Annotated in this window: 90 protein-coding genes, 3 tRNA genes and 14 pseudogenes (1 of these 107 only partly in view); 47 read left to right on the forward strand and 60 right to left on the reverse strand. The window is 35.3% G+C overall.

Annotation, left to right across the window (positions count from 1 at the left end):
* Window positions 1-1,415, forward strand: partial view of a preprotein translocase subunit SecA gene (gene secA / locus J4T77_RS01720; RefSeq protein ID WP_223823083.1) — the 3' portion only. Its footprint begins 1,246 nt before the window's first position; the window shows 1,415 of its 2,661 coding nt (coding positions 1,247-2,661); its start codon lies beyond the left edge, outside the window; the stop codon is at window positions 1,413-1,415.
* A gap of 9 nt (window positions 1,416-1,424) precedes the next feature.
* On the opposite strand, the gene J4T77_RS01725 is transcribed toward secA, so the two are convergent.
* The gene (locus J4T77_RS01725) at window positions 1,425-2,591 is read right to left on the reverse strand and encodes an ankyrin repeat domain-containing protein (protein WP_233641082.1); all 1,167 of its coding nucleotides are present in this window, start codon (window positions 2,589-2,591) and stop codon (window positions 1,425-1,427) included.
* A 90-nt stretch (window positions 2,592-2,681) separates the two neighbouring features.
* Between J4T77_RS01725 and J4T77_RS01730 the strand changes: the two genes are divergently transcribed.
* A protein-coding gene (locus J4T77_RS01730; RefSeq protein ID WP_233641083.1) for an IS5 family transposase occupies window positions 2,682-3,514 on the forward strand; the annotation gives its coding sequence in 2 pieces (ribosomal slippage) (window positions 2,682-3,051 and window positions 3,051-3,514; 834 coding nt in all).
* Between the two features lie 335 nt (window positions 3,515-3,849).
* Here the strand turns inward: J4T77_RS01730 and wmk (J4T77_RS01735) are convergent.
* The 6 genes and pseudogenes from wmk (J4T77_RS01735) to mutL all read right to left on the reverse strand — a co-directional run.
* Window positions 3,850-4,743 carry a WO male-killing family protein Wmk gene (gene wmk / locus J4T77_RS01735; protein WP_190321209.1) on the reverse strand — a complete coding sequence of 298 codons (894 nt, stop codon included), beginning with the start codon at window positions 4,741-4,743 and terminating at the stop codon, window positions 3,850-3,852.
* Window positions 4,744-4,792: 49 nt separating this feature from the next.
* Window positions 4,793-5,719, reverse strand: coding sequence for a WO male-killing family protein Wmk (wmk, locus tag J4T77_RS01740; RefSeq protein WP_190321208.1), 927 nt, complete (start codon window positions 5,717-5,719; stop codon window positions 4,793-4,795).
* A gap of 75 nt (window positions 5,720-5,794) precedes the next feature.
* The gene (locus J4T77_RS01745) at window positions 5,795-7,033 is read right to left on the reverse strand and encodes a hypothetical protein (protein WP_190321207.1); all 1,239 of its coding nucleotides are present in this window, start codon (window positions 7,031-7,033) and stop codon (window positions 5,795-5,797) included.
* 116 nt (window positions 7,034-7,149) lie between these two features.
* Window positions 7,150-7,806, reverse strand: a complete 657-nt coding sequence (locus tag J4T77_RS01750; protein ID WP_010082269.1) for a JAB domain-containing protein — start codon at window positions 7,804-7,806, stop codon at window positions 7,150-7,152.
* Between the two features lie 170 nt (window positions 7,807-7,976).
* Window positions 7,977-8,915, reverse strand: coding sequence for a WO male-killing family protein Wmk (gene wmk, locus J4T77_RS01755; protein WP_190321206.1), 939 nt, complete (start codon window positions 8,913-8,915; stop codon window positions 7,977-7,979).
* A 68-nt stretch (window positions 8,916-8,983) separates the two neighbouring features.
* Window positions 8,984-10,165, reverse strand: a pseudogene (gene mutL / locus J4T77_RS01760) (DNA mismatch repair endonuclease MutL); the annotation flags it as partial.
* Between the two features lie 27 nt (window positions 10,166-10,192).
* Between mutL and J4T77_RS01765 the strand changes: the two are divergent.
* The 4 genes from J4T77_RS01765 (at window position 10,193) to J4T77_RS01780 (ending at window position 13,080) form a co-directional block, all read left to right on the forward strand.
* The gene (locus J4T77_RS01765; RefSeq protein ID WP_223823152.1) at window positions 10,193-10,366 is read left to right on the forward strand and encodes a hypothetical protein; all 174 of its coding nucleotides are present in this window, start codon (window positions 10,193-10,195) and stop codon (window positions 10,364-10,366) included.
* 248 nt (window positions 10,367-10,614) lie between these two features.
* A complete protein-coding gene (locus J4T77_RS01770; protein WP_173862902.1) occupies window positions 10,615-10,758 on the forward strand; it encodes a hypothetical protein in 144 nt (47 codons plus the stop codon).
* Between the two features lie 37 nt (window positions 10,759-10,795).
* On the forward strand, window positions 10,796-12,343 hold the full coding sequence (ltrA, locus tag J4T77_RS01775) for a group II intron reverse transcriptase/maturase (RefSeq protein WP_233641084.1): 1,548 nt from the start codon (window positions 10,796-10,798) through the stop codon (window positions 12,341-12,343).
* Complete coding sequence (locus J4T77_RS01780; protein WP_233641085.1) at window positions 12,340-13,080, forward strand: Rpn family recombination-promoting nuclease/putative transposase; 741 nt, start codon at window positions 12,340-12,342, stop codon at window positions 13,078-13,080. Before ltrA ends, J4T77_RS01780 begins: the two co-directional genes overlap by 4 nt.
* Before the next feature lie 370 nt (window positions 13,081-13,450).
* Here the strand turns inward: J4T77_RS01780 and J4T77_RS01785 are convergent, their stop codons facing one another.
* The 8 genes from J4T77_RS01785 to rpsD form a co-directional block, all read right to left on the reverse strand.
* Entirely contained in the window at window positions 13,451-14,566 is a 1,116-nt protein-coding gene (locus J4T77_RS01785) for an FtsW/RodA/SpoVE family cell cycle protein (protein ID WP_010962558.1), read from the reverse strand.
* Window positions 14,563-15,279: a bifunctional demethylmenaquinone methyltransferase/2-methoxy-6-polyprenyl-1,4-benzoquinol methylase UbiE gene (gene ubiE, locus J4T77_RS01790; protein WP_010962557.1), complete on the reverse strand. Its 717-nt coding sequence runs from the start codon at window positions 15,277-15,279 to the stop codon at window positions 14,563-14,565. The genes J4T77_RS01785 and ubiE overlap by 4 nt, the downstream gene beginning before the upstream one ends.
* 53 nt (window positions 15,280-15,332) lie before the next feature.
* Window positions 15,333-16,196 (reverse strand): lipoyl synthase, encoded by an 864-nt coding sequence (gene lipA, locus J4T77_RS01795; RefSeq protein WP_190321204.1) that lies wholly within the window; start codon window positions 16,194-16,196, stop codon window positions 15,333-15,335.
* Window positions 16,189-16,503: a 50S ribosomal protein L28 gene (gene rpmB, locus J4T77_RS01800; RefSeq protein WP_006279619.1), complete on the reverse strand. Its 315-nt coding sequence runs from the start codon at window positions 16,501-16,503 to the stop codon at window positions 16,189-16,191. The genes lipA and rpmB overlap by 8 nt, the downstream gene beginning before the upstream one ends.
* Window positions 16,504-16,540: 37 nt before the next feature.
* Window positions 16,541-16,882, reverse strand: coding sequence for a DUF721 domain-containing protein (locus J4T77_RS01805; protein ID WP_010082513.1), 342 nt, complete (start codon window positions 16,880-16,882; stop codon window positions 16,541-16,543).
* Between the two features lie 446 nt (window positions 16,883-17,328).
* On the reverse strand, window positions 17,329-17,529 hold the full coding sequence (gene iscX, locus J4T77_RS01810; protein ID WP_190321203.1) for a Fe-S cluster assembly protein IscX: 201 nt from the start codon (window positions 17,527-17,529) through the stop codon (window positions 17,329-17,331).
* A 30-nt stretch (window positions 17,530-17,559) separates the two neighbouring features.
* A tRNA-Leu gene (locus J4T77_RS01815) sits at window positions 17,560-17,646 on the reverse strand.
* 9 nt (window positions 17,647-17,655) lie between these two features.
* Window positions 17,656-18,270 carry a 30S ribosomal protein S4 gene (gene rpsD, locus J4T77_RS01820; RefSeq protein WP_010962555.1) on the reverse strand — a complete coding sequence of 205 codons (615 nt, stop codon included), beginning with the start codon at window positions 18,268-18,270 and terminating at the stop codon, window positions 17,656-17,658.
* A 113-nt stretch (window positions 18,271-18,383) separates the two neighbouring features.
* On the opposite strand from rpsD, the gene tkt reads away from it, so the two are divergent.
* Entirely contained in the window at window positions 18,384-20,456 is a 2,073-nt protein-coding gene (gene tkt / locus J4T77_RS01825) for a transketolase (RefSeq protein WP_190321202.1), read from the forward strand.
* 17 nt (window positions 20,457-20,473) lie between these two features.
* Window positions 20,474-20,680, forward strand: a complete 207-nt coding sequence (locus tag J4T77_RS01830; protein WP_138264940.1) for a hypothetical protein — start codon at window positions 20,474-20,476, stop codon at window positions 20,678-20,680.
* A gap of 25 nt (window positions 20,681-20,705) precedes the next feature.
* On the opposite strand, the gene J4T77_RS01835 is transcribed toward J4T77_RS01830, so the two are convergent.
* The 4 genes and pseudogenes from J4T77_RS01835 to J4T77_RS01850 form a co-directional block, all read right to left on the reverse strand.
* Window positions 20,706-22,058, reverse strand: a complete 1,353-nt coding sequence (locus J4T77_RS01835; RefSeq protein ID WP_233641160.1) for an ankyrin repeat domain-containing protein — start codon at window positions 22,056-22,058, stop codon at window positions 20,706-20,708.
* On the reverse strand, window positions 22,028-22,192 hold the full coding sequence (locus tag J4T77_RS01840; RefSeq protein ID WP_233641086.1) for a hypothetical protein: 165 nt from the start codon (window positions 22,190-22,192) through the stop codon (window positions 22,028-22,030). The genes J4T77_RS01835 and J4T77_RS01840 overlap by 31 nt, the downstream gene beginning before the upstream one ends.
* Before the next feature lie 133 nt (window positions 22,193-22,325).
* Entirely contained in the window at window positions 22,326-23,528 is a 1,203-nt protein-coding gene (locus tag J4T77_RS01845) for a multidrug effflux MFS transporter (protein WP_458695075.1), read from the reverse strand.
* A gap of 355 nt (window positions 23,529-23,883) precedes the next feature.
* A pseudogene (locus J4T77_RS01850) lies at window positions 23,884-24,162 on the reverse strand (hypothetical protein); the annotation flags it as partial.
* Between the two features lie 46 nt (window positions 24,163-24,208).
* Here J4T77_RS01850 and J4T77_RS01855 point away from each other — a divergent pair.
* Window positions 24,209-25,038 (forward strand): annotated as a pseudogene (locus tag J4T77_RS01855) (IS5 family transposase).
* Here the strand turns inward: J4T77_RS01855 and J4T77_RS01860 are convergent.
* Together J4T77_RS01860 and J4T77_RS01865 are read right to left on the reverse strand one after the other, a co-directional pair.
* Window positions 25,013-25,615 carry a hypothetical protein gene (locus J4T77_RS01860; RefSeq protein ID WP_223823080.1) on the reverse strand — a complete coding sequence of 201 codons (603 nt, stop codon included), beginning with the start codon at window positions 25,613-25,615 and terminating at the stop codon, window positions 25,013-25,015. The pseudogene J4T77_RS01855 and the gene J4T77_RS01860 overlap by 26 nt on opposite strands.
* 57 nt (window positions 25,616-25,672) lie before the next feature.
* Window positions 25,673-29,008, reverse strand: a pseudogene (locus tag J4T77_RS01865) (glycoside hydrolase/phage tail family protein).
* A gap of 281 nt (window positions 29,009-29,289) precedes the next feature.
* Between J4T77_RS01865 and J4T77_RS01875 the strand changes: the two are divergent.
* Window positions 29,290-30,300, forward strand: a complete 1,011-nt coding sequence (locus J4T77_RS01875; protein ID WP_223823077.1) for a hypothetical protein — start codon at window positions 29,290-29,292, stop codon at window positions 30,298-30,300.
* Here the strand turns inward: J4T77_RS01875 and dcd are convergent, their stop codons facing one another.
* Complete coding sequence (gene dcd / locus J4T77_RS01880; RefSeq protein ID WP_233641088.1) at window positions 30,301-30,858, reverse strand: dCTP deaminase; 558 nt, start codon at window positions 30,856-30,858, stop codon at window positions 30,301-30,303.
* 141 nt (window positions 30,859-30,999) lie between these two features.
* Here dcd and J4T77_RS01885 point away from each other — a divergent pair, with 141 nt between their 5' ends.
* Window positions 31,000-32,016 carry a substrate-binding domain-containing protein gene (locus J4T77_RS01885; protein ID WP_070356802.1) on the forward strand — a complete coding sequence of 339 codons (1,017 nt, stop codon included), beginning with the start codon at window positions 31,000-31,002 and terminating at the stop codon, window positions 32,014-32,016.
* 72 nt (window positions 32,017-32,088) lie between these two features.
* Here the strand turns inward: J4T77_RS01885 and J4T77_RS01890 are convergent, their stop codons facing one another.
* On the reverse strand, window positions 32,089-32,763 hold the full coding sequence (locus J4T77_RS01890; RefSeq protein ID WP_223823076.1) for a hypothetical protein: 675 nt from the start codon (window positions 32,761-32,763) through the stop codon (window positions 32,089-32,091).
* Window positions 32,763-33,020 (reverse strand): hypothetical protein, encoded by a 258-nt coding sequence (locus J4T77_RS01895; protein ID WP_223823075.1) that lies wholly within the window; start codon window positions 33,018-33,020, stop codon window positions 32,763-32,765. The genes J4T77_RS01890 and J4T77_RS01895 overlap by 1 nt, the downstream gene beginning before the upstream one ends.
* 347 nt (window positions 33,021-33,367) lie before the next feature.
* Here J4T77_RS01895 and J4T77_RS01900 point away from each other — a divergent pair.
* Window positions 33,368-34,030: pseudogene (locus J4T77_RS01900) on the forward strand (potassium transporter TrkG); the annotation flags it as partial.
* Window positions 34,025-34,747, forward strand: a complete 723-nt coding sequence (locus tag J4T77_RS01905; protein ID WP_233641161.1) for a potassium transporter TrkG — start codon at window positions 34,025-34,027, stop codon at window positions 34,745-34,747. The pseudogene J4T77_RS01900 and the gene J4T77_RS01905, both read left to right, overlap by 6 nt.
* Before the next feature lie 255 nt (window positions 34,748-35,002).
* On the opposite strand, the gene mgtE is transcribed toward J4T77_RS01905, so the two are convergent.
* A complete protein-coding gene (mgtE, locus tag J4T77_RS01910) occupies window positions 35,003-36,373 on the reverse strand; it encodes a magnesium transporter (RefSeq protein ID WP_233641089.1) in 1,371 nt (456 codons plus the stop codon).
* Between the two features lie 153 nt (window positions 36,374-36,526).
* Between mgtE and prfB the strand changes: the two genes are divergently transcribed.
* A protein-coding gene (gene prfB / locus J4T77_RS01915) for a peptide chain release factor 2 (protein WP_141456981.1) occupies window positions 36,527-37,631 on the forward strand; the annotation gives its coding sequence in 2 pieces (ribosomal slippage) (window positions 36,527-36,601 and window positions 36,603-37,631; 1,104 coding nt in all).
* A 136-nt stretch (window positions 37,632-37,767) separates the two neighbouring features.
* On the opposite strand, the pseudogene J4T77_RS07480 reads toward prfB, so the two are convergent.
* The 9 genes and pseudogenes from J4T77_RS07480 to J4T77_RS01975 all read right to left on the reverse strand — a co-directional run bounded on the left by J4T77_RS07480 (window position 37,768) and on the right by J4T77_RS01975 (window position 45,639).
* A pseudogene (locus J4T77_RS07480) lies at window positions 37,768-38,843 on the reverse strand (IS3 family transposase).
* Window positions 38,844-38,921: 78 nt separating this feature from the next.
* Entirely contained in the window at window positions 38,922-39,680 is a 759-nt protein-coding gene (pstB, locus tag J4T77_RS01940) for a phosphate ABC transporter ATP-binding protein PstB (protein WP_006280935.1), read from the reverse strand.
* Window positions 39,677-40,462: a 4-hydroxy-tetrahydrodipicolinate reductase gene (gene dapB / locus J4T77_RS01945; protein WP_010962542.1), complete on the reverse strand. Its 786-nt coding sequence runs from the start codon at window positions 40,460-40,462 to the stop codon at window positions 39,677-39,679. Before dapB ends, pstB begins: the two co-directional genes overlap by 4 nt.
* A gap of 624 nt (window positions 40,463-41,086) precedes the next feature.
* Window positions 41,087-42,121, reverse strand: coding sequence for a Fic family protein (locus J4T77_RS01950; RefSeq protein ID WP_190321201.1), 1,035 nt, complete (start codon window positions 42,119-42,121; stop codon window positions 41,087-41,089).
* Window positions 42,122-42,290: 169 nt separating this feature from the next.
* On the reverse strand, window positions 42,291-43,283 hold the full coding sequence (gene holA, locus J4T77_RS01955) for a DNA polymerase III subunit delta (protein WP_010962537.1): 993 nt from the start codon (window positions 43,281-43,283) through the stop codon (window positions 42,291-42,293).
* Window position 43,284: 1 nt separating this feature from the next.
* Window positions 43,285-43,470, reverse strand: coding sequence for a hypothetical protein (locus tag J4T77_RS01960; protein WP_223823074.1), 186 nt, complete (start codon window positions 43,468-43,470; stop codon window positions 43,285-43,287).
* 131 nt (window positions 43,471-43,601) lie between these two features.
* Complete coding sequence (locus J4T77_RS01965; RefSeq protein WP_010962536.1) at window positions 43,602-44,402, reverse strand: metal ABC transporter permease; 801 nt, start codon at window positions 44,400-44,402, stop codon at window positions 43,602-43,604.
* Between the two features lies 1 nt (window position 44,403).
* The gene (locus J4T77_RS01970; RefSeq protein WP_010082536.1) at window positions 44,404-44,769 is read right to left on the reverse strand and encodes an Mth938-like domain-containing protein; all 366 of its coding nucleotides are present in this window, start codon (window positions 44,767-44,769) and stop codon (window positions 44,404-44,406) included.
* Window positions 44,770-44,772: 3 nt separating this feature from the next.
* Window positions 44,773-45,639 carry a 4-(cytidine 5'-diphospho)-2-C-methyl-D-erythritol kinase gene (locus J4T77_RS01975; RefSeq protein ID WP_010082535.1) on the reverse strand — a complete coding sequence of 289 codons (867 nt, stop codon included), beginning with the start codon at window positions 45,637-45,639 and terminating at the stop codon, window positions 44,773-44,775.
* 81 nt (window positions 45,640-45,720) lie between these two features.
* Here J4T77_RS01975 and J4T77_RS01980 point away from each other — a divergent pair, with 81 nt between their 5' ends.
* Entirely contained in the window at window positions 45,721-48,984 is a 3,264-nt protein-coding gene (locus J4T77_RS01980) for a UvrD-helicase domain-containing protein (RefSeq protein WP_190321200.1), read from the forward strand.
* Between the two features lie 324 nt (window positions 48,985-49,308).
* Here the strand turns inward: J4T77_RS01980 and J4T77_RS01985 are convergent, their stop codons facing one another.
* The 4 genes from J4T77_RS01985 to J4T77_RS02000 form a co-directional block, all read right to left on the reverse strand.
* Complete coding sequence (locus J4T77_RS01985) at window positions 49,309-49,599, reverse strand: GIY-YIG nuclease family protein (protein ID WP_010082530.1); 291 nt, start codon at window positions 49,597-49,599, stop codon at window positions 49,309-49,311.
* Between the two features lie 277 nt (window positions 49,600-49,876).
* Window positions 49,877-50,551 (reverse strand): RadC family protein, encoded by a 675-nt coding sequence (radC, locus tag J4T77_RS01990; protein WP_010962534.1) that lies wholly within the window; start codon window positions 50,549-50,551, stop codon window positions 49,877-49,879.
* Between the two features lie 809 nt (window positions 50,552-51,360).
* Window positions 51,361-51,957, reverse strand: coding sequence for an RDD family protein (locus J4T77_RS01995; RefSeq protein ID WP_190321214.1), 597 nt, complete (start codon window positions 51,955-51,957; stop codon window positions 51,361-51,363).
* A 24-nt stretch (window positions 51,958-51,981) separates the two neighbouring features.
* Window positions 51,982-52,064: transfer RNA gene (locus tag J4T77_RS02000), tRNA-Leu, on the reverse strand.
* A gap of 114 nt (window positions 52,065-52,178) precedes the next feature.
* Between J4T77_RS02000 and J4T77_RS02005 the strand changes: the two genes are divergently transcribed.
* On the forward strand, window positions 52,179-53,630 hold the full coding sequence (locus J4T77_RS02005; RefSeq protein WP_010962532.1) for a replicative DNA helicase: 1,452 nt from the start codon (window positions 52,179-52,181) through the stop codon (window positions 53,628-53,630).
* Window positions 53,631-53,717: 87 nt separating this feature from the next.
* Entirely contained in the window at window positions 53,718-54,479 is a 762-nt protein-coding gene (locus tag J4T77_RS02010; RefSeq protein WP_223823073.1) for a hypothetical protein, read from the forward strand.
* A gap of 73 nt (window positions 54,480-54,552) precedes the next feature.
* Here the strand turns inward: J4T77_RS02010 and metG are convergent, their stop codons facing one another.
* On the reverse strand, window positions 54,553-56,190 hold the full coding sequence (gene metG, locus J4T77_RS02015; protein ID WP_190321199.1) for a methionine--tRNA ligase: 1,638 nt from the start codon (window positions 56,188-56,190) through the stop codon (window positions 54,553-54,555).
* Between the two features lie 157 nt (window positions 56,191-56,347).
* On the opposite strand from metG, the gene J4T77_RS02020 reads away from it, so the two are divergent.
* Window positions 56,348-56,770, forward strand: coding sequence for a TrbC/VirB2 family protein (locus J4T77_RS02020; protein WP_233641090.1), 423 nt, complete (start codon window positions 56,348-56,350; stop codon window positions 56,768-56,770).
* Between the two features lie 11 nt (window positions 56,771-56,781).
* Here the strand turns inward: J4T77_RS02020 and ubiG are convergent, their stop codons facing one another.
* Entirely contained in the window at window positions 56,782-57,957 is a 1,176-nt protein-coding gene (ubiG, locus tag J4T77_RS02025) for a bifunctional 2-polyprenyl-6-hydroxyphenol methylase/3-demethylubiquinol 3-O-methyltransferase UbiG (RefSeq protein ID WP_010962529.1), read from the reverse strand.
* A gap of 195 nt (window positions 57,958-58,152) precedes the next feature.
* Between ubiG and J4T77_RS07350 the strand changes: the two are divergent.
* The 4 genes and pseudogenes from J4T77_RS07350 to J4T77_RS02045 all read left to right on the forward strand — a co-directional run.
* Window positions 58,153-58,242, forward strand: a pseudogene (locus tag J4T77_RS07350) (WPE palindromic element domain-containing protein); the annotation flags it as partial.
* Between the two features lie 615 nt (window positions 58,243-58,857).
* A complete protein-coding gene (gene dnaG / locus J4T77_RS02035) occupies window positions 58,858-60,606 on the forward strand; it encodes a DNA primase (RefSeq protein ID WP_190321197.1) in 1,749 nt (582 codons plus the stop codon).
* A 237-nt stretch (window positions 60,607-60,843) separates the two neighbouring features.
* A complete protein-coding gene (locus J4T77_RS02040) occupies window positions 60,844-61,926 on the forward strand; it encodes a Fic family protein (protein ID WP_190321196.1) in 1,083 nt (360 codons plus the stop codon).
* 201 nt (window positions 61,927-62,127) lie between these two features.
* Window positions 62,128-63,210, forward strand: a complete 1,083-nt coding sequence (locus tag J4T77_RS02045; protein WP_190321195.1) for an efflux RND transporter periplasmic adaptor subunit — start codon at window positions 62,128-62,130, stop codon at window positions 63,208-63,210.
* 57 nt (window positions 63,211-63,267) lie between these two features.
* Here the strand turns inward: J4T77_RS02045 and J4T77_RS07485 are convergent.
* From J4T77_RS07485 to J4T77_RS02080, 4 genes and pseudogenes are all read right to left on the reverse strand, one after another.
* Window positions 63,268-64,345, reverse strand: a pseudogene (locus tag J4T77_RS07485) (IS3 family transposase).
* A 79-nt stretch (window positions 64,346-64,424) separates the two neighbouring features.
* The gene (locus J4T77_RS02070) at window positions 64,425-64,739 is read right to left on the reverse strand and encodes an FtsB family cell division protein (protein ID WP_010962526.1); all 315 of its coding nucleotides are present in this window, start codon (window positions 64,737-64,739) and stop codon (window positions 64,425-64,427) included.
* 49 nt (window positions 64,740-64,788) lie between these two features.
* Window positions 64,789-64,917: a type B 50S ribosomal protein L36 gene (gene ykgO, locus J4T77_RS02075; RefSeq protein WP_006279631.1), complete on the reverse strand. Its 129-nt coding sequence runs from the start codon at window positions 64,915-64,917 to the stop codon at window positions 64,789-64,791.
* Between the two features lie 49 nt (window positions 64,918-64,966).
* A complete protein-coding gene (locus tag J4T77_RS02080; RefSeq protein WP_233641092.1) occupies window positions 64,967-65,797 on the reverse strand; it encodes a pyruvate, water dikinase regulatory protein in 831 nt (276 codons plus the stop codon).
* Between the two features lie 135 nt (window positions 65,798-65,932).
* On the opposite strand from J4T77_RS02080, the gene ccmC reads away from it, so the two are divergent.
* Window positions 65,933-66,643: a heme ABC transporter permease CcmC gene (gene ccmC / locus J4T77_RS02085; RefSeq protein WP_010962525.1), complete on the forward strand. Its 711-nt coding sequence runs from the start codon at window positions 65,933-65,935 to the stop codon at window positions 66,641-66,643.
* Window positions 66,644-66,651: 8 nt separating this feature from the next.
* Window positions 66,652-67,068, forward strand: coding sequence for a GNAT family N-acetyltransferase (locus J4T77_RS02090; RefSeq protein WP_083250453.1), 417 nt, complete (start codon window positions 66,652-66,654; stop codon window positions 67,066-67,068).
* 51 nt (window positions 67,069-67,119) lie between these two features.
* Here J4T77_RS02090 and J4T77_RS02095 read toward each other — a convergent pair whose 3' ends face one another.
* Entirely contained in the window at window positions 67,120-68,715 is a 1,596-nt protein-coding gene (locus J4T77_RS02095; protein ID WP_233641093.1) for a hypothetical protein, read from the reverse strand.
* A 180-nt stretch (window positions 68,716-68,895) separates the two neighbouring features.
* On the opposite strand from J4T77_RS02095, the gene J4T77_RS02100 reads away from it, so the two are divergent.
* The 5 genes and pseudogenes from J4T77_RS02100 to J4T77_RS02120 all read left to right on the forward strand — a co-directional run bounded on the left by J4T77_RS02100 (window position 68,896) and on the right by J4T77_RS02120 (window position 74,642).
* Window positions 68,896-70,173: an adenylosuccinate synthase gene (locus tag J4T77_RS02100; protein ID WP_233641162.1), complete on the forward strand. Its 1,278-nt coding sequence runs from the start codon at window positions 68,896-68,898 to the stop codon at window positions 70,171-70,173.
* A gap of 103 nt (window positions 70,174-70,276) precedes the next feature.
* Window positions 70,277-71,005, forward strand: a pseudogene (locus J4T77_RS02105) (IS5 family transposase).
* 251 nt (window positions 71,006-71,256) lie between these two features.
* Window positions 71,257-73,692 (forward strand): coiled-coil domain-containing protein, encoded by a 2,436-nt coding sequence (locus J4T77_RS02110; protein ID WP_233641094.1) that lies wholly within the window; start codon window positions 71,257-71,259, stop codon window positions 73,690-73,692.
* 112 nt (window positions 73,693-73,804) lie between these two features.
* Complete coding sequence (infA, locus tag J4T77_RS02115; RefSeq protein WP_007550159.1) at window positions 73,805-74,068, forward strand: translation initiation factor IF-1; 264 nt, start codon at window positions 73,805-73,807, stop codon at window positions 74,066-74,068.
* A complete protein-coding gene (locus tag J4T77_RS02120) occupies window positions 74,046-74,642 on the forward strand; it encodes a Maf family nucleotide pyrophosphatase (RefSeq protein ID WP_010082554.1) in 597 nt (198 codons plus the stop codon). The genes infA and J4T77_RS02120 overlap by 23 nt, the downstream gene beginning before the upstream one ends.
* On the opposite strand, the gene J4T77_RS02125 is transcribed toward J4T77_RS02120, so the two are convergent.
* The 3 genes from J4T77_RS02125 to J4T77_RS02135 all read right to left on the reverse strand — a co-directional run bounded on the left by J4T77_RS02125 (window position 74,634) and on the right by J4T77_RS02135 (window position 79,002).
* Window positions 74,634-77,312, reverse strand: a complete 2,679-nt coding sequence (locus J4T77_RS02125) for a hypothetical protein (RefSeq protein ID WP_233641095.1) — start codon at window positions 77,310-77,312, stop codon at window positions 74,634-74,636. The two genes, J4T77_RS02120 and J4T77_RS02125, sit on opposite strands and share 9 nt — an antisense overlap.
* 152 nt (window positions 77,313-77,464) lie before the next feature.
* On the reverse strand, window positions 77,465-77,623 hold the full coding sequence (locus J4T77_RS02130) for a hypothetical protein (protein ID WP_153296804.1): 159 nt from the start codon (window positions 77,621-77,623) through the stop codon (window positions 77,465-77,467).
* A gap of 35 nt (window positions 77,624-77,658) precedes the next feature.
* Window positions 77,659-79,002: an alanine:cation symporter family protein gene (locus J4T77_RS02135; RefSeq protein WP_038198671.1), complete on the reverse strand. Its 1,344-nt coding sequence runs from the start codon at window positions 79,000-79,002 to the stop codon at window positions 77,659-77,661.
* Between the two features lie 481 nt (window positions 79,003-79,483).
* Here J4T77_RS02135 and J4T77_RS07490 point away from each other — a divergent pair.
* The 3 genes and pseudogenes from J4T77_RS07490 to J4T77_RS07495 form a co-directional block, all read left to right on the forward strand.
* Window positions 79,484-79,920, forward strand: a pseudogene (locus J4T77_RS07490) (transposase); the annotation flags it as partial.
* Window positions 79,921-79,927: 7 nt separating this feature from the next.
* Window positions 79,928-80,074, forward strand: coding sequence for a hypothetical protein (locus J4T77_RS02145; RefSeq protein WP_190321476.1), 147 nt, complete (start codon window positions 79,928-79,930; stop codon window positions 80,072-80,074).
* A gap of 178 nt (window positions 80,075-80,252) precedes the next feature.
* Window positions 80,253-81,211 (forward strand): annotated as a pseudogene (locus tag J4T77_RS07495) (IS110 family RNA-guided transposase).
* A 156-nt stretch (window positions 81,212-81,367) separates the two neighbouring features.
* Here J4T77_RS07495 and J4T77_RS02160 read toward each other — a convergent pair.
* Together J4T77_RS02160 and J4T77_RS07500 are read right to left on the reverse strand one after the other, a co-directional pair.
* Window positions 81,368-81,802, reverse strand: a complete 435-nt coding sequence (locus J4T77_RS02160; protein ID WP_369409712.1) for a protein-disulfide reductase DsbD domain-containing protein — start codon at window positions 81,800-81,802, stop codon at window positions 81,368-81,370.
* Window positions 81,803-82,176: 374 nt separating this feature from the next.
* Window positions 82,177-83,020 (reverse strand): annotated as a pseudogene (locus J4T77_RS07500) (IS5 family transposase).
* Here J4T77_RS07500 and J4T77_RS02175 point away from each other — a divergent pair.
* Window positions 82,916-83,191, forward strand: coding sequence for a hypothetical protein (locus J4T77_RS02175; protein WP_233641174.1), 276 nt, complete (start codon window positions 82,916-82,918; stop codon window positions 83,189-83,191). The pseudogene J4T77_RS07500 and the gene J4T77_RS02175 overlap by 105 nt on opposite strands.
* A gap of 182 nt (window positions 83,192-83,373) precedes the next feature.
* Here J4T77_RS02175 and J4T77_RS02180 read toward each other — a convergent pair whose 3' ends face one another.
* Window positions 83,374-84,972 (reverse strand): hypothetical protein, encoded by a 1,599-nt coding sequence (locus tag J4T77_RS02180; RefSeq protein WP_233641097.1) that lies wholly within the window; start codon window positions 84,970-84,972, stop codon window positions 83,374-83,376.
* Window positions 84,973-85,338: 366 nt separating this feature from the next.
* On the opposite strand from J4T77_RS02180, the pseudogene J4T77_RS02185 reads away from it, so the two are divergent.
* The 3 genes and pseudogenes from J4T77_RS02185 (at window position 85,339) to lpdA (ending at window position 89,013) form a co-directional block, all read left to right on the forward strand.
* A pseudogene (locus tag J4T77_RS02185) lies at window positions 85,339-86,167 on the forward strand (IS5 family transposase).
* A 483-nt stretch (window positions 86,168-86,650) separates the two neighbouring features.
* Window positions 86,651-87,564, forward strand: a pseudogene (locus J4T77_RS07505) (IS110 family transposase).
* Window positions 87,565-87,639: 75 nt separating this feature from the next.
* Entirely contained in the window at window positions 87,640-89,013 is a 1,374-nt protein-coding gene (lpdA, locus tag J4T77_RS02200; protein ID WP_190321230.1) for a dihydrolipoyl dehydrogenase, read from the forward strand.
* A 5-nt stretch (window positions 89,014-89,018) separates the two neighbouring features.
* Here lpdA and J4T77_RS02205 read toward each other — a convergent pair whose 3' ends face one another.
* Window positions 89,019-89,411: a hypothetical protein gene (locus J4T77_RS02205; protein WP_190321229.1), complete on the reverse strand. Its 393-nt coding sequence runs from the start codon at window positions 89,409-89,411 to the stop codon at window positions 89,019-89,021.
* A 69-nt stretch (window positions 89,412-89,480) separates the two neighbouring features.
* Between J4T77_RS02205 and murG the strand changes: the two genes are divergently transcribed.
* On the forward strand, window positions 89,481-90,512 hold the full coding sequence (gene murG / locus J4T77_RS02210) for an undecaprenyldiphospho-muramoylpentapeptide beta-N-acetylglucosaminyltransferase (RefSeq protein WP_007549072.1): 1,032 nt from the start codon (window positions 89,481-89,483) through the stop codon (window positions 90,510-90,512).
* Here the strand turns inward: murG and gshB are convergent.
* The gene (gshB, locus tag J4T77_RS02215) at window positions 90,497-91,426 is read right to left on the reverse strand and encodes a glutathione synthase (RefSeq protein ID WP_038198626.1); all 930 of its coding nucleotides are present in this window, start codon (window positions 91,424-91,426) and stop codon (window positions 90,497-90,499) included. The genes murG and gshB overlap by 16 nt on opposite strands.
* 60 nt (window positions 91,427-91,486) lie before the next feature.
* Window positions 91,487-92,083, reverse strand: coding sequence for a BON domain-containing protein (locus J4T77_RS02220; RefSeq protein ID WP_190321228.1), 597 nt, complete (start codon window positions 92,081-92,083; stop codon window positions 91,487-91,489).
* A 140-nt stretch (window positions 92,084-92,223) separates the two neighbouring features.
* On the opposite strand from J4T77_RS02220, the gene J4T77_RS02225 reads away from it, so the two are divergent.
* From J4T77_RS02225 to recJ, 8 genes are all read left to right on the forward strand, one after another.
* Window positions 92,224-92,305 (forward strand) — tRNA-Leu (locus J4T77_RS02225).
* A gap of 158 nt (window positions 92,306-92,463) precedes the next feature.
* Window positions 92,464-93,798 (forward strand): trigger factor, encoded by a 1,335-nt coding sequence (tig, locus tag J4T77_RS02230; protein WP_010962514.1) that lies wholly within the window; start codon window positions 92,464-92,466, stop codon window positions 93,796-93,798.
* 11 nt (window positions 93,799-93,809) lie between these two features.
* The gene (clpP, locus tag J4T77_RS02235; RefSeq protein WP_006280254.1) at window positions 93,810-94,436 is read left to right on the forward strand and encodes an ATP-dependent Clp endopeptidase proteolytic subunit ClpP; all 627 of its coding nucleotides are present in this window, start codon (window positions 93,810-93,812) and stop codon (window positions 94,434-94,436) included.
* Entirely contained in the window at window positions 94,436-95,713 is a 1,278-nt protein-coding gene (clpX, locus tag J4T77_RS02240) for an ATP-dependent Clp protease ATP-binding subunit ClpX (protein WP_006279985.1), read from the forward strand. The genes clpP and clpX overlap by 1 nt, the downstream gene beginning before the upstream one ends.
* A 15-nt stretch (window positions 95,714-95,728) precedes the next feature.
* Window positions 95,729-98,182, forward strand: coding sequence for an endopeptidase La (lon, locus tag J4T77_RS02245; protein ID WP_190321227.1), 2,454 nt, complete (start codon window positions 95,729-95,731; stop codon window positions 98,180-98,182).
* 289 nt (window positions 98,183-98,471) lie between these two features.
* Window positions 98,472-99,767, forward strand: coding sequence for a Na+/H+ antiporter NhaC family protein (locus tag J4T77_RS02250; protein ID WP_010962510.1), 1,296 nt, complete (start codon window positions 98,472-98,474; stop codon window positions 99,765-99,767).
* A gap of 34 nt (window positions 99,768-99,801) precedes the next feature.
* Window positions 99,802-101,061 carry a cbb3-type cytochrome c oxidase subunit I gene (locus J4T77_RS02255; protein ID WP_010962509.1) on the forward strand — a complete coding sequence of 420 codons (1,260 nt, stop codon included), beginning with the start codon at window positions 99,802-99,804 and terminating at the stop codon, window positions 101,059-101,061.
* Window positions 101,062-101,810: 749 nt separating this feature from the next.
* The gene (gene recJ / locus J4T77_RS02260) at window positions 101,811-103,550 is read left to right on the forward strand and encodes a single-stranded-DNA-specific exonuclease RecJ (RefSeq protein ID WP_010962506.1); all 1,740 of its coding nucleotides are present in this window, start codon (window positions 101,811-101,813) and stop codon (window positions 103,548-103,550) included.
* 879 nt (window positions 103,551-104,429) lie between these two features.
* Here recJ and ygfZ read toward each other — a convergent pair.
* Window positions 104,430-105,236 (reverse strand): CAF17-like 4Fe-4S cluster assembly/insertion protein YgfZ, encoded by an 807-nt coding sequence (gene ygfZ, locus J4T77_RS02265; RefSeq protein ID WP_010962504.1) that lies wholly within the window; start codon window positions 105,234-105,236, stop codon window positions 104,430-104,432.
* Window positions 105,237-105,403: 167 nt separating this feature from the next.
* Between ygfZ and J4T77_RS02270 the strand changes: the two genes are divergently transcribed.
* Together J4T77_RS02270 and groL are read left to right on the forward strand one after the other, a co-directional pair.
* Window positions 105,404-105,685, forward strand: a complete 282-nt coding sequence (locus J4T77_RS02270) for a co-chaperone GroES (RefSeq protein WP_173862895.1) — start codon at window positions 105,404-105,406, stop codon at window positions 105,683-105,685.
* 100 nt (window positions 105,686-105,785) lie between these two features.
* Window positions 105,786-107,435 carry a chaperonin GroEL gene (gene groL / locus J4T77_RS02275; RefSeq protein WP_190321226.1) on the forward strand — a complete coding sequence of 550 codons (1,650 nt, stop codon included), beginning with the start codon at window positions 105,786-105,788 and terminating at the stop codon, window positions 107,433-107,435.
* A 562-nt stretch (window positions 107,436-107,997) separates the two neighbouring features.
* On the opposite strand, the gene J4T77_RS02280 is transcribed toward groL, so the two are convergent.
* The 5 genes from J4T77_RS02280 to coxB form a co-directional block, all read right to left on the reverse strand.
* Window positions 107,998-111,120 (reverse strand): YhdP family protein, encoded by a 3,123-nt coding sequence (locus J4T77_RS02280; protein WP_190321225.1) that lies wholly within the window; start codon window positions 111,118-111,120, stop codon window positions 107,998-108,000.
* Window positions 111,113-111,550: a ribonuclease HI gene (gene rnhA / locus J4T77_RS02285; protein WP_182282512.1), complete on the reverse strand. Its 438-nt coding sequence runs from the start codon at window positions 111,548-111,550 to the stop codon at window positions 111,113-111,115. The genes J4T77_RS02280 and rnhA overlap by 8 nt, the downstream gene beginning before the upstream one ends.
* Before the next feature lie 175 nt (window positions 111,551-111,725).
* A complete protein-coding gene (locus J4T77_RS02290; RefSeq protein ID WP_010081859.1) occupies window positions 111,726-112,613 on the reverse strand; it encodes a heme o synthase in 888 nt (295 codons plus the stop codon).
* A gap of 1 nt (window position 112,614) precedes the next feature.
* Window positions 112,615-114,165, reverse strand: coding sequence for a cytochrome c oxidase subunit I (gene ctaD, locus J4T77_RS02295; RefSeq protein ID WP_190321224.1), 1,551 nt, complete (start codon window positions 114,163-114,165; stop codon window positions 112,615-112,617).
* Between the two features lie 15 nt (window positions 114,166-114,180).
* Window positions 114,181-114,945: a cytochrome c oxidase subunit II gene (gene coxB, locus J4T77_RS02300; RefSeq protein ID WP_010962498.1), complete on the reverse strand. Its 765-nt coding sequence runs from the start codon at window positions 114,943-114,945 to the stop codon at window positions 114,181-114,183.
* Between the last annotated feature and the right edge of the window lie 398 nt (window positions 114,946-115,343).

Below are 115,343 nucleotides of genomic sequence, written 5' to 3' on the forward strand. Positions count from 1 at the left end.
TAAAAATTCCAACCAATGTACCTGTAAAAAGAGTTGATATTGATGATGAAATTTACGGTACAGAAAAGGAAAAATTTAATGCTGTGTTGAAGTTTATAGAAGAATGCTACAAACGCCTTCAACCGGTCCTTGTTGGCACGGTGAGCATCGAAAACTCTGAGAAGCTTTCTGCGCTTTTGCAAAGCCATTCTCTTAAGCATTCAGTATTGAATGCTCGTTATCATGAACAAGAGGCGTACATAATAGCGCAAGCTGGGGTGCCAGGTAGTATCACTATAGCAACTAACATGGCAGGGCGTGGAACTGATATTCAACTCGGTGGAAATGCTGAAATGATCGCAAAGGTAGAGCTAAAGAAGATAAAAAATGCTGATGAAAGAGAAAAAAAATACCAAGAAATAGTTGAAAGAGTAAAAAAAGATAAGGAAATTGCTATAAAAGCTGGTGGTTTATGTGTGGTTGGAACCGAAAGACATGAAAGCAGGAGAATAGATGATCAATTACGCGGCCGTTCTGGTCGTCAGGGGGATCCTGGACTTTCTAAGTTCTTTTTATCGCTCGAAGATGACCTAATGAGAATATTTGGCTCTGATAGAATGAGAAGCTTTTTACAAAAAGTAGGGTTAAAGAATAACGAAGCTATTCATCATCCATGGATCAATAAGGCACTCGAGAAAGCGCAAAAGAAAGTTGAAGCTAGAAACTATGACGTGCGGAAATCTCTACTTAAGTTTGATGACGTAATCAATAACCAACGTAAAGTTATTTTTAAACAGAGAAACAATATCTTAGGCAACGAAATTAATGATTTACTTGAAGTATATAGCGAAGTAAATGAGAGCGTAGTAGAAGGCATAATCCAAAGTGGCTATTATGAGGATTATATTGAAAATATAGTCAAAGAATTCCATACAAGGTATGGAATAACGCTTGATAAAGAAGACTTGGCAAAGTTTTTGAATAAACAAGAAGCTTTGAATTATATAAATGATAAGATACAAGAATTTTTTACTGAGAAAGAAAAATATTTCAACAGTCAGCACACTACAGATTTGTGGAATACGATCGTGAAGCAAATGATGATAATGACACTTGATCATTTATGGAGGGAACACCTTTCAGTTCTAGAGAGCCTAAGACAAAGCATAAGCTTACGTGCTATGGGGCAGAAAGATCCACTGAATGAATTTAAACGCGAAGCTTTCTTGATGTTTGAGTCAATGCTTGAAAAATGGAAGGAACTCACCATTCACCGCTTAGCACACTTTAAGTTGGCAGACAACCAAGAGATAGGCAATAGGTTACATTCTGCTAGAAATAGCAGACTTCCCAAAGTCTCAAGAAACGACAAATGTCCTTGCAACTCCGGAAAGAAATACAAACACTGCCATGGTGCGGTTACTGTGGTGAGCTAATAATTATGGTTATACAGTTTGTTTATTTCCATCAACATTACTGCATCTAACCTCACTTAGCTTACTGTTTAATGAGTGCTCTGATGACTTATACGCAGCCCCATAGGAAATTCCACCAACTATCAGTGCAGATGCTACAGTAATTCCAATTATTGCTAGTGCAGGTAATGCAGTAGCGTAAACGAGTGCTAATGGAGTAACAATGGCAGCTAATATACCCACAGCAACTCCTGCTGTTATAGCTTTAGATCTATGAATAAATGATGGATCTGCACCATCATTTAGTAGAAGTTTTGCTAGCTTTGGGTATCCACGCTGAACAGCGTAGTGTAAAGGAGTTCTTCCTCCTCGATCTTGTATATTAACATCTGCTCCTTTTTTTAGTAAAACTTCTACTACTTGTGTGTGTCCATGCTTAGCAGCATTATGTAAAGGAGTTCTTCCAACTTTACTTTGCACATTAACATCTGCCTCTTTTTCTATAAGATGTTTTACTACCTCTATATAACCATTATTAGCAGCATTATGTAAAGGAGTTCTTCCAACTTTACTTTGCACATTAACATCTGCCTCTTTTTCTATAAGATGTTTTACTACCTCTATATAACCATTATTAGCAGCATTATGTAAAGGAGTTCTTCCAACTTTACTTTGCACATTAACATCTGCCCCTTTTTTTATAAGATGTTTTACTACCTCTATATGACCATTATTAGCAGCATCATGTAAAGGAGTTTCCCCATACCTATTTTTCAGATCGATATCTGCTTCTTTTTTTGACAAAATTTCTACTATTCGTATGTGTACATGTTTAGCAACAACATGTAAAGGAGCTTCTTTGCAATATCCATTTTTTATACCGGTTTTCGCTCCATTGTCTAATAGATTTTCTACTATTTGTATGTGCCCATGTTCAGCAGCAACATATAAAAGAGTCCTTTCATATTCTATAAAGAACCCTGTTAATTTTGTATCTTTAGCTATCATACGCAACATGATACCTGGTAAAAACAGGTGATCTATATCAAACTTGTTATCTTTCCACCCGTTGTATACGCGTGGGTCCTTTTCCTGCAGCTTATCCTTAATTTTATCAATTATATTATCTTTATTGAAGCCTTGATCATTAATTTCTTGTAATATTTCCTTTAGCATTTCTTCAAATTCTGATCCCACTATTTCCTACCAAGCTATAAAACTTTATTAAGAGGTTGTCCGGAAACAAGTAAAAGGCTATAATATCTGAAATTTTAGTACGGGGTAAAGATGAGAAAAAAGTATCCAACAGATCTAAGCGAAAGGGAATGGGCAAGAATAGAAAAACACTTCAGAGTATCATACAAGAAAGGAGGAAGGCTGCCAAAGTATAGCAAAAAAGAAATATTAGAAGCAATTTTCTATGTATTGCGTACAGGGTGTCAATGGCGGTATTTACCAAATGATTTTCCGCTATGGAAGACTGTGTATGAGCAGTTCAGGCAATGGAAGAAGCAGGGAATTTTTGAGAAAATGAATTATGAAATTACAAAATATAGTAGAAGAAAAATAGGAAAGAATGAGCAGCCGAGTGCCTGTATAGTAGATAGTCAATCTGTAAAGACTACAGAAAAGGGGGGATCAAAGGCTATGATGGAAGTAAAAAAGTAAAGGGTAGAAAAAGGCATATAATTACAGACACTCAGGGTTTTATACTAGGTTGTTACGTAGGCGCTGCTAACGAAAATGATAGAGATGGTATTAAAATAGCATTAAACAATATGAGAACAAAAAATATACTAAAGTTAAAAAAATGGGCTGACATGGGATACCAAGGAAGAAATTTAAAGAATCACATAAAGGAAGAATATGACATAGATATTGAAATTGTTAAAAGGCCTCCATGTAGATTTTGGGTGCACAAAGATACGCCACCTGAGCTACTACCAACAAGAGAACAAGGGTTTAAAGTACAGCCAAGAAGATGGGTTGTAGAAAGGACTTTTGCTTGGGTTAATAGGAATAGAAGGCTATCGAAGGAGTATGATTTACTCACAACATCCACTGAGAATTTCATATACCTAGCTATGAGTAGGGTTATGTTAAAGAGGGAATATGCTTGAATTTACTTGTTTCCGGACAACCTCTAACTGATTTTTTTGTAATATATGATAATACTTGCGAATACTATCACATTATCAGGAAAAGTAATCGGGAGTACTGACGGCTGTGCCAACTAGCTTCTCTGCTAGCATTAGCAATATGTGTTTTCAGTATTAGCTGTGAAGACGTTAAAGAAAGTCATCAAACAGGCAGATTAGCAGCAAAACTTTACCTCAATTATGAAAATGTTTCAGTTGAGTCAGCTAAACAAATTTTCAGAATAGATATATTAAATACATAACCATTTTTACTTATATCTTAATATAATGTTTCTCAGTATCGTCTTTAACACAATTCAATTTTCACACTCATCAGCAGTTAGGCCACTTGCTCGCAAAATAACATCAGTAGAAACACCCGCCTTCACTAGATTTTTCGCAACCTTGATCTTTTCTGTTTTTTTTACTTTCTCTTTGCTATTCTTCATATCCCTAGATAAAAATTTCTTCACTAATTCTTGCTCTTCAGTTTTTCTTAGTAAATTAAGTAGTTCACTATCTTCATTTGTTTTAGGCAGCAGAACTTTAATATTCACTGATAATCCTTCTGCTATTTGATATAATTTGTCAAATGATATGGCAGTGTATCCTATTTCATACTCGTGTATTTCCTTGAGTGTTAAACCAACTTTATCCGCCAAATCTTTTTGAGTATATCTTCTTATTAGCCTCCATTCTCTTATTCTTTGCCCTATTCTGTAGTATATAGAATCAGTGCAGATTTCTCTCTCTTTATTATCATACTCGTAAATAGATAAGCCCGTTGCTTGGGAAATTATGTCAACTGAAACTCCTTCTTTAACTAGATTTTTTGCTACCTCTAATCTTGCCTCTTCTTGATTAATTTTCTCGCTAATATGAACAAACCTGACTAATGAAGGTACTATTTTGCCTAACTTTTGATTCTCGTATATTTTTGTTAAATAGAATATTTCTTCGTCTTCATCTTTATACTCTCTTACTACTACTGATTCAGGTAGTAGATCTGTAACACTAACCGATAGTTCTTTTGCTATTGTATATAATACTTCAATTGGAATAGAAATATACCCATTTTCATAGCTGTTTACTTCTTTGTATGTTAAACCTATTTGGCTTGCTAATCCTATTTGAGTATGCCCTCGCATTAACCTACAATTTTCTATTTTTTGCCCTATTCCATAACTAACATTGCTTGCAGAAACAAACATATATCCTCCATTTAAGAAAAAAACTTTATTGCTATAATTTTTTCACGAGCTACCCATCCAAAACTATATCAACAGGTAAACCTACTGCTTGCAAAATAATATCAATAGAAATTCCCCCTTTTACTAGATCCTTTGCAACTTTAATCCTTTCTATCTCTCTCACTTTCTCCTCACAAATACGTATTCCCTCAAACAGAGATTTTATTAGTGCATTACGTAGTTCTTGGCTCTCAATTTCTTTGTATTCTTTAATTAAATCAGGTAGCTCATTTTCCACTCTACTACCTTCATCTTCCTCTGTTAGTAGATCTGTAATACTAATCGATAATGCTTCTGCTATCTCATATAATTTTCCCAGTGGAGTAGCTACGCGTCCTTGTTCATAGTTGCTTATTTCGTCACGTGTTGTATTCATTTTCTCTGCTAAATCCTTTTGAGTATACTCTCTCACTAGCCTCCATTCTTTTATCTTTTTTCCTATTTGGCAGTATATAGAACCAACTTTTTCTTCAATACATTCATCAGCAGGCAGACCAATTGTTTTTGCAACAATATCAACAGAAACTCCTGCTTTAACCAAACCCTTTGCAATTTTTATTTTTTCTGATTTTTTACTACTTTTTTCACTAACTTTGACAAATTTAGTTAATAAACAAAACATCCTACGTAACTCCTGATCATTAATCTTTTTATATTCTCTTACTAGATTTAATATTTCTCCTTCCTCATTTTTAAAGCCGATTTTCTCCTTTGATGCAGTAATGAGATCGGTAATACTTACTGACAATGCACCTGCTATAGCGTACAACCTTTTGATTGAAATTCTACGATTCCCTTTCTCATATTGCAGTATTACCCAGTATTTTACACCAATTTTCTCAGCTAAATCTTTCTGAGTATACCCCCTCTCTAACCTCCAACTTTTCACTTTTTCCCCTACTTCATAGTCTAGAATTTTTTCCACGCAAAGAACCATACATATAATATTTTCTACTATAGCTCAAAGGCTCCAGATATAATAGCCAGACTCTGGAACCTTTAAATTGATGAATTAAAGTGCCCTACAAGTTTCTTTACTATTTTCACGTACTTTGTCTGCCCATGAAAACAATTTTTCACTTACTTCCTTCTGCTTTTCACTCCATATGCCGCACCTAGTGAAATTACCTCTCTCTACTGCTTCTTTAAGTTTTACTCCTCCAAAGAGACAGTTTTTTCCTATTTCTTCTCCTATTTTTTGTAATTCAGCCCACATTTCCTTGTTTTCTACTCTCAATTGTACTTGATCATATTTTTTTACATCGTGGTACAATATAATATTTAGCTTACCAATGCTTGTAGGAAATTCTAATATAATAGAGCTTTCATCTGACATATCGATATAGTTTCTTATACCTTCCTTCTCACTTTTAACCTCAACTGCATCATTGCCAATTTTTAAAATATTACTTCCTAATTCTCTCAGTATTTTGGCTACCTCTACCTTGCTATCATCAGAAAATTCTATATACGATGTTGTATTATCTATCTCAACATCTATTAATTCTCCTTCTTGCACAGCACTTTCACCAGCCTTCTCTAGTTCTTCTAGTCTCTTATCTATCTGTGGCTGAACTTCTGGCTGTAGCTCATTATAGATTTCACCTATTAGTTTATTCTGCAATAAAGTATCATGAAAATCTGCACCACTTAGCATTAATTTACGCATTATCTTTTTTCGATCAGTCTTATCAAATTTATGAAAATGTGTACCCAATACTACATACTCTGCAATGCTCCATTCCCCATCGTTATATGCATTTATTCTTGCTCCAGAGGCTAGTACTTGGTCTATAGTTTTGTGCAATTCATTTATGTTCTTTGCCTCTACCACAGCACTCTTAAACCAGCTCAACTTTTCACTTTCGCTTGCACTTGGCTTTATTTTTTGCAAAGATGAAGCAAATGGGTTTAACATTTCCGGATAATCTGCTTGATCGCTCACAGGTTTTGTGCCATATATGTAATCAAGTCCTTTTCCGTAGTTGATTTTGTTTTCGCGAACGTTTTTGCTAGGAAAAGGCACCTCTCCAAGCTTTTTAGCCTTATTAATTTTGCTTACAAAGCTATTACAACTAAGACCACTTAATATTCCCGACTTATCGCTTGTAGAAGTGAGTTGCTGGCTAGTACGACCAATTCCTACAATAGCATTTAACATCTCACCTTTTGATAATTTATCAAGATCAACGTTTAACTCATAGATGCCTCCTTCCTTATCACCAAAAGGTACAATTATTTTATTAACCATATTAGCCTCCGCTATTAAATATACTTTCTAAGTGTATAACGAACTTTATTACTCAGTTGTTATACACTATATTACTTATTATAAATTATAGTGAGTAGATTTGCAAATATTTTCTGCTATAACAATCCACTTTCCTTAAAACTAAAATAGCCCCCACTTGTGATGATAATGTGGTCAAACAATTTAACGCTTACAGTACTACACGCTGCTGCTAGGCTCTTTGTTACTGCTTGATCTTCTTCTGACGGCTCTAAACTTCCTCCAGGGTGGTTGTGTGACATTATTATTAATGTTGCATTTTTTATTAATGCTTTTCTTATAATCTCCTTTATGTACACCGGTGCTTTTTCCATTTCACCAATATAGGATTCTTCTCCAACTAATTGGCGCCTTTTATTCAAGTACAGTATTTTTACACATTCCCTTTCTGAGTGGCCTATACTTACGTTCAAGTACTCTACTAGCCCTTGTAAGTCCATTATTGGCTCTCCCTTGAGCTTTTCTCTCAGCACCCTTTCTAGTGTTTCCTTAACACACATAATCATTGCTACTGCAGAATCAGTTACTCCTTCTATAACTTTCAGATCATCCATTTCTCTACCTAAAATCCTTCCTACTCCTGCATAAGTATGCACCAGATTTTTAGCAATTTCTTGAGCTTGTGGCCTTTCATGTACTGCACTTAGAAATGTTTCCATTATTTCACGATCAAGTAGAGCTTTGCCTTTGCTTTCTAATATTCTGAATTCTATTTCTTCTTTACTTTTATTCATATAATTTACCCTTCACTAACAACAAACTTTTTTTAGATATTTACTGCTGTTTTCTTATCAGCATTGGCATAAAGCCATAGCTTTTGCGTGAAGTCAAATCAATTTTTAAATCTTTTTTACTTATTTTTTTATCAAAAAGTAAAGATATTAATATATAATGATTTTTTATTTTAAACTTGTTGAATTTCGTCCAAAGAGAGGCCTGTTATTTGCAAAATAATATCGGTAGAAATTCCTTTTTTAACTAAATCTTTTGCAATTTTCATCTTTTCTGCTCTTTTCACTTTCTCTTCGTAAATTTGTATGCCTTCAAGCAGAGATTTTATTAGCACATACCGTAATTCTTGACTCTCAATTTCTTTGTATTCTTCAATTAAATTCGGTAATTCATTTTCCACTTTATCATCTGCATCCTCTGTTAGTTCAAGTAGGTCCATGATATTAATCGATAATGTTTCCGCTATTGCATACAATTTTTCCAGTGGAATAGCCACACGTCCTTGTTCATAGTTGCTTATTTCGTCACGTGTTGTACTCATTTTCTCTGCTAAATCTTTTTGAGTATACCCTCTCACTATCCTCCACTCTTTTATCTTCTTTCCTATTTTGCAGTATATAGAACCAACCTTTTCTTCAACACACTCATCAGCAGAGAGACCTATTGTTTTCGAGACAATATCGATAGAAATTCCTTCTTTAACTAGACCCTTTGCAATTTTTATTCTCTCTGTTTTTTTACTATTTTCTTCACCAACTCGGGCAAATTTGGTTAATAAGCAAAATACCTTACGTAACTCCTGACCGCTAATCTTTTTATATTCTCTTATTAAATTTAGTATCTCTTCTTCTTTATTTTCAAGATAGATTTTCTCATTTGATACAGGAATGAGATCCACAATACTTACTGACAATGCTTCCGCTATAGCGTACAATTTCTCAATCGAAATTTTTCGTGTTCCTTTTTCATATTGTAGTACTATTTGATATGTTACGCCGATTTTTCCCGCTAAATCTTTTTGAGTATATCTCTTCGCTAATCTACGATTTCTTACTTCCTGTCCTATTGCTTTGTAGTCTAAAAAGCTAGAGCAGTTATTCTCTTTTCTCACATCTTATACTTCATAATCAGAAGAACTATTACGTATACTTAATTGGGAACCTTTTTGACAAACTGAATTCATCTCCTTTCAAACAATTTTTCTATATCACTTAGTTTCATTTCTATGTAAGTTGGTCTTCCATGGTTGCATTGCCCAGCATACGGTGTTTCTTCCATTCGTCTCAGTAGCTCATTCATTTCCTCTAACTTCATTTTTCTCCCTGCTCGAATCGATCCATGACACGCGACCGTGGCCAGCATTTTGTTCACCTTATCCTCTATTGGCAACATATCTTCCATTTCTGTTAATCTATCTACTACTTCAATTAGCATCTCTTTTATATCTATTGTTCCCAAGATTGCAGGTATTTCTTTCACCCTTACTTTATCTTCTGATTCTATTTCAATACCAAAACCCATTTCAAAAAGCTTATCTTTATACATTTCAACCATCTCCATTCCTGCTTGGTTTTTAATCTCAACTATTTCAGGAAGAAGAAGCTTTTGCCTTTTTATGCTTGATTTTTGTTTTAAGCACTCATAGATCAACCTCTCATGGGCTGCGTGCTGGTCTACTATAATTAATTTGCCTTTAGCCTCAGCAATAATGTAAGTATTGTAGACCTGACAGCGTGCATATCCTAGAGGATAATCCTCTATAAAATCAATTTGCTCCCTTTCTAGGGCAATAGTCTCCGCTTGTAGTAGGAATCTCTGTGTATCAGTATAGTCAAATGATTCTGACCGTTCTGATAAGCCTTTTTCTCCTGCATTTGGCAAGTTGAATTCTTTCATTAGCTGATTCTCAAAAGGACTTGGCCTCCTTCCGTAAAATTCTTTTTGACCCTTTACTTCTCTGCTTTTTCCATTATTAACACACTCATTATTCCTTTGACTTTCACTAACATCAAAAGGTGAACCACTCAGTTCTTCTCCAATACCTTGACACCTAGATCCATTAATATCACTCACTGAAGAGGTACCTATTCTCATTAACAACGCTTTTATTATCCCTCTTCTCACTATTTCATATATTAACCTTTTATTCTGAAATCTTACTTCTGATTTATTTGGATGCACATTTACATCTACTTGATCGTATGGTATACCTAAGTGCAGCACTGCAAAAGGATACCTCCCACTTGGAATAAAATCTTGATACGCATATCGAATTGCACCAATAAGTAGATTATCCTTGATTGGCCTTCCATTAACAAACGTATAGATCTGAGTTGACTTACCGCGGTTGATAGTTGGTTTGGTGCGACCTGAAAGCCTTCGGTCATATTGTTTATAAAAGGAGAGGAATTCATTCAGAAAGAAACTGAAAGGATTCTAAAGCTTATTGAGCCAGATGTTTTGCCATCTGAGTCTACGCATCAGTGCGAATTGGGTAACCAGTTGGTGCCGAGCGACGCGGACAATGAACCTCCTCTTGATAAAGAAGATGCTCAATCGTGAGAGAAAGCATAAACTACAAGCATCATGTGGTTGGAGGGCTAGGCTTAGTGGTATGGTGAACGTAAGTGAAGCTTCATAAGTATCGTAACGATTAAAGAGCTAAAGATGCTGATAAGCTCCGACCAAAAGGTAATGTGACATTTTTCATTTCTGGATGTACGCAAATAATAATTCCACCGGTATAGAGAAGCCACCTAACCCACTATTGTATGACAAAAGGAACAGGATAAGCCTGTATTTTCGCCTATATGGCAGGCAACCCGCAAGGAATGCTGATGGATGTGCAGGTAAAGGATAATGGAGAAAGCGAATGCCATTTTGTAACGAAATGGATAGAATTTGTAACATTAATTCGCGTGAAAACGAGCAGACTTCCATTTGGTCCTTCATGACAAGAAACTTTGTTAACCACTTAAGGTAGGAAAGCAGATGATTACAAGTACAACTGTAAGTGCACCTACCAATAACTCCGAAGCATGGAACCAGTTACCCTGGAAGAAATGCCAAAAAGTTGTTATGAGGCTACAGAGGCGTATTGTTAAGGCTGTCCAACAAGGCAGATGGGGTAAGGTGAAAACTTTACAACACCTTCTCACACGCTCTTTTAGCGGCAAAGCTTTGGCGGTTAAGAGAGTAACTGAAAACCAAGGAAAAAACACAGCAGGTGTAGATCGTCAAATATGGTCAACTTGCAACACAAAATTTCAAGGAATAAAGCTATTAAAACAAAGAGGATACAAACCTTCTCCGCTAAAACGGATATACATCAGTAAGTCTAATGGCAAAAGAAGACCTCTTGGAATCCCTACGATAAAAGATAGAGCCATGCAAGCATTATACTTGTTTGCTTTGGAACCGATAGCTGAAACGATCAGTGATCGTCACTCTTATGGTTTTAGACCAAAAAGATCCTGCGCAGACGCTACTGTGGCTTGCCACTTGTTACTGGCAAGCCGTAACCAACTACAATGGATACTCGAAGGTGATATTAAAGGGTGTTTTGATAACATTAACCATGAATGGCTCATGAAGCATATTCCTATGGAGAAGAAAATTCTTCATAGCTGGTTAAAAGCTGGCTTCCTAGAATCAAAAACTCTGTATTCCACAACTGCAGGTACCCCACAAGGTAGTATCATCTCTCCAATACTAGCAAATCTAGCCCTAAATGGACTTGAAAAATCATTGGAAAGTCAATTTGGTAAACTTGGCAGTAAAAGAAGAAGCAAAATCAGAAGTGGAGTAAATGTAATCAGGTACGCAGATGACTTTATCATTTCAGGAATCACACGTGAAGTACTGGAAAATGAAGTAAAACCTCTAGTATCGTCCTTTCTTCAGGAGAGAGGTCTTATCCTTTCCGAAGAGAAAACAAAAATTACATCTATTACAACAGGGTTTGACTTTCTTGGTTGTAATGTACGCAGGTATAATAAGAAGTTAATTATAAAACCTTCAAAAGAAAGTATTAAGAAACTTCTTAATAAAGCACGTACATTGATAAAGGCAAACATAGCGAACACTCAGGCCGTACTAATCAAGTTGCTCAATTCCCTATTAAGGGGATGGGAAAATTACTACAGCCATGTGTGTGCGAAAAGAGCTTTTAACAAAATAGACCATGAAATTATGTGTGCTCTATGGAAATGGGCAAAGAAAAGACATCCTCGTAAAGGATTACGTTGGATAAAGAATCGTTACTTCAAGGTAATGAAACAACGCCAATGGGTCTTTGCTGCACCCATATGCAAGAACAAACCGAAAGAGATAAGGTATTTAAGACTGCTTAGGTTGATTGATATACCTATCAGACGACATGTTAAAATCAGGGCGGATGCAAATCCACTTGACTTAAAATGGAAAAAGTATTTTGATGAAAGAGTGAAACAAACAAAAATGTTAGCAAGCTCTTTCTCAAGAGAAGGTTCTCTGCTGTTGGTGTCACCATTAAGAATGATGTTTTCTGAGGAATCATGAAGGACAAGCCGGTTCGAGAAAAGAAGGACTTAGATAAGGGGCTCAAGCGTAGTGTGGAGAAACCTGCATGCTGCGTTTCTAAGGGAGGGAGTAGTAGCAATACTACTTCCTTACCTAACCAGGTCGCTAAAACTAAGGGCTTTGAAAAACGCGCACAACTTTATGCTGCTAAGGCTTACTCAAGACAAGCTGATAAATCTGGTAAATACGTTGATTTAAAGAAGATTTTCTTTATCGCGATTTCAAATTGTACCTTATTCCCTGATAAGCTTGACTATATATCTAGCCATACCATAAGAGATGAAAAAACCAATGAGCATGACTTAAAAGATTTTCAATTTATCTTCATAGAGCTGCCAAAATTTCCTAAGAGTAGAGAAGAACAACTAGAAAGTGTAGTAGACCGTTGGCTATTTTTTTTCAAATATGCAGATGAAACAACGGACGAAGATCTCAGAAAAATTGCGGAAAAATCACCAATAATAAAGCTAGCATATGATGAATTAGATAAGTTTCACTGGAATGAAAAAGATCTAATAACTTATGAAGAAAGAATAATGGATCTGCGCAAAGAAGAAGCCATTCTTGAATACAGACTTGATCTTGCTAAAGAGGAAGGTAGAAAAGAGAGGGAAATTGAAGTCGCAAAGAATCTACTTAAAGCAGGTGTTTCTATTGATATCATAGCTCAAACTACTGGTCTTTCTATGAGTGAGATCAAAGAATTGCAGAATTAAGTGTGAATGGTTACGAAAAATATAAGTTTTTGCGATAAACGACATAGTGATGTATTTGTTGTTCAGCATGTCAGTGGAATATTTTCTGGTATCTGTTCAGATGCATGGCTAATGCTGAAACAAAAATTCCAGTGCTCCTTTTTTTGTCATCCCAGTCTGGAATCCAGATTGGGCACTAAGTTGGTAAACACGAAAGCGCTTTACAACGTTTTTGATGGAACTGTGCAAAAGGACTGGATACCAGTGTCAGCTACTTGCATGATACCCATTTGTTCCTATAGTTGCTTTTCTCGTCTACCTTATTTTGCCACTCATCTGAACAGATACCCATTTTGGAGGGATACCAATAATAGTTGTGAGCGGTACAAGTTTAGTCCATATACCTTCCAAGCATAACACGCTCACGAAACTTTAATGCGATAGCTTGGTTTCTACTGAAAGACAGCATTATGCCAAGTGCGATGCTCGAAGATAAAAGAGAAGAACCACCATAGCTAAGTAACGGCAGGGTTATGCCGGTGGTAGGAAAAACACTCAATGTTACCCCTATGTTTATTATGAATTGTGTGATGAATTGCATTGAGATACCGAGAATCACCAACAGATTAAATAATTCATTTTCCCTATATGCAATGTAAAGCAAGCGGGCGGAAATGATGCCAAATAACATCAATGTGGCTAAGCACGTAATCAAACCAAATTCTTCTGCTAAAACAGAAAACACAAAATCTGTATGACAATCAGGAAGAGAGGCTTTTACGCTACCTTCACCAGGTCCAACTCCAGTTAATTGACCTCTTTTGAATGCTTCTAATGATTTTGTGACTTGAAAGTTATCGCGCTGCGTAAAAAAGACAAAATTGTAAATCCTTTGCTTTATATGTGGGAGGCATAAGTAAGCTATTGTAGTTCCAGTTGTGGCCATTCCTATTATGCATAGAAAGTATAAAAATGGTATACATGCAATAAACATTTGACCGATAAAAGAATATGTTAAAAGCATAGACATACTGAAATCAGGTTGCAAAAGTAACAACACAAAAACTAACAGAAATATTATGATTGATATGTGTATTTTAAACTTCATTTCGCTGGCCAAGATACTAGCTATAACAACAGAAAAAAATGGCCTTACGAACTCAGATGGTTGAACAGAAATTTTGACAATATGTAACCATCGTTTCGCACCTTTTACCTCTATACCAAGTATTATCGCAGTTGCTACTAGAATAGTAAATAAAGCGAAACCTGCGAATGAGAGGTTAAGTATAGTTCTTGTGTTGAGAAAAGAAAATGTCACCAAGGTAATTAGTGACAGGACTATATAAATTGTATGGCGCCGTATAAAATAATCCTGTGGTAGAGAAAGACGCTGCGCAATTACAGGGCTTGCTGAATAAACAAGAATGAAGCTTATAGTGAGCAAAAAAAACACTGGAAGGATGAGATAATAATCCAGCGTTCTATACCAGAGTTTAATATTCATTTTGTTCCAATGTGTAATGCCACTATTCCATAGCTCATATTATGAAACTCAACATTCTTAAAGCCTACCTCTTCAATTTCCATTTTAAAATCAGCCTGAGTTGGAAACTCTCTAATGCTCCTCACTAAATATTCATAAGAACTCTTGTCTTTAGCAACTATGCTGCCAATTTTAGGAATTACTTTAAATGAATATAAGTCATAAAGTTTGGTAAATATCTCATTTTGATAGTGCATAGGGGCAAATTCTAAGCAGATAAATTTCCCATGTGGTTTTAATACCCTGTGCGCCTCATTTAAAGCCTTCTTGCGGTCAGAAACATTTCGAATGCCAAAAGCTATTGTGCAATAATCAAATTCGGAGTCTTCAAATGGTAAACTTTCTGCACTTGCACATACCCAATCAAAATTAATTTGGTTTGAATTTATAGCTTTATCACGTCCTCTGTTTAGCATGTTTTGATTTATATCGCATACTGTAACCTTAGCACTTGGCTCTTTTCTTACTACTCTTATTGCTATATCTCCAGTTCCTCCAGCAACATCTAAAACCTTAGAGTTTTTTGTAAAATGCACACTATTTACCATCTTATCTTTCCATAATCTGTGCATTCCGAGGCTCATTATATCATTCATGGTGTCGTAGCGACTTGCCACGGAATCGAATACCTCTTTAACTAATTGTGATTTCTTCTCGATTTTTATAGTAGACATTACGTAAAAACTCCTTTATAATTAGTAAAAATTAATTTGAATTAACACAAATGTCAACGACAGGCCTTGAGCCTGTTAAAATCTTCTTCAGCGTGGTATGATGACCGAGTTAGTGGGCTTGATGCAACCACTAAGAAACCTTTGGAGTAAGCAATGTATTTATAATGCTCAAACTCTTCTGGGGTAACATACCTATCAAGTTTTGCATGTTTTGGAGTTGGTTGTAGATATTGACCAATTGTAATAAAATCAACCTCAGCACTGCGCAAATCGTCCATAACCTGAAGTATTTCCTCTTTTGTTTCTCCAAGACCAACCATAAGCCCTGACTTTGTGAAAACTTTAGGATTAATCTGCTTTACCATCTTCAACAAATATAGTGAATGAAAATAGCGAGCTCGTGGTCTTATTTTTGCATACAATCTCGGCACTGTTTCAATATTGTGGTTATAGACATCAGGTGATGCAACAGCGATTGCTTCAAATGCTCCTTTCTTATTTAAAAAATCAGGAGTTAAAATCTCTATTGTTGTTTCTGAAGTTATCTTTCTAATTTCTTCTATGCACTGTATAAACTGATTTGCGCCACCATCTGGCAAATCATCACGATCAACGGAAGTAATGACAACATGTTTTAAGTTTAACTTTTTTATTGCTTTTGCTAAATTTTCTGGTTCATGAGGATCTAGTTTATCAGGAATGCCAGTTGCAACGTTGCAAAATGCACAAGCACGAGTGCAAACAGAACCGAGAATCATCACAGTAGCATGACGTTTATTCCAACATTCACCAATGTTTGGACATACAGCCTCTTCGCACACTGTATGCAAGTTATGCAGTTTAACGATGTTTAAGGTCTCATTGAATACTTCACCGGTCGGAGCTTTTGCTCTGAGCCATTGAGGTTTGCTATGCATCTGAAACTGCTAACTCTACCTCTTGCTTTACTAAAACTTTTTTCAACCTTCTTTTTATCTTCTGCGCTTTCTCACTTAGTTTAATCGTTCTTGTGTTGAGCAAAAAAGCATCTAAATCACCTTTGTAATCTATAGTTCTCAAAGTTCTTGTTGCCACACGAAATCTAAACTTTTTATTCAATATATCACTTGTCAACGTAACCTTATGTAAATTTAAAAGAAAGGTACGCTTTGTTTTACGATTCGAATGTGATACCTTATTACCAAAAGATTTTTTTCTATTTGTTAATTCACAAACTCTACTCACTTCAATATACCAAATTATTCTATGTACTTAGATTACCTTATATAGTCAAATAGTCAATACTCTCTTGCTTAATTTTTATACCATATACTGCTTTATAACCAAAAAATATCGTAATTTTTTCTATTATAAGAGAAATCATATGCTGAATTTCCAATGCTTTGCTGCCATTTGTTACTACCAGATGCAACACACCCGAATTTATATTCTGTGCATATGAGATCTTTTTCGGTTTTGTACACTCTGCTATTTCTTTCCCTACTATATTTCGCCAGTTTAAAATAAGACGTATTTCATTTTTACTAATCTTATTTTTCATGCATTTTAATGCATAGTTTTCAATTATAGACTTTAATTTTTTTGGACCGCTACGTTTGAGCATTTTTCTGTTTTTTTAGTAAGTAGATAATATAAAAGTATACATATAACTTGAGATTTTGTCATTACTGCTACATGTTTGTGAGATACCGTGACGGTATGACCATAATCGTCACTCCGCAACGCATATTGCATAGTCGTCATTCCGCGGCGTGTTCGCGGAATCTAGCTCTGGTCACGCTACTTAGATGACAACCTTCTAACTGCTTTACAAAGGCTCTACTCTCTGGCCTCACACCGTAAAAGCAGTATTTTTATGCAAAATTTATCTCAACGTAGCACTTGTCAAGATCGTTCCATTCAAAAATTTTTGTTTTGCCTCATAATTAACCTTATAGCTGTTTTAATTGTAATTGGTTAAATTATTATTAACTTGCCAGGCTAGATCCAAAAAATAGCATAATCAATATGCAAATTGCAATAGAAATCACGTTTGCGTATGGTTTATTGCTATGCAGTTAATCTTTCCTCAATCCAAGCTGCTTGAATAGCTTCGAGTATTTTTTCGTTACAGCGTTTTTCATCATCATCAAATTCCTCTAAACTCAATACCTTTTTTTTAAGCTCAGTCAATCTAATACTAATTATATTCTCATCTGGAAATTTTTCTTCCAGAGCTTCTACAATATCTTCTATATCAAGCCATTTCATACTTTTTTGTATTTATCTGCTAAGTTAAATTGGTGCCCATGGGGAGACTTGAACTCCCAAGGTCGCAAAACCCACGGATTTTAAGTCCGCTGCGTCTACCGATTCCGCCACACGGGCTTTTTTTATCTATCTAGAGTAAAACTCTACTACTAAATTGACTTCCATGTCTGCTGAATAAGGAACCTCAGAATATTGAGGTGACCTCAAATACTTCACTGAATGCTCTTTACTATCTGCTTCTAAATAATCCGGAGCCTTGCGCTCTTGTTTTTGTTCAGCCTCTACTACTACAGGGATTTTTGCTGCCCTTTCTCTTATTTTTATTATATCACCTGGCTTCACTCGATAACTCGATATGTTAACCACCTTATCATTAACTGTAACGTGCTTGTGAGATATGAGCTGCTTTGCTGAGTAAATTGTTGGAACAAGACCAGAGTGGTATAAAACAGAACTTAATCTCGATTCTAAGATACCGATAAAATTATCAGCCGTATAACCCTTTCTGTTATAAGCATCTAAAAATGTACGTCTGAGCTGCTTACTTGAAATCGCATAGTAAAACTTAAATTTCTTATGCGCAGCAAACTGCTTACCAAAGTCGGATAACTTCTTGAATCCAAGAATACCATGTTGACCTGGAGGGTATTTCCTTTTGTTTACTGGGTCTTTAGCTCTACCCCATAAATTTACACCAAGTCTACGGCTAATCCTATACTTTCTAGTGATAACAGTTGTCATATAAAAACTCTCACGATTTAACTTTAGATTATTAAGGATTTTAGCACTCAGTGTCAACTTGTTTTTGCTGATATAATCTTTTATACTTCATTTTTAAGTTTTTCTATTAACACATGAATCATTCACATTTAAAATCTATGGCAAACGCCATCCGTTTTTTATCAATTGATGCAGTACAAAAAGCAAACTCTGGACACCCAGGTATGCCACTTGGCATGGCAGATGTTGCAACTGTTTTGTTTGCTAAATATCTGAATCATAATCCTGATGATTCTAAATGGTTCAATAGAGATCGCTTTGTTTTATCAAACGGTCATGGGTCAATGTTACTATACTCAATATTATATTTGACAGGTTATATTAGCGTAGATGAGCTAAAAAACTTCAGACAAATGGGATCCAAGACCCCAGGTCATCCAGAGTTCGGCTTGACTTCCGGGGTAGAGGCAACAACAGGCCCGCTCGGTCAGGGGTTTGCCGCTGCTGTTGGCATGGCACTTGCTGAATCGATACTTGAAAAGCAGTTTAGAATCAATCACTACACTTATGTGATGCTAGGGGATGGCTGTCTTATGGAAGGAATAAGCCATGAAGCAGCATCACTTGCTGGGCATCTTAAATTGAATAAGCTTATAGCTCTTTTTGATGATAATGATATTTCTATAGATGGCGCTACTTGCCTTTCCTGTTCTGACGATGTAGAGAAACGCTTCTTAGCGTATGGATGGAATGTTGACAAAATTGATGGCCATGATTTTGATGCCATATCCCTTGCAATAGAGCAAGCAAAAAAGTCTGATAAACCTACAATGATCTGCTGCAAAACTATTATCGGAAAATTTTCAAGCCGTGCTGGCACATCCTCTGCTCACAGTGGTGCTTTTTCGGAGGAAGACATAAAACAGATGAGAGAGAAATTAAACTGGAATTATGAACCATTCCATGTACCAGAAGATGTGAAAAATGCCTGGAAGAAAACTGTTGAGAGAGCAAAACAAAACTACACGATGTCATTCCAGCGCATGACGCTGGAATCCAGGAAAGAAGAAAAAGAATGGATCCCAGTGTCAAGCACTGGGATGACAAGAGAGAGTACTGGGATGACAGAAGAGAATGCTGGGATGACAGGGTATCATGCAGAACTTCAAAGACGGTTAGATAAACATCTACCAGAGAATATCGCTGGTGTTTTAGCTGACCTGAAGAAACAAATATGTGAGCTAATGCCAAACGAAGCTACTCGATCTTCTTTCGGCAGAGTAATGGAACTTTTAACTGAGTCTATGCCGGAATTAATCGGCGGTTCTGCTGATCTTACCGGGTCAAATTGCACTAAATATGAGCACATGCAGGTAATAAATAGCAATAATTATAGTGGCTCTTATGTCCACTATGGAGTGAGAGAGCACGCTATGGCAGCATGTATGAATGGTATGGCACTTCACGGCGCGATTCTTCCTTATGGCGGCACTTTTTTGGTATTTTCCGACTATTGTCGTCCTGCTATACGTCTTTCAGCTCTGATGAAGCAGCAGGTTATATATGTCATGACTCACGACTCAATTGGAGTGGGAGAAGATGGCCCGACTCATCAGCCAATAGAGCATTTAGCCTCTTTGCGTGCTATACCAAATCTATATGTTTTTAGTCCAGCCGATGCAGTTGAAACTCTGGAGTGTGTTAGCATTGCACTCGAAAAGAAAGAATCTCCAGCACTGTTTGCGCTCTCAAGGCAAAACGTAAGTTACATGCGCAAGTTCTACTCTGATATCGATCAATCTGCTAATTTATCGAAGTTTGGTGCATATATTTTGTGTGAATGTTCAAAAGAATTAAAAGTGACGATATTTGCTACGGGGTCCGAGGTTGAAATTGCAGTTGAAGCAAGGGAGAAATTGCAGGAAAAGGGTATAGGTACAAGGATTGTTTCTATGCCATGCTGGAGGCTTTTTGACGAGCAAAGCGATGAATATAAAGCGGCAATATTAAATAATGACAGCATTAAAGTTGCAATTGAAGCCGGAAGTGAAATGGGTTGGCATAAATATATAGGTTCAAACGGTATATTTATTGGCATGAAAAGCTTCGGAGAATCAGCACCTTATAAAACACTCTATGAGCATTTTAATATCAGCGCAGATCATGTGGTAAAATGTGTGTGTGAGAAACTGGTTTACATTCAGTAGACTTCTTGCATAACCATATGAAAGCCCACTCTTCTTTGTCATCCCAGTACGTGACGTTATTTCCATCCAAGATGATGTCATTCCAGCACTTGACACTGGCATCTAGTTTTCTTTACAAATTCACCAAAAGTGCTTCATTCTATAACGCAAAACCCATACTCACCAAACCCAATGCATTACTTGCAATTAAGTTTCCTGGATCCCAGTGTCAAGCACTGGGATGACACCTTTTCCGGTAGAAGATCACTATCAAATCACATTGCTCTGGTCATTATGATCACCATTATTTTGTTCAACTGATTGATCGACCCCAGGTGAAGAAGAATCATCATAAGGTTGTGTGTCAGACTTTTCTTCGTCAGACCCAAACAACCATGAAAAAAAACCACCAAAAAATGATGCAATTAATGAAAAAGGCTTCATAAGTATACTAAACAAACTACCAAAAAAAGAGCTCGGCTGTTCTTCTGTTTGTGCAGGTTCTGTGGAAGCAACAGGACCTACATCGTTGTCTTGTACATCAGTTCCTTGTTCTGCACTGGTGGTGCTGGTTTTTTCCCCTTCTTTGCTATTATCTGATTGTAGTTCAGTATCATCACCTACTCGTTTTTCTTCCTCTTGACCCCCTTCACTATCTGTCGATGATCCACCCGCTGAACCATCATCAGATTTTTCTGCGGGTTGCAATAGAGTTTTTATTCCTTCATCAGTGGCTAATTTGAAAGGAGTGTTTCCATGTTTATCTTCTATATTAACATCGATTCCATCTTTTCCCAATAGGGCTTCTACTGCCTCTTTATGGCCCTTTACAACGGCCCAATGTAAAGGAGTCTGTTCTGCAAGTTTATCTTTTATATTAACATCGATTCCTTCTGCTCCCAGTAGAGCGTTCAATACATTTATATCTATGTTGTCCTTTTTAGCAGCCAAATGCAAAGGAGTCCTGTCATCTTTATCTTGTGCATTAACATTGATTTCTTTTGCTCCCAGTAGAGCGTTCAATACATTTATATCTATATTGCCCTTTTTAAGGACCAAATGTAAAGGAGTTTCGCCATATTCATCTTGTGCATTAACGTTGATTCCTTCTGCTCCCAGTAGAGCGTTCAATACATTTATATCTATGTTGTCCTTTTTAAGAACAGAATGTAAAGGAGTATCTTTCTTGTTATTTGGTAAATTAACATTGATTCCATCTTTTCCCAATAGGGCTTCTACTACCTCTTTATGGTTCTTTACAGCAGCTAAATGTAAAGGAGTTTCTTGCAACCAATCTGTTGCATTAACATTGATCCCATTTACTTTCAGTAGGGCTTCTACTACCTCTTTATGGCCCTTTTCAGCAGCCCAATGTAGAGGAGTCTTGTTATCTTGATCTTTTACATTAACCTTTGCTCCTTCACTTATTAGACTGTTTACTTCCTGAATATTACCGCTTTTAGCAACCTCAAGTAATTTAGCTGTGCTTTGTAATAGAGTTTTTATTTCTTCGTCAGTAGTTAAAACTAAGGGAGTGTTTCCCTCTTCATCTTCTGCATTAACATTTGCCCCTTTGTCCAATAGAGCTTCTACTACCTCTTTATGGCCCCATACAGCAGCAATATGTAAAGGAGTCTCTCCTCTTTATCATTTTCTACCTTAACATCTGCTCCTTCACTTATTAGACGGTTTACTGCATCAATATCACCTCTTTCAACAGCCTTAAAAAAATTATCTCTACTTTGTGAATTACTCATCCTACACCTCTTTGTAAAACTATATTGTTATGATAAAGTCGTTAATAATCTATGAGCTCTCACCCCCTGTAAAATTATATTATCATGATAAAGTCATTAATAACCCATGAGCTCTGGATCACGCAAATAATGGTTATTCCCTGTGTTTTTCAGTACATTTGAGCTGGCTGTACATAAGAATCGCAATTGTAGAGCATGCTATTGTTAATAGTAAATTTGGTAAAATACCATAGCGAAAAAATTTTCCTACTATATATATTCCAATAGCCCCAAACATCATATTGCAGAATGAGAGGACTGCACTACCAAGCCCTATACCTTTGATCGTTTCTAAAGCAGAAGTTACGTTATTGCTTATTATTAATGCAAGTCCGATATTGGCTGGAATCCAAGCAGTTTGAAGAATGAATATATTCAACTTGTCCGCGAAATAAAAATATACCAATAAACTATCGGATATTATCGGTAACACCAAACCTATTATTAGCATTTTGCTAACCCCTACTTTTGGTACATACCTTCTATTAATTAAAGTTCCAATTATGTAGAATATGACTATGATCGATATGAGGTAGCCAAAATACTGTACTTCAATGCCCATCGATTCAAATATGAACGGGTAGTTAGCAATGTATGCCCAAAGCCACATGAAAGTTAATCCATGAATGGCTGAAAACCCAAGGAAACGATAATTTCTAAATATTGATATATATTGCTTGAAGATATTAGTAGTTATGTTAGTTATACTGGTTTCATTTTTATTTACAGTGAGTGTTTCTTGTAACTTAAAGTAGATAAAAATAAGTATAGCAATTGCCGCGAGTGACATAATAAAAAACAAAAATTTCCAATGATACCCATGTGAAATTATATAACTGCCCACCACTGGAGCTATTCCAGGTGAGAGTGCCACAACCATATTTAATTTTGAAATTACTCTCGAGTATTCACTACCCGAGTACATATCCCTTATTGCTGCATACCCAACAACACCTGCAACACCAGCTCCTGCCCCTTGTATGAAGCGAATTAGTATCAAGAGCATAATACTGTCGGCTATATAACACATGACACTTGCCAAAGTAAAAATTGTCATACCAATCAGCATCATTGGACGCCTACCATAATGGTCCGATAATGGACCATAAATTAAGCCAGATACCGCAAATCCAACTAGATTTAAGCTAATTGTAAGCTGCACTACACTGCCTTCTACTTTAAAATAATTGGCAATGCTTGATAGTGCAACTGAGTATAGGTCAGTTGCCATATCGACAATTGCTACAGACAATATCATAATAAGAGAGATGATATTTTGCGAAAGAGCTGTTTTCACTTAATGATTTACTGGATTAAATATACTTAATTATAATGTATTTTTTTCATTAGTATATTAAATTAACTACTGAAATTAAGAGTAGCTATTCAAGAAAAAGCCTGTGAAGGCTCTATCCAGTAGGGCAGTGCCATGACTACTTGGATCTAGTTTCCATTATACAATTTCATCAAAGCAGTTTACTTACTTGCAATTAAGTTTCTGGATCCAAGTAGTCATGGCACTGGGATGACAGGAGAAGGAGGCTACTTAGATGACACCCTCCTAGTGGATTCAAATCACAATGTTCGTACAGTTATGTGCTTTGACACTGAAATCTTAAGCTAAAATCATGAAAAGCACGAATTTCAATATCTTACCTTTGATTATTCACTTTAAGCTTTAAGTCTTCAACAGAAGATGCATTTGCCTCACTTACTACCTTTAGTGGTTCACCAAGGCTATGTTCCACTTTTGTCTCAAATTTAAAGCCCAATTTTTCGCAAAGCTTCTGAAAATATTCAACAATAACATCAAACAAATTCTTACCACTTACTTTGTAGTTTTTTAGCTCTTTAGGAATGGTAAGAAGTACTTTACCATCTTCATATGTTACATTTTTATCTTCACATTTCAGTTTTAGAGGTTGTCCGGAAACAAGTAAAAGGCTATAATATCTGAAATTTTAGTACGGGGTAAAGATGAGAAAAAAGTATCCAACAGATCTAAGCGAAAGGGAATGGGCAAGAATAGAAAAACACTTCAGAGTATCATACAAGAAAGGAGGAAGGCTGCCAAAGTATAGCAAAAAAGAAATATTAGAAGCAATTTTCTATGTATTGCGTACAGGGTGTCAATGGCGGTATTTACCAAATGATTTTCCGCTATGGAAGACTGTGTATGAGCAGTTCAGGCAATGGAAGAAGCAGGGAATTTTTGAGAAAATGAATTATGAAATTACAAAATATAGTAGAAGAAAAATAGGAAAGAATGAGCAGCCGAGTGCCTGTATAGTAGATAGTCAATCTGTAAAGACTACAGAAAAGGGGGGATCAAAGCTATGATGGAAGTAAAAAGTAAAGGGTAGAAAAAGGCATATAATTACAGACACTCAGGGTTTTATACTAGGTTGTTACGTAGGCGCTGCTAACGAAAATGATAGAGATGGTATTAAAATAGCATTAAACAATATGAGAACAAAATATACTAAAGTTAAAAAATGTGGGCTGACATGGGATACCAAGGAAGAAATTTAAAGAATCACATAAAGGAAGAATATGACATAGATATTGAAATTGTTAAAAGGCCTCCATGTAGATTTTGGGTGCACAAAGATACGCCACCTGAGCTACTACCAACAAGAGAACAAGGGTTTAAAGTACAGCCAAGAAGATGGGTTGTAGAAAGGACTTTTGCTTGGGTTAATAGGAATAGAAGGCTATCGAAGGAGTATGATTTACTCACAACATCCACTGAGAATTTCATATACCTAGCTATGAGTAGGGTTATGTTAAAGAGGGAATATGCTTGAATTTACTAGTTTCCGGACAACCTCTAAACTCCGCTGAACTGCAAAAACCTGGTGTTTCGATATATGTACAATCATCATAGTTAAGCATTTTTGTATATTTCATGCTAAAACTAAGCTTTATACAATTGGGTTCACGACAATCCATAATATACTCTCTTGTCATACAGTTGCTTTGCGTTGACAAATGAAAAGATCCAAGAGCTTGACTCATATCATTAGGAAGAAAATGAGTATATCCGCCCTGATAATAGTTATTTATTAACTCCTCAATAACAGAGTTATTGGGAATTGTTGCACCAACGTGTTTAAACATTTCTGTAAAAATTTGTCTGAGAAATGGACGATAATTCCCTTTTCCGTTTTCATCCCGTAGAATTAGATTTTTATGTTTTGAATACAGATTGTTAATAAATTCGTTAGTTATTTTTTGTCCGTTAATAGCAAGGCCGTGTGTTCTATTAAGATCCTTATATGTTCCCTCACCAGAAATTACTTCGTCCCAAGTGTTAGCTTTGAAATCAGCATATTTGAGCTTCTTCACTTCAGCTTTCAACGCATTGACCATTTCCTTTGACATGTTATATCTCTACCATTAATACCTGTATATTAATTCTAGCACTTACTTTATTAAATTTCAATTACTAAATGAATTTATCACTTTCACTTCCGTATTTTCCAGCGAGTCACCGTAAGTCACTGCTTTTAGGTAAAACTTTTTTCCCCTTTGCACTTCGAAAGATATTACTGAATCATCAAGCAGAGTAAATTTTTCACCTGCGGTGTGCTGATACTCTTTGGTGCCCTCTTGCCCTCTAATTAGGTTGCTAAGCTTATATTTATTTTTATCTATAAGTTCGGCACTCTGAAATTTTACTATCTCTTTTCCAACCAGTGCTAAATTGCTTACATTTATAGTACTAACATTAGTGCTTGTAAAACCCTCTTCTGTCATCCCAGTGCCCAGACACTGGGATCCAGGAGAAATATGGTCAAGCGCTGGAATGACACCATCACTTAAATAATGGTTATATGAAGAACTCAATACACCAAAACGTAACACTACTATAAGCCCCTCGTCGGTAGATTCCATTACATATCCGTAAGTAGACTGCTTGTTTGTGTTTGCGATAGGCTTATAATCCTTATCGTTGTACGAAATAAAGAGTGTTGCTCCTTTCCAATTCTTTTCCTCACTAATTAAAGTAAAGCTTGCACTATTACCTTTAATATCCGGTAAATCTATCATTTCTACGATGGTTTTGCTGATATGAGAAGGAGGGTATTCCTTCAGCATAAGTGACCTTGTTGAAGGAAAAGAAAGCTTATATATAGAGTGATCATAACCAACGCCAATTACTTGAATGGACATGCTTTCAAATTTCGTTTTTATAATTCTCACCGTATGTTTTTTCTCACTGTCTAAAATCGTTATTACATCACTTGGCACAAGCCACGCATATTTTATCGGTAGCTTGAAATTGTATATATTTCTCTCTTGCCACGAAGAATAAAGTAAAACCTCAGCGATATTTTGCGCCTCTCCCTCCTCCATAATGAGCGGTATTTCAACTGTTATAGCAGCGCCTTGCTTTGGCAACTCAGCATATTTAACATCAATTGGATAGCCAAAATTGCGATTAAAATAAACGACGTTAACTTTATTGTTTAAATCTAATTGACTGATATTAGCAAGTTTTGAATTGTTACTGAAAACCGTTTCACCAATTGGTATTTCAGTCGTAACTCCCCTGCCCTTTTGGACAAATTTCAGTTTAGAGTCCTGTTCAACCACATCAAAAAAATAGCAATTTTGCAGCATTTTAATAATTGAACGTACCGATTGCTGGTCATTTATTACATATCCAGACAATAATTCTTTAACATCACTCGTATCGAACTGATCGCTTTTTAAACCTGCTTTTTGTAATAGATCCGATAAAACATCGGAAATATTAAGCTGTGAAAGCTTTCCCTGAATCCAATGTCCTGTCTGCCAATTATGGCAGTCAGTCCACATATCACACAAATTGGGGAAATAAGGAAATGGCCTTGCATCCCATGCCCAGAGAAACATTTTTTCTACCATTTCCGAGCTTTGCCACTTCTTTAGCGTTCCTTCAATTGCAATTTTTTGCGAAAGAAAGCTCACCTCTCCGTTTGAATATCGTGGATATTTGCTCTCTATGCTGCCTTTATCAACAAACACATTTGGCTCATTAGTGCAGCCGTTCATACTGGGAAATCCATACTCAGTAAACCATATTTTTTTCATTTTTGGTTGCCATTTCGTTTTACTACCACTGGGGTTTATGTGAGTTTCACTCCACCATTTCTCTATATTTTTCCACGCATACCTGCTGTCGTTATACTTTACTTTTTCAGGTTCACTCTTTGAGTAATCATAGAAATAATCATACCCCACTCCACTGCTCCAACCACCCATTACATCTTCCGCGGAATAACCAAAAGGAGGCTCTGGACCATCAGTCAGTGGAAAATAAGCATCTATGCCAATAACGTCGATGTACTCTGAAGACCAAAGCTCATCCATATTATACCAACCATCATATGAATGGTATTCACTCCAATCAGCAGCGTAAGTTACCGTTACTTCTTTTCCAAGCTGAAGTTTTATTCGCTTTGCAAGCTTAACTAGCTCTATAACGGCAGGGTAATTCCCTTGTTCATCCCTGATTTTGGTAAGTTGCGCAAATTCAGATCCGATGATAAACCCTTCCACTTTAGTTTGTTTGGCAATGCTTGCATAATGCTCTATAAATTTGTTATATTGATTCTCAAAAAAATCACTTATATCCCCAGGGGTCCCGCTCAATTTTCCTCGCTACTCTTTGTTCTTTGTGTCAAGTAAGGGCATTGGATAGAGCATCACCTTGTAGCCTCTGCTGTGTAGCTCTTCTATATATCTTATCAACGCTGCATCACTAACTGTGCCACCATACCTTGGGTTTCCACTCGCATCTTTTGAAATTAGCTGAGCATTATCTCTGGTTACACCCCCTACTTGCCAATCATCAGGTAATATTGCGGAATCATCTTGAAATTCAACTGCAAGATATATTTTACAATCTTTAATGTTCAGATCATTCACAAACCAATTGACTACCACCGACACCAACTCAACATTTGGCAAATCTTCTTTTAATTGATCCAAAGAAAGCATTGCATCGCTCTTTTTAGTGTGGTTGTTGTGATTTACCCTTTGCGCCAGCCCATATGGGATATATTGGTTGCTGCTTATTTTCTCTTGCGCGATTTTCTTCTGTATTTTTGTATCATATACAAACTCACCTGAACCTGGTATGATATTGATATTCCGAATATTTTCCGCTATTGAAAACCCAACGGGCTTTAATGCAGTTCGCACTTCAAATGTAAATATCGGGACGCGATTGTTATAGTCTGCTAAAGGAAAATTCTTGATGACTATGTAAGATATTTCCCTATAAGCCGGCACATTCCCCTCTCCTTCAATTGATGACATAAATGGATCAGGATTTTGGTCTTCTCTGCCGCTGTAAAAAGTATAATCTATTTCATCAAAGCTAAGTGATGTTGTATCTGCCCAGATTCTGTTTAATTTTTCTACTTTCCCCTTGCAGATCGCAATTGCAAGCGTTGCGTAGTAATTATATGTAACGTTCATACCTCTTCCAATTTTGCTTTTGGTGGTTATCGCCTCTTCTTTTATTGGCTGTGACCAAATAATGTTCCCTGCAACACGAGCAGTGCCATAGATAATTGGAATCGTTCTGCCGTAGGTTGAGGTTTGAACTTGCAGATTTTTTAGTCTCGCACCATGCGTTACTTTTTGCTCGGCATCAAGGCCGAACATTGCCCCATCTAGCTGTGCACCAAGAAGAGCACCGAGTTCTGAGCCGATAATCCGGCCAATTGGACCAAAAATGCTGCCTGCTTGACCAAAAATTGATGATAAAATTATTGTAGACATGGTAATCCTCCTTTTGATAGATTTTTTTGAAATTGTTGAGAGAAGATCCAAGTATCACGCTACTTGGATGACAAGAAAGTGGTACTGGGATGACAGATACTATGATAAGAAATTCAGCAGCTTACAATGGATAGTTGAAGTTTTTAATTAAGAAAAGCACACAAGTAAACCGTGTAGCTATAGTTATTGTAAGCAACAATGAAAAAGTGCGGAAGTGAAAAATTTATGTTGATTTTATATTAATTTTTAGTACAATTTAGTATTATAATCTGGGGGTGCTAATGAAATTTGAAAGGTCGGAAGAAAATAGTAAAAGAGTCTTGTCTGGTACAAAATGGATTACTAATGTTGGTCAAAACTATCTTACATCACTGAATAATAGCACTAAACCAACTAGTTCTGGAAAAAAATTAATCAATGCTTTTTTACTTGTTCCAATCATCGTGCCTACTGCTATAACAGCATTATCTCTTAGCTTAACTATGCTTTTTTTGAATGCTGTTAATGTTCAAAAAGATGATTCTAAATTATCTAAAGTAATAAAGTTTATAGTTAGCTCTCTAATCTATATAGCTGCTACCGTGGTTTTAATTCCGTGCATTGTATTAAATCTAATAATTTCACTGATACCTGGTCTTATTTTTTATTACATTAATAAAGACATGTTTAGTCAAAAAGACATAAAAAACAGTCAAGGTCAACCAGTAAATAAAGTTGAGATAAGTAATGATAAAGAATACAATGAGCGTGTTGAAAAAGAAGCTAGCATATTAGGAACTGACCAACATCAAAATAATGAAGAGCACGAGCAAAATGAACTAAGGAGTAATAGTCAAAGTAATTCAGAACAACACCATTCAGCATATAATCAAGCATTAGTAAGTAATGGTCAACTACATAATCAACCGACTGTAGAAGTAATATCTCGAGAAGTGGGTAATACGCGATTTGTAGACCAGACTGTTATAGCAAAGGATATAAATAATGATGGTATACGAGATGGTGGAATGATGATGCGAGCAGTTGGAAATGATCGTAACTTCACTGCTTGTGGTGTTGTTACCGGAAATGCTACTAATAAACAAGAAGGTTTCGCTACTGCTATGAAGCTTTCATGTAACATTGTTGAAAATGGAATAGATTTCCAACTTGGCTGCAGTATGCGCACTGGAACTGACAAAAAGCAAGCAATTAAACATCTTAAGCAAAGTGAATCAGCGCAAACTTTGCTATCTGGTGATAGTGGAATATTGTCTATAGAGCAGTTTGGTAGCTCACAACGAAAGCAGTAATTATTTCACCAGCGGCAAAGTAATACCATGCTGATTCATATATTTTCCTTTCATATCATCATATGATTTCTCGCATTCACTTTCGCCGCTTAAAAATACGAATTGGCATGCGCCTTCATTAGCGTAAATTTTCGCAGGAAGTGGAGTGGTGTTTGAGAATTCGAGTGTGACATGACCTTCCCATCCAGGTTCTAAGGGAGTAACGTTTACTATAATTCCACATCTTGCGTAAGTTGATTTACCAACACAAATGACCAGTACATTCCTTGGTATACGAAAATATTCCACTGTACTTGCAAGCACAAAGCTATTTGGTGGAATTATACATACGTCTGTTTCCTTATCTATGAAGCTATTCTCAGAAAAATTTTTAGGGTCCACGATGGCTGAATTAACGTTAGTAAAAATTTTAAATTTATTATCCACTCTTGCATCGTAACCATAAGATGATAGTCCGAAAGATATAACACCTTTGCTGCTTTTGTGGTTCACAAAAGGTTCTATCATTCCAAAATTTTCAGCTTTTTCTCTTATCCATTTATCTGGCATAACTGGCATAATTGCCCCTTAAAGTTGTGTAATACTTACAATAATATAAAATAAAATTTAAATGTAAACTGTAGCTTTTGTCATGCAATTAAAGCTTTTCAGTTTGATTTTTTATTACAATAATTAGATTTATGTTCTTAACTAAAAATAATGCTTAGAAACTTTCTCCTGATTTTTGTATTCGTATTATTCACGCCGCTATCAAATGCTGATGCCAGGAAATACATCAGAATTGTTGGATCTTCAACTGTTTTTCCTTTTATCTCGTTTATAGCCGAAGAGTTCAACCGTGTATTCTCCTTTAAGACTCCAGTTGTGGAATCGATAGGAAGTGGATCAGGATTCAAAATGTTTTGCTCAGGAATAGGGGAAGACACTCCAGACATCACCACTTCATCTCGCCCTATGAAGGAAGTAGAAAGAGAACTATGTAAAAGGAATAAAATTAATGAAGTGATAGAAATCATCATTGGCTATGATGGAGTTGTCATTGCAAATTCAAATCAAAGCCATAGATTTGATTTCACAAAGAAGGACTTATTTGAAACTTTATCTGCATATTCTCAAGAAAATGATAAATTAGTAAAAAATAATAAGAAGTTTTGGTCTAATGTCAATCAAGCCTTACCAAAAACAGAAATTGAAATTTATGGTCCACATCAAAATACAGGTACATACGAAACTTTGGTTAATTCTATTATGCTTGATCAATATTCATGCATGAACTCGAGAATTTTCAAAGAGAATTATAAAGATCAGGAAGAAAGAAAGAAAGCATGTGGTAATATAAGGGATGACGGAAGGTATATAGAAGTTGGAATTAATGAAAATATAATAATACAAAAATTGAAAAGTAACAAGAACGCCTTAGGGATATTTAGTTTCAGCTTTTTAATGAGGAATCAAGATAAAATACAAGGGAGCACAATTGCAGGAATTGAGCCAACTTACGAAAATATATCATCGGGAAAATATATATTAGCAAGACCTCTATACCTTTACATAAAGAGGGAACACTTGGATACTGTTGATGGATTAAGAGAATTCGTAAAAGAAATTATAGATTCGATCGGCATTGAAGATGGGTACCTATCTAGGCTTGGTCTAATTCCACTTTCAAGTGAAGATATAAAGAAAGCTTCAGCAAAGGTTTATGATATAACGTGACGGCAACGTTTCTTTTATATTCTTTGTTCTAGCGTAGTCAGACCCAGCGCGGCGCGCTGGGATGACAATGGATTACTGATTAGGCAGTTCTGCGTTGTTGCAACACCCAGAAACAACCGGGTTCAAACTTTTCGTATTTGGACTTTCTGATTTCTCACAAACTCCTCCAATATAAGCTAGTACAGCCAATGCTGAAACTGCTGAAACTTCTAAAACTAATGCAACTACAGGATATGCCAGCACATAGGCTGCAATAGCACCAACTACGCATAGTCCAACAACGCCTAGAGCGATCTTCCCTTTGTATTCATTAAGCTTTATTTCTCTGTCCTTTTTATAACCCTTAACTTCTTGAATAAAGTCTTCAAGCCATCCCTCACCAGCTATATTAGCATACTCTTTTTGTTGCTTTTCAAGAGAACCTATTATATAGTTATCTTCTGTATTTTGACCTTCTCTATTAACCATGTGGTCTTCAAGCCAGAAGTTACGAACATCAGGGGAAGCTTTATCCCAAAGAAGTTTAGTGATCTCTTTTATCTTTTCAAATTCTTCTTTGCCAAGATTTCTTTCATAGTCAACCATCAGAGGATAAATTAACAAGCAATCAATATCAGTAGCATCACTCCAATATACATTTCGCGTCAAAACACTTTCTACATCTTCACCGCAATTCTCTAGTGCTGTTTTAACTTGATCAACATTAAGACTTCTTATTGCACGCCTTAGTGCCATATCAAGATCCATTACCTCTTGTGCTCTTCTATTTCTTGAATAACTGTTTTAAGAGCAGGTATGTTATAAAGGCCAAATCCTCGAAAACTCTCTATTGCACGACAACACACAAAATCACGAGTTTTCTGATTAGCAACTTTCCAAATTTGTTTAATGATCTCTACGTTTTCTCCAATTTCTCCTTGAACTTTAACTCCAGCGTCAAGACCAATAATAGCAAAATCTAAAAAATTATCTTTGTAACCAGCCCCAATCCCCTCGTGGTTCAAAACTGCTTGTATATTATCACATTCATTATTGTCGAATATGCCCTGGACCTTTTGAGGGTAGTTATTGCTAATTGCTATAATTAATGAAGCTCGAATTTTTTTTGTATATCAGTTAATTCAACCATATCTTACCTCTAATAAAAATTTAATTATCACACATATTTACAAGTAAATCAAGTATATTGTTAATAACTGTTAATAAAGGCCAACAAAATGCTTGACGTTAGAGTAGCTTTTATGGCTTTGTATAGCGAGGAAGTAATTCTATGAAAAATCATCAACGTTTACAAAATTTGCGTTCAATTGTATTTATTGTGGGAATATTCCTATTGCTGTTTAGCTTAGCAATGCTTATTCCTGCTATTACTAATAAATGTCTCAGTTACAAATGGAAAAATTTCCTCGCTGGATTCATAATTACCTGCACATCTGGCGCAATTTTTATTTTACTCGGTAAATTAAGTAGATTGCATGGAATGCCAGCAATTTTTGCGATTACTAGTTGCACCTGGATTGCCTTGTCTCTGTTTGCAGCTATTCCTTTCTATTTTGATAATCTGAGCTATGTTGATGCATTGTTTGAAACGATATCTGGCATCACAACCACAGGAGCAACTATATTTAATGATATTGAAAAACAATCTCCAGGAATACTGCTATGGAGAGCAATGCTACATGGCATGGGGGGTTTTGGTGTAATCACTTTAGGAATTGCAGTTTTTCCTATGTTTTAGGTTCTCAGCCTAAATAATTTACTTTATTCTGAGTATTCAGATGCTACCAAAAGGAAGTTGCCGAATACGCGAAGCGTAGTGATTCATGTTACGGCAATATATTATGGCTTAATTTTGTTATGTATATTTTCCTATTATCTAGCTGGTATGCCACTGTTTGATGCAATATGCCACGGAATGTCCTCTGTATCAACTGGTGGATTTGCTAACTATAATGATTCTATAGGGCACTATAATAACCCTATGTTAGAAGTCATAACGATCATTTTTATGATTTTGGGTTCTCTGCCTTTTCTTAGCTATTTAAAAATTATAAGACGGTTAGACATTTGCTATGATGAACAGGTCTCTTACTTTGTTAAGATAGCTACTATCTCATCTTTATTTGCTTGTTTTTGGTTGTATAAAAATGTTGATTTAGGAGTGTCATTATCATTTAGATGCAGCACATTTACCATCACTTCCTTGATTACGTCAACTGGTTATGCAATCTGTAATCATATAGATTGGAGTTTCATTTCAGTCTTAGCTTTTTTTCTCACCTTTGTTGGTGGATGTAGTGGTTCTTCAAGTGGTGGTGTCAAAATCTTCCGCTTGATTGTTCTTTTAAGGTCTATAAGAAATTACTTTTACCTTTTATTAAACCCTGATGCAGACAATGGAGTAAAATTCAATGGAAAAACCCTGGAGAATGATGAAATTCACTCTGTCTTTATATTTTTTGCAATTTTCATGTTAACGTTTACCATTTCATCAATAGTGATGTCTTACTTAAGCAATGCAGACTTTATAACTAGCGTCAGTTCAGTCTCTGCAACGCTTACAAACTCTGGTCCAGGGTTCAGCAACTTAATAGGTCCTTCAGGTCACTATTCTTCTTTCAGTAATGAAGTAAAATTATTTCTATCGTTTTTAATGCTGCTTGGCAGACTTGAAATATTGCCAATCTATTTTTGTATAGGTAATTTATTCTTATTTAATAGAGAGAAATAGTTGGTGAAACTTGATATTATAGCTAAACTGACTTACGACAATTTGAAAAACCGTCATTCCGCTACTCGTTAGCGATATCTATACCGCGAATAAATCCACAGATGTACGAACATTGTGATTTGGGCACACCAAGAAGAATGTCATCCAAGTAGCCCCTTTCTCGTCATCCCGCTACTTGTTAGCGGGATCTATGCTAAGAGATACCGCGAATGAATCGCGGCATGACGGTTCGCGGCGGTATAGCTATAGATAGTATTAGCTATTTAATAAAAAGATCGTAGCTAAACCAAGAAATATAAAAGCTGAGAGAATATCAGTTGTTGCCGATGTTAGGATTGAAGAAGAAACGGCAGGGTCAGACTTTAAGCGATGAAGCATTATAGGAATGAAAGTTCCGATGAACGTTGCAATAATTGACATCATAATCATGGAGACCACAAAAATCATCTCCACTTTGAAGTTGTGAAACCTTATTGCTAACACTACTAATGAAATAGTAGATAAGATCACCCCGTTTATAAGACCTATTAAAAATTCTTTCATCAGTATTCTTTTTGCATTTTGCTCAGTTAGATATTTTGTTGCGATTGCCCGGATGGTTAGCGTTACTGTTTGGGATCCTGCATTTCCGCTCATTGATGCAATTATCGGCATGATTATTGGCAGCACTATAAAACTTTTTATTACATCATCGAAAAAGCCAACTACTATGGAACACATTGTTGCAGCTAAGAGGTTAAACAGTAACCAAGGTAGCCTTTTAATTATAGTTTTATGTATAGGGGCATTTATATCGGCTTTAGAAGATACACCGCTTATTTTGAGTACATCCTCTTCTGTTTCTTGTTGAACAACTTTTATCACATCTTCAATTAAGATCACACCAATAATTTTACCATTCTTATTTACTACCGGAGCCGATAATAGAGAGTAATCTTTAAATATTCTTGCTACTTCCTCTTGGTCTATTCCAGTTTTAATGATTTTTATGTCATGATCCATTATCTCTTTTATTATTGTGTCTCCTGAGTGAGATATTACCTTATTTAAATTAATACTGCCTATAGGCTCTAATTTTGAGTTGATAATGAATATCTGGTGAAATTTTTCTGGTATTTTTTTATAGTTGCACACAAATTCTGTCAGTTGATTTATTGTCCAATAATATGGAGCTATAACCATATCTTTATGTATTAACCTTCCTGCACTTTCTTCTGGATATGATAGCAACTCCTCTACCGATTTCTGAGTTTTGCTGGGCAAATAGTAAAGTATATTTTCTACAGACTTTCTATCTAAATCTTTCACTATGGTTACTATATCTTCTACATCAAGGAGCATTAGTAACTTTGCTGTATTTTCTATTCCCAATGTTTCTATGATCTCTATTTGTAAATCTGGCACTACATGCACTAGGGCATCACTTAACAAATGTTGATCGAGGATATTAACTAATTTCTCCCTGTGATCACTGATCGAAGTAGATAAAAAATAAGCTAACTGAACACTGTCTATCGTTTTTACAATATTACGAACATTCTCTAGCTCCTCGTTATCAAGTGACTCTATTAAGTCATCAATAGCCTTTTTGTCTAAACCATAATGGGAACTTATTTCAATATTCATTACTTTACCTTGTTTTTTAATAAATATACGCGCTTGATTTCCTTAAACATTAAAGTATAATGAAATTATTTAAATTAACTATCATATGGTTAAATTTCTATTTTGTTTACTGTTATTGTTATTGATAGTAAATATATTGAAATCTAAAGTATAATGAAAACTTATCCAGAAATTCTTGAACACTTTCAAAGCTTAAATAAAAGTATTTCTCTTATCAGGAGGTGTCTTTGACATAGAAAAATTAAAGTTGCGTCTTGAAGAGCTTGACTCCCAAGCGTCGAATGATGACCTATGGCAAGATAACCAAAAAGCACAAGAAGTTTTAAAAGAACGTTCTAAAATTAAGAATGACGTAGAGTCGTTTTTAAAGCTGGAAAGCGATTACAACGATGCCATCAGCTTAATGAAGTCTGCTATTGATGAAAATGATGAAGAATTTTTCTCTGAAGTTGAAAATGAATTAGCTAAGCTAGAGAAATTAATCAAGTATAAAGAAACAGAGTCCTTATTTACTGGTGAAGCAGATAATAATAACTGCTTTTTAGAAATCCACTCAGGAGCTGGCGGAACCGAGAGCAATGATTGGGCTGAAATGCTGATGCGCATGTATATAAGGTGGGCAGAAATTTATCACAACTTTAAAGTTGAAGTTGTAGAAAAATTAGAAGGAGAGTCAGTTGGTATAAAGTCTGCAATGATAAAAATCGTTGGAGAAAAAGCTTATGGGTGGGCAAAAAGTGAAAGTGGAATTCACAGGCTGGTTAGAATATCGCCATTTGATGCAAATGGTAAACGTCATACCAGTTTTGCAAGTGTAGGAGTAACTCCAGTGATAGAAGATTCAATTGATATTGCTGTGGATGAAAAGGATCTAAAGATCGACACCTATCGTGCTTCCGGAGCAGGCGGTCAGCATGTGAACAAGACTGAAAGTGCGGTACGCATTACGCATATTCCAACTGGTGTTGTAGTTCAATGCCAAAATGGTCGTTCTCAACACAGAAATAAAGATGAGGCGTTAAAATTACTTAAAGGACGTTTATACCAAATTGAACTGGAAAAAAAAGAACAGAAAATGGCTGAAGAATATGGTAAAAAATGCGATATAGGCTGGGGCAATCAGATCAGATCGTACGTTATGCATCCATATCAAATGGTGAAGGATTTAAGAACCGGACATGAAGTGGGCAATATAAATTCTGTTTTTGATGGTAATATAGATTGTTTCATAGTTAGTGTGCTTACTAAGCAAAATTAGGTAGGGTTGACTTTCTTGCCATAATATATGATAATTAAAATATTGTTAAAGTAGGAGTAAAGTTATGGCGATTAAATATGATCAGTGGAAAAGTGACCTTACCCAGAAAAAGTGGAGAGAAAGTGTGGAATGTTTTTTACAAAAAGAATGATGCATCAAATTGTTCTGGAATGCAATAGTTAATAGTGACGTTGTTTGTTATAAAAAATTTCTATGTATTCAAATATTGCAGTTCTAGTTTGTTGAGCAGAGTGTTGTGAAGTATCAATAAGTATTTCTCTTTTCAATGAGCTAAAGAAGCTTTCTGCAACAGAATTGTCGTAACAACAGCCTTTATTACTCATCTATATTCTTTACAGCTAAGAGATATTGATACCCTTGCGCAGTATATTGTGAACCTTGGTCACTGTGCAGCAGTAGATTTTTAACAGGTTTACGCCTATTAATGGCCATTAATAAAGAGTTCATAACCAATTGTTTATTTATTGCACTACTCATTAACTACCATACGTGAGAATTATTGCTGCCAAATATAGCCATCCCTCCTTGGTTTTGATGTAAGTAATCCCATACTTTATTTGGTTGATCAACAATAAAGTTTTGATCTAGTATATTGGGAGCTACAGCTCTATTATCTGTTTGTTGTTTTTTAATTTTAAACTTTCTTCTCAGTATAGCCCTGATGTCATTTTTCTGCATAATACTTTGCACCGTTTTCAAATTGCAACTTTTACCCAAAGCCTTCAATTCAGCATGAATTTTAGAGCTCCATATCTACATTTAGAAACTTGATATATTTTTTTGAATAGCTGCGAGTAGCTCTTTATTTGCTGATTCTCTACTGCTTATTTTTCTTGTGGTCCACTTATAGTAGCCACTAGCAGAAAATCCTACATAATTCCTGTACTTTATAGCAGTTACTATATAAAAAAAATATTTTACTCTTTTGACTGGCCAGGGCTTTTTTTAATGTCTCTTTCCCTTGTTACTCTTGCTTTGTAAATCAAACCTCTCTTTGTCATAAGGTGCTACATCTGGAAATGCATTTGCCGCCGACTTTTTTTCGTTGTGTTTCTTTATCCATTTTCCTAATACACTATCCCTTATTCCTAGATCTCTTGCTACTTTTGCAACTGGTTGACCTACCTTTCTTTGTTCATTTGCCAGTTTAACAGCTTCCAATTTGAATTCTGCTGTATATTCTCTTACCATTTCTAATCCTCCAAAATTTTATTTTACCCAAAAAAACTCTTTTCTTTCTCTCCACTTTTTCTGGGTAAGGTCAGAAATTTAATGATCCAGGATATACTCCTTTGTTAAGGGAGATTGAGCATTTTCGAATATTTCTTGAGTGCTTCCAGACTCAACAATTCTGCCATTATGAAAGAAAATTACACTATCAGATAACTTTTTAGCTTGCTTCATTGAATGAGTCACCATAATTATAGTAAATCTTAATTTTAGCTCTTGTATAAGATTTTCGATTGCATTGGTTGCCATTGGATCAAGAGCAGAGCACGGTTCATCCATTAATAAAATAGTTGGCTTCACTGCAATTGCGCGAGCGATGCATAGCCTCTGTTGTTGGCCACCGGATAAATTGAGTGCGCTATCTTGCAATCTGTCCTTCAATTCTTCCCATAAACCAACCTTGGTTAAACTATTTTCCACCATCTCATTCAATTTTTGCTTATCCTTCGCCATACCATGCAATTTTGGCCCACAAGCAACATTATCATATATTGATTTTGGAAAAGGATTTGGCTTTTGAAATACCATACCAACTTTTGCTCTAAGTAGTACAACATCCATATCGCGTGAATATATATCACCCAGCCCATCGATATCTAATTCACCAACAGTTTTGCAACCTGGTACATAGTCATTCATACGATTAAAACAACGCAAAAATGTTGATTTACCGCACCCGGATGGTCCGATAAAAGTAGTAACTTTTCTTTTATAAATATTTAAATTTATATCGAATAAAACTTGCTTAGAGCCGTACCAGAGATTTAAATCTTTAACAGAGGCACGTGTATTGCTCATATCACATCCTGCATTGAATAGAGCCCCGGAATTTCTCTTTTATTTTCGTATAGCCATACTGCTGCTTGAACAGCTCCTCTAGCAAATGTTGTGCGATCAATTGCTTTGTGGTTTAGTTCTATCCGTTCATCAGAATTAACAAACATCACGCTGTGATCTCCTATTACTCCACCTCCACGAGATACTGCAAAACCTATTCCCCCCTTTTTCCTTATGTTTGAACCACTATGTAAATATTGATTGGACTGAAAATCCACTTTTGAAGCGTTAGCAATTGTTTTGCCAAGTTCTATAGCTGTTCCAGATGGTGAATCCTTTTTTAAGTTATGATGCATTTCCCAAATCTCAACGTCATATTCATTACCTAAAAGCTCAGCAGCTTTTTTTACCAATTTCAGCAACACATTAACCCCAACACTCATATTTGCTGACCATAATATTGGAACTTCAGCAGCATATTCTTTCAAATCGACACCTTCTATTCCAGTTGTGCCACTAACCAGCGGTGTTTTAAATTTTACAGCTGCTTTAAGGCAGTCTAACATACATTCTTTAGTTGTAAAATCTATTACAACGTCAGATGACTCAAATATGCCACTAATAGAACTTGTAACTTTAATTCCTAGATTGGCTATAATTGGTCCAATATCTGAATCTATGTACTTACTACCTGAACGGGCAACAGCACCTGCTATTTCCACTTTGGTATTTGTAATTAATTCATTGAGTATTTTTTTGCCCATTCTGCCTAAGCAGCCTATTACTCCAACTCTGATTTTCATAAAGCTTTTTACGTTTATTAAGAATGTTAGGCCTTTTTTTAAGCTCTGTCACTTCTGATCTATATTCTATAGCTGTACGAACACTGCAATTTCAGATCCCAGTGCCTTGACCACAACTATTGCAATATGGTACATAGTGAACGATGTCATTCCAGTCTGGAATCTAGCCTTTCTGCAATCTCATCGAAAACGTTTTTCTATGCTAGTTTGCTTGCTTACAAGCAAACTTTTCTGGATCCCAGTGTCTGGGCACTGGGATGACACCCTGACAACCGTCATCCCGCTACTTGTTAGCGGGATCTATGCTAAAAGATACCGCGAATGAATCGCGGTATGACGTAGGACTACTGTCATTCCAGTGCTCCTTTTTTTGTCATCCCAGTGCGTGACACTGGGATCTAGCCTTTATTATTTGGTTGAAATTAAGTTTTCTGGATCCCAGTGTCAGCTACTTTCATGACATCATTATAAAGTAAAATGAGATCCCAGTGTCTGGGCACTGGGATGACAAGAATAGGGCACTGGGATCTAGTGGGCTCAAACTACAATGTTTGTACAGCTGTGATCTATATTCTATAGCTGAATAATTTAACAATTCAAAATGAATACATATCCTATTGAGCTCTATATTACATACCAGGTTGCTTTGCCTTTTCCATGCTGAGTGATGTGATTACTCTTTACGAGATTAGATACGTGCTTCTTTAAGGTATTGCAGTTTGCTTTAGTAATATTTTCCAAATCCTTAATTGTAAGACGTCCATGTTTGCTGAGTAGTGCTAATACTTTAGCAGAAAGTGGTGGTAAGTAGAGATTTAACACTTTTTCATGTGACACCTTTTGTTCAAGATGAAATTTTTGCTTTTGTAGTGACCTTAAAAAGAATATAAGCCATGGATTAAAATCATAGCTGCTCGTCTTCAAGGATTGTTGAGTACGACGCAAAGCTAAGTAGTAACTCTCCTTATTACTTTCAAGGGAACTGTAAGGTACATAGATATACCCTAACTTTAGTAACAAGAAAGTTGTGAGAATGCGTGATAATCTGCCATTTCCATCCTGGAAGGGATGAATAGCTAAAAAAGTAACTATAAAAATGCCAATAATTAATAGAGGGTGTAACGATTTCACCTCTAATTGCTGGCTAGTCCAATAAATAAGTTCTTGCATTTGTGTTGCTGTATCAAATGGAGAGGCTGTTTCAAAAACTATGCCCAAGCTTTTTCCAGATTCATCAAACGCTTCAACATGATTGGGGAATTTTTTATATTCTCCCATGTGCCTTTGATCTTTATATGAAAATTGTAAAAGCCAGATGTGAAACTGTTTTATAGTGTTTTCTGTAAATGGCATCTTGTTAAAGTTTTGAAATACTTCTTCACACACATACGCATATCCGGCTATTTCTCGTTCATCTAGAGAACGAAATGAGCGTGTATCAAGTTTGGATAGTAATTGCTCAACTTCACGGTCTGATAATCTTGCCCCTTCAATACGAGTAGAAGAACCAATACTTTCAATTGTTGCAATTTTCTTGAGCATTTGTAAACGTTCTGGAGCTAAATTACCAAACAATTGCCATGCTCCTTTAAATTCATCAATTTCAGCAACTAATTTTAACATTTCAGGTGTTATTACAATTTTTGAAATGTCAAACATATCTGTATTTTTATCTAGTTATATTCAATTATATTCGAAAATATCCTATTAGCAAAGAATACTTATGAGACACACACTAAAGAATGAATTTTGGTAGGCATAAAAGCAGCTATTTTATGTTAAAATACAACATTTTGATGAAATTATAAGAAAGGCTGGATCCGAGTAGTCAGCTACCTGTCAGTGCATGTTGAAAAATCATTTTATGATCTAAATCAGTTTTTTTACAGGTAACTTCTAAGCTTATCAATTTTTCCAAGATCTTCTTAAGTTCTGAAAGTTGCAAACTTTTCAAATGAGATTTAAAACTCTGCAATTGTTTAAAAAACAATGGAGGGCTTAGCTGATCAATCGCAGCCTGCTCACTCATTCCACCTTGCACTGACAGCAAAACGTTTTCAAGGCGTAGGAAATAATTTGATATAATGCGAATTAGTGCTATCGGTGAAAAATTTTCTTGCGATATCAATGCATCAGAAATTCTAATGAAACGCGACATATCTTTACTTGCTATGGCAGAGCATAGATCATCAAGTGTAGCATAGTCGTTGCCGGAAGTTGAAAAGCATAATTCTATATCAGTAAGTTTTAGGTCTTTTCTCTCTCCTAAGTATAAAACTAACTTCTCAAGTTCTGAACATATAGGCAGCTTGCTATGATTAAAGTAAGATTGCAAATGGTAGATTATCTCATTTGTGCATTTTATATCATTTTGTTTTAAGTAACTTGATATAATGTCATAAAGATTGCTGTTGCTGTCCTTATAGCAAGCAATCACACCAAAAATTTTTGAACTCTCCATATAACTTTTAGTCGCAGAATTATATGGAAGATCATTTGCTACCATCATTACATAATGACCACTTGCGTTATAATCCAATACATTTTTTAACTCCTTGGATATACCTCCACTCACATTTATCAGCTTAATTAATTTTTTGCTGGTAAACATCGAAACGTTTGCCAATTCAGAAAACAGTAAACTGGGTGACTTATTCACTATTGCAAAATCCATCACCTGAACTGAATACTCACCCAAATTAGCAATTATTTCTTGTACATAAAAATCAACCCTACTGTTATCACTTCCATGAATTAACACACCACGTAAAGCATCAGGTTTCTCTAGGAATTTTTTAACTTTGGATGGTGTGACCCTCATGCTATCTATATGATATCATTCTCATTTGACTGTACATGAGTATCCAAAGACTCTGAGTCTCCTTGTGCAATATTTTATGCACATCACCTGCTACATCATCTGACTCTTCTGTTTTTCCTGTAATATAATTATAAAATTTTTTCACAGGTTGAGATATATATTTGGAAAAAAATCCTTCTTCGCTCATATTGCTTACTCCATAAAATTAACAACTTATCATTAGCATATAAATAATAGTATAGCAAAAACTATTTTGTGCTAAGATAGTGATGTTTTATAATGAGTATATTACAAAATTATTAACATTCGAGATCAAAATTAAGCCAACCTGCTTAATACTAGCCTTATAAAATAAGCGATAATTAAATATACCGCTGCAACAAGTATAATTGCAGGTCCAGTTAACAAATCAAAACTTGCAGATAACATGAGACCTGATATCCCAGAGATCACAGAAAAAACTGTTGCAACAATAATCATCTGCATTGGAGTTTTCGAAATGAGCCTTGCAGATGCTGCTGGTATTAGCAAAAATGCAGCAATGAGTAATATTCCTATTAATTGGGCAGCAATTGCTATAAATATAGCAAGAGTGATTAAAAATTCTAGTCTAACAAAGGTAACATTAATTTTTTCAACTACTGCTAAATCTTGATTAATTGAAATCATTAACCAATAACGCCATCTAAATATTAATATCAAAGTAACTACTGCAGAGGTTAAAAAAATCAATACTATATCACTTTGATCGAGCGTTAATATATCACCAAACAGTGAGCTAATAATACTATTATTGCCAGATGGAAGAAAAGACATAAGTATTAAACTCGATGATAAAACTACATTGGTAACAATGTTCAATATCGTATCAGCAGAATATAATCTGTTAAAATTAAGAGAAAGTAGTATAGCAAATGTAATTGCAATGAGCATTATGCTAAGCGATGGGCTAATCTTAAAGATTAAAGCAAGTGCAACACCAAGCAACGAAGAATGGGACAAACTATCACCAAGATAAGATAACCTTTGCCATATCATAAACGATCCTAAAGCGCCTGTTACTAGGCTAATTACAACTACTGCAACTAGACTGTTGATGAAAAAGTCCTGGGTAAGCATGCTATATGGCTATTAGATAACTGACAACAAATCTATCTTCGGATATCAGAATATTATGGGTTCTGCATGCAGAACCTGTTGTCATAAATTCAAAATTTAAACCTTTTTGTTCCATAAGATAGGACTTCACTGAAGAACTTAGTATATTGCGTGTTTTACCAGTACCTATTAACAAAATTTCTATTTCCTCTGTTAAAAAAGATTCAAAATACTCCTTGCTGTTTATATCACTTTCTTTCAATTTTATCACCTTTTCAGGAAAAATTATAATTGAGCCGCAATATTCTTGATTGTTTACCAAAAATTTTCCTTCCCTGTAACCATTTATAAGATTTTTATTCTCGGAAATTAAGGGAGTTATATCCATAAGTCAAACTATTAATTGAGTGTTGCATACCCACCATTCTGGTTGCTTTTTTCCGATATTAACTGCAGCAGCTTTTGCATTTTCCTCACTATCGAATATTCCAAAGCATGATACACCACTGCCTGACATGCGAGAAAGTATAGAGCCTTCTTGTGACTTAAGTGTTGATATCACATCCTTAATTTCAGGTACAAAGCTTATTGCTATTTCTTGAAGATCGTTTCTCGTCTCTTTAAGAAACTTCAACAAATCCTTTTCAGCGTCATCGCTCCATTTAATTGGCTCAGAAAATTTTCCTTCATGTTTGGAAAATACCTCTGGTGTACTCAAAAACCTTTTTTTCGGTTTCACAAGCACCACATTTGTAGGTAAAGAGAATTTTTTAATGTGGCATAATTCTTCGCCAATACCTCTAACAAAAACTGGCTTGCTATCTACGCTTGCGGGAACATCAGCACCAACGTTTAAGGCTATTTCATTTAAAATCGTCCTATCAATCTCCCACAGCTTCCCTAGCGTACGTACCACAGCTCCAGCATCTGAGGATCCGCTACCAAGTCCTGCAGCAATTGGTATGTTTTTTACAACCTTTACAGTGACTTTAGTGCGTACAGGAGCATGCCTAAGCAGCAGATTAACCGCTTTCATTACAGTGTTATATTGGTTATTTATTTTAGACTCGGAGTTTATAAATTCAACTGTAGAGTTATCGTATCTAGAATCCTTCTCACCTACTTTTATTTCCAAAAAATTAGAGAGATTAGCAAAGACAAATAAACCTTCAATCAAGTGATACCCTGTTTCTTTTTTGTCTACAACATGCAAAAAAAGATTGATTTTTGCAGGCGCCTTTACACAAAAACTTTTCATTATATATCTTCACTAACACTATTTTTACATTATATGTATAATGCTATTCTAGTCAACTTTTATAAGGTTCTCGCACTTCTGATGAGATCAAATGCCATAAATCCTAATTTCTCTGTGTGGGTAAATGCGTCCGCTGGTACAGGCAAAACAAAAATCTTAATAGACAGAGTATTGAGACTTTTATTAGAAAACAAAAGAAATATTCTTTGCTTAACATTCACCAATGCTGCAGCAAACGAAATGGAGAATCGCATTCACAGCATACTCAGTAAGTGGGCAATATGTTCAGATAGTGTGTTGGCAGCAGATCTAGAACAACTAGATTTCTTTCCAATGTCATCCCAGTGCGTGACACTGGGATCTCAGCACCCCTACTTGTCATCCCAGTGCGTGACACTGGGATCCAGAAAAAATAAAGATTATTTAACAAGAGCAAGAAGGCTTTTCTCTGAACTGGAAAATCTTGGTCTAACTATACAAACCATACACGCTTTCTGTTACAAATTAATCTCCAGCTTTCCTATAGAAGCTGGCATTGCTCCAAATTGTACGCTGAGCGAATGCAAAGAATTACATTCCATCATATTCAATAAAGTGCTTCATAACGAAACTGTGCAGGATGATATCAACCTTATTGCAACTGAAATTGATGAAAATAAACTACGCGATTTGCTTTATACTTTATGTGTAAAAAGATCAGCGTCAGCAAATGATTCGAAATATATCAAAGATAAATTGAGCGCCCCAGATGGAATTCATGACTTACAGAGTGAAACAATTGAGCACGTGGAAAGACTAGCCGAGATATTAAGTGAAGGCAGTAAAAGAGATCAGAGTTATAGTGAAATACTTTATTCTACTGTCATCCCAGCTGGGATCCAGAAGAAAAGAACCAGCGTCACGCGCTGGAATGACACTAAAGTAGAAAACCTAGCCAAGGTCTTTTTAAAATCAGAATCGCACGAAAAAAAGAGCATATCATCCATTGCAACAAAAAGTATTTTGGAGAAATTCAAAGATGCAGAGCAAATAATAGAGAGCGTTCAGAATGTAGTATTTACCCATATAAGAGACATGAACTCTTATCAAATATTCAAGAGAACCAGTAGCTTACTTGGTGTATTTAAAGTATATGTTGATTTGTATAATAGTGAAAAATCAAAAAATGCACTGCTTGACTACAATGATATAATCAACTTAGCAACAAATCTTCTTAGCAATCCAAACTATAAAGATGGGATATTGTTTAACTTGGATCAAAAAATAGATCACATCCTTGTTGACGAGGCACAAGACAATAGCATCAGCCAGTGGAAAATTATAACAAATCTCTGCGATGAATTTTTTGCCGGTAATGATGAAAAGCGAACCTTATTTGTTGTTGGTGACGTAAAACAATCCATATACAGATTTCAAGGAGCAAATCCCCATCTATTCAACTATATGCAACAATACTTTCATACGAAAACTGGTGGTAGAGATTGGATATCATGCCAACTTGAAAAGTCATTTCGCTCAACTCCAGAAGTTTTGATGCTTGTAGATAGAATATTTAATAACTTCCGCGCAGAAATATCTTTTAATGATAATGAAATAAAACATGTTCCACATAGAGAAAATGACCAAGGATATATTGAAATTTGGCCAGCGTTACCAAGGCGCAAAGAGAAAGAACAGCAAGCTTTACAAATTCCTCTGACATGCAGGGAAAATTATATAATAGCAGACCGATTACTTGCTCAAACAATAGCCAACAGAATTCACAATTGGTTAAATGAAGGGCGAATTTTAGTCGCTAAAGATCGCCATATAGAGCCAAGAGACATTATGATTTTGGTACGGCAACGAAACGTATTAGTTGATTACATAATAAGCGAACTTAAAAAAGCAAACGTGCCAGTTGTAGGCCGGGATTATTTTAGAATTATGGACTATATAGCCGTGCAGGACTTAATAGCTTTGGCCGAATTTTTACTCCTCCAGGCAAATGATTTAGCTCTTGCAAATGCTTTAAAATCACCGCTATTTAATTTCACCGAGGATGATTTATTTAACATTGCATACGACCGTAAAGAGCATTCACTATGGGAAAGAATTCAGGATTATTCTGTGGTTATCTATAGTGAATTAAACTATCTCATTAACTTATCTCGCATAGAGTCTCCTCTTGCACTATTTACACATATATTGCGTACAGGTAAGAAGAAATTTGCTGCAAGGCTAGGTCTTGAGTGCTTTGAGGTTCTAGACGAATTTATGAACCTCGTGTTGCAATTTGAAAACCCATCTCTTCAAGCGTTTGTTCAATGGATCAAGGAGAATAATCCGGAGATTAAGAATGATATGCAATCAGAACGCAATGCTGTGCGAATAATGACAATTCACAAATCAAAAGGTCTGCAAGCTCCCATAGTATTTTTGGTTGATACAAACACAGTGCCAAGAAACAGTGAAAGCATTATCTTTGATGGAACAGAAGTGCCATTTTGGTGTGGAAAAAACAACAACGCTTATTGCGATCAAGTAAAAAGAGAGAAAAAACTAGAGGATTATAATGAATATTTGCGTTTATTATACGTAGCACTCACGCGTGCTGAAGATGAGTTATACATCTTAAGTAAAGAGCCAGTGCAAAAGGGCTCTTGGTATGATCTAATCACTAAGTACGGAGAGCCATATGAAAAGAAACAAAGGGATTTACAGCCAATATTTAAAGAAAAAGTTGAAGTATTATGCGTGAATGCAAACTACCCTTACATTTATAAAAAACGTGATTATTTTGACGTTCCGGTCATTTCCCTTCCACCAGCTTTAGCCCACTCTTCGGTGTCATCCCAGCGCGTGACGCTGGAATCCAGTGAAAAAGAAGGAGCAGAATGGATCCCAGTGTCAGCTACTTGGATGACAGATGGTTATGCAAGAGGCCTGATTATTCACAGCATATTGCAGTATATGCCCAAGATAGAAAAAGAAAGGAGAAAAAATTGGGTCAGAAAATACCTTGATAACATCAGCGAAGATAAGGATGAAATTTACAGTAAAATATTAGCCTTTAATGAAAAATATGGCTATTTGTTTGACTTGGAAGGCAAATCAGAGATTACACTGAGTGGAACAATTGATGGCAAGTCAGTATTAGTACGACTAGATAGGCTATGCATAACGCAAGATAAAGCAATCATAATTGACTACAAATCACACCGTAACGTTTCTGTTTCCTTATTAAATGAAATAAAAAAACAGATGTTAATCTATAAAACCTTAGTACAAGAAATATATCCAAACAAGCAAGTAGAGTGCGTGGTTATTTGGGTGGAAGATTTAACCATTCAATCTGACTTTTAACGAAACTTGATTGCAAGAAATAGCTACTACGTCATACCACCGCGAACCGTCATACCGCCGCAGACCGTCATACCGCGATTCATTCGCGGTATCTCAGCCGCTAACACGTAGCAGAATGACAGCAGTCCTACGTCATACCGCTGCGGATAGATCCCGCTAACAAGTAGCGGGATGACGAATTACTTAACTGTCATACCACCGCAAACCGTCATACCGCCGCGGTATCTCAGCCACTAACAAGTAGCGGGATGACAAATTACTCAACCGTTATCCTGCTGCTCCTTTCTCGTCATCCCGCTACGTGTTAGCGGGATCTCAGCATAGCTATCTTAAAGCTAAGTAATATAAGTCAATCCAGCTAGGATTCTTTTGATTGATCAAATTAATTTTCCACTGCCTTGGCCATTCTTTCAGGCGCCTTTCTCTTGCAATAGCTAAACTTATATCTTCAAACTCTTCAAAATATACAAGTTTATTTACATTATATCTTGATGTAAAACCTGAAACAATTTTGTTTTTGTGTTCCCAAATCCTCTTGATCAAATTTGCAGTTACACCAATATATAATGTGCTATTAGCTTTATTTGTAAGTATATAGATATATGATAACTTCATCTTAATCGTTTATAGCTAAAGTAACTGAGGTTTACCAACATTATACTACACCATCATACCACAATAAAACTTACCGTCATGCCGCCGCAGATAGATCCCGCTAACACGTAGCGGGATGACGAGTTACTATACCGCGGCGGTATCTCAGCCGCTAACAAGCAGCGGGATGACAGCAATCTACGTCATACCGCGATTCATTCGCGGTATCTCTTAGCCGTTAACACGTAGCGGAATGACGATTGTCGGTAAATCTAAGTTACTGTAGCTATAAAGGCTTTCACAACAACCTATTTTCCTTGAAACTAAAATAGCTACTGAATGTAATAATAATGTGATCTATTAATTCTATTCCTATACTTTGGCAAGCTTCTGCTAGTTGTCTAGTGAGAGATATATCGCTATTTGAAGGTTGTGTATCTCCGCTTGGATGATTGTGAGATATTACAATGGATGTTGAACCAATCAAAAGTGCGCGCTTGATGATCTCTCTGACATAAAGAGGAGTTTGATCTACTGTACCAATATTTTGCAAGTCTTCCGCTATTAGACGATACTTTTTATTCATATAGATGACACGAAAATTTTCCTTATTGAGGCTTCCTATACTTATTCTTAAATAATCAAGCAATTTTTCCCAGTTATCGATTACAGGCAGGTTTTTTATTTCTTCTCTTGCAGAACGAACAAAGGCTTGTTTTACACAAAAGATGGCAGATATCGCTGCATTGCTGACATCATCAACGTTTTGCAGCGCTTCCAGGTCAGCATTAAAAACTTTATTTAAGCTGCCAAAACTTTCTATCAAACTCTTTGCCACCGGTTTTACATCAATTCTACTATATGCTGAATATAAAATGTGCTCTAAAACTTCATAATCAAGTAATGATTGTCCATTATCTAAAATAATTTTCTCTCTTAGGCGCTTTCTATGCCCCTTTTTGTAATTTTTCATCATCAATGAATTGCTTATCTCTTGTATAATAAGAAATTAGATTTTTAAGTAAAATATTTAATAAGGCGCATGACGCACAATTGTAAGAACATTCATTTTTAAAGACAGCAAATGGTGTCATGAAAGTAGCTGACGCGAGCTCTACGTCATACCGCCGCAGACCATCATACCGCCGCAGACCGTCATACCGCGATTCATTCGCGGTATCTCATCCGCTAACAAGAGATCCCGCTAACAAGTAGCGGGATGACGAATTACTTAACCGTCATGCCACCGTGAACCGTCATACCGCGATTCATTCGCGGTATCTCTAGGTCCCGCTAACAAGTAGCGGGATACTTGATCTTTACAGGGATGACGGTTGTCGTTTAGCTACAAACATTAAAAAATTTACCAAATGAAAAAAAAGGCAAAAGAAACCCTAGTCATTGTCTATTTTCAGTATTGGCGTTTTTAAGTCTTAAACACTGCAATTTAGCTGCTTTTGAATGCAACTAACCTACGCTGCAAATGTTTAAGAAATTTACTAAGCAGAAAAAAAGGCAAAAGAAACCCCGTGTTAGCTAGTTGTCACTCTCTAATCCTGCAAATTGGCGTACTATACTGTCTTAAACGACTTATAAGCGCGTTTCAGCTTATATAGGTAAAAACCCAGAAATGTTGTGAAGACATAAGGTGCACATAGTGCAAAAAATTAAAAATAAGACGCCAACTACGTTGTTTTCTTGCTGTTTAATCTGCACAGATGAAGATAACTGAATACCTTCAATACCATGATAAGGGGGCTGGCGAAGGGTGTCAAGTAGTTTTTAGCTCTGCCTTCTAAGGCTTTTACTCGTGACAACCACTGTGCCTGCGATCTTATCGTGCCAAGTTTGACAGCGTTTGTTGAAATTTGACCATAAAAAGCCCAAGAACAATGGTGCAACTGACAATATAAAGGAAAAAAATCTCTTTGTTGCTTGTTTTAGGGTCATCTTTTCGAAAGTTTGTGCATCCACAACTCTAAGCCCAAATAATAGTTTTCCAGGTGTAGTAGCAAACTTTACCCACATATATATTACATAGCAAAAGAGCATAATAAACTGGACTATTTGATTTAGAATCATTAATTTTACAAGTCTACTCTGCATTGCCTTTTCTTCTATAGAAAGTGGCACTTGCATTGGGGATTTTGCAGCAACTTGGCTGAATATTTTGCTATCCTCTGAGTTTGTAAAGAGCTGATTAAAGGCTTGGCTGCAAAACTGCAAGAACAAAACGATAATAATTAAATCAAGCAATACTGATATATAGCGCCTGAGGCCCGTTACATAACATATCCCATTTTCATCTTTCTTTACCTTTTGAATAACATTTATAGAAGAAAAAATAGAAAATAAACGATTAAAAAATTTATGTAACATATATATACTTTCCAATATTTAACGTGCCCCTGGCCGGACTTGAACCAGCATGCTTTTGCAAGCAACAGATTTTGAGTCTGCCGTGTCTACCATTCCACCACAGGGGCATTAAGTTTTAATGCTATAGGCAACACGGAATTAGTCAAATTTTTTTGCCTTTACATCTTTCAAATGAGGACTAAATATTCTACAATAATCAACAGTTACTCTCAAAACTTAAAATGAATGAATTAGCCAATCTCCTCAGTTCAAGAAGTGTAGATAAGGAAATATGTAAATTACCGCATAATTTAGAAGCTGAACAGATGCTTATTGGTGCAATGATTCGTGATAATAGAATCTGTGATGCAGTTGAAGACACAATTACAGCAGAAAATTTCTATGATCCACTGCATCAAAGTATTTTTACGCAAATATCTAAAACCAGGAAACACGGTATAGTTGCCAATGAACTGAGCCTCAAAATGTTTTTTGAGAACGACCAAGCGTTTACCGAGTGTGGCGGGGTAGAGTACTTAGCAAAGCTTGCAGCGAAGGCAAGTATTGCACTTGATATTTATAGTTTGACTAGAATAATCCGTGATACTTACTTAAGGAGATGTTTAATCAAGCTCGGGCAAGAAATAGTTGGTGATAGCTACAACTACGATATTGAAAATCCTGCACAGGCGCAAATTGAACAAGCAATGACAAAATTGTTCAATTTGGCAGTAAAAAAACAAGGTGAGAAAACATATATAAAACTTGCAAGTTCAATTAAAGATGTAGTTGAGAAGATCAGCACACTGAAAAATAATCCAGAAGCGCTAGGCGTTACAACCGGACTTCAAGATCTAAATCAGCTTCTTGGTGGTCTACAAAAATCTGATTTATTAATTTTAGCTGCAAGGCCTTCTATGGGTAAAACAGCATTGGCGCTAAACATCGCACTTAATGCTTGTAAGATGTTGCAAAAAAGAGCAGATAAGCAACACTATGTAGCGTTTTTCTCGCTTGAAATGTCAGCAGAGCAATTAACTGCAAGGCTGATCACTATAGATTCAGGGATTAGTTATTATAAGGCATTAACCGGAAGAATTAGTGATTTTGAATTGCATGAATTTATCAATACTAGTACAGAATTATCTGAACTGCCTTTCATCATAGATGACACCCCTGCGCTATCAATTAGTGCCCTTCGCACCAGAATACGCTTGCTGTATCAATTATATAATGTAGAAGTGGTATTCATTGATTATTTGCAGCTAATCAGAGGAACAACAAAAAGGAGTAATGAAAATAGAGTGCAAGAAATCTCGGAAGTGACGCAGGGTTTGAAAGCAATTGCAAAGGAGCTAAATATTCCCATTGTTGCACTATCTCAGCTCTCTCGTTCTGTTGAGCAGAGGGATGATAAAAAACCACAACTTTCTGATTTACGTGATTCAGGGAGCATAGAGCAAGACGCAGATATAGTAATGTTTCTCTATAGAGAAGAATACTACGAATTGAGAAAGCAACCAAGTGAAGGAAACAATAAACATCGGGAATGGCAAGAGAAAATGGAGAAAATTAGAAATATTGCAGAGCTTGTTATTGCAAAGCAGAGGAACGGGCCAATTGGCAGTGTGAAGCTATATTTTGACTCTAACAGAGGTGCATTTAAAGATTACACGGAAAGGCATAGTTCATAGCTTGACAGCAATCTTCTTGTTCCCAAGTTTATCAATTATTTTTTTTATGTAAAGATAGCTTGACAACTTCTTAAAAATCCTTTTATAATGGTATTATATTTTATCATACGTGAGATGATGAATAAAAACAATGTACCCTATTATATAGCTGGAACTCTGGCTGCTTTAACTTTATTAGCATCTGGAGTGTTTGCTGCAGCTCCTTATATTGGTTTCTTAGCTCCAGTTGCAGCATTAAGTGTTGGCCTTCCATTTATTATTGGTGGTGCTGTATTTTCTGCTGTAGCTATTGCACTTTCGTATCAAGCAATTAGTGAGAACAAAACAAATTCTGAGTTAAAAAATAAAATGAAAGCTCAAGAGCAAACAATTTCTGGGCAAAAAACTCAACTAGCTAAAAAAGAAGCGGAAGTAAAAGCTAAAGAGGAAGAAAATTCTAAGTTAAAAAATAAAGTAGAAGCTCAAGAGGAAGAAAATTCTAAGTTAAAAGATCAAGTACGCACTCAAAAGCAGAAAAGTTCTGAGCAAAAGCAACGAGCTAATAGTTTGGATTATTTAAATATTGATAACGTTCCTAAGCAACCTGATCATTTAAATGTTGATGCTGCTAAAAGTTATTTAATGAGTCTTTCTGAGGATCAGGATGTATTTTATGATGCAGAATCTGGTGATGAAAAAGGTACTGAGATTTCTAGCCCAGAAAGTCAGCCAACTAAAGAAGAAAATGGTCAAGGCTGGTTTGCATGGAGCCCAGGAAAGGTTAAGTCGGCAATTACTGAAGTAGTAGTGATAGGTGCTGATGTTACTAAACCATATTGTGCTAAAGTAACTAAGGCACTTGCCACCTAACTTGAATATGTAGACAGCGGTGTGCACCGTCGTTAACTAAAGATAATCCCATCCAGGAGAAATAGTTTTTACACTATTTCTCCTCTTTAGCATCAACCCTCAAAAAAACCGGCGTAGGTTTAGGCAATGTTATGCCTGAACTTACGCACGCGTCGCACAAAGATTTTAAATCTCGTTGTTCTTTCGGAATTTGCAGTTGATTTAGTATCATCTCTGCTGACTTGGGAACGATTGGCTGCAATAAAATGCCTATTATCCTGATATATTCCAGTAACTTGTAAATTACTAAATTCATGCGCTCTCTGTCAGTTTTGCTTAGTGTCCAGGGTGCACTTTTGTCTATGTAGGCATTTGCTTCAGAAGAGATGTTGATGATTAGAAGTATGATATGGTTAAATTCATACTTTGATAGGTGATTCATCACTTGATCGAGTATAGCTTTGCAACCTGGAAGACTTTCTTCACCTTTAAGTAGGCTTTGATCGATTGTTGGTACAATTCCAGAACATTGCTTGTGTAAAAATGAAATTGTTCTTTGTACTAAATTGCCTATGTTGTTTGCCAGTTCTGAATTTATCCGGCTGATCATATTTTTCTTACTAAAGTTGCCATCTTGGCCGAAGCTTGCTTCCCTGAGGAGAAAATAGCGTAGCTGATCAACACCAAACTCTTGAGCGAGGCCAATTGGATCTATGACATTACCAAGGGACTTGGATATTTTCTCTCCCTCGTTCAACCACCAACCATGAACTGCAATTTGTTTTGGCAGTGGCAGGTCTGCTACAAGGAGAATCGCTGGCCAATATACAGCATGAAAGCGCAATATGTCTTTACCGATTACATGAACGTTGAAAGAGTTGTCAGCTAGGTTTGCAGCGCTTGACACTGGAATCTGCGTTTTCCCTTGGTTTGGTGTCATTCCAGTGCTTGACACTGGAATCTGTGTTTCTGGTTCTGCCCAAAACCTCTTATATTCCTCACCTTCAGTACTAGGGAAACCTATTGATGTAAGATAATTGGTTAATGCATCTATCCAGACATAGATTACGTGTTTGTCATTACCTGGTACTTTTATTCCCCAGTTAAAACTAGTGCGAGAGATTGAGAGGTCAATGAGCCCTGATCTTACAAACGATATCACTTCATTTCTTCTGCTCTCAGGAAAGATAAAACTTGGCTGATTTTTATAGAGTTCCAGTAATTTTTCTTGCCAGTTTGATAAGCGAAAAAAGTAACTCTCTTCTTTTATCCACTGGACCTCAGCACCTGTTGGTGCTTTGCCATCTATCAGCTCTGACTCCTGATAAAATGCTTCATCACGAACTGAATACCAACCCGAATAGGAATCCAAATATATTTGCCCTCTCTCTTCAAGTCTATTCCATAAAGCTATAACTGCTTTTTTGTGACGTTCCTCCGTAGTGCGAATAAAATCGTCATACTCAAAATTCATGAACTTAGCCAATTCTTTAAATGAAACGCTCACTTCATCTGTAAATTCTTTTGGCTGCATTTCCTTTGCTTTAGCTGCTTTTTCTATTTTTTGTCCATGTTCATCTGTACCAGTGGTAAATTTGACATTTTTCCCAGCTAGTTTCATGAACCTTGCCACCACGTCACACAAGAGAGAAGTGTATGCATGACCAATATGCGGCTTATCGTTTACGTAATATACTGGCGTGGTGATGTAAAAGTTCTCGAATTGTTCCATGGTTTAGCATTTTGATAAAAATCAACTGAGTTAATTATAGTATTAAAAAGGCAGTAATAAATAAATATTGATTGGGTTAAGCATAATTTTTGAAAAAAGCTATTTACTGAAATTTTATTAAAATAAGAAACAATCAGGCATGATTATTGAAAGAACAATGAGAAATTTTCTTGTAATTCTATTTATAGTTTTCTATGCATTTGATGCACACGCTGATGGAGCAACAGATGTAATGTGTAATGTAATAGGTTACGTTCATGGAATAGGTGGACCAATGATTACAGTGGTAATAATTGGTTCAAGCTTACTTGCAATATTTGGCAGAATGCCTTGGCTTGCACTTTTCGCACTGGGTATGTTTGTTGCTGTGTTTTTTGGTGCTCCTCAAATTGTAACAAAGGTAACAGAAAAAGAAGTTTGTTGTCTTTTTAAAGGTCAAACCTTGGAGAATGGAAAGTGTGTTGCTGCTCCTGGATATGAACGTGTAGGTACAGGTTATGCTTGTCGTTCCGGTTGGGCGCTAACTAATAAAGGCTACTGTATAAAAGCTGGCCAAGATCCTTCAAAGTATTGGAAGTGAAAATGGTGCTTTTATAGAGTTAAATCTAACAAACCGCAGAGTATATAATTAACATCCACGCCTTTAGTTAGATTCCACTCACGCTTTATTACGTTGTACTCCATGCCAGCCATGTTTTGCAGCGTTACATTATTTTCTCTTAAGTGATTTGCAATTTCTGACGGCTTGAGAAATTTATTCCAGTTATGTGTACCTTTTGGCAGCCAATTTAATATGTACTCTGCACCAATTATTGCAAGACAAAAGGATTTAATAGTTCTATTTATTGTGGATATAAAGATTAACCCCTCCGGTTTTAGCAGTTCTATCGCTTTTTTCATGAAAAGCTCTAAATTATCCACATGTTCAACTACTTCCATCAGCAGAACCACGTCGTACTTCTTGTCATTGCTTAGCTCTTCAATGCTGGTGTGTATATATTCTATATTTAACCCTACTTTTTTTGCATGTGAATGCGCTACTTTTATGTTTTCTTCACATACATCTATTCCCACAACGTTAATGCCAACGCGTGCCATTGACTCTGACAAAATGCCACCACCGCATCCAACATCAAGCAATGATAATTCTTTCAAATTGCATTTTTTTAACTCTTTTATTTTCTCAATAATGTAAGATACTCTAACAGGATTCATTATGTGCAATGGTTTGAATTTGCCGTTCTCATCCCACCACTGGCCTGCCATTTTAGCGAATTTTGATATTTCATCTTCGTTATAAGTTTTTGTTTTTTTTTTCTTAGAGGTTATATTGCTGAGTTTATCAAGGCGTTTTTTATGTCTGCTTTCTTTTGAAAATTCTGTTTCGAGGAATTGTTTGACTATGTCTTTTGCTAATCCACTCGCAGTAAATCCTGCACCAAGACACAGTACATTTGCGTTGCCATGCTCGCGAGCTAATTTTGCGATCTCAACACTGTTACATAAAGCAGCGTAGATTCCTTCAAAACGATTTGCCACAGTACTCATGCCCAAACCTGTACCACAAATTAATATCCCATAATTTGCTTTTTTGCTTGTTATATCTTCTACAACTTTAACAGCATAGTTTGGGTAATCTACACACTTTTGCTTAGCAGTGCAGCCTTGATCTACTACTCTGTAACCTAGGGCTTCCAGGTAAGGTTTTATTTCTGATTTTAATTCATAACCAGCATGATCTGAGGCAATTGATACTATACCTAACATATAAGAAATAAGGACATTTTATATGGGTTTGAACTTTCTGTCAAGTCATTCAATGCTTCTGACCTTTTGGGAGTTCTAAAGCTATAGCTAAGGTTTTCCTACGTCATACCGCAATTCATTCCACAACTGTACGAACATTGTGATTTGAGAATAATCTCCGCCAGGAAGGGTGTCATCCCAGTGCTTTGGCACTGAGATCCAGAAAACTTAATTTTAAATAAGTACACCAGATAGCTGTATAATAAGAACTGGATTCCAGTGTCAAGCACTGGAATGACACCTTCTGTATAAATATTAAGAAATTTACCAAACGAAAAAAAAGGCAAAAGAAGCCCCGTGGTTGGCTAATTACTTACATTATACTTTCAAGTATGGCGTTTTTTTATTCTAAACACTTAATAACCGCGATTTAGCTGCTTTTAAGCCGCAACTAATCTAAATTATAAACGTTAAGAAATTTACTAAACAGAAAAAAGGGCAAAAGAAACCCTAGGGTAGCTAGTTATTCACTATCCATTTTTTAAGTTGGCGTTTTTTAATGTTTTAAATGCTTTATAAGCGTATTTCAGCTTGTGTAGGTCAAAATCCGGAAATTTGATAAAGACATAAGGTGCACATGGTGCAAAAAATTAAACATGAGACGCCAGATACGTTGAGTTTTTTTGTCATTTAATCTGTACAGAGAAGATAAATAAATAGCTTCAGTTTCATGATAAGGGCGCTGGCGAGGTTTGTCAAGGAAGTTTTTTGTTTCTGTGGGCTACCTGGATGACAGGATTGCTCTTGAATTTGTATAGCTACATTGTCGGTAAATCCAAATTGCTTTAGTTATAGAAATAAATTTCGAGTCAGATGTGTATAAATTCTATATAATTTTTATCCTACTACTAATTTAACAAGATGGATCATATAGATATTATAAAATCAAAATTATTATTATCCGACCTAGTAGGTAAAAAAGTCAGATTAATAAAAAGAGGAGATAGTTTTGTTGGGCTCTGTCCATTTCATAACGAAAAAACCCCATCTTTTTCGGTGAGCAATACTAAGGGGTTATATTACTGTTTTGGTTGCTTGGCTAGTGGTGATGCATTTGAATTTATTTCACAAACTGAAGGATTAAGCTTTAAAGAAGCATTGGAAAAATTAGCATTGGTTACAGGTGTTGAACTGCCCAAAAATCTTAGTATTACAAAAGAGGACAATAAACTATTTTTAGCGCTTGATTTAGCTGCAAATTGGTTTGCACAAAAAAATCAAGGTGTTGTAGATTATTTAAAGCAGCGTAAGATTTTACCTAAAATCATAGATAAATTTAAGATAGGTTATGCACCAAGCTCTGGTTTGAAAGAGTATTTAAACTCTTCAGGTATTGAAGACAAAATTTTAATTGATATTGGATTAGTAAACAAAAATTTTCATGATTATTTTTATGACCGGCTGATATTTCCTATACAGAGCATTGCAGGGAGAGTTATTGGTTTTGGCGGACGTGCGCTAAGTTCTGAGCAACAGCCGAAATATTTAAACAGTCCAGAGAGTCAGCTCTTCAAGAAGAGGGAGAATTTATACGGATTAAACTTTGCTTTAAGCGAAATACGTAAAAAACAGCACATACTCGTTGTTGAAGGATATATGGACGCTATAGCGCTACATCAAGCGGGAATTAGTAATGCAGTTGCTCCGCTTGGTACCGCAATTTCTGCAGAACAGATAAAAAATCTATGGAGATTTGCTAAAGAAATCTCCATCTGTATGGATGGCGATAGTGCTGGACGTCATGCTGCTACTCGAGTTGCAGAACTTGCTCTGCTAATATTAGAGCCTGGATACACGTTAAAGTTTGTGACTTTGCCGAGTAATAAAGATCCATACGATATATGTAACGAACTGGAATACAAGAAAGAAGACGTGTTGACTGCTCTTGACCATTCAACAAAACTGCATTCTGAATATTTATGGCATCACATAATCGATAGCAATTTGCAAAATTATGAAAAACTTGCTCCGGAAAAATATTCAATTCTTGAGCACAAGTTCATGGAATATGTAAATACTATTAGCAACAGCAGTATTAGAAGGTATTACAGAGATTATTTTTACAATAAGGCTAGTGAACTAAGAAGTAGCTTCAAAAAACAGATTTTTAATAGTAAAACTAGAGCAACAAAAGGTGAGTATCTTCATAACAAGTCTCCAGAGCTAATTGAAGCAGAGCAAAATCAGGCCGTAATTTTGCGTATAGCCGTAGAATTTCCTGAAATCTTGAACCGTCCTATATTTTTTGAGCAATTTTCTCATTTTGAATTTACTAATGAGATGAAAAGATTACAACAGCGTATAATTGATGTAATAAGTAACAAAAGCAACCTCGATAAAGAGGCTTTGTTACAAGAATTGAAACAGTTTAACGTTATAAAGTATGTATTTGAAAAAACTAGTGTACTAAATAGCCAACTGAACGAGAGAAAATCTGCAGAAATTGTGTGGAATAATATAGTGTTACTAAAAGAGTTAAATGCATTACGAAAAGAAAGAACCGAAGCGAGGCTGAGCGGTAATCTTGACTTAGAGGAAAGGTTGATAGAACAAATAAAGCAAATAGAAAGCAGTATACAAGAAATGCAAATGGAGTTTATTGAAAAGTAGATATCGTCTCGTTAGTCAACAAGAAAATTACAAAATAAGACAATATTTTACATAAGATTGAAATTTTTAACTAATTAAGCCTTCCTCTAACAGCTTTGCCCTGTAGTTTTTGATATGGTTAGGATCACTTGAAAATGTATAATTTTTGTAGTTAGCTCTGCTGTGCATATAAAGTTTACTATTGACTTTTATCACATTATCTCACATTATCTCACATAATATGCATGTGAGAAGAATATGAACTGGAAGAATTTTCGTCTTAGTACGTGTCTCAACCTAGAAGGGCCTGTAATTGAGCAAGTGTACGAGTTAATTACTGCAGTTGATAGTGTTAAAAATAGCTGGCAGATAACGAAAAAACTACTACCACAAACAATTGAAAGATTAACTCATTCAGTTATTGTTACATCTTCTGGCGCTTCTAACCGTATTGAAGGAAATCGTCTAACCGATAAAGAAGTTGAGGATCTATATAAAAACCTACGTGTCAAAAAATTTAAAAATAGAGATGAGCAAGAAATTGCTGGCTACTTAGAAATGCTTACACTAATATTTCATGATTATACGGATATTCCAATTAGTGAGTCATCAATATTGCACATTAACAACCAGATGCTACTTTATAGTGAAAAAGATTTGTATCATAGAGGAAAATACAAAGCAAGTTCTAATAGAGTTGAGGCAAAAGATCAGAATGGAAAAGTTGTTGGTATAATTTTTGATCCCACACCACCTTACCTTGTTAGAAAGGAAGTACAAGAGCTTATTGATTGGTATCACTGGTCCTTAAATAATAAATTTAAGCATCCTCTTATTATTATTGCTAACTTTGTTTTTGAGTATCTGGCAATACACCCTTTTCAAGATGGGAATGGCAGAACTAGTAGATTGATGACTAATTTAATGCTGTTGCAGCAGGGTTATGATTTTGTATCTATTGTATCACATGAAAAGATAATTGAAACTAACAAACTTGATTACTATTTAGCGCTTAATAAAACACAAAGTAGCTGGAAAAGTGGCAAAGAAGATATTTCCCCGTGGTTAATATTTTTTCTTAATGTACTCAAAACGCAAGCAAATGAGGCGCATTATATTCTTGAGAGGGAGAATACTGAATATTTATTATCAAGAAAACAATTGTTCTTCTGGGAATGGGCACTTAGCCTTGCAGATAAAGAATTTAGTAGAAAAGATGCTATAGAAGCTCTAGGATTTCCTCCAAGAACAGTAGAGGCAATTACAAAGAAACTGCTAGGGATGAAATACTTACAGCGTCTTGGAGAAGGCAAAGCCACTAGATATAAAGTTATTATTTAAAAGTTTTAGTATGTTTTTCGAGATTTTTTTAAATCCAGTCTTATGCACAACTTTGTTTGCAATTTTATTCGATTAAAAATTGCATTTTAGCAATAAAAAACTTACTTATTGTAGGAAAATCTTGTGTTTGTTCTCATATAAAACTATTTATGGAGTGACAATGGTACATGTATTATACTTACATTTCTGATTCGAAAATTTATGCAGTTGTTTCTAACAAGATTGATCAACAAATTCTATTGTTTAAAGATGAGAAATAAAGTAATCATCATTTCCAGTATTGCTTTTATTCTACTGTTTTTTATCAGCAGTGCATTTTTAAAAAAAGATCAGGCGGTTCATAGCGATAATGCAACTAGTAGCTTTTCAGTAAAAACTCAAGAATGTGCGCCGCAAAACCGCACTATATATTTAAATTTTTCTGGTACAGTAAATCCCTTACATAGAGCTAGCCTTGTCTCAAAAATAAGTGGTAAGATTATTGCTATTTATTTACCTGATGGTGAAAAGGTAAAAAGAGATGATGTAGTGTTAAAGATAGAAGATTATAACAGGATTGAGCAAGCTCAGAAAGCCAAAGCTTTATTAAAGCAGCGTGAAATTGAGTATGATTCCTCTCACAAACTGAATAAAAAAGGCTATGGGGCACAAATACAAGTAGAAGCAGCTTTTACTGCGTTACAAAGTGCAAAAGCTGACCTAAAAAGGCTAGAATTGGATTTAGAAAATACTGCAGTCACATCTCCTATAGATGGTTATATTGATAAAATCAATGCAAACGAAGGGGATTTTGTTAATGCTGGGCAAAAAATAGCTGACGTGGTTAATTTCGATCAAATTCTTGTAGTGTTATACGTTTCGGAAAATGAAGTAAATAAAATAGAGCTAGGCAGCACAGCTCAAATTAATTTGCTGGACGGAAAAGAATTGGCAGGTGAAGTAAGTTTTATTAGTAAAATTGCTGAGCCTAAAACTGGGTCTTATAGGGTAGAAGTAAAGGTAACTAATAATAAAATGATATCCTTGCAGGGACTAACTGCCAACGTAAGGCTACCTTCAGGCGAAAGATTTGCATATAAAGTTCCTTCTTCAGCCCTGAGCTTAAGTGACGAGGGTGCTCTTGGAATAAAGATTGTTGATGACAATAATTATGTAGTATTTGCACCAATAGAAATTGTTGATCATGAGAGCGATGGGGTTTGGATAGTAGCAAATAACGAAGATAAACCCATAAAGTTAATAGTATTGGGCCACCTATTTGTTAAGCCTGGTGATAAGGTTTAAGACATAAGATCCTTTGACCTTACCCAGAAAAAGTGGAGAGAAAGTGTGGAATGTTTTTTACAAAAAGAATGATGCATCAAATTGTTCTGGAATGCAATAGTTAATAGTGACGTTGTTTGTTATAAAAAATTTCTATGTATTCAAATATTGCAGTTCTAGTTTGTTGAGCAGAGTGTTGTGAAGTATCAATAAGTATTTCTCTTTTCAATGAGCTAAAGAAGCTTTCTGCAACAGAATTGTCGTAACAACAGCCTTTATTACTCATCTATATTCTTTACAGCTAAGAGATATTGATACCCTTGCGCAGTATATTGTGAACCTTGGTCACTGTGCAGCAGTAGATTTTTAACAGGTTTACGCCTATTAATGGCCATTAATAAAGAGTTCATAACCAATTGTTTATTTATTGCACTACTCATTAACTACCATACGTGAGAATTATTGCTGCCAAATATAGCCATCCCTCCTTGGTTTTGATGTAAGTAATCCCATACTTTATTTGGTTGATCAACAATAAAGTTTTGATCTAGTATATTGGGAGCTACAGCTCTATTATCTGTTTGTTGTTTTTTAATTTTAAACTTTCTTCTCAGTATAGCCCTGATGTCATTTTTCTGCATAATACTTTGCACCGTTTTCAAATTGCAACTTTTACCCAAAGCCTTCAATTCAGCATGAATTTTAGGAGCTCCATATCTACATTTAGAAACTTGATATATTTTTTGAATAGCTGCGAGTAGCTCTTTATTTGCTGATTCTCTACTGCTTATTTTTCTTGTGGTCCACTTATAGTAGCCACTAGCAGAAAATCCTACATAATTCCTGTACTTTATAGCAGTTACTATATAAAAAAATTTTTACTCTTTTTGACTGGCCAGGGCTTTTTAATGTCTCTTTCCCTTGTTACTCTTGCTTTGTAAATCAAACCTCTCTTTGTCATAAGGTGCTACATCTGGAAATGCATTTGCCGCCGACTTTTTTTTTTTTCGTTGTGTTTCTTTATCCATTTTCCTAATACACTATCCCTTATTCCTAGATCTCTTGCTACTTTTGCAACTGGTTGACCTACCTTTCTTTGTTCATTTGCCAGTTTAACAGCTTCCAATTTGAATTCTGCTGTATATTCTCTTACCATTTCTAATCCTCCAAAATTTTATTTTACCCAAAAAAACTCTTTTCTTTCTCTCCACTTTTTCTGGATAAGGTCACTACTGCTATTCCACGTCAAGAACAACCATAAGTTCATTAGGGTTCACATAACCTAAAGCATTTTTTGCTTGCTCATCAAGCAGATCTAAATCTAAGCTTTTTTCATATAAGCCAAATACTTTGTTGTCCAACTTTTCCTTTTCAGAAGAGACATCCTTTAGCAAAAGTTTATTGTACTCGATTTCTTTTTTTAAATCGATTAACGTCAATAAGCCACGTTTACCTGTAATTGTGCTAATGCTGAAATATAATGTAAGGGAAGAAATGAGTAAGGCTGCGCTTAAACACAGTAATTTTTGCTTCTTTTTAGATATAAGCACCGTACTTTCACATATAAAAAATATATAACATGAAAAGGTGAACAAAAAGCTAAGAACCTTGACGCGCTTTACACCTTGGCTTTACCTTATTTATAATGTAAATCTTACCACCCCTTTTCACAACTTTACAATTTTTATCTCTGTTACGATGAGATTTTAGCGACCCTTTGACTTTCATATCTATAGTAAGAATTAAATTACTTTACATTATAATCACTTATCAAGAGTTAGTCAATTGATAACATTTTATTAAAATATTGTATAATTGTTGCTGATACTTCTTCGATCGACTTTTGCGTGACATCGATAATTGGCCAGTTATTCTGTTTAAAGAGCTCCTCTGCTTCTTTAATTTCCTTTTCTACTTTCTCAGGGTTAGCATATATATTATTATCTTCGTTGTTAATTGAAGTAAGTCTATTTTTGCGTATTTCTATTAGCCTACTTACGTCTATTGTTACCCCTATCGCTAGTTTATTTTTTAATTTTGCCAAGTCAACATAAAAGGGTACTCCACTAACAAAAGGAATATTTGCAACTTTATAGCCTCGGTAAGCTAAATACGTACTGGTGGGAGATTTTGATGTACGTGAAACTCCAACCAAAATTATATCTGCTTTATCAATATCTTGAATATTTTGTCCATCATCATGATTAATAGTGTAGTTTATTGCCTCAATGCGCTGAAAATATTCGTTATTTATCTCAGTATGCAAGTCAAGCTTTTCGTCTTTTTCAATTTCAAGATAAGACGAAATTTCTCTAATAATATGTGATAATATTGCTCTATAGGGAATTTTCAACTTTATACAGTTATCTTTTAGATATTTTCTTAGCTCATCATCAGTAATAGTGCATATAACAAAATTATGCTCATCACTTTTCCTATTAATTTCCTCCAGAATTTTGTCAATCTGCTCTTCTCCTTTTACAAAAGACCAAACATATTCGATCGTTTCTACAGAACGAAAGTGTTTCAGAGCTGATTTTGCAACTGATATAACAGTTTCACCACTTGAATCTGATACTAAGTGTAGATTAAGCTTTTTAAGGGTCATATACTAAAAATAATAGCTAGCAATCTGCTACTGAAATTATGCTAATTTGTTGACCTACGTAAATATAGAAAAACTATCCTGTTGATAAAACTCAAACTAATTGGTAAATTCTTAACACAATTATTCTCAAAACGAATGTTTTTATTAAAGCCTACAAATTTCTCTTATTTTTCTAAGAAAGCTCTACCTTGGCTTGGGGTTATTTGTTTCGCATGTTTTTTAATTGGAATGTCTTTGGCGTTATTCTTCTCTCCAGAAGATTATAAACAAGGAGAAATTGTACGAATCATGTACATTCATGTGCCTTCTGCATGGCTTGCTCTTGGAATATATGGATTAATTGCATCACTTGGTTTCATTTCATTGGTATGGAACAATAGCATTGCTAGTGTCTTGGCACATGCTGCTGCTCCTGCAGGGACAGTCTTTTCGGCAATATGCTTAATCACAGGCAGCATCTGGGGAAAAGGAACCTGGGGCACTTGGTGGGTATGGGATGCAAGGCTTACTTCAATGCTGATTTTATTTTTCCTATATGTTGGCTACCTTTCATTGTGGAGCGCTTTTGATAATGAAGCGAGGGCAGAAAAATCAGCAGCAGTATTTGCCATCTTTAGTGCTATAAATATTCCTATAGTAAAATTTTCCGTGAATTTATGGTCCACTCTCCATCAGCCAGCAAGCATTTTGAGAAAAGGTGGAATAGCAATAGAAAGTTCCCTGCTGTTGCCACTGGTTGCAATGTTTATGTTTTGTGCCACATTTTTTTTAGTAGTGTGGATACTGTATTCACTTTACTTAATTAATTTATATAAGATAAAGAGAGAAATCAGTATGCGGTATTAGGCCGAGAGATGAAAATAGAACACACCACATCACCAAGTAGCAAAGACATTGAATTCCTACTCAAAAAGATTAATGAAGAAACCGTTGATAAAGGTACGTGTAACCCATTTGCTTTTTTTATTCGCGATGATACTGAACAAATTATTGTAGGTTGTAGCGGTTTTGTTATCTATGGTTCAATTTACACTGACTTGCTTTGGGTGCACTCTGATTATAGAAGAAAAGGTATGGGAAAGCAGCTAATGGAAGAAGTTCATGATTATGGTCGTGAGATGCACTGTAAAATAGCAACCGTTGCAACCATGAATTTTCAAAAAGCGAAAGTATTTTATGAAAAGCTTGGGTATAAGTGTGATCTTGTACGTCCAGGGTATGTTAACATGTATATTTTTGAAGAAAGTGTTGTGAGATGCACTGTAAAATAGCAACCGTTGTAACCATGAACTCTAAAATATTTAAAGAGCCTACTAATATCTTTAAGGTAAATGTTCATGTGATTCCGCAGAATAATTCTGTTTTTTGATTCTATCTGTCCATTTATCATTTTCTATATCTTGTTTGTTGGTTGCTTTTTTTTCTTGCTCAACAATTGCCTTATCTATCTCCTTATGAATTGCATCAATCGCACCTCCTTTTTTGTATACTTCGCTTTTCCCTTCAATAATTAACTTAATAAAAGTATTTACAACAGACTGCACTTGATTATGATTAACCTGACCTTTTGTCAAAGAAGGTAAAGAGCCTAATTCCATCAATACTTCTGGTGCTGTTTTATCTTGAGTGGAAAGTCCTAAATTATCTGCTACTTTACTTATTAATAACTCTCTGTGTTCTTTATTATCTTCCAATTTAGCATAATCACTCAATAGATCTATAACGGTAGATACTCTGACTTCAACAACATCATCAACATCTTCATCTTCTAGAGCAACTCCTGACCCCAATAACCTCTCTCTGAGATTTTCGCTTAAAAGATTGATAAATTCTTCATTTGCATCTGATCCTGTGGTTGATATTGTACCATCTAAATAGTTACTTTGAGCACCGAAGCCATGCTCTATTTGTATTTTTGTCTCAGGTTTAAATCCTAATTTTGCACAGAATTTCTGAAAATATTCTTTAATAATGTCAAACAAGCTCTTGCCATTATCTTTATAATTTTTTAACTCTTTAGGAATAGTAAGTGACAATTTACCATCTCTGTATGTTACAAAGTCTTCACCATTGTGAGATTCAATTGTAAATTCCAATGAACTAGACAGATTACATATCTTATCGCCATGCATAACTTGATTTTTAACAGAGAGTATTGGTAGCCTCATATCAGATCTAATTCTCACATTATTTTGGTTAGCACAATCAATATTTATTACTTTTTTAGGATTTTCTACTATGAACGACTGTCCAAGTGCAAGTTGGGTTTGTATAAATGGAGCAGCCTCATACCCTGCTTGATTACAATTGGTAACTAGCTCTTCTAAAATAGCATCACTTGGAACTTCTGCCCCAGCGTATCTGAACATTTTTTTGAAAACTTCTTTTGCAAAGGAACGGTAATCCTTGTTTTCATCTTTCTCTGTTGGTAATAGATGGATATACCTTTGGCCAGCATTGTAAAATTCTTCAAATTCTTTCTTATATGAATCGGTTTTTTGATGATTGGCAGTTTTGGAATTTTCACAGTGATTTTTCCATAGCTCACCCAATGCATTACTTACAAGCTCTTTCTCAATATCTTCGAGTACTGAAGCAACAAAAGCTTTGCCATGATCCGTATCTATTTCTCTTGTTCCTTTTTTGTTAAATATTTCGTCATTATATATATCATCACTATTAAAAAGTTCGCTTTTGCGGTGCTTAGCTCCTTCCTTAAATGCAATAATAAGATTTTTATCTATTTCTTTTCCGTTAATAATAAAATTCATCCTTTGAAAATCTAAGAACATTGTTTCACCGGAATTCGCTAATTTATTATCTTGATCTGCTCTTAATTTACTAAAATTGAACTCTTTAGCTGTGGCCTTTAATCTAACTACTGGACTCTTATTATTTTTTCCTTTTGTCTCTTTCATAAATAACACCTTACTGTAAATATGCTGTAAGTTATATCATATAATGATGAATAATTTGGTAATATATTAAGAAAATCGACAGTATATTTCTTTATTTAAGGGGTGTAGGAAAGGCGTAGATTTCTCTTTCCATTTGTAGCGTACTGCATTAATATTTATGTATTAATCTAGAAAATAATGATGAATAACATTGTAATTGTTGGTCTGCAATGGGGTGACGAAGGCAAGGGTAAAATAGTAGATTATCTTTCTGAGAATGCAGATGTAGTTGTGAGATTTCAGGGAGGAAATAATGCAGGGCACACTATAGTAGTAGATGATGAGGTTTATAAATTAAATTTACTGCCCTCTGCTGTTTTGAGGCCAGGCAAAATATCTATCATAGGAAATGGCGTTGCTCTTGATCCACACGCTCTAATCTCAGAAATAGAGTCATTGAAAGTTAAAGGAGTAGACGTAAACTATAACAACTTGATGGTATCCGAGAGCTGTCCATTAATACTTAGCATACATAAGGACAAGGAAAAGCTATTTGAAGATTTAAATGGAAATCACAAAATTGGTACAACAAACAAAGGGATAGGGCCATGTTATGAAGATAAAGTTGGAAGGAGAGCTATACGCCTTTGTGACTTAGAAAACGCAGATGAGCTCAATAAAAGAGTGGATACTCTTTTGAATTACCACAATGCTATCAGGAAAGGCCTTAACTACCAGGTGGTTAAAAAAGAAGAAATATTAAAGGAAATTCAAGAGATTTCAGAAAAAATTCTTTCATATAAAAAACCTGTGTGGAAGATATTAAATGACTTGATGAAAGAAGGTAAGAAAATAATATTTGAAGGTGCCCAAGGCGCATTTTTAGATATCGACCACGGAACTTACCCTTTTGTTACTTCAAGTAATACTGTAGCATCGCAAGCAATAACAGGCTCAGGGTTATCCTCCAATGCTTACATTATTGGTGTGGTAAAAGCTTATACAACAAGAGTGGGCAATGGCCCATTTCCTACTGAGCAGAAAAATCAAGTAGGAAATAGCTTGTTTACTATAGGTAAGGAACTTGGAACAGTGAGCAATAGAAGAAGGCGTTGCGGATGGTTCGATGCAGTTTTAGTGCGCCAGGCCGTACAACTCTCTGGAGTTTCAAGCATTGTATTAACCAAATTAGATGTGCTTAATTCTTTTGATACAATTAAAATATGCACTGGTTACAAGTATAGCGGAAAAATGTATGATTATTTACCCGCATCGCATTCAATACAAGGGGAATTAGAGCCAATATATGAAGAGTTTCCTGGCTGGAAAGAAAACACTCAAGGTAAAAGGTCGATTGAAACATTGCCTATCAATTTAATAAAATATATAGAAGGGTTAGAAAAATTAATAGGTGTACCAATTCATCTAATCTCAACTAGTCCAAAGAGAGAGGATGTTATTAAGCTTAAAGATTTCTGAAAACGTCTTTGTATCTTAGAGCCTGTACGTAATCTCAAAAAAGAGATAAAGTGAGAGGATAAAGTATATAAAGTAGGATATGCGAAGTTTATAACCAAGTGACATAAGTCGAGAAAAGTTTGAGATTATTGTAGCAGATCTGGAATCTTGCAGAAAGAAGACAAAACCAAGAACACTTGATTTACATGATATATTTTGTGGAGTGTTATACGTGTTAAAAAGTGGTTGCCAGTGGAGAATGGTATCAAAAGAGTTCCCAAAATGGCGCAATTGTTACGACTATTTTAAGAAGTGGAGTGAAAAACCAGATGTAAATAAAGAAAGTGTTCTGGAGCTGGTATTAAAAAAAAATAATTGCGACAAAACAATGGTCGGAAAAGCTTCTGCATAATTGATGCACAGAGTATAAAAAATGCAGATACTGCTGAAGCTATGATGCAGGCAAGAAGATTTCAGGGCCGTATTGCAGTAGATACGCAAGCATGCAATTTATACAACAACAGCAGAGATAACTGACCGTAGCAGTGCTGTGAGAATGGTCGAAAATGCAAAAGAAAACCTCTCGGGAGTTAAAAATGTACTGGTTGATGCAGGCTATACTGGAGAGAATTTTGTAACTCAAATAAAAACAATTATTGGTGCAGCCGTTGAAGTGATCAAAAGAAATGAATTACGTTCCTTTGTTGTATTGCCCAAAAGATGGGTTGTGGAGCGATCTTTTGCTTGGTTAGAAAAATGTAGAAGATTGTGGAAAAATTGTGAGCGAAAACTCAATACTAGCCTACAAATGGTAGTTCTGGCTTTCACTGCCTTATTTCTGAAAAAATTATGAACAGGCTCTTACTAACTCTTATCTAATAAAAAAAATACTTGTGTAACTTCGAATAGTCTATTATGCAAGACAACAGTATAAACATGTAGTAAGAAATGTATAATGAAAAATAAAAGCTCAAGTTTAACACTTGCAGTTATTTTTACACAATTAAGTAATCATAAAAGTTAGTGTAGGGCGAGGTTATACAGTTTGATTTCTTTTAATATATATTAATTGGTATAATATAAATATAGTTAAGGAGGTGTATTATGATTGGAAGTTTGGCTAAAGAAGAAAAAACAGCAGAGGCAGGAAAAACAGGTGATCAACTTGAAAAGTGTATTGGACCAACTTCACTGAATAGGGAGGTTTATTACTCTACGCTTATCTACTATACATTAAAAGAGTTATATTCACAATTAGGTGATATCTCTTATGCTAATAAAACAAGATCAGAAAAAGAAATAATCAATTTTTATGTTCTACCTCAATTTGCACGTTTTAAAGAAATTATTGATGAAGATATAAAAAAAGATCCTTCGTTTGCAAATTCTGCTATTGTAAAGTTTTGCTCCTCAATTATAAAAAATAACAAATTACTTAAAGAATTAGAAGAAGTTAGTATTCCTGCCAAAAACTCTAGTGTAAAGGCAAGGGTAAGCTTTCAACTAAAAAATCTGAAAGAAAAGGTGTGGTTCTTAGGAAAACTAAAGGAAAAAAAGAATTTCACTTACGTGCAGAGGGCTTTTGGGGATAAGTGGAGTTTTTATGACCTAATAAATGATGGAGATTTTAAAAAAACGTACATAGATAAAGCAGTAACAGAGTCTGCTAATAAGAGCTTTAAGGAAGATATAGATAAATGCATAAAGTTGGCAGAGCAGGGAAAAGAAGCTGCAAGTAAATATCTTGGAGAGAAAGGCGTAGAGTTTCGAGCTTATTACACAGAAACTGATAACACTCATAGAGTTTTGAATATCAATCTTATTAATTACAATAGAAGTGAGCAAACCAGGATTAGTGACATTTTACAGCAAGAGAAAGATATTAAAGAGCTGAATATCTATTGCAATAAAAAACATGAAATACACTCTCATCGGAAAGGTAAGGAAAGATATTATGAATTTAAAGAGGGCGCATATTATGAAATGAAAAGCACTTGGCCTGTAAAGGATGGATCCGAAATGTGTACCATGATTATGAATGTGAGTAGCGATGGCATAACTGAAGTACTAAAATTTAATGATGAAGATTTTGTGCTATCGGATGAGATCTTAGAATTAATAAAGCAAAACGATGAATTATATATTCAAGGTCTCTCCTTATATGATGCTGTACTAGAAAAAGGTAAGGCTGCTGATGTTGTACCTACTGCTAATAATAATTTTCAAAATGAGTCTATAGCGGCCTATCGCGAGGAACCAGAGGGGGAATTAGACCCTAAAGTTGATGCTGACAATAGCCTTCCTCCTTCTATTAATAACAATGCATCAACTCAAACGGAAGTCAATTTACAACACACTGAAACTCAAACAGAAGTTGCTTCACAACAAATCGAAACTAAAACGGAAGTCAATTTACAGCACACTGGAACTCAGACAGAATTTGCTTCACAACAAATGGATGAATTGATTTTAAATAATCAGATGCTGTCCGAAAAAAACGTTGAATTGAAGCAAGAAATAGAAGCAGGGTTGCAAGTGATAAATAAAAAGCACCATGAATTAATACAAGAAAATCAGCGACTACAGGAGAAACTAGAAACAACCCAAGCAGAAGCTAATCAAACAATTGTAAAGTTAGAGAAGCAGAATAGCAATTTACAAGACAGGTTTGAAAAAGAGGAGCAAAAAAACACGGAATTGCAAACTGAACTGGCACAAAAAAATGAAGAATTAGCAGGTGTGTTAAAAGAGCTACAAGGGAAAGCACAAGAACTTAAAGGTGTATATGAAGAAAAAAGAAAGCTAAAGGAAGAGCTGAAAATTGTTAATGCAGGAAAGAAGAATTTGGAAAAAGAGCTAAATCAAGCACGAGAAGATGCGGAACAGATAATGGTTGAACGACGCCAGCAGAAAGAGCGCTTGAAAGATCAGCTAAGAGAATTAGATCAGGAATATAAGGTACAAGTAGAAATTGAGCAAAAGATTAAAGAATCAGATAGGCAGGATAGCGATTTACAAGATACACTTGGAGAAGAGAGACTAAAACTCAACATTGAAGAACTAGAAAACGAGTACGAGGAATTTCCAGGAGATAAGGTGCTTACACTTGAATTCACTAAAGATGAAGATAAAGTCGAAGAGTTAAGAAACGAGCTAGAGCGTGAGAAAGAAAAGTGTAAACAATTATTAGAAGAAGAAAATGAATGGGGTGATGAATTGGTAGGAATGCTTGATGGACTGGAAGAAAAAATTCGTGCTGATGAACAAAGGAGCTTCAACAATCAATTAACGGGAGAAATTTCTAATGAGTCTGGTAATGCTCCACGACAGAAGAAAAGGTTATCCAAATCTTCAAGCGTTGATAATGAGTCTTATATTCCACTGAGAGAGAAGACAACATTACTCAGATCTTTAAGCGTTGATAGTGGACTTGATAGCGATGAAGAAAATTGTGATAATGATTTATCTTTCAACATAAGTCCTATAAGTTCTATTGAGAAGGTGGCAGAGAGTAGAAACGTAGGTAGGGTATCATTGTGAAGATGGTTGGGGTTAAGTTGCAACTTAAGTGGGGCGCAAAAGGTCTTTTGTGTTGATAATAATTTAAAATCTATAGTAGACTAAAAAAGATTATTAAATTATAATATAACATATGATAAAAGACGAGAAATCGAAAACAATTTTTGAAGTGGAAGGGGCAGTAACTGCTTTACTACCTGCAGCAGAATTTAGAGTGAAACTGGACAATGAACATGAGATTATCTGTCATGTATCAGGGAAAGTGAGAAGAAGTAAAATACGCATCATTATAGGGGATAGGGTGTTAGTTGAGATGAGCATTTACGATAGGAATGCGAGAAAGGGTAGGATCATTAGAAGGCTTAAAGGTACAAGTGACAGAACGATCTCTAAATAATCTTATTCTTGCTTCATCATCGAAAAGGCGTATAGCTTTACTAAAACAAATAAACATTGAGCCAGGTTTAATTTTGCCAGCAGATATAGATGAAGCCCCTTTAAAAAAGGAACTTCCGAAGGATTACTCAATCCGTATGGCAAAAAGTAAAGCTGAGAAAATACAAAGTTTAAATCCAAATTATTTTGTGCTTGGTGTTGATACAGTTGTTGCTTGTGGTAGAAGGATATTGCTCAAAGCTGAAAACGTTGAGCAAGCAGAAAAATGTATCCGCTTGTTATCAGGAAGAAGGCATAGAGTATACACCAGTGTATGTCTATTAACTCCCGATCAATCTAAACAACATATCAGGACTGTGGTTACAATAGTGAAATTTAAACGTCTCAGTGAACAAGAAATTAAGTATTATTTAGCATCAGAAGAGTGGAAAAATAGGGCGGGGGGATGCAATATACAAGGCCTAGCTGGAGTGTTCGTATTGTTCTTACGCGGCTCCTACTCTTCCGTTATAGGATTACCATTACATGAAACCTATTGTTTGCTAAGCAATTATTTTAACTTCAATTTATATTGAAATACCTTTATTAGTATCTTTTTTTTGTTGTGACTCAGCAACCTGTTTAGCCCAATCTAGTGGTCTTTTATTTCTGTTAGCTAATGCAATTCTATTGCGATCATAACCATCAGTGTGTTCTGTTAAAGTATCTCCTCTTTCTTCTTCTATTACTCCAGCTTTCAGTTGTGCTTCATCTTTCTCTAGTAATTTATATAGTTCGCTATTTTTATCTACAGTTGGATTAGTGTCATTATTTTCTCGTTCTGCCACTGTTTTTTCTAACCATTTACGTATAGGGTCATATTGTTTACCTTTTCCTATCTTTTCTAAAATGTTTTCTGAGAATGAATCTTTAGGAATATTTTCTTTAGTAGCCTGTTGTGCCGGTTCTCTTAACCCTTTATCCGGGTTTCCCAATGCTCCTTTTAACTCACTCGTATCTCCGATTTCTTTTGGTTCAATGTTTTCTAAGCTCTTCTTTAACTGTTCAGGATTTACTTGAGATTGTTCATTATTGTCATGAGTTGGAGATGAATAGCCCGAATCGTTTGCTTTTATGTCTGTTGAGCTGTCTTTTAGCAACCCAACTTCTCTCAAGCGTTTTTTAGTTTCTTCGCTAATCTGACTCTGATCAGCTGATTTTAACCCGAGATTTTCTTGACCTAATGTATTTTTAAGTTCTTCAAATAGAGTTAGATTACTTTGTCTAATATGTTCTTCTAATTTCCTTCCTACCTGTTTTAAATCTGTTTGAGATTTACTATCACTATTAGTTGGAGATATATAGCCTGAATCACTTATACTATTTGGTGTTGAAGCAGAGACACTAATAGTTGGACCTTCCACTATTTTTACATCTGCTAAATCGTCTTTTTGCAATCCATCTTCTTTATCTTGTGACAGTTTATCAGTAGGATCAACTTGCCTTAATCCTCTATTATCCTGCTGTGATCTATCTCTGATTTCTTTAAGAAGATTTTCAGGTGGAGTTTGATCACTTTGTTCAATGTTCTCTAAGCTCTTCTTTAACTGTTCAGGATTTACTTGAGATTGTTCATTATTGTCATGAGTTGGAGATGAATAGCCCGAGTCACTTTTATTATTGAGTGCTGTAGCAGAGAGCGGCTGTTCACTTTCTTTCCACTTAGCATCACTAGCATCTTGGTTATCACTGTTATCTGGAGAAGATGAATAAGGAATTATGTCCTTTAATGTCTCTAACGGTGATGGGTTATTTTTTCTACTTCCTGCAATTGATGCTTTTCTATCATCAACATCAATGTGCCGTAAGTTGTTTTTCTTGAAATTTCTGATGTCTTGTAACAGATCGCCTTTGCTATTTCCTTCTTGTTGCTGGGTTTTAGGTTGTTGCTGATCATTAGGTGTTTGCTCACTTCTATCTGGTTTTTGGCTTCCAGGTACAGCATGTCCAAATGTAGGATTGTCATACCGTTCATCTTCTTGCCTATTATCTTGATTGTGGCTTACAGACTTGGTGAAAGTAGAACTATCTGAAGAATCAGAAGTTGCACCTTTTTGCTGATTATTAGGTGTTTGCTCATTTTCGCGCAAGTCATCTGGTTTTTGGCTTCTAGATTTGGCTCCCCCTTGCTCATCGAAAACACCTTTTTTAGGTGGTAGTGAACTAGTTCTAGGTGGAAGTGGCGGAGGAGTTTTTTTGTTCTGAGGATTCTCCTCAAAAAGCGATTGTAGGTTATAAACTTGACCTCCCGAATTTGCTTCTCGTGCTGCTTGTCTAAGCTCACGCTTTTCTTTAGCCTCCTGAGAATTAATTTTATCGTCAAAATCTTTTCCAATTCCGCTATCGTAAGACTGCCTTCTGCTGTTAGATTGTAGTCCAAAATGTGAATGGTGGTCTTCTTTTTTTTGAGTTATATCAGTAGCTTGAACGCTAACACCTCTATTAACATCAATTCTTGTTGTAGTTTCAGATGATAGCTCGTTACTGTCTTTATTATGTTGCATCTCATTCGCTTTTCCTTGTCCTTTCTCCCTGAATTGTATTTCATGCAAGAATAAACCACCTATTTTTACATCTCTGTTTACTTCTAACCGTTCTAGAGAAAAATCATCACCTTTAACAAGGTCTACACCGTTAGCATCAATCTTAATTTTGATCTTACATTCCTTCCCCTCCGCATACCACTTTAAAGTCATTTCATATGAACCATCAGTTACGACATAATGTCTTATTTTTTTCCCTTCTTCCTCGGCAACAAAACCATGCATTCCGCTCTTTCCATCACTATGCAATGTTGAAAATCCCGAGATTTCATTCTTCTCACAAAAATCACTGTTTAAAAATTCGCTGATTTTAAACTCTTTTTTGTTATTTCCCAGCGTAATACTTGCGTGATTACCGTATATTGAAACTCCTGCAACATCATCAACATACTCTTTCAACCTTTCTTTAACTTCACTTTCAAGGTCTTGTCCAGCTTTCTTTGTCTTGTCGCATTTCTGAAGAATAACTCCATATGCTTTATCTTTGTTTTCTTCTTCGTCCCAATTCCAGTTGGCGTGTTTTGTTAAAAACTTTACTGTGTTAAAATCAACTCTAGCATTATAAATTGGGTCGTCTTCCTTTTTTATTTTATCAAATAAAGGAAAATTTTCTTGAATGCGCTCATTATAAATGTGTTCTTGTTGTGTATCGTTAGTGCCCATATATCCCTCATTAATAACCCTCTGCCTTTAGTTCTAGCTAATACTAGCTAATATAATTATCACAAGCATTGGTTGAATTTTTATTAAGGAAGGTTGTGTTACTAATGTGATGACACAAGCTATTTTATGGTAACATCAAACGATTTAAGTTGTCATTCCAGTCTGGAATCCAGCCTTTCACGAACCCCATCAAAAATGTTGTGTTTTAACATAAGATTAGCTACTTTTATGCTCACTAACTTAGTGCCAATCAAGATTCCTGGATCCCAGTGTCTGGGCACTGGGATGACATCCTTCTTGGCGGAAATCACTCTTATATCACAACAGCTGCATAGCCTAAATTGCTTTAGCTATAGCTCTGTTTTTGCAACTTCAAATATCTGCTACTCATAGTAAACACTTCTGGATCTTGAGAGGTTAGCTTGAGTATAGCGAGTATGTTGATAAACAACAAAGCAGCAATCGAGATATCAGCAACATCCCATAGCAACCGGACTTTACCTATCGCACCAAGCGGAATGATCATGGTAAAAATTACAATCCAGATTTTAGTGTATTTATTATCCATAGACACATAGCGTATTGTCTGTTTTGAGCAAAAAAACCAAGTAAAAATAGTAGTAAAGGCAAAACAAAACATTATGGCCATAATTAAATAGTCAATATAGGGCCAATTCATAGCTTTTCTAAAAGCAAATATGCACATGTTAGTACTCTCTAAATCAGTGACCCAAGAATCTGTGACAAGCAGTACCATTGTTGTAATAAACACTATGAATGCAACTATAAAAGGCGATATTATTGTGATTAGGCTCTGTTCAATAATAAATTTATTATTATTTTTCTTAGGAACAATTGAAGAATGTACGATTCCTTCGAGGCCAAGCCCTATATCTGTTGCAAAAATACCTCGCAAAGTTCCAACTTGAATAATAGTCAACATTTCTAAAATCAAACCTAGAGATAAACCAGAGTTAAAGCTACTAGTTGTAAAAAAACTGCTTGTTATTAGTTTTAGAGAAGGAAGAATATTTTCACTAAATTTAAATAATATGATACCGCAAAGTGTGAGGTAACTTACCGTCATTATCGGTATCATAGCCGATATAAAAATTTTAATTTTTTTTAAGCTGAGAGCTGCAACAACAAAAAATATTATGGCCATTACAATGCCACCAACAACTACAGGCACATCTATCATATTAAGTGGTATTGATAGAGAATTTACCTGAACAAGGTTACCAACTGTTATTGAAACCATCATCATGATAACTAGAAAGACAATTGTGGCCTTCCTAGAGTTAAACGCATCAGTCATGTAGGCTACAGGGCCACCTATAAACCGTTCGTTCTTTTCCTTTCTGGTTTTTATACTTAGATAACAAGTGACATATTTTATCACAGAAGTGATAACAATAATTATTGCCATCCATAAAATAGAGCCCGGTCCTCCGGTTTTTAGAGCAACAGCAGTTCCTGAAATATTTCCTACTCCTAAATTTCCCCCTAAAATTGTAAACAGAGCGGCTATAGAAGAAAATTTATTTTCTCCTTTTTTAGCTCCAAGGAGTGAAAGGGCGTATGGTAATCTAAATACCTGTAGCCATTTTAGTTTAATCGATAGGTAAACACCAGCAACTAGCATGAGTAATATTGTTGGCAGTAATAAAACAAACTTTACTGTATCCATCTGTAAAAGTGAGATTTTTATTTGAGTATACAACAAAAATTGAAAATACCTAACCTATTTTCTATGTATGACTTCGTTTCCGTCATTCTAGAAACCTTTTCTTGTCATCCAAGTAGCGTGACACATAACTGTACGAACATTGTAATATGGTACAATGTTAAGACGATGTCATTCCAGTGCTTGACACTGGAATCCAGCTTTTAATGCAACCCCTCACCAAAAATATTGTGTTTTAACATAAGGTTAGCTACTTTTATACTCACCAACTTAGTGTCCAATCTGGATCCCAGTGAGCTTTGTTGCATAGCAGCAGAAAAATTAGTGATTACTGACAAAATTCATTATAAATAGCGATTTAACTGTTGAAGAAAAAATATGCCACAAAAAATGAGGGTCAGTAACCATAGCGAATATAACAAATTTCTAGAAAAAAGAGGAAATATTTTTCATTATATCAACGAAGCCATAGCTGTAAAATACAGTAACGGCTGATCACTATGGAGCTTGTGATTTGCTAAAAGAAGTCGATTTTCAGCATGCCATAAAAGCACTATATGCAGATAGGGCATATGACAGAGAAAAGCTCTATAAGCTGTGTAATCAATATGGTATAAAACGAAAATTCCTCCGAAAAACAACGCAGCAGAGCATCCAAAGTTAGACTATATGGCTGAGAGAAATTCTGCAGTCAAGCTCATAAAGTCATATGATGAAGATGGTATAAAGAAGTGGAAAAAAGAGATGAGTTATGGAAAAAGATCTTATATAGAAAGTTTTTTCTCGCGACTGAAACAAACATTCGGGTTTAGTTTTAGGAATAAATCTGAGACAAATAGAGAGAAGGAACTACTTGTTAAATGCTATTTGCTCAATAAGTTCACTGATATTGGTATGGCTAAATTTGAGATAGCTTCATAAATTTATTGTGCGTTACCTACTATCCGAAGAGCGATGCAACAAAGCCATCCCAGTGTCTGGGCACTGGGATGACATCTTTTTTCTTGGTACAAATTACTCTTATATCTCAATGTTCGTACAGTTAGTGCGTGACACTTGTATCTTTATGATGTGAGGCATTAGAGCTAAAAACCTCACAGGGAGGGTGAAGCTGATGCGACACTAATGCCATTAAGCCAGATTTTGCTTCCCTCCCATAGAGTTAAAGACTGAACAGTATCTTTTGGAATTATATCCCGTATTACAAGGTTAGTCTAAACTCTCAGTTTATTTATAGTCTTGGAGGCAATTTTATGCAAGTAAATGCTATTTTGGGTGTGGATATTTCAAAAAAGAAATTTGATGTTTGTTTGTTAGTGGACAGTAAAAAACGACACAAAGTCTTTCAAAATAATCAAGATGGTTTTGCAAAACTTGTAGTTTGGTGCAATGGCCATGGAGCAAATCTTACTCATTTATGTCTTGAAGCAACTAGTTGGTATGGAGAAGATTTGGCTACTTTTATGCACGATTTAGGACATAATGTCAGTATAGTAAACCCAGAAAGCTTTTGGCAAAAGTGAGCTGCTCAGAAATAAGACAGATAAATCAGATGCAGCTATGATAGCTAGATTTTGTATCGCCAACAAACCTGCTCTTTGGAAGCCCATTGCACCTGAAATGAGGCATTTGAGGGAGCTTTACCGTTGCATGCAATCGCTAAAAGATGATAAGGTGCAACAGACAAATCGCTTGGAAAACAAAAATATGCATTCCAGTTGCAAAGAAGCTATATCTAAAGTAATTTTGGCAATAGAGGAGCAAATTATTGTTCTCGAAAAAGAAATTAATGAGCATATAAATAACTATCCACATCTAAAAATATGGTGGAAAACCTTAAGACTATAAAAGGTATAGGATATCTTACTGCTGTTGCTGTTGTCGCAGAAATGCCATCAGTTGATAACTTTGACAATGCTAAACAATTTACAGCTTTTGCTGGTCTAAATCCAGGACATTATCAATCGGGATCGTCAGTAAGTAAGAGAAGTTGCATATGCAAATAGGATCTGAGCGTATTCGAAAAGCTCTTTACATGCCAGCTATAGTAGTCAAAAACCATAATAATCATTTTCAAAAATTTTGTCAGCGTCTAGCAAGTAAAGGCAAATGTCCAAAAGTCATAGTTCTTGCGTTAATGCGAAAATTAATGCATGTCTTTTTTGGTATTCTTAAAAATAATCAACCATTTAATTGTAATTTTGTTGAATAATTTGTTTGACAGCAGAAACAGTATCTGGGATCTAAATTTTTTATGCGAAACCATTATGTTTATATACTTGTAGGCCCAAGTTCCTCACATAGTGAACAAAAAAGTAAATGAGATTCCAGTGTCACGCGCTGGAATGACACCTACCCCATGAGAACTCTATTTTTCATACCACTCATTTATAAGTTTATTGATATCAGAATCTATAAAATCCTTTAATGGTTGCCTGATTTTTATCTCAACATTTTTAGGGATGCACCTATCTTTACATATCGCATAATTTATATGGAAGTTAAGGTCAATATACCCTTGATTTAAAAATATATTCATCTTAAAGGGAAATAATACCATATCCTCATATACGTTACTTACAAACGTCTCTCTCCCTACTTTATCTTTATGTTCCTTTGGAATAGGCCAGTGAATATTTATATCTGATGCATTACCTTTGTAACTAATAGACGTGGGAAGGCCAAAATCTCCAGGATCTTTATAATATATGTGCCAGCCTGGTTCTACTGTAACCTTTATTGCACCTTTAAGAGTGAAGCTTGCTTCATTTATCTCGCCAATAAGTAAATCAAATTTTGCAATTTCCTCGTCAGCATATAGTTGAGCGCAAGAAAAAAAATAAAAATAATATTAAATATATATATATTTTCATTAAGGTAAATTTCTCCTTTTATAGAGAAAGTAATTTAGATTTTAATTATTATATTTAATAGTATTATATAGATTGTTTATTAATATAGCATTATGCTATAGCTAAACTGACTTACGACAATCTGAAAAACGACAAATTCGTCATTCCGCTACTTGTTAGCGGAATCTATGCCGAGATACCGCGAATGAATCCACAACTGTACGAACATTGTGATTTTGGCCCATAAGGAGGGTGTCATCCCAGTGCTTGACACTGGGATGGCTTTGTTGCATCACGCTTTATGAGATGGTGATTTATGGTAAATTCATGTAACTATCTCAAATTTAGCCATACCAATATCAGTGAATTTATTAAGCAAATAGCATTTAGTTCTTTTTCTCGATTTATCTCAGATTTATTCCTAAAACTAAATCCGAATATTTGCTTTAATCTTGAGAAAAACCCTTCAATATAAGATCTTTTCCCATAATTTACTTCTTTTTTCCATTCTTTCATGCCACCTTCACCGTATAATTTTATTAACCTAATAGCAGCATTCCTGTCAGACATATAATCTATTTCTGGATGTTCTGCCGCATTGTTTATTGGTGGAATTTTTGTCTTTATATCATATTCGTTACACAACTTATAAAACTTGTGCCTATCACATGCTCTATCTGCATATAGTGCTTTTATGGCATGCTGAAAATCAACTTCTTTTAGCAAATCACAAGCTCCATAGTGATCAGCCGTTACTGTATTTTACAGCTATGGCTTTTTTGTTGTTTATATTCAACATTACGTGCAATTTTCTCGTTTGCTCATAGCCACGATATTTTCTGTCAGTGCTATTTTCCTTGCTGTGTGTTGTTGTATATACTAATTCCTGTACTGTCTATAGCAATTTCGATATCTTCCATATTATTTTCTGCAATCATTTATCTTAATATTAAGTTTCTTTTGATGCTTGTGAATAGCTGCAAATCTCTTCCTATTTGTTGCAAATACCCTTTTATAAACCCGACTGTTTGTCTTAAACCAATTCTAAAGAAACTGACGATTATATGCACCAAAATCACAACTTTATCACTATAAATATAGTTGCCGCCCTGCATTTTTGGACAATTCTCGTACCAATTTTCTATGGCGTCATTGATATAACAAAAAATGCTTCCTCTTTCTTGGAGAAATTTGTTATATTCATGGCAGTTACTGACTCTCATTTTTTGTGGCATATTTTTTCTTCAACAGTTAAATGGCTATTTATAATGAATTTTGTCAGTAACTGCCAGTTCTTTTCACTTGAGCGATGCAACAAAGCCCACTGGGATCCATGCTAGTTTGCTTGTAAGCAAGCAAACTAGCATGGAAAGTTTATACTAAATGAATGTTTTTGATGAGGTTGCACAGAAGCTGGATCCCAGTGTCAAGCACTGGAATGACATCACAGGGGCACTGGAATTTTTGTTTCAATATTTGTACATTAGCCATGCATCTGAACAGATACTGTAAATTAGCTATATTACATTAGCCCATCAGATGAGTTGTAATGGTTATAATTGTCTGATAAGTGATCTCTAACATCGTGACCTAACTCATTGGCATCAGGCTTAACTTCGTGATCTAACTCATTAGCATCGAGCTTAAACAAAGAAGGATTATCATCAGATTGTTGATTAGACTCTTTCTCTTTCGACCCAAATAACCATGAAAAGAGTGATGAGATAGAATCAATAATGGATTTAATTGTTGAAAAAATATTGGATAAGAAATTACTGGGTTGCTGAGTATCCTCTTCGGCTGATTCTGGTTCAGGCTCTTTTCCTGCTGTGTCATCCACATCTTCTTCAGGTTTACTTCTGCTTATAAGTGTCTTATCTAACCATTTGAATATATTCTTGTCTAGATTATGAAAATACATTTGACTTATCTCCTTATTTTCATCAACGTAAATCACTAAAGTTGTATTCTCATTCCCCAATCCATCACATTCACTAACGAGCGATTCATGAGAGTTCTTAATGTCTTTGATAAATTGAAGTTTTTCTTCTTCTGCTGAAAGATAATCTCTGTGTTCTGCTCTATAAGTGGTGCCTTTGTATTTAAAACTAAACATTGATTCACGATCTTCATATTCATCTAGTCCAGAATTCTTGACACGTTGTATAATTTGAAATTTCTCTGCTTCTGAAAGGTCCTTGAGGTATATACTACCAGTTGTATCTTTATATTTAAATTTAAACATCCATCCATGGTCTTCATATTCATCTAGTCCAGAACTCTTGACACGTTGTATAATTTGAAATTTCTCTTCTTCTGAAAGGTTTAGGCGGTATACACTACCAGTTGTACCTATGTATTTAAAAATAAAACTCCATCCATCGTATTTATATTCATCTACACCCATCTGCTTGCAAATAGCTTTATAATTTTTTTCTTCTACTTCTCGTCCAACAACATTTGCTATGAGTTCAGTATCCAGAATACTCAAAGTTTGGACTATTGCCGATGGTGAAAAACACAATTGAAATATGTGGCCTAGCTCATGACCTAGAACAAAATCCATGGCACTTTGCTTATATGTCAGAATATTCTGACAATCTGTTACTCCTCGTGTAATATATCCTGGACCACCATCTTCATCTAAGCCGAGAAGATTGCTATACTTTGTATAATCGCTTCTATTATTAAAAATGTGAACCGTTATATTGTAACTTGCATTACTATTTTTCAAGCAAAACTTTTCTTTAAATGCTTCATAGGCAGTTTTAATGTCTGTTTCTATTTGGTTTTGTTCCTGCTCAGATAAGTTGTCGTATTTTATAGTACAATTTATATACCCGTATTTAACGGTAAAGCTGTTAGACAAAACATCATGTATATTTGTGGAAAAATAATTGAACTGCTTTGACTCAGCTTCCTTATACAATTGATGCCCATATTTATCCCTAGAATACTTTGGTAGTTTAGGTACTTTGGCAATTAAGTTTTTGTTACTATCAAAAAAAGAAATATCAGAATTACCAATCCTAAAATCCTTTATAGATTGCCCGCAAGTGCCATCATTTGCACAATCATGATTATCTTTCTTATTAAACCATGCGTTGGTGTATTTTTCCATTTTGATACCTCACTACCAAACCTTACTATATTATTATCTTGGTAAAAATCATAATAATTCGTTAACTTGTATTTTAAATCTGTATCAAATGTGCTTTTCTCGTAAGGTATCAATTGTGAAGTAATTAACTTTGTTTGTTTAAAATTTTGCTAAAATAGCTCTTTTTATACTATGTTTTATATAGCTAAACTGACTTAGATTTACTGACAATTTGAAAAACAAAAATTCGTCATTCCGCTACTAGAGGTTGTCCGGAAACAAGTAAAAGGCTATAAGAGGTTGTCCGGAAACAAGTAAAAGGCTATAAGAGGTTGTCCGGAAACAAGTAAAAGGCTATAATATCTGAAATTTTAGTACGGGGTAAAGATGAGAAAAAAGTATCCAACAGATCTAAGCGAAAGGGAATGGGCAAGAATAGAAAAACACTTCAGAGTATCATACAAGAAAGGAGGAAGGCTGCCAAAGTATAGCAAAAAAAGAAATATTAGAAGCAATTTTCTATGTATTGCGTACAGGGTGTCAATGGCGGTATTTACCAAATGATTTTCCGCTATGGAAGACTGTGTATGAGCAGTTCAGGCAATGGAAGAAGCAGGGAATTTTGAGAAAATGAATTATGAAATTACAAAATATAGTAGAAGAAAAATAGGAAAGAATGAGCAGCCGAGTGCCTGTATAGTAGATAGTCAATCTGTAAAGACTACAGAAAAGGGGGATCAAAGCTATGATGGAAGTAAAAAGTAAAGGGTAGAAAAAGGCATATAATTACAGACACTCAGGGTTTTATACTAGGTTGTTACGTAGGCGCTGCTAACGAAAATGATAGAGATGGTATTAAAATAGCATTAAACAATATGAGAACAAAATATACTAAAGTTAAAAAATGTGGGCTGACATGGGATACCAAGGAAGAAATTTAAAGAATCACATAAAGGAAGAATATGACATAGATATTGAAATTGTTAAAAGGCCTCCATGTAGATTTTGGGTGCACAAAGATACGCCACCTGAGCTACTACCAACAAGAGAACAAGGGTTTAAAGTACAGCCAAGAAGATGGGTTGTAGAAAGGACTTTTGCTTGGGTTAATAGGAATAGAAGGCTATCGAAGGAGTATGATTTACTCACAACATCCACTGAGAATTTCATATACCTAGCTATGAGTAGGGTTATGTTAAAGAGGGAATATGCTTGAATTTACTAGTTTCCGAACAACCTCTATAGTATTTTCTAAAACGAATGATAAACGTCTAAAATGGTATTACCAACTAAAAGGTGTAAGTTTGTACATTGATGCATTAGAGGTCTGAGGCGACTTTTGATGGTGTGCCAACAATGCTCTATCGGATTTAGATCTTACTATTACCCACAAATATAAATGTTTGTTGCATAGCTCTTAATGGCATAACTTTTGCTTGAAATAACTGTTTATATGGTGCAATTTACAGCTTTTAGTTGCTAAAATTATAACTCTTAGTTTAATAATTTTAATCTAATAAGCTTTCAGGTTAATAAAATTAAATTATTTGAGTAAATACAATACTATGTTTTTATTTGTGGGTAATAGTAAGGCTTAAAGCAAAATGTAGTACGAACGGTAGGTGGATCTAAAAGATCGAATTACAATCCTGTATACAGCATTTTGCATTATTGTTTGATTATATTTATAGGTACAAAAATGGCTAGAATAATTTTCATGGGAGTAGATGTTTCCAAGGAAGCATTGGACATCTCAATTAATGGCAAGCATAAGCGCATAGCAAACGTGAGTGATGCTATATCTAAGTTTATAGAAACAAATATAGTCGATTTACCCATCAAGTTATGTGTAAGCTGGTGGCTATGAAAAGCTCATTATAAAATTGTTGCAAGATAACTGTCCATAAAGCTCACCCGAATCGGGTATATGCATTTGCCAAAGCTTGCAATCATTTTGCAAAAACTGACAAGTTAGATGCTAAATTACTGGAAAAATACGCTGAATTTGTCAGTAAAGACGGTGAAGTAAAAGGATGTATAATTTCACAAAAGCAAGAGGAATTAAAGGAGCTGGGGGCAGTTGAGCGTAATTTAAATGATGCAATTCATGCAAACAAGTGTCGCCTGCAAAGTGCGACGGGAAAAGCTAGAGAATACATAGAAAGACAGATAGGGTTTGCTGAAAAACAATTGAAAGAAATTAGGCAAGACATAGAAGACGCAATAGCTGAATTGAAAGGAAAAAATGAGCTTTTAATCAGCTATAAAGGTATTGGATCAAAGACGGCGAGCGTTCTACTGACAGAGGTGCCTGAGCTTGGTAGATTAGAGAATAGAGAAATTGCATGCTTAGTTGGAGTTGCACCTAAAACTAGTGAAAGTGGAAGAAAAGTTGGCAAAGCTCAAATCAAAGGAGGCAGGTTTTATGCAAGGAAAGCACTATACATGTCAGCTCTTGTTGCTATGCGCCACAACAGAAAAATGAAAGCGTTTTATCAGCGTTTGGTTGATTCTGGCAAAGCTGCTAAGGTTGCATTAGTTGCTGTCATGAGAAAAATTATCGTTTGTTTAAATGCCATGATAAAAAATAACAACTTTTATCTTGACTCTTAAGACGGTAGATGACAGACCATTGATTGTATGGGTTCCATCTGTTATATATAATCTTTTTGAATACGAAGAAAACTGATGAATGAGTATGATATTACGGTTATAGGTAGCGGTCCTGGTGGTTATATAGCGGCAACTAGGGCGGCACAGCTTGGGTTTAAAACTGCAATTGTGGAAAAAGAAAAAAATTTAGGCGGTATATGCTTAAATTGGGGATGTATACCAACAAAATCACTGCTTAGAGCATCTGAGGTTTATAGGCTAATAAAAAGATCAAAAGAGTTTGGTATAGAAGTAAAGGGAGCGAATTTTGATATACAATCAATAGTGAAATACTCAAGAAACGTTGTTGATAAATTGTCAAGCGGTGTTGCATATTTGATGAAAAAAAATAATATCAAAGTTCATCAAGGTTTTGGTAAACTTGCAGGCAATGGTACTATAAAAGTCGTTAGCGATAAGGAAGAACAAGAAATTGTTTCCAAGCATATCATTTTAGCAACAGGCGTGAGGGCACGGAATCTGCCTGGAATAGAGGCAGATGGAGATTTAATATGGAATGCGCAGCACGCTATGACTCCAGAGAGATTACCAAAATCGCTACTAATTATAGGGTCTGGTGCAATTGGAATAGAATTTGCAAGTTTTTATAGTACTTTGGGGGTTGATGTAACAATCATAGAGATAAAGAGCACTATTTTGCCGCTGGAGGATAAGGACATTTCAGATTTAGCACAAGAAATATTCACAAAACAGGGGATAAAAATATATACAAACAGTAGCGTAAAAGCTCTTACTAAAAGTAAAGACTCTGCTCAAGTGCTACTAAGTAGTGGTGAGAGCAAAGAATTTGAGAGGGTGATTGTTGCGGTTGGAATTCAAGCAAATATTGAAAATATAGGTTTAGAAAATACAAAAATTAAATTAAGCCCTTCTGGCTTTATTGAAACGAATGAATGGTATGAAACTAGTGAATCAAATGTGTATGCAATAGGTGATGTAGCTGGCCCACCATGTTTAGCACATAAAGCGAGCCATGAAGCCGTGATCTGCATTGAAAAGATTGCTGGTAAAAATGCTCATGCGTTAAAAAAAGAATGCATACCAAATTGCACTTATTCTCATCCACAAATAGCGAGCATCGGCCTTACTGAGGAACAGGCAATAAAAGGTGGGTATGATATAAAAATAGGAAAATTTCACTCTAACTTTAATGGTAAATCTGTTGCACTCAGTGAAACTGAAGGGTTAGTGAAAACGATTATAGATAAAAAAACCGGAGAAATTCTGGGTAGCCACATGATAGGTGCAGAAGTAACGGAGTTAATTAGCAATTTTGCTCTTGCAAAGCAACTAGAAGGAACAGACTTCGACATAAAATCTACGATTTTTCCTCATCCAACCATTTCAGAGATGATACATGAATCAGTGCTTGCTGCAGATGTTAAATAGTTGAACTAACGTTCCATCGTTTTAGAGTTGTCAATGTCTTGAGTAGTAGTTTGATTAGGCACTTTAGTTTCAATAGATTGATTACCACCAGCATCAGAATTCTGTAACTCTTCTTTCAATCCCTTAGCTGCTTCTTTAACTTCAAGCTTTGCTTTTGGATGAAGATCTTCTGGGCCTTTTCCTTTAGTATCCAAACTTTGTTGTAGATTAGTGCTTTTCATTTTATTATGCTGCTCGTGCTCAGGTAGGTCAACGACCGAATTGAAAAGAATTTTTATTATATTTTTTAGCAGTTCTAAAAAACCTCCGCTTCTGCCTTCTCTTTGTTCTTGAGGTTTATTTTTCTCATTAGGTTCTTTTTTACTATTACTTTTAGGCATTTTTAACTCAACTATCATAACGCTTAATAAAATTCTACGTGCAAATTGTTAAATAACAGTTAACAATCTAGGATTTATTATTTACAGATGGATATTATTTTAGCAACAGGTGGCACAGGTGGGCATATCTTTCCGGCCATAGCTTTAGCAAAAGCACTAAAGACACAAGGATACAATTGCATATTATTCACTGATAAAAAAACAAATAAAAATACCGACATAGAAAGCTACACCTTACCATTACGTAGACCAAGCAGCAACAAATTTAAGTTTTTCCTTTTCTTGATATACAGCTCTATGTTAGCACTGTATCAAGTAAGAAAATTAAAACCAAAATCGGTCATTGGTTTTGGTAGCTATGCTTCTTTTCCAACTCTTCTTGCAGCAAGAGTTCTTTCTATACCTATAATTTTACATGAACAAAACACAGTTTTAGGGAGAGTAAATAGATTCTTTTTCAAGAGTGCAAAATTAATTGCAACCAGCTTTCCGGAGACTAAATATGCAGAGGGCAATAAATGTATTTTTACAGGAAATTTTGTTGATATAAAAGCACAGAGCCATTCTAGCACTGAGAAAATCCTAAATATATTGGTCATAGCAGGCAGCCAAGGTGCAAATTTTTTTGATGATGTAGTAAGCAGCGTAATTTGTGATTTACCTATTAAAATGAAAAAGAAAATTAGAGTGACGCAGCAATGTACGAAGAAAAATGTAAACAAGGTCAAAAGTCTATACAAAAGTGAAAAGATCGATTGTGAATTGAGTGAATTTTTTGATGATATGGAGAATAGACTGGCCAATGCTCACTTGGTAATTAGCAGAGCAGGAGCAACTTCAATAGCAGAGATCACTCTTGCTAGGCGTTCTGCTATATATATTCCTTACCCTTACTCAAAAGATAATCACCAATTTTATAACGCAAAATATATTGAAGACTCGAGAGCAGCTATAATAGTTAAGCAGAATAGTGAAGCAAAAAAAAATCTAACAGAGGTACTATTTGATCTATTAAATAATTCTCAAAAATTGCGTGATATGACCAATAGTACAGAAAAAACAGGGATAAAGAATGGGACTACTGAGTTTGTTAAGGTGATTGTTCACAGGTTTAGTTGATGGCTGCTTGCTTTTTCTTCAAACACGTCCCAAAGATCCTTTTCTAGCGATATATTATACAATTTATTGATATAAACTACTCCCGTGGGTGAAGTTGTGTTAATTTCGAGCAGGAAGTCATCTATAATATCAATACCAACAAATATTAGCCCTCTTTTCTTTAATTCAGGACCAATTTTGTTACATATTTCATTGTTTCTATCGTTCATTTGAGCGGGCTCAAAACTTGCTCCAAGTCGCATGTTTGTTCTGATCTCTCCACTGATTTTTGGAATTCGTTTCATTACACCAATTGGTTGGCCATAAAGTAGCAATATTCTTTTATCTTTATCTATGTTTTTACAAAATGATTGTGCAATCACAGGGCATTCGTATTTTGCTATCATGAGATCCACTACTACTTGAATACTATTCTCATCTTGTATTCTTATCACATCGTTTCCTCCATAACTATACAATGGCTTCAGAATAATATCTTGATAGTTGTAGTAGAAATCTCTAATCATTGATATATTTTCAGTAATCAAAGTTGGCGGAATTAGTTCTGGAAATAATGAAGTTATCAATTTTTCAGGACAATTTCTTATTTCTGTTGGATTGTTAATTACCAATGCGCTAGTTTTTTCTAAGATATATGTTGTTGTAATGTAACGCATATCAAAAGGTGGATCCTGTCTGATAAATATGATGTTCATTTCATTCAAGTTGATAGCTACATCTTTTTTGGAGATAAAACTAAAATCATCAACGCTGACTTTCTGAGCAAAAGCAATTGGATAGTTTAGCTTTAGTGCTAAATTATCAGGAGTATAAACAAAAATTTCATACCCCCTCCTTTGTGCTTCTTTTATTAGCGCAAATGTAGTATCAGTTTCAAAATTTATATTTTCATCCATCTGAAAGGCAATTTTCATTTATGTTCTCTACCTATTGTCACAACTGTACAAATGTTATAATTTGAAAGCGATTTTTGCCTAATGGCGTAACTTACTGTACCTGTATCGTACATAACTTACAACTTGTTTTACTCCCTTTACTTTTCTTGCAATTGCTATTACAGCTTTTAATTCCGCTTTATTTTGGGCTATACCCATCAAATAAACAACTCTATCAACCGTATTAACGCTATAATTAATTGACTTAATATTTCTTTTTCCCAGGAGTCTTGTTCTTATTTCCGCTGTTATCATGCCATCTACAGTGGTGTCTAGCATGGAAGCCATTTGAATTGGTATTACTCTTATTTCATTTATCACTTCTTTAATTTCTTTTTGCTGCCAAGCTATTTTTTCTGCTGTAAGTTGTTTTTCAGGAGTGTCAACACTTCCAATGAGCAATACTCTTCCTTCACTTACTTTAACCTTTATGGATGAAAATAGCCCATGTTTTAAGAGCTCCTTATTAATTCTGATGACCATAGTCGTATCATCAATGATATTTCCCAAGGATTTGTCCTGCATTGTTATTGCTGTTGCTGCCGCTGTAGCCACCACACCACCTATTATAAGGGTTGTGCAACCACTTTGTGTAATCAAAAAAATTGCGAGTAAGAAGCTTGTTATTAATCTCATTATTGATTTTCAGGGTTTAGAGCTTTCATTAAGAAATGTTAATAAGCTTTTTTGATTGTGTAAATACCATAAATTAAGTAAGACTTTAAACCTTGAATATTTTTAATGGAATACCTATAATAGAGTACTAAAAATTTCTTGCGGATATGGCGGAATTGGTAGACGTGCCAGGTTTAGGTCCTGGTGAGCTTGCTCGTGGGGGTTCAAGTCCCTCTATCCGCACTTTAAAGTCATGTAACTTAGGTTTTAAGGGAAAATTTATAATCACTAAATACACTTTTGTTTGTGTAAAAACCTGTTCTTAAGGATTGTGTTTAACTTAAATTCTGGTAAAATGACTCTATTAAGATATGAATTAAAATGTTAATAAATGAATTATGATGTCTAATAATATACCTCAAAATACAGTCGAAGTAAGTAGCGTATATACCTACAAAGAGCTTAGTATAGATAAACTAAAGTATGAGTATGAAATCACAGTTGGTAGTGATTATATAAAACAAAAGGTAAATTCCAGGTTGCAAGAGATAGCAGAAAATGCAAAATCACCTGGATTTAGGGCTGGAAAGATGCCCTATGACCTTGTTGTTGCAAATTATAAAAACGAGGCTTTGGAATATGTGATAAATAATACAATTGATTATTGCTCAAGTGATTTGATGAAAAAAATTGAAGTCAAGTCTCACATTTATCCTAAGGTTGATGTTATATCATTACCAGATCTGGGCAAAGAAAATGAGGAGGGCAATTTTGTATACAAGCTATCTTTTGAGTCGATGCCTGAAGTACCAGTGATAGATCTTGACAAAATAAACTTAAAGAAAATTGAAGCAAAGATTGAAGAGGAAGATATAAAAGAATTTATTGATTCTATTAAAACAAAGTTCCCCAATTTCGCCTCTGTTGATGATGCTTCTTATCAAGCGAAAGATGGGGATAAATTGATAATTGATTTTGAAGGGCGGATTAGGAATAAGCTCTTTCAAGGTGGAAGTAGCAAAAATTTTGCCGTTAATTTAGGGTCTGGCACATTTATTAATGGTTTTGAAGATCAATTAACTGGTATGAAAAAGGGAGAAACAAAGAACTTTAAGTTGAAATTTCCTGAAAATTACCAAGCCATTTCCCTTGCAGGACAGGAAGCTGATTTTTCTGTGCGAGTTAATGAGATTCAAATTGCCAAAGATTTTGAAAATGATGATGAAATAGCTAAGAGTATTGGGTTTAAAGATTATTCTTTGCTAATAAATCATGCAAAAAAAATGATTGGTGATCAGTGCACCGAAATGAGAAATCTCTTAATTAAAAAGGAGCTGTTTGATTATTTGGATGCTAATTATAGTTTTGATTTACCCACAGACATAGTAAAACAGGAGCAACAAAGAATGGAAGGAGAATTGGGTGCTCAAAATGATTCTCGTAAAGAAGCTGAAAAACGTGTAAAGCTTGCTATGTTATTTATGAAATTTAGTGCAGAACATAAAATATCATTAACTCAAAATGATGTTTTGAGTGTTATTGTAAATCAATATGTCAGTAAAGATGTGCAATTTGACAGAGTACTTAAGCATTTTGAATCAAATAAACAATTTCAAGAATTAGTTAGAGGGCAAGCGCTTGAGTATAAAGTGACAGATTATATAATAGAAAAAGTTAGTAAAGAAGAGCAGATTGTTTCTGTGAAAGAATTAAAGGAATTATTTGATAATATTTAATAGGGAAAGGTATGACTCTTATACCAATTGTAGTTGAACAAACTAGTCGCGGTGAGCGCGCTTATGACATATATTCAAGACTAGTGAAAGAAAGAATAATTTTTGTAACAGGTCCTATTGAAGACAATATGGCCAGTGTAATAGTAGCACAGCTTTTATTTTTAGAATCGGAAAATCCCGATAAAGACATTTGTATGTACATCAACTCACCAGGTGGTGTTGTAACTGCTGGTTTGTCGATCTACGATACAATGCAGTATATAAACCCAGACGTTTCAACTTTATGTATAGGTCAAGCTGCGTCTATGGGTTCTTTATTGCTTGCAGCTGGTACAAAAGGTAAGCGCTACTCTCTACCTCATTCAAGAATTATGATACATCAGCCATCTGGTGGTTATCATGGTCAAGCAACTGATATAGAAATACATGCTAATGAAATTTTGCGGGTTAAGAAAAAACTAAATCAAATTTATGAAAAACATACTGGAAATTCACTGAAGAAAATTGAAGGAATGATGGAAAGAGATAAATTCATGGATCCTGAAGAAGCAAGGAAAATTGGCTTAATTGATAGGGTGATAGCTGAGCGTACAGATATTGAAATTGAAAATATTAAAGTTAAACAAAAGGTGGGTTAATGGATAACAATAATGATTTACACTACTGTTCTTTTTGCAACAAGGCGCAAGATGAAGTAGATAAATTGATTACTAACTCTTCGGATGGTTTAAAGGTGTTTATTTGTAATGAGTGCATAGAATTATCCCATAAAGCAATAAGTCAAAAGAAAGATAGATCTTTTAATTCAGATCGTATATCTGATATGAAGCTATTACTAAAGAAACCTGAGGATATAAAAAACTTTCTCAGCAAGCATGTTGTAGGTCAAGAACACGCGCAACACGTTTTATCTGTAGCTATGTATAACCATTGTCAATCCATGGTACAATTTCATGCTATAAGTGATATTGAAATCGAGAAGTCAAATATAATGCTTATTGGTCCCACTGGTTCTGGTAAGACTTTGCTAGCCAAAACACTTGCTAAAGTTTCAGATGTGCCATTTGCTATGGCTGATGCGACAACTTTAACTGAGGCAGGTTATGTGGGTGATGATGTAGAAAGCGTGTTGTCGCGTTTATTACAAGCTGCAAATTATGACGTTGTAAAAGCACAGCGTGGTATAGTGTTTATAGATGAAATAGACAAAATTACAAGAAAATCTGAAAGCACTTCAATAACCCGTGACGTTTCAGGTGAAGGGGTCCAGCAAGCTCTGCTTAAGATTATGGAGGGTACAGTTGCTTATGTTCCGCCACAAGGAGGGCGAAAACACCCACAACAAGAGTTTATACAAGTGGATACTAGTAACATACTGTTTATTTGTGGAGGAGCTTTTGAAGGCCTCGATAAAATTATTGAAGCGAGAAAAAAGGGAACGTCAGTTGGCTTTGGAGCAGATATAAGTCAGTCTAAAGAGCAAAAGAAAAAGAATGCTTTACATGATGTTCAACCTGAAGATTTAATCAAATTCGGTTTAATACCCGAATTTGTAGGGCGGGTTCCAATAACTGCTGTTTTAGATGAGCTGGATCATGAAGATTTAATACATGTGTTGACAGAGCCAAGGAATGCACTAATAAAACAGTACAAAGCATTGCTTGCGTTTAGCAAAGTAAACCTTGAGTTTTCAGATGAAGCAATATCAGCTATTGCTAAAAAGGCTATAAGCTACAAAACAGGTGCAAGAATGTTACGTGCTATCTTGGAGTCACTTTTGCTTGACATTATGTATACATCTGGAAACGGAGGCTTTGAAGGTAGCACTATAGTAATCACTAAGAAAATGGTAGAATTAGGAAAAGCAACGGTTAATCATAATAACAATGGCAATGTTATAACGGTTAATGATTAATTTGAGGCATATATTATGAACATTGAACGTGCTGTAAGCTCTAGTTTTACTGCATTGCCAGTATTACCTTTAAGAGATGTAGTAATTTTTCCAAATATAATGGTGCCTTTATTCATAGGCAGAGAAAAATCTGTTAATGCACTAGAGTATGCAATAAGTAGTAGTAATCACCAAAATGAGATTTTTCTTGTAGCACAGAAAGATGGCTCTGTTGATAATCCAGAGCCTGAAGATCTTTATGAAGTAGGTGTGTTAGCAAGCATTGTACAACCGTTAATAAAATTACCTGACAATGCAGTAAAAGTTATAATCCGGGGGATAAGAAGGGGAAGAGTTGTAGAATATATTAGCTCTCATACTTTATTACAAGCCAGGGTAGAGTTAGACAATTATTATAAAGAAGATGAAGACAATATTGATTTAGAAGCTTTAAGGCGGTCTGTTGTAGACGCGTTCGATAGCTGGTGTAAGCTAAACAAGAAAAATCAACCCGAGGTTGCCATTAACTCCATTGATCAAATCAAAGAAGTTGATCAACTTGTAGACACGGTAGCTTCACATTTAAATATAAAAGTATCAGATAAACAAAGTATACTTGAGGCTTATGACCCAGAAGAGCGTTTAAAAAAAGCTTTTGCTTTTATTGAGAGAGAAATGAGTATTTTGAACGCACAAAACCGTTTATATAAGACAATTAAATCGCAAGTTGAAAGCACTCAGAAAGTTTACTACCTTAACGAGCAATTGAAAGCTATACAGAAAGAATTAGGCGAATTTGAGAATGGTGATGAAGGGAATATACTCAATGAATTTGAAAAAAAGATAAATGAAACAAAGCTTTCTCAGGAAGCAAGAGAGAAAGCTATAACTGATTTGAAGAGATACAAGAAAATGAATCCCATTTCTCCTGAAGCTACAGTTATATCTAGTTACTTGCATTGGTTGCTTGAGTTGCCATGGGGAAAGTACAAAGATGCAAAAATTAACTTAAATGCAGCTAAGAAAATCTTAGATGAAAATCATTATGGCATAGAGAAAGTAAAAGATAGAATAATAGAATTTTTAGCGGTATTAAAAAGAGTAAAAGAGATAAAAGGTCCTATACTTTGCTTAGTTGGACCGCCAGGTGTTGGTAAAACTTCTTTAGCTAAGTCTATGGCAAGAGCAGTAGGAAGAGATTTTGTTCGCATAGCTCTTGGTGGTGTGTGTGATGAGTCTGAGATACGAGGGCATAGGAAAACTTATATTGGCTCAATGCCTGGTAAAATCATTCAACACATGAAAAAAGCTAATTCATGCAACCCGCTTTTTCTGCTTGATGAAATAGATAAGATGGGTTCTGATTCGCGTGGCGATCCTGCGTCTGCATTACTTGAGGTTTTAGATACTGAGCACAATAAACACTTTACGGATCATTACTTGGAAGTTGAGTTTGATCTTTCAAGTGTAATGTTTGTAGCTACGGCAAACAGCTTAAATTTACCACATCCTTTGCGTGATAGGATGGAAATTATACAATTGTCCGGGTATACTGAAGATGAAAAAATCAGTATTGCTACACACCACCTTATTCCGAAGTTAAAGAAGGAGCATGGTTTGTATCAGAAGGAATGGGACATAACTAATGAGGCGTTATACGAGTTGATACGTTTATATACACGTGAAAGTGGTGTGCGGAGTATGGAAAGGGAGCTTGCAAAGCTCATGAGAAAGGCAGTTAAAGAAATATTGACTGATAAAAATAAGAAAATATCCGTAGGGGTTGACAATTTACAAGATTATTTAGGGGTACGTAAATATACCTTTGGCATTGCGGAAAATGAGAGTTTAGTAGGAATAGTAACTGGGCTCGCCTATACTGAAACAGGTGGTGATATTTTGATGATAGAATCAGTCCTAATTCCGGGCAAGGGAGAAATAAAATACACAGGAAAGCTTGGAGAGGTTATGCAAGAATCTATAAAAGCTGCGTATAGTTATATTCGATCAAATTGTTTGTTTTTTGGTATAAAGCCCGAAAAATTCCAAAATAATGATATACATTTGCATGTACCTGAGGGTGCTGTACCAAAAGATGGCCCTTCTGCTGGCGGCGCGGTATGTACGTCTATTGTTTCTCTTATGACAAATATATCAGTTAACAAAAATGTTGCTATGACAGGCGAAGTGACATTGCGTGGTAGAGTTTTAGCTATCGGGGGCTTGAGAGAAAAATTGCTTGCAGCGCTCAGAGGATCAATCAAAACTGTGATTATACCAAGTGAAAATGAGAAAGATATGCAAGAAATTCCGGCAAGCATCAAAGAAGGGATCAACGTAGTTTTTGCTAAGAATATTGATGAAGTTATGAAAGTTGCTTTAATGCACCCCACTACTCCAATTAATGGTGATGATAATCAAAATAGTGTGCCTTCCTCTATAGAAAATAAAGATGATACTTTTCCTATATCGGAAACATTGAAGCATTAGATTAAGAAAATATTATCAATCTCCATTTCTCTTTTATCCGGCAAGAATCTACCAGCTTGTGCATTCCATAAGGATATGACTTGCTTTGTTGTTATGTCATTCATATTTTTTACTTATTCTATCTCCCAGTTTTATTCAAGTAGATGATATATTATAATAGTCCTTTTCATGGAAACCTTTTCTGGTAGATTGCTTTCTAGAAAAACCTTGGTCAAGGTGCTAACTGTGGTTTATAATAATATAAATCATATCATAGTTGATTTGCGTTTATCAGAGCTGGAGTAGAGGTATGTTTTATCTTACAAATTTTTTGCCTATTTTACTGTTCCTATTTCTTTTTGTAGGAAGTGGTATATATTTTACTATTCTTGGCGTGTCAAATGCTTTTTATCAGTTATCTCCACTGGTAGCCATTGTTCCTGCCATAGCTCTGGGTTGGGTTTTATACAAGGGCAATACTGAAGAAAAAATGTATGCCTTTCTAGATGGGGTAAGAGATCGTAATATTATCACTATGTGTATCATTTTCTTACTTGCAGGTGCATTCAGTGAAGTAACTAAAGCAATCGGTAGTGCTGATGCCACAGTTAATTTGGCTCTTTCATTTATACCAACACAATTTTTACTCATAGGATTATTTTTTGTAGCAGCTTTCATCTCCACTGCTATTGGTACATCAATGGGCACCATTGCAACAATTGCTCCTATTGCAGTTGAACTGACACAAGCTGGAATTTCTCCTTCCTTAGGAGTTGCAACCGTTGTAGGAGGAGCAATGTTTGGCGACAATTTATCTATTATCTCTGATACTACAATTGCATCTGTGATGTCTCAAAAGGCTGATATAAAGAAAAAATTAAAACTGAATGCAAAAGTGGCACTAATTGCTTCTATATTCACAATAATTATATTATTTTATAGCTCAAGCAATAGTGCTGCTATTTCAGTTAAGGAGTATTCTTTATTGCTTGTGACTCCTTACATAATACTTATATTGCTTGCAAACTTTGGAATAAATGTATTTACGGCATTGGTTTTAAGCATAACTTTTGCTGGAATCATTGGATTTATAAATAACAACAATCATGGTTTATTGTTTTTAAGCCAAAACATCACCAAAGGGTTTATGAGTATGCATGAAATTATGCTACTGTCATTGATGGTTGGCGGGCTTTCAGGACTGGTAGGTAAAAATTCTAAGGAGCTTGCAGATAAACTTTCATCTTGGGTTATGATACAACGTGGTGGACAAAAAACTGCGCAATTATTTATTGCAAAAATAGTCAGCATATTTGATATTTTACTTGCAAATAACACCATCGCTATAATTTTTAGTGGTGAAATTGCTAGAGATATTGCTAAGAAATATGAAATACCGCCTCACTATAGTGCAGCATGGCTAGGCATATTTTCTTGTGTATTTCAAGGATTAATACCGTATGGCGCTCAATTGCTTTTGGCTAGCACTATTGCTGGAGTTTCACCTTTGGCAGTCGTGCCACACGTATACTATTGCTATGTTTTAGGTATTATTGCAGTGTTATATATTGTATTGAACAAAATTGAGAAAAAAGATTGTGCTTAATATACAAGACAACGCTCCGCTCTGTAGAAAATGGATGTTCTTGGCAGTATGTGCTCTTGCTTGCTCTGGGTTACTGTCAATAATTGTTATTTTTCTACGATTGCCTTTTATCTCCTCTCTTGTTCCTTCTGCACAATATATTTTTGATAATGCGCTGGTAATACACGTGAACTTGTCAATTTTAGTGTGGATGTGCTCTATAATATCTCTGCTCTTTATCATAAACCTACAAAATACCAATAGTTGGTTTAACTTTTCATGGGTTCTATCAACCCTTTCGATGCTGCTCATGTTTATATCCGCATTCGTTCCAAACACTGAAGTTATCAAAAGTAACTATATTCCCGTATTACAAAACAAATTATTTTTACTTGGACTCAGTTTATTTATTGCCAGTATATTAGTAAATACAATGCTAGCATACACATCAAAAAAAGAGGTTTCATTTCTCTCTGTTGGGCAAATTGGGCTAGTTATTATACTTGTATCGTCATTTCTTTGCTTTGTTTTAGCATATAATAATATGCCTCCAGGTCTATATCACTCAGATAATAATTTATTTTACGAATATCTCTTTTGGGGAGGCGGACATTTATTGCAGTTTGCTTTTACTCAAGGAATGTTTTTAGTCTATTTAATAATGCTAAGTTCCAATGATATTAGTTTAGCTTCAAACAATAAAATTACTATTTTACCACTATTTATAAACACGATTTTAGCTGTAGGCGCACCGTTTGTATATTTTGTTTATCCAGTTGATAGTGCCAAGTTAATACAGTTTTTTACTTGGCATATGAGGATTGCTGGAGCAGTTTTGCCGTGCTTTTTGATAATATTAGTGTGCTACAACATCAGAACTTTTATTAATGATAAAAGCAACTATTTATTACATTCATTTTTGTTGTTCACTTATGGAGATGTGCTCGGAGTGTTGACTATTGAAGGTAATGTCACGATTCCTGCTCATTATCACGGTTCTGTAGTTGGTATCACTATAGCTTTTATGAATTTTGTCTACTGGATGTTACCTAAATTAAACTTTAAAGAGATAAAAAGTTCCATGGTAAGATTACAGATTTATGCCTACAGTATAGGGCATTTTCTCCATATCACTGGCCTTGTGTGGCTTGGTGGATATGGTGCTTTAAGGAAGGTTGCAGATCTGCCAAGTATTTCGTCAATGTTAGCACGCACGTGCTTCATTATAGGTGGCGCTATATCAGTTGTTGGTGGAATGTTGTTCGTAATAATTGTGCTTTTACATCTGTTAAAAGGCAAAGCGCGTACCAACTGACCCATAGAAACAAAAAAAACTTCCTTGACAAACTCCGCTAGCCCCCTTATCATGAAACTGAAGCTATTTATTTATCTTCTCTGTACAGATTAAATGACAAAAAAACTCACGTATCTGGCGTCCCATGTTTAATTTTTTGCACTATGTGCACCTTGTGTCTTTATAAAATTTCTAAGTTTTTACCTAATATAAGCTGAAATGCGCTTATAAAGCATTTAAAACATCAAAAAACGCCGATTTAAAAAATGGATAGTGAATAACTAGCTACCCTAGGGTTTCTTTTGCCTTTTTTTCTGTTTAGTAAATTTCTTAATGTTTATAATTTAGATTAGTTGCGGCTTAAAAGCAACTAAATCGCGGTTATTAAGCGTTTAGAATAAAAAAACGCCATACTTGAAAGTATAATGTAAGTAATTAGCCAACCACGGGGCTTCTTTTGCCTTTTTTTTCATTTGGTAAATTTTTTAATATTTATACGGAAGGTAGCGCGTGACGCTGGAACCCCAAAAAAAGGAGGCACTGGAACGACAAAGTGGAGTGTCTGCTTCTGTCATCCTATGATAGCTAAAAAGACCTGGTCACGCGCTGGAATGACACCGAAGGGGCTACTGCCCTCTTGGATGGAGACCAGTGTCAGCTACTTAGATGATACCTTTTTTCTACTTAGTTTAGGTTATGCAGAAGTCTAATACAATTATAGAACAAGCTTAAAAATTCTGGTAAAGTAGTTTTATTTACAAAGAAAGAATATGCTACTTGAAATTGAAAAGCGCAGCATAACAAATGCATTGTGGAAGTTGCAAGAAGCAGATCAAAGGCAAATCTTAACTCTTACACAGAGATTTGAGTTACCAGAAATATTAGCAAGAATATTGGTTACTCGTGGTGTTAACATAGAAAATGCAAGCGACTTCTTATATCCACTAATCAGATCGCTATTACCAGATCCCTTTCACCTTCTTGATATGGATAAAGCTGTTTCTCGTATAATACGGGCAATAAAAAATGATGAAAACCTTGCAATATTTGGTGACTATGATGTTGATGGTGCAACGTCGTCAGCATTGATTAACAGGTACCTGAGAGCAATCGATATACACTCTATAATCTACATTCCAGATCGTGTTGATGAGGGTTATGGATTAAACACAGATGCTTTATTACAACTTAAAAAGAATGGAATTGATTTATGTATTTCCGTTGATTGTGGTACGCTTGCATATCAACCAATAGAAGATGCAAAGGCTTTTGGTCTTGATATTATAGTTGTTGACCATCACCTTGGTACGGAAAAATTACCAAGCGCCGTAGCAGTTGTGAATCCAAACCGCCTTGATGAGAGCTCTCCTTATAATAACCTAGCAGCAGTTGGAGTGTCATTTCTGCTAATTGTTGCTCTTAATAAAAGCCTACGTGAGCAAGGATTTTTTACCAACAAAAAAGAACCAGATTTATTTGATCTGTTGGATTTGGTTGCCCTGGGAACTGTCTGTGATGTTATGCAGATCACAGGCCTCAATAGAGCACTTGTCTCACAAGGATTAAAAGTTATGTCAACAAGAAAAAACGTTGGCTTGCGTGTTTTATTTGATGCTTTGGGAATCCTTGAAAAACCAAGTGTTTCTCGATTAGGGTTTAGTATTGGGCCATGCATAAATGCTGGAGGAAGAATTGGAGAAGCATCGCTTGGTGCAAGGTTGCTTTCCACCGATGATGATGAAGAGGCACATTCAATCGCGCTAAAATTAATAGATTTGAATAATGCAAGAAAAGTGTTAGAAAATGAGGCTCTCTTGGAAGCTACAGCACAAGCGGAAAAGTCTGCCCAATCAGGTGCGAATTTTATAATGATAAGTGGCAATTGGCACCAGGGAATAATTGGTATAATTGCATCAAGGCTAAAGGAGCAGTTTCACTTGCCAACAGTAGTGATATCTTTAAATAATGGAATAGGAAAAGCAAGCTGTAGATCAATTTTGGGAGTTGATATCGGTGCTGCAGTCCTTTCCGCAAAGTTTATAAATTTGATTATTGAAGGTGGTGGCCATAGTATGGCGGCAGGATTTTCAATTAAAGAAGACAAAATAAATGATTTGCATGATTTTTTTACTGAAAGATTTTCAAACTCTATAAATGAGAAAACTTTAAAAGCTGATAGTATAGTAACTGCTAAAGCAATAAACTTATCTCTGTGGAACCAACTGCAACGCTTGGGACCATTTGGAGTTGGAAATCCTGAACCAAGGTTTATTATCCAAGGAGCAAAGATAAGAAAGCCTGAAGTTATAGGAGTTGACCATATAAAATGTTTTATTGCTGATGATAATGTTATGGTAAGAGCTATTGCATTTCGTTCTGCAAATACTCATCTTGGCTCTGCTATCATGCAGGGTAATGTTAAAGCTATTTTGGGTAAAATCTCTATGAATTACTGGAATGGCAATGAATTTGTACAATTTTTAATAGAAGATGTATTGACCATAAGTTGAGTGTATCTGTTCAGCAGAGTGGCAAAATAGGTAGACAAGATAAACCAAAAAATCGAGAAAAAGTGAGTTTACAACAACTGGTGTCATGAAATTATCTGACACTGATTTCCATCCAAGAGGGTGTCATCCCAGTGCGTGACACTGGGATGACACCCTACTTAACCGTCATACCGCGATTCATTCGCGGTATCTCTAGATCCCGCTAACAAGTAGCGGGATGACGAGCTTATCGTCATGCCACTGCGAACCGTCATACCGCCGCGAACCGTCATACCGCGATTCATTCGCGGTATCTCTAGATCCCGCTAACAAGCAGTGGGATGACGAGCTTATCGTCACGCCGCCACGAACCGTCATACCGCCGCGGCGCTAACAAGAGATCCCGCTAACAAGCAGCGGGATGACGGTTGTCGTTTAGCCATAAACATTAAAAAATTTACCAAATGAAAAAAAAGGCAAAAGAAACCCTAGTCATTGTCTATTTTCAGTATTGGCGTTTTTAAGTCTTAAACACTGCAATTTAGCTGCTTTTGAATGCAACTAACCTACGCTGCAAATGTTTAAGAAATTTACTAAGCAGAAAAAAAGGCAAAAGAAACCCCGTGTTAGCTAGTTGTCACTCTCTAATCCTGCAAATTGGCGTACTATACTGTCTTAAACGACTTATAAGCGCGTTTCAGCTTATATAGGTAAAAACCCAGAAATGTTGTGAAGACATAAGGTGCACATAGTGCAAAAAATTAAAAATAAGACGCCAACTACGTTGTTTTCTTGCTGTTTAATCTGCACAGATGAAGATAACTGAATACCTTCAATACCATGATAAGGGGGCTGGCGGAGTTTGTCAAGCAAGTTTTTCGTTTCTATATGGGCTATACCTTAAGACTTCAACGTCTTAACGCACTTGACCCCACCAGCATATAAATTTGCATGGCTCTTTCCAGTATTAAGCAATGCAAATCCAATGTTGTCTACACTAGAGCGCAGTTCCCCTATTTCCTCATTGTTTTCATTTGTCACTTTAGTGCCAATATCTGGAAGTGCGTTATCCCCCTCAACAAGGTAAAGTTTTCTTCTGAATATTTCTTGTCTGCTCATTCGATTTACAACTTCCTGACCTATATAACACCCCTTATTAAAGCTTATACCGTTTACTTTATCGATTAAAAATTGCAGCGGAAACGATGAATTCTGCACCATATCTTTCGCTCCATCTGGAACGAGATTTTGAATTCTGACTTTTTCATACTGAGTAAAATCCCCAACCGGCTCTTTCATTTCATCTTTATGTATGATCCTCATTCCTAGCAGCTTGTGCCTTGGATCTTGAAAAATAACTTGTGACTTACTACTACACTCCGCCAACTTAGTATTAAACAAAACCCCAACCTTATATAGTGCACTAACGTCTTTAATCTTTACCCTCAAATAAGTTTTAAGTAAATCTAGTTTCTCGATTATTTGCTGCAAGTGCATGTTTTCGCACTCCAAGAGGGTGTATTTACCATATTCAATAAGAAAAAAATCATATAGATATTTTCCCTGAGGGCTAAGCAATAAAGAGTAAATGGCTTTTTGGCTATCCAACTTATTAATATCATTGGTTATAATACCCTGCAGAAAATCTCTAGTGTCAGGCCCATATAGCACTATCACACCACGACTTAAAAATGGTATATAACTCATGAAATCTCTATAAATAAATCTAAATTTTATTATATAACATTAGGCTCTTTTAGAAACTGCTTTTGGCGTGCATATTTTACAAGCTCCAGCCCTTGAAATCTAACTTACGAGTATATATATATAAACTCATAAGTTAATTTGTTGATGAGGAAAAACAAATGTCAAGTATAAGTTTAAATGTATTAGATGATAGCGTGCTGATCAAGCCTATTAGCGAAGAAAAGCAAGGTGGAATTGTGCTTCCATCAAGTGCTGAAAAGAAACCTACTAAAGGTGAAGTTATAGCAATTGGTGAAGGTTCACGCAATTCAAGTGGCGAACGCGTAACTTTAACTGTGAAAGCTGGTGATAAAGTGTTCTATCGCCAATGGGCTGGTACAGAAATAGAACATAATAATGAGAAGCTTATCGTGATGAAAGAGTCCGATATACTTGCTGTCATTAAGTAGCAGTCTTTATTTTACTAAACTGAAACAAAGCGCAACATAGCGCATTGTAAATGATTTTATTATAGTTTTCTAAATTTTTTATTAACAAGAGGTGATAAAAATGACTAATGTAGTAGTATCAGGTGAGCAGTTGCAAGAAGCCTTTCGTGAAGTTGCAGCAATAGTGGATTCAACGGTAGCAATAACTGCAGGACCTAGAGGAAAAACAGTAGGGATTAATAAGCCCTATGGAGCACCAGAAATTACAAAAGATGGTTATAAGGTGATGAAGGGTATCAAGCCTGAAAAACCATTAAACGCTGCGATAGCAAGCATCTTTGCACAGAGTTGTTCTCAATGTAACGATAAAGTTGGTGATGGTACAACAACGTGCTCAATACTAACTAGCAACATGATAATGGAAGCTTCAAAATCAATTGCTGCTGGAAACGATCGTGTTGGTATTAAAAACGGAATACAGAAGGCAAAAGATGTAATATTAAAGGAAATTGCGTCAATGTCTCGTACAATTTCTCTAGAGAAAATAGACGAAGTGGCACAAGTTGCAATAATCTCTGCAAATGGTGATAAGGATATAGGTAACAGTATCGCTGATTCCGTGAAAAAAGTTGGAAAAGAGGGTGTAATAACTGTTGAAGAGAGTAAAGGTTCAAAAGAGTTAGAAGTTGAGCTGACTACTGGCATGCAATTTGATCGCGGTTATCTCTCTCCGTATTTTATTACAAATAATGAAAAAATGATCGTGGAGCTTGATAATCCTTATCTATTAATTACAGAGAAAAAATTAAATATTATTCAACCTTTACTTCCTATTCTTGAAGCTATTGTTAAATCTGGTAAACCTTTGGTTATTATTGCAGAGGATATCGAAGGTGAAGCATTAAGCACTTTAGTTATCAATAAATTGCGTGGTGGTTTAAAAATTGCTGCAGTAAAAGCTCCAGGTTTTGGTGACAGAAGAAAGGAGATGCTCGAAGACATAGCAACTTTAACTGGTGCTAAGTACGTCATAAAAGATGAACTTGGAATCAAGATGGAAGATCTCACGCTTGATGATCTTGGTACGGCTAAAAATGTTAAAATTACTAAAAATAATACCACAGTTGTCAGCGAAAATAGCGATTCTGACAGTGTGAAAGCTAGAATCGAGCAGATTAAATCTCAAATTGAAACTTCAACTTCTGATTATGATAAAGAAAAGCTAAGAGAACGTTTAGCGAAATTATCAGGTGGCGTTGCTGTGCTCAAAGTTGGTGGAGCAACTGAAGTGGAAGTTAAAGAACGTAGAGATAGAGTCGAAGATGCGCTGCATGCAACAAGAGCTGCAATTGAAGAAGGTATAGTTCCAGGTGGTGGGGTTGCGCTTCTTTATGCTTCATCTGTTCTCGACAAATTAAAAGGTGCAAGTGACGAGGAACAAATAGGCATAAACATTATCAAGAAAGTTCTCAGTGCTCCAATTAGAAGGTTAGTCAAAAATGCTGGTCTTGAATCTGCTGTTATAATTGACTATTTGATTAAGCAGAATGATAAAGAGCTTATATACAACGTTGAGGCTATGAATTACGCTAATGCATTTACAGCTGGTGTGATTGATCCAGCAAAAGTGGTGCGTATTGCTTTTGAAACAGCGGTATCTGTTGCGAGTGTGCTGATAACTACTGAATCTATGATAGTTGATGTACCAAGCAAAGAAAATGCTTCATCTCCTATGGGTGCAGGAGAAATGAGTGGCATGGGTGGATTCTAAGTAGAATGAAACCGTGGAGCAATTGCTCCACGGTAGTTCCAAAAAATCTCATATTTTACTATTCGTTAAAGGTAATACGTTTGGTGCAGAAATGCACTACTGTTTGCATCCGTTTCATTCCTTTATATTGTGGTTGTCTAATAACAAAAAGGCAGCATAAGAAAACTATAACCCCTAGTATATTTATACTATAGCTGACCCAAGCAACACGTCATACCGCGATTCATTCCACAACTGTACGAACATTACAATATGGCACATAGTAAACGATGTCATGAAAGTAGCTGACACTGGAATGACACCCTTTTGGATGGAAACCAGTGTCACGCACTGGCATGACACCCATTTGTTCCTATAGTTGTCTTTTCTCGTCTACCTTATTTTGCCACTCTGCTGAACAGATACAATTTACAACCACCCCCCTACCCTTTTTAGTTGTTCAGCAAATATAGAGAGGTTAAAGGGAGTGGTATTACTTAAACAACTAAATAAAAAACCAGGTAGATCATTCTGAAATTCTTGCATTTTTGTCCATAATTTTGTTAAATAACTTCCCTTTTGGTCATATCGAACCAAATTTCTTTTTCACACCACCTTTTAAGCCACTTTCGTTAGTTTTTGTCATAATGCGATCAAACACTCCCAATAACCTCTTTAATAGGTTTGGAGTTAGCGAAGAGATAAGATCAACAGATACGTTATTGTTTTTGTCATCACCACTTGCTTTATAGTCTATTGAAACGATTCCCCTACTTTTCCCACCAGTAAGAAGTTTTCCAATTATAGGAATTTTTAACAAAGATTTATTAATTAAATATGCTGGTATTACTTGTCCTGCAACCTGGAATTTATAATTTCTAATATCGAGCTTACCACCAGTGCTAATACCTAACTCCGCCCCTTCAAGCCAAGATTCTTCAATTTCAATAGTGCCATCTTTGTATGAAAAAGGTGCATTACATTTGTAAAAGTATACACCTTCATTTTTTATGGCATTTACAATGCCAGGCAATGAAGACATCGACAATAAAGTAGTAAGTAGTGGAGCATCTTTGATGTAGAAATTGCTAATGGATAACGTACCATAATGTTCTCCACTTTCTCTCTGAGGAGAGAGATAAAAAGACAATTTGCCGTTTTTAATTGATTTACTAATGCCTAAGGAACGCAAAAGCATACCTGAATTATCTGCATATATTTCGAGCCCTATTCCACTGTATTCTGCTAGTATGTTGCTGCTATCTTCCAGAAACTGCCCTGTAAATTGACTTCCATTGCAATTACCTTTAGTACAGGTTACATTCAGCTTAGCATTTTTGATAACGATGCCTTCTTTCATAATTACATTGTCAACATTCATACTAATCTCTATATCTTTATTTAATCCATTACTGTTTTTGCCAAGCAAGCCTAAAATATCACTTAAGTTAATTTCCTCACCATAAATAGTTATGGCATTTTTCTCCTTACCTGATTCAATTTCTATACTAAAATCATTATCAGGCAATTTAAAGCTACTAGAATTTAAATATAAATTTCCATTTTCTACTCTTCCGCTGAATTTTATATCTAGGTCATTTCCTACAATGTCTAATTTATCTACTAACAATTCACCTGCTCCTTTTAACCTTGTAGAAAACAAAATTTTATTGTGATCTTCAAAGCGATTTTTCCACCCTAAGTAGCTTGAATGTGATTCAAATTCTGATAAATCTATATCACCATTAACATACCCCGTCTTATCTTGATTTATCACTGACTCTAAATTTACACTGACATAGCCACTATCAAAATTAAATATTTGAGCGGGTAAATCTCCGGTCAAATTCCAGGCGAAACTTTCATTCCTATTGCTACTTTTCAGGTCAAATAATAGCTGTGTGTTATTCACCATACCACTACCATTTAAATCTATAAAGTCACTGCCAAAACTAAGCTTAATATCATATTTACCAAGACTTGCATTATAGACGGCCAAATTGTCAATTTCAGAATGAAAATTTGCTGAGAAGTCTACTTTTTTGTCATCAGCATTTAGATTAAAAATGCGAAAATTAAATACGGATTTTGCCATTCCACTTACTTTATCCCTTTCAACCTTCACCACATCATCCAGCTTAAATCTTATAGGCTCATATAAACCATACGCATCACTTACAGCTTTGCCATTAATGGTTAGAACTGAATCTTCCTTATTTAGAGATTTCATTTCAATATCACCACCATTAACAGTGAAATTCTGAAACTTAGCGCTATTTACAGTAATTTCAAGATCGTTATTCTTGATGATCAAATCACCCTTTAATTCCTTTACTTGCTCAAAATCTTCATCAAATTTTACGCTACCGTTTTCTATATCAGCAACAATTACAATGTCTGACAGATCGTCATCAACCAAATTGTTAATTTTGCCATTGAAACTTACAATGGTATTTAAAACATCCCCATCAATATTATCACAATACCAGCTTTTAAATTTACTATTTACTACACTATCTGGTATATAAGTACATAAATCCTTTGCAGCAAACTTACTAATATTAATTCTAAGCAAAGCATGACTTGTACTAAAGTTCATTTTGCCTATCAAAGAGAGATACGTGTCATTTAACTTAAAATGGAAGTTTTTTACACTAATAATTCCATCACTATATGTTAAATTTATATTTACATTAGTTAAGGCCAAATTTTTGTTCAAATAATTTTCTGTATTCAATACGTATATATTTCCATCTACAATTTCATCCTTTTTATTAATTTTCACTGAGAAGCTTCCTTTGAATCCTATATTTTTGTCCAAATTGTAGCTTTTAACTAATGTAGAAAACTTGCTCAATAGTCCCAATTTTAGATCATAAAATGTCCCGTACACATTTAGCAAATTGTTGCGATTTTTTATCGTAATTGATAAATCATCCAAAAATCCCTTTCCATCTTTTGTATTCACATGAATATCTAAAACATTAAAATCTTCCCCCTTCCCTATATATAATTTATCAATAAAAAACTCATCTTCTGTGCTTTTATCAATAGCGATGTTAGTAAATTCAATTTTTGAATCCGCATTTAAGTCAAAAAAAAATTCCCTTATTGTTTTTAATAGATTTTTTGCACTACTTTCTGTCATCTTGAAATTCTTCCCTGTCATCCCAGTATCTTTTTTTCCTGTCATCCCAGCACTCGTCCTTGTCATCCAAGTAGCTTGACTACTTGTTTCTTTTTTTCTAGATTCCAGCGTCACGCGCTGGAATGACACCGAAGGAAGGCGATTACTACTTAAATAATGATTATCCAAAAGGTCTAATGAGTTTTGCGGATTAACATTAGTTTCTTCTCTCTTGATACATACATGCACATTATCAGCTGAAACCTGAGAGAGATTTGTGCTAGCTTTAAATAAGGAACTTAACTTAAAATGTACAAAAAGCTCAGGAACTTTTATAGTAAAATTAGGGTTTGCTATTGCCAAATCCGTAATGACTAAATACGGATCTTTGCCATCTTTCTGCCAAACAACTGAGGTATTCTCCATATTAACGCTTGAGCCAACAAATATTTTTGATATTTTATGTTTAACATAAAAATCAATATAATTAATATTGATTTCTAAAGGCTTAAAAAAAATAAAGAAGCACAATATGAATAATAAAGCTACGGAAAATAATATAGTAATTTTTTTAAGCATCGATTATTGCTTTTCTTGCTAAACTATCAGCCTCCTCATTATACTTATCGCCACTGTGTGCTTTAACCCACTTCCAATCAATTTCGTGTTGTGAAGCAACGTTGTCTAGCTCTTTCCACAATTCCATATTTTTTACTGATTTTTTATTACTTGTTTTCCAGCCATTCATTTTCCACTTATTTATCCATTCTGTTATGCCATGCTTAACATAAAGACTATCCGTATATAAATTAATATTACAAGAAAATTTCAATACTTTCAGCCCATTGATCACCGCTGTTAACTCCATTTTATTGTTTGTGGTATTTTCTTCTCTACCATAAATGTCTTTTCTGTAATCTTGAAATAATATGACAGCTGCCCATCCTCCCGCTCCAGGATTACCAGAACACGCCCCATCCGTATATATTATCACTTCTTTTTTACTCATCTTTGTTTATATCGGTTAACAAAGTATATAGTTGCTTTTATGAAAGCACAATTTCTAAAGGTAGTTTAAGCTGCACCTTTAAATTTTATTATAGAAACAAAAAAAAGTGTGACAACGAGCATTACCAAAAGGAAAAGTAAAAAATAGTTTTTATGCTTCTGCCGTTCTTTCATAACTAAAATAAATCAATAGAACAAAAAATAATACTGGCGAATAGGGAAAATAGATAAGAAATTGAATAAGAAAACATTTTTTTCTGTGAGCTGTGATTCTTGAACTTCATAACAGATACAGCGTACCAAATAAAAACGCAACCTTCAAAGGTTGCCATGCTTAGATAAAGTAAAGCCTTTTTCAAAAATAGAGCCGGAAGCAAGCTAGTTAGCACCAGCAAAACACTATAAATTAATATATATTTTCTTGTTTTTTCCGGACCATAAACAATATTGAACATTGGAATCGATGCCTTTGCATAGTCTTCAGACTTATTTAAAGATAGGGCCCAAAAGTGTGGTGGAGTCCACATAAAAATTACTAAAAATAAAATGAAACTTTCCCAACTGACAGAATTAGTCACAGCTGCCCAGCCAATCATTGGAGGGAAAGCACCTGCTGCACCACCGATAACGATATTCTGCGGAGTACGCCTTTTTAGCCAAATTGTATATATGAAAACGTAAAATAATATGCTAACAGCAAGCAAAGCAGCAGAAATATAGTTTACTGCTATTGCCATGATAAATACTGACAATATTCCAAGAGTTATACCAAATTCAAGCGCACTTTCTGCAGAAACTCTACCTGAGGGTATAGGGCGGTTTTTTGTCCTTTCCATGAGCAGATCTATGTCTCTGTCATACCACATATTTATAGCACCTGCAGATCCTGAGCCAAGAGCAACACATATAAGAGATATTAGTGCTAGAAAAGGGTGCATACTACCTGGTGCAGTAACCATACTAGCAACTGCAGTAAATACCACAAGATACATTATCCTTGGCTTCAGCAAACGCCAAAAATCCAGTATTGTTGATTCAACATTTAGCAAAACACTTGTGTACATTCTATTTTACCACTGGTGGCTTTTCGAAAGTATGAAAAGGCGGTGGTGAAGATACCGTCCATTCCAAGGTGTCACCTTCCCAAGGATTATCTCCAGCTTTCTTGCCCCATTTAAAAAGATGTATAACTATAAACACAAAAAACATAACTGAAACAAAGGACATATACGAACCAATTGAGGATATATAATTCCAAGGGATAAACGCATCAGGATAATCAGGTATACGCCTTGGCATACCAGCTAATCCTAAGAAATGTTGAGGTAAAAAAGTGATATTGGTGCTAATAAAAGTAAGCCAAAAGTGGATTTGACCTAAGCGCTCATTATATTGTTTACCCGACATTTTACCAATCCAATAATAAAAGCCAGCAAAAGCTCCAAATAATGCAGCAAGTGACATGACATAATGGAAGTGAGCAACAACATAATAGGTGTCGTGCAGGAGCTTATCTATTCCACCATGAGAAAGAATTATTCCCGTTATGCCACCGCCAACAAACATGAAAATAAAACCTAGTGCAAATAGCATAGGGGTCTTAAACTCAATTGCTCCACCCCACATAGTTGCAATCCAGCTAAAGACTTTTACACCAGTTATAACACCGATAAAAATTGTGGTAGTGCTAAAAAATGCAGCAGCGTCAGCACTAAGCCCAACAGTGAACATATGGTGAGCCCAAACCATAAAGCCAAATACTGCTATACCTATCATTGCATAAACCATCCCTATGTAACCAAATACAGGTCTGTGAGAAAAAGTTGATACAACCTGACTTATGATGCCAAATGCAGGAAAAATAATTACGTAAACTTCTGGATGACCAAAAAACCAAAATAGATGTTGAAATAACACAGGATCGCCGCCACCGGCAGGATCAAAAAAGGAAGTACCAATATTGCGATCAGTAAGAAGCATAGTTATAGCACCGGCAAGCACTGGTAAGGCAACAATCAACATAAATGCTGTTAGCAAGACAGACCAAACAAACAGTGGCATCTTAGTTAATGACATTCCTTTTGTGCGCATGTTAAATATAGTAACTATAAAGTTGATCGCCCCAACAATTGACGACATACCAGCAACATGAAGTGCAAGTATAGCAATGTCAACTCCTGCACTTGGATGGAACATTACCTGTGATAGAGGTGGATATAAAGTCCAACCTGTACCTGGACCTTCACCAATAAACACTGAGAGAATGAGCAAAATAAAAGATGACACTAATAACCAAAAACTTAAATTATTCATACGAGGAAATGCCATATCTGGTGCGCCAATCATGAGAGGTACAAACCAGTTACCAAATCCTCCCATGAGGGCTGGCATTATCATAAAAAACACCATTATCAACGCATGCCCTGTAACCATTACGTTATATAATTGATAGTTATTGTTAAGTATATTAATGTGCATTAGCTGAGTGCGAATAATCACCGATAATAATCCACCAATAATTCCAGCTAATATGGAAAAAATAATGTACAGTGTCCCTATATCTTTATGATTGGTGGAAAACAACCAACGCTTTATGCCCTTTGGTACGTCACTCATATCTATACTCCAAATTTAACTCACTAATTTTCTATTTTCAATCCACTTATTAAAATCTTCTTTGCTTACTGCTTCAACAACAATTGGCATAAATCCATGGCCTTGACCACACAATTCGTAGCACTGCCCATAATAAACACCAGGCTTTTTGATATTAAACCACGCCTCATTCAGCCTACCTGGTATCGCATCAATTTTTACACCGAAAGCCGGTACTCCCCAACTGTGTATCACATCTCCTGCTGTAACTTGTAAACGAACGTTAGTATTAACGGGTAAAATGATGTTGTTATCAACAGAGAATAGCTTTAAATCTCCTTCGATAAAGTCTTCTTTTCCCTTAATATAACTATCAAATGACACACCTTGATATTCTGGATATTGGTAACTCCAATACCATTGATGGCCAATAACTTTCAGTGTTATATCAGCTTTCGGTATTTCTTCCTGTAGCTTCAGTAATTTAGCGTTTTCAAAGGCTAATATTCCAACAATGATAGTTGGTATAACAAACCAAATAATTTCTAAAGGAACACTATGGGTAGTTTTACTTATGTTTGTTACTTTGCTTTTACGAAAGCGAAACGCTATATAAGCAAGCAGCGCCCACACAAAAAGCATTATTGTAACCATCACAAGCATCACAAACGAATGTGACCTAACTACAGCCTCCATTACTTCAGTTGCAGGAGCAGGAAATCCAAATTGCCAGGAAGTAGGAGCAGAGGCAACAGATATATTTGAGTAAAATATTATCAATAGTGCAAATAACTTCACCATATCTTTTGTTTGTTTGCTATAAAACTAAGTGATATACTGTATAATAGTATATATAAACTTACTATGCAAATAGAGATTAGTGATGGTTAATAATTTTTTAGCATTCAACAAGTATAATAGTACAATACTAATTGAGGAAAAAAGCATTTACATAAATCTATTGTAAGTAAAAATATTATAATATTTTAAATTAAGTATTTACTTTAAGTAAATTCTATAATAAGTTTAATAGTGTCTGTTACTGCTAATAACCCTCTAGCCTCACACCTAAAAGCAGTAACAGACACTATTAAACTTTATGACAAGTTTATAATCTGTAAGATCAAAGTCTTACAAGTTTCTTTATTTCATTATACAACGAAATCTTTAGAGAAGCCAAATGGGCAAAGTTTCATGAA

Origin of the sequence: Wolbachia endosymbiont of Drosophila innubila, assembly GCF_021378375.1 — a bacterium.
GTDB classification, from domain to species: Bacteria; Pseudomonadota; Alphaproteobacteria; order Rickettsiales; family Anaplasmataceae; genus Wolbachia; species Wolbachia pipientis.

What these genes read in the sequence shown, in the direction of transcription:
- wmk (WP_190321209.1), bottom strand. Translation starts at nt 4,743, where the DNA reads ATGTTTGTTTCTGCAAGCAATGTTAGTTATGGAATAGGGCAAAAAATA.
- wmk (WP_190321208.1), bottom strand. Translation starts at nt 5,719, where the DNA reads ATGGTTCTTTGCGTGGAAAAAATTCTAGACTATGAAGTAGGGGAAAAA.
- J4T77_RS01745 (WP_190321207.1), bottom strand. Translation starts at nt 7,033, where the DNA reads ATGGTTAATAAAATAATTGTACCTTTTGGTGATAAGGAAGGAGGCATC.
- J4T77_RS01750 (WP_010082269.1), bottom strand. Translation starts at nt 7,806, where the DNA reads ATGAATAAAAGTAAAGAAGAAATAGAATTCAGAATATTAGAAAGCAAA.
- J4T77_RS01770 (WP_173862902.1), top strand. Translation starts at nt 10,615, where the DNA reads ATGGCAGGCAACCCGCAAGGAATGCTGATGGATGTGCAGGTAAAGGAT.
- ltrA (WP_233641084.1), top strand. Translation starts at nt 10,796, where the DNA reads ATGATTACAAGTACAACTGTAAGTGCACCTACCAATAACTCCGAAGCA.
- J4T77_RS01780 (WP_233641085.1), top strand. Translation starts at nt 12,340, where the DNA reads ATGAAGGACAAGCCGGTTCGAGAAAAGAAGGACTTAGATAAGGGGCTC.
- J4T77_RS01785 (WP_010962558.1), bottom strand. Translation starts at nt 14,566, where the DNA reads ATGAATATTAAACTCTGGTATAGAACGCTGGATTATTATCTCATCCTT.
- ubiE (WP_010962557.1), bottom strand. Translation starts at nt 15,279, where the DNA reads ATGTCTACTATAAAAATCGAGAAGAAATCACAATTAGTTAAAGAGGTA.
- lipA (WP_190321204.1), bottom strand. Translation starts at nt 16,196, where the DNA reads ATGCATAGCAAACCTCAATGGCTCAGAGCAAAAGCTCCGACCGGTGAA.
- J4T77_RS01805 (WP_010082513.1), bottom strand. Translation starts at nt 16,882, where the DNA reads ATGCTCAAACGTAGCGGTCCAAAAAAATTAAAGTCTATAATTGAAAAC.
- iscX (WP_190321203.1), bottom strand. Translation starts at nt 17,529, where the DNA reads ATGAAATGGCTTGATATAGAAGATATTGTAGAAGCTCTGGAAGAAAAA.
- rpsD (WP_010962555.1), bottom strand. Translation starts at nt 18,270, where the DNA reads ATGACAACTGTTATCACTAGAAAGTATAGGATTAGCCGTAGACTTGGT.
- tkt (WP_190321202.1), top strand. Translation starts at nt 18,384, where the DNA reads ATGAATCATTCACATTTAAAATCTATGGCAAACGCCATCCGTTTTTTA.
- J4T77_RS01830 (WP_138264940.1), top strand. Translation starts at nt 20,474, where the DNA reads ATGAAAGCCCACTCTTCTTTGTCATCCCAGTACGTGACGTTATTTCCA.
- J4T77_RS01840 (WP_233641086.1), bottom strand. Translation starts at nt 22,192, where the DNA reads ATGAGTAATTCACAAAGTAGAGATAATTTTTTTAAGGCTGTTGAAAGA.
- J4T77_RS01860 (WP_223823080.1), bottom strand. Translation starts at nt 25,615, where the DNA reads ATGTCAAAGGAAATGGTCAATGCGTTGAAAGCTGAAGTGAAGAAGCTC.
- J4T77_RS01875 (WP_223823077.1), top strand. Translation starts at nt 29,290, where the DNA reads ATGAAATTTGAAAGGTCGGAAGAAAATAGTAAAAGAGTCTTGTCTGGT.
- dcd (WP_233641088.1), bottom strand. Translation starts at nt 30,858, where the DNA reads ATGCCAGTTATGCCAGATAAATGGATAAGAGAAAAAGCTGAAAATTTT.
- J4T77_RS01885 (WP_070356802.1), top strand. Translation starts at nt 31,000, where the DNA reads ATGCTTAGAAACTTTCTCCTGATTTTTGTATTCGTATTATTCACGCCG.
- J4T77_RS01890 (WP_223823076.1), bottom strand. Translation starts at nt 32,763, where the DNA reads ATGGATCTTGATATGGCACTAAGGCGTGCAATAAGAAGTCTTAATGTT.
- J4T77_RS01905 (WP_233641161.1), top strand. Translation starts at nt 34,025, where the DNA reads ATGATTTTGGGTTCTCTGCCTTTTCTTAGCTATTTAAAAATTATAAGA.
- mgtE (WP_233641089.1), bottom strand. Translation starts at nt 36,373, where the DNA reads ATGAATATTGAAATAAGTTCCCATTATGGTTTAGACAAAAAGGCTATT.
- pstB (WP_006280935.1), bottom strand. Translation starts at nt 39,680, where the DNA reads ATGAGCAATACACGTGCCTCTGTTAAAGATTTAAATCTCTGGTACGGC.
- dapB (WP_010962542.1), bottom strand. Translation starts at nt 40,462, where the DNA reads ATGAAAATCAGAGTTGGAGTAATAGGCTGCTTAGGCAGAATGGGCAAA.
- J4T77_RS01950 (WP_190321201.1), bottom strand. Translation starts at nt 42,121, where the DNA reads ATGTTTGACATTTCAAAAATTGTAATAACACCTGAAATGTTAAAATTA.
- holA (WP_010962537.1), bottom strand. Translation starts at nt 43,283, where the DNA reads ATGAGGGTCACACCATCCAAAGTTAAAAAATTCCTAGAGAAACCTGAT.
- J4T77_RS01960 (WP_223823074.1), bottom strand. Translation starts at nt 43,470, where the DNA reads ATGAGCGAAGAAGGATTTTTTTCCAAATATATATCTCAACCTGTGAAA.
- J4T77_RS01965 (WP_010962536.1), bottom strand. Translation starts at nt 44,402, where the DNA reads ATGCTTACCCAGGACTTTTTCATCAACAGTCTAGTTGCAGTAGTTGTA.
- J4T77_RS01970 (WP_010082536.1), bottom strand. Translation starts at nt 44,769, where the DNA reads ATGGATATAACTCCCTTAATTTCCGAGAATAAAAATCTTATAAATGGT.
- J4T77_RS01975 (WP_010082535.1), bottom strand. Translation starts at nt 45,639, where the DNA reads ATGAAAAGTTTTTGTGTAAAGGCGCCTGCAAAAATCAATCTTTTTTTG.
- J4T77_RS01980 (WP_190321200.1), top strand. Translation starts at nt 45,721, where the DNA reads ATGAGATCAAATGCCATAAATCCTAATTTCTCTGTGTGGGTAAATGCG.
- J4T77_RS01985 (WP_010082530.1), bottom strand. Translation starts at nt 49,599, where the DNA reads ATGAAGTTATCATATATCTATATACTTACAAATAAAGCTAATAGCACA.
- radC (WP_010962534.1), bottom strand. Translation starts at nt 50,551, where the DNA reads ATGAAAAATTACAAAAAGGGGCATAGAAAGCGCCTAAGAGAGAAAATT.
- J4T77_RS01995 (WP_190321214.1), bottom strand. Translation starts at nt 51,957, where the DNA reads ATGTTACATAAATTTTTTAATCGTTTATTTTCTATTTTTTCTTCTATA.
- J4T77_RS02005 (WP_010962532.1), top strand. Translation starts at nt 52,179, where the DNA reads ATGAATGAATTAGCCAATCTCCTCAGTTCAAGAAGTGTAGATAAGGAA.
- J4T77_RS02010 (WP_223823073.1), top strand. Translation starts at nt 53,718, where the DNA reads ATGGTATTATATTTTATCATACGTGAGATGATGAATAAAAACAATGTA.
- metG (WP_190321199.1), bottom strand. Translation starts at nt 56,190, where the DNA reads ATGGAACAATTCGAGAACTTTTACATCACCACGCCAGTATATTACGTA.
- J4T77_RS02020 (WP_233641090.1), top strand. Translation starts at nt 56,348, where the DNA reads ATGAGAAATTTTCTTGTAATTCTATTTATAGTTTTCTATGCATTTGAT.
- ubiG (WP_010962529.1), bottom strand. Translation starts at nt 57,957, where the DNA reads ATGTTAGGTATAGTATCAATTGCCTCAGATCATGCTGGTTATGAATTA.
- dnaG (WP_190321197.1), top strand. Translation starts at nt 58,858, where the DNA reads ATGGATCATATAGATATTATAAAATCAAAATTATTATTATCCGACCTA.
- J4T77_RS02040 (WP_190321196.1), top strand. Translation starts at nt 60,844, where the DNA reads ATGAACTGGAAGAATTTTCGTCTTAGTACGTGTCTCAACCTAGAAGGG.
- J4T77_RS02045 (WP_190321195.1), top strand. Translation starts at nt 62,128, where the DNA reads ATGCAGTTGTTTCTAACAAGATTGATCAACAAATTCTATTGTTTAAAG.
- ykgO (WP_006279631.1), bottom strand. Translation starts at nt 64,917, where the DNA reads ATGAAAGTCAAAGGGTCGCTAAAATCTCATCGTAACAGAGATAAAAAT.
- J4T77_RS02080 (WP_233641092.1), bottom strand. Translation starts at nt 65,797, where the DNA reads ATGACCCTTAAAAAGCTTAATCTACACTTAGTATCAGATTCAAGTGGT.
- ccmC (WP_010962525.1), top strand. Translation starts at nt 65,933, where the DNA reads ATGTTTTTATTAAAGCCTACAAATTTCTCTTATTTTTCTAAGAAAGCT.
- J4T77_RS02090 (WP_083250453.1), top strand. Translation starts at nt 66,652, where the DNA reads ATGAAAATAGAACACACCACATCACCAAGTAGCAAAGACATTGAATTC.
- J4T77_RS02095 (WP_233641093.1), bottom strand. Translation starts at nt 68,715, where the DNA reads ATGAAAGAGACAAAAGGAAAAAATAATAAGAGTCCAGTAGTTAGATTA.
- J4T77_RS02100 (WP_233641162.1), top strand. Translation starts at nt 68,896, where the DNA reads ATGAATAACATTGTAATTGTTGGTCTGCAATGGGGTGACGAAGGCAAG.
- J4T77_RS02110 (WP_233641094.1), top strand. Translation starts at nt 71,257, where the DNA reads ATGATTGGAAGTTTGGCTAAAGAAGAAAAAACAGCAGAGGCAGGAAAA.
- infA (WP_007550159.1), top strand. Translation starts at nt 73,805, where the DNA reads ATGATAAAAGACGAGAAATCGAAAACAATTTTTGAAGTGGAAGGGGCA.
- J4T77_RS02125 (WP_233641095.1), bottom strand. Translation starts at nt 77,312, where the DNA reads ATGGGCACTAACGATACACAACAAGAACACATTTATAATGAGCGCATT.
- J4T77_RS02135 (WP_038198671.1), bottom strand. Translation starts at nt 79,002, where the DNA reads ATGGATACAGTAAAGTTTGTTTTATTACTGCCAACAATATTACTCATG.
- J4T77_RS02175 (WP_233641174.1), top strand. Translation starts at nt 82,916, where the DNA reads ATGCACCAAAATCACAACTTTATCACTATAAATATAGTTGCCGCCCTG.
- J4T77_RS02180 (WP_233641097.1), bottom strand. Translation starts at nt 84,972, where the DNA reads ATGGAAAAATACACCAACGCATGGTTTAATAAGAAAGATAATCATGAT.
- lpdA (WP_190321230.1), top strand. Translation starts at nt 87,640, where the DNA reads ATGAATGAGTATGATATTACGGTTATAGGTAGCGGTCCTGGTGGTTAT.
- J4T77_RS02205 (WP_190321229.1), bottom strand. Translation starts at nt 89,411, where the DNA reads ATGATAGTTGAGTTAAAAATGCCTAAAAGTAATAGTAAAAAAGAACCT.
- murG (WP_007549072.1), top strand. Translation starts at nt 89,481, where the DNA reads ATGGATATTATTTTAGCAACAGGTGGCACAGGTGGGCATATCTTTCCG.
- gshB (WP_038198626.1), bottom strand. Translation starts at nt 91,426, where the DNA reads ATGAAAATTGCCTTTCAGATGGATGAAAATATAAATTTTGAAACTGAT.
- J4T77_RS02220 (WP_190321228.1), bottom strand. Translation starts at nt 92,083, where the DNA reads ATGAGATTAATAACAAGCTTCTTACTCGCAATTTTTTTGATTACACAA.
- tig (WP_010962514.1), top strand. Translation starts at nt 92,464, where the DNA reads ATGTCTAATAATATACCTCAAAATACAGTCGAAGTAAGTAGCGTATAT.
- clpP (WP_006280254.1), top strand. Translation starts at nt 93,810, where the DNA reads ATGACTCTTATACCAATTGTAGTTGAACAAACTAGTCGCGGTGAGCGC.
- clpX (WP_006279985.1), top strand. Translation starts at nt 94,436, where the DNA reads ATGGATAACAATAATGATTTACACTACTGTTCTTTTTGCAACAAGGCG.
- lon (WP_190321227.1), top strand. Translation starts at nt 95,729, where the DNA reads ATGAACATTGAACGTGCTGTAAGCTCTAGTTTTACTGCATTGCCAGTA.
- J4T77_RS02250 (WP_010962510.1), top strand. Translation starts at nt 98,472, where the DNA reads ATGTTTTATCTTACAAATTTTTTGCCTATTTTACTGTTCCTATTTCTT.
- J4T77_RS02255 (WP_010962509.1), top strand. Translation starts at nt 99,802, where the DNA reads ATGTTCTTGGCAGTATGTGCTCTTGCTTGCTCTGGGTTACTGTCAATA.
- recJ (WP_010962506.1), top strand. Translation starts at nt 101,811, where the DNA reads ATGCTACTTGAAATTGAAAAGCGCAGCATAACAAATGCATTGTGGAAG.
- ygfZ (WP_010962504.1), bottom strand. Translation starts at nt 105,236, where the DNA reads ATGAGTTATATACCATTTTTAAGTCGTGGTGTGATAGTGCTATATGGG.
- groL (WP_190321226.1), top strand. Translation starts at nt 105,786, where the DNA reads ATGACTAATGTAGTAGTATCAGGTGAGCAGTTGCAAGAAGCCTTTCGT.
- J4T77_RS02280 (WP_190321225.1), bottom strand. Translation starts at nt 111,120, where the DNA reads ATGCTTAAAAAAATTACTATATTATTTTCCGTAGCTTTATTATTCATA.
- rnhA (WP_182282512.1), bottom strand. Translation starts at nt 111,550, where the DNA reads ATGAGTAAAAAAGAAGTGATAATATATACGGATGGGGCGTGTTCTGGT.
- J4T77_RS02290 (WP_010081859.1), bottom strand. Translation starts at nt 112,613, where the DNA reads ATGTACACAAGTGTTTTGCTAAATGTTGAATCAACAATACTGGATTTT.
- ctaD (WP_190321224.1), bottom strand. Translation starts at nt 114,165, where the DNA reads ATGAGTGACGTACCAAAGGGCATAAAGCGTTGGTTGTTTTCCACCAAT.
- coxB (WP_010962498.1), bottom strand. Translation starts at nt 114,945, where the DNA reads ATGGTGAAGTTATTTGCACTATTGATAATATTTTACTCAAATATATCT.